Annotated in this window: 109 protein-coding genes and 1 other RNA gene (2 of these 110 only partly in view); 28 read left to right on the top strand and 82 right to left on the bottom strand. The window is 60.7% G+C overall.

Features of this window, described 5'->3' with window-relative positions:
• The 11 genes from prfA to C1725_RS08495 all read right to left on the bottom strand — a co-directional run.
• A protein-coding gene (gene prfA, locus C1725_RS08545) for a peptide chain release factor 1 (protein ID WP_102411206.1) crosses the window boundary here: on the bottom strand, positions 1–87 show its 5' end (the start). Its footprint begins 981 nt before the window's first position; the window shows 87 of its 1,068 coding nt (coding positions 1–87); it begins with the start codon at positions 85–87; the stop codon falls past the left edge of the window.
• 12 nt (positions 88–99) lie between these two features.
• Positions 100–933, bottom strand: coding sequence for a peptide chain release factor N(5)-glutamine methyltransferase (gene prmC / locus C1725_RS08540; protein ID WP_102411205.1), 834 nt, complete (start codon positions 931–933; stop codon positions 100–102).
• Entirely contained in the window at positions 930–1,946 is a 1,017-nt protein-coding gene (locus tag C1725_RS08535; RefSeq protein WP_102411204.1) for a DUF1385 domain-containing protein, read from the bottom strand. Before C1725_RS08535 ends, prmC begins: the two co-directional genes overlap by 4 nt.
• A 257-nt stretch (positions 1,947–2,203) precedes the next feature.
• Positions 2,204–2,401, bottom strand: a complete 198-nt coding sequence (gene rpmE / locus C1725_RS08530) for a 50S ribosomal protein L31 (RefSeq protein WP_102411203.1) — start codon at positions 2,399–2,401, stop codon at positions 2,204–2,206.
• Positions 2,402–2,459: 58 nt separating this feature from the next.
• A complete protein-coding gene (rho, locus tag C1725_RS08525; protein WP_346026485.1) occupies positions 2,460–4,001 on the bottom strand; it encodes a transcription termination factor Rho in 1,542 nt (513 codons plus the stop codon).
• A gap of 219 nt (positions 4,002–4,220) precedes the next feature.
• Positions 4,221–5,231: a TRM11 family methyltransferase gene (locus tag C1725_RS08520; RefSeq protein ID WP_102411201.1), complete on the bottom strand. Its 1,011-nt coding sequence runs from the start codon at positions 5,229–5,231 to the stop codon at positions 4,221–4,223.
• A 77-nt stretch (positions 5,232–5,308) separates the two neighbouring features.
• The gene (gene rpsU, locus C1725_RS08515; RefSeq protein WP_102411200.1) at positions 5,309–5,482 is read right to left on the bottom strand and encodes a 30S ribosomal protein S21; all 174 of its coding nucleotides are present in this window, start codon (positions 5,480–5,482) and stop codon (positions 5,309–5,311) included.
• Between the two features lie 165 nt (positions 5,483–5,647).
• Positions 5,648–6,922, bottom strand: a complete 1,275-nt coding sequence (locus tag C1725_RS08510) for an FAD-dependent oxidoreductase (protein ID WP_346026484.1) — start codon at positions 6,920–6,922, stop codon at positions 5,648–5,650.
• A gap of 73 nt (positions 6,923–6,995) precedes the next feature.
• Complete coding sequence (locus C1725_RS08505; RefSeq protein WP_102411198.1) at positions 6,996–8,504, bottom strand: extracellular solute-binding protein; 1,509 nt, start codon at positions 8,502–8,504, stop codon at positions 6,996–6,998.
• A 26-nt stretch (positions 8,505–8,530) separates the two neighbouring features.
• Positions 8,531–9,424, bottom strand: coding sequence for a carbohydrate ABC transporter permease (locus C1725_RS08500; RefSeq protein WP_346026483.1), 894 nt, complete (start codon positions 9,422–9,424; stop codon positions 8,531–8,533).
• A complete protein-coding gene (locus tag C1725_RS08495; RefSeq protein WP_102411196.1) occupies positions 9,421–10,359 on the bottom strand; it encodes an ABC transporter permease subunit in 939 nt (312 codons plus the stop codon). Before C1725_RS08495 ends, C1725_RS08500 begins: the two co-directional genes overlap by 4 nt.
• A gap of 167 nt (positions 10,360–10,526) precedes the next feature.
• On the opposite strand from C1725_RS08495, the gene C1725_RS08490 reads away from it, so the two are divergent.
• Together C1725_RS08490 and C1725_RS08485 are read left to right on the top strand one after the other, a co-directional pair.
• Positions 10,527–11,225 (top strand): helix-turn-helix domain-containing protein, encoded by a 699-nt coding sequence (locus C1725_RS08490; protein ID WP_102411195.1) that lies wholly within the window; start codon positions 10,527–10,529, stop codon positions 11,223–11,225.
• A 5-nt stretch (positions 11,226–11,230) separates the two neighbouring features.
• Positions 11,231–12,967: a histidine kinase gene (locus tag C1725_RS08485; protein ID WP_102411194.1), complete on the top strand. Its 1,737-nt coding sequence runs from the start codon at positions 11,231–11,233 to the stop codon at positions 12,965–12,967.
• A 19-nt stretch (positions 12,968–12,986) separates the two neighbouring features.
• Here the strand turns inward: C1725_RS08485 and C1725_RS08480 are convergent, their stop codons facing one another.
• The 17 genes from C1725_RS08480 to C1725_RS08400 all read right to left on the bottom strand — a co-directional run bounded on the left by C1725_RS08480 (position 12,987) and on the right by C1725_RS08400 (position 32,657).
• Complete coding sequence (locus C1725_RS08480) at positions 12,987–13,865, bottom strand: AAA family ATPase (RefSeq protein WP_102411193.1); 879 nt, start codon at positions 13,863–13,865, stop codon at positions 12,987–12,989.
• A 313-nt stretch (positions 13,866–14,178) separates the two neighbouring features.
• A complete protein-coding gene (locus C1725_RS08475) occupies positions 14,179–14,523 on the bottom strand; it encodes an HIT domain-containing protein (protein ID WP_102411192.1) in 345 nt (114 codons plus the stop codon).
• Between the two features lie 33 nt (positions 14,524–14,556).
• Entirely contained in the window at positions 14,557–15,852 is a 1,296-nt protein-coding gene (gene mtaB / locus C1725_RS08470; protein WP_102411191.1) for a tRNA (N(6)-L-threonylcarbamoyladenosine(37)-C(2))-methylthiotransferase MtaB, read from the bottom strand.
• 4 nt (positions 15,853–15,856) lie between these two features.
• Positions 15,857–16,591, bottom strand: a complete 735-nt coding sequence (locus C1725_RS08465) for a 16S rRNA (uracil(1498)-N(3))-methyltransferase (protein WP_102411190.1) — start codon at positions 16,589–16,591, stop codon at positions 15,857–15,859.
• A 24-nt stretch (positions 16,592–16,615) separates the two neighbouring features.
• Positions 16,616–17,560, bottom strand: a complete 945-nt coding sequence (gene prmA / locus C1725_RS08460) for a 50S ribosomal protein L11 methyltransferase (protein ID WP_102411189.1) — start codon at positions 17,558–17,560, stop codon at positions 16,616–16,618.
• Between the two features lie 61 nt (positions 17,561–17,621).
• Positions 17,622–18,755, bottom strand: a complete 1,134-nt coding sequence (gene dnaJ, locus C1725_RS08455; protein ID WP_102411188.1) for a molecular chaperone DnaJ — start codon at positions 18,753–18,755, stop codon at positions 17,622–17,624.
• Positions 18,756–18,836: 81 nt separating this feature from the next.
• A complete protein-coding gene (gene dnaK / locus C1725_RS08450) occupies positions 18,837–20,669 on the bottom strand; it encodes a molecular chaperone DnaK (protein ID WP_102411187.1) in 1,833 nt (610 codons plus the stop codon).
• Between the two features lie 77 nt (positions 20,670–20,746).
• On the bottom strand, positions 20,747–21,433 hold the full coding sequence (grpE, locus tag C1725_RS08445) for a nucleotide exchange factor GrpE (RefSeq protein ID WP_102411186.1): 687 nt from the start codon (positions 21,431–21,433) through the stop codon (positions 20,747–20,749).
• A complete protein-coding gene (gene hrcA, locus C1725_RS08440; RefSeq protein WP_346026482.1) occupies positions 21,430–22,467 on the bottom strand; it encodes a heat-inducible transcriptional repressor HrcA in 1,038 nt (345 codons plus the stop codon). The genes grpE and hrcA overlap by 4 nt, the downstream gene beginning before the upstream one ends.
• Positions 22,468–22,600: 133 nt before the next feature.
• Entirely contained in the window at positions 22,601–23,761 is a 1,161-nt protein-coding gene (gene hemW / locus C1725_RS08435) for a radical SAM family heme chaperone HemW (RefSeq protein ID WP_102411184.1), read from the bottom strand.
• A gap of 1 nt (position 23,762) precedes the next feature.
• Positions 23,763–25,565, bottom strand: a complete 1,803-nt coding sequence (gene lepA, locus C1725_RS08430) for a translation elongation factor 4 (RefSeq protein ID WP_102411183.1) — start codon at positions 25,563–25,565, stop codon at positions 23,763–23,765.
• Between the two features lie 217 nt (positions 25,566–25,782).
• The gene (locus tag C1725_RS08425; RefSeq protein WP_102411182.1) at positions 25,783–26,637 is read right to left on the bottom strand and encodes a lysoplasmalogenase family protein; all 855 of its coding nucleotides are present in this window, start codon (positions 26,635–26,637) and stop codon (positions 25,783–25,785) included.
• A gap of 194 nt (positions 26,638–26,831) precedes the next feature.
• Complete coding sequence (locus tag C1725_RS08420) at positions 26,832–28,424, bottom strand: DUF4340 domain-containing protein (protein WP_102411181.1); 1,593 nt, start codon at positions 28,422–28,424, stop codon at positions 26,832–26,834.
• Positions 28,424–29,878 (bottom strand): Gldg family protein, encoded by a 1,455-nt coding sequence (locus tag C1725_RS08415; RefSeq protein ID WP_102411180.1) that lies wholly within the window; start codon positions 29,876–29,878, stop codon positions 28,424–28,426. The genes C1725_RS08420 and C1725_RS08415 overlap by 1 nt, the downstream gene beginning before the upstream one ends.
• 16 nt (positions 29,879–29,894) lie before the next feature.
• Entirely contained in the window at positions 29,895–30,758 is an 864-nt protein-coding gene (locus tag C1725_RS08410; protein ID WP_102411179.1) for an ABC transporter permease, read from the bottom strand.
• Positions 30,742–31,767 carry an ATP-binding cassette domain-containing protein gene (locus C1725_RS08405; protein ID WP_102411178.1) on the bottom strand — a complete coding sequence of 342 codons (1,026 nt, stop codon included), beginning with the start codon at positions 31,765–31,767 and terminating at the stop codon, positions 30,742–30,744. Before C1725_RS08405 ends, C1725_RS08410 begins: the two co-directional genes overlap by 17 nt.
• 170 nt (positions 31,768–31,937) lie before the next feature.
• Positions 31,938–32,657: a S24 family peptidase gene (locus tag C1725_RS08400; protein ID WP_102411177.1), complete on the bottom strand. Its 720-nt coding sequence runs from the start codon at positions 32,655–32,657 to the stop codon at positions 31,938–31,940.
• 180 nt (positions 32,658–32,837) lie between these two features.
• On the opposite strand from C1725_RS08400, the gene C1725_RS18980 reads away from it, so the two are divergent.
• Positions 32,838–33,071: a hypothetical protein gene (locus C1725_RS18980; RefSeq protein WP_146009194.1), complete on the top strand. Its 234-nt coding sequence runs from the start codon at positions 32,838–32,840 to the stop codon at positions 33,069–33,071.
• Between the two features lie 92 nt (positions 33,072–33,163).
• Here C1725_RS18980 and C1725_RS08390 read toward each other — a convergent pair whose 3' ends face one another.
• The 3 genes from C1725_RS08390 to C1725_RS08380 are packed head-to-tail and all read right to left on the bottom strand — an operon-like array spanning position 33,164 to position 35,888.
• The gene (locus C1725_RS08390) at positions 33,164–34,444 is read right to left on the bottom strand and encodes a homoserine dehydrogenase (RefSeq protein ID WP_102411175.1); all 1,281 of its coding nucleotides are present in this window, start codon (positions 34,442–34,444) and stop codon (positions 33,164–33,166) included.
• A 10-nt stretch (positions 34,445–34,454) separates the two neighbouring features.
• Complete coding sequence (locus C1725_RS08385) at positions 34,455–35,228, bottom strand: type III pantothenate kinase (protein ID WP_102411174.1); 774 nt, start codon at positions 35,226–35,228, stop codon at positions 34,455–34,457.
• 24 nt (positions 35,229–35,252) lie between these two features.
• Entirely contained in the window at positions 35,253–35,888 is a 636-nt protein-coding gene (locus tag C1725_RS08380) for an ECF transporter S component (protein ID WP_346026481.1), read from the bottom strand.
• Between the two features lie 437 nt (positions 35,889–36,325).
• Between C1725_RS08380 and C1725_RS08375 the strand changes: the two genes are divergently transcribed.
• Positions 36,326–36,571 carry a helix-turn-helix domain-containing protein gene (locus tag C1725_RS08375; RefSeq protein WP_102411172.1) on the top strand — a complete coding sequence of 82 codons (246 nt, stop codon included), beginning with the start codon at positions 36,326–36,328 and terminating at the stop codon, positions 36,569–36,571.
• A 102-nt stretch (positions 36,572–36,673) separates the two neighbouring features.
• Here C1725_RS08375 and C1725_RS08370 read toward each other — a convergent pair whose 3' ends face one another.
• The 6 genes from C1725_RS08370 to mnmM form a co-directional block, all read right to left on the bottom strand.
• Complete coding sequence (locus C1725_RS08370; protein ID WP_102411171.1) at positions 36,674–38,074, bottom strand: oxaloacetate decarboxylase subunit alpha; 1,401 nt, start codon at positions 38,072–38,074, stop codon at positions 36,674–36,676.
• A 108-nt stretch (positions 38,075–38,182) separates the two neighbouring features.
• Positions 38,183–39,394 (bottom strand): sodium ion-translocating decarboxylase subunit beta, encoded by a 1,212-nt coding sequence (locus C1725_RS08365; protein WP_346026877.1) that lies wholly within the window; start codon positions 39,392–39,394, stop codon positions 38,183–38,185.
• Between the two features lie 275 nt (positions 39,395–39,669).
• Positions 39,670–40,047: a biotin/lipoyl-containing protein gene (locus C1725_RS08360; protein WP_102411170.1), complete on the bottom strand. Its 378-nt coding sequence runs from the start codon at positions 40,045–40,047 to the stop codon at positions 39,670–39,672.
• 37 nt (positions 40,048–40,084) lie between these two features.
• Positions 40,085–40,453 (bottom strand): OadG family transporter subunit, encoded by a 369-nt coding sequence (locus C1725_RS08355; protein ID WP_102411169.1) that lies wholly within the window; start codon positions 40,451–40,453, stop codon positions 40,085–40,087.
• 19 nt (positions 40,454–40,472) lie between these two features.
• Positions 40,473–41,945, bottom strand: a complete 1,473-nt coding sequence (locus tag C1725_RS08350) for a carboxyl transferase domain-containing protein (RefSeq protein ID WP_102411168.1) — start codon at positions 41,943–41,945, stop codon at positions 40,473–40,475.
• Between the two features lie 150 nt (positions 41,946–42,095).
• Entirely contained in the window at positions 42,096–42,683 is a 588-nt protein-coding gene (mnmM, locus tag C1725_RS08345; RefSeq protein WP_102411167.1) for a tRNA 5-(aminomethyl)-2-thiouridylate-methyltransferase MnmM, read from the bottom strand.
• A 125-nt stretch (positions 42,684–42,808) separates the two neighbouring features.
• Between mnmM and C1725_RS08340 the strand changes: the two genes are divergently transcribed.
• A complete protein-coding gene (locus C1725_RS08340; protein WP_102411166.1) occupies positions 42,809–43,663 on the top strand; it encodes a P-loop NTPase in 855 nt (284 codons plus the stop codon).
• Positions 43,664–43,767: 104 nt separating this feature from the next.
• Here C1725_RS08340 and C1725_RS08335 read toward each other — a convergent pair whose 3' ends face one another.
• Complete coding sequence (locus tag C1725_RS08335; RefSeq protein ID WP_102411165.1) at positions 43,768–45,126, bottom strand: extracellular solute-binding protein; 1,359 nt, start codon at positions 45,124–45,126, stop codon at positions 43,768–43,770.
• 314 nt (positions 45,127–45,440) lie between these two features.
• The gene (locus tag C1725_RS08330; protein WP_346026480.1) at positions 45,441–45,983 is read right to left on the bottom strand and encodes a GNAT family N-acetyltransferase; all 543 of its coding nucleotides are present in this window, start codon (positions 45,981–45,983) and stop codon (positions 45,441–45,443) included.
• A gap of 121 nt (positions 45,984–46,104) precedes the next feature.
• Between C1725_RS08330 and C1725_RS08325 the strand changes: the two genes are divergently transcribed.
• On the top strand, positions 46,105–47,544 hold the full coding sequence (locus C1725_RS08325; protein ID WP_102411164.1) for an FAD-dependent oxidoreductase: 1,440 nt from the start codon (positions 46,105–46,107) through the stop codon (positions 47,542–47,544).
• A gap of 77 nt (positions 47,545–47,621) precedes the next feature.
• Here C1725_RS08325 and C1725_RS08320 read toward each other — a convergent pair whose 3' ends face one another.
• The 9 genes from C1725_RS08320 to C1725_RS08280 form a co-directional block, all read right to left on the bottom strand.
• Positions 47,622–48,431 (bottom strand): GyrI-like domain-containing protein, encoded by an 810-nt coding sequence (locus C1725_RS08320; RefSeq protein WP_102411163.1) that lies wholly within the window; start codon positions 48,429–48,431, stop codon positions 47,622–47,624.
• A gap of 149 nt (positions 48,432–48,580) precedes the next feature.
• A complete protein-coding gene (locus C1725_RS08315; protein ID WP_102411162.1) occupies positions 48,581–49,219 on the bottom strand; it encodes a cytidylate kinase family protein in 639 nt (212 codons plus the stop codon).
• 213 nt (positions 49,220–49,432) lie between these two features.
• On the bottom strand, positions 49,433–49,681 hold the full coding sequence (locus C1725_RS08310; RefSeq protein ID WP_102411161.1) for a TIGR04076 family protein: 249 nt from the start codon (positions 49,679–49,681) through the stop codon (positions 49,433–49,435).
• 35 nt (positions 49,682–49,716) lie between these two features.
• Positions 49,717–49,902 (bottom strand): hypothetical protein, encoded by a 186-nt coding sequence (locus tag C1725_RS08305; RefSeq protein WP_102411160.1) that lies wholly within the window; start codon positions 49,900–49,902, stop codon positions 49,717–49,719.
• Positions 49,903–49,933: 31 nt separating this feature from the next.
• On the bottom strand, positions 49,934–50,320 hold the full coding sequence (locus tag C1725_RS08300) for a VOC family protein (RefSeq protein WP_102411159.1): 387 nt from the start codon (positions 50,318–50,320) through the stop codon (positions 49,934–49,936).
• Positions 50,321–50,333: 13 nt separating this feature from the next.
• Positions 50,334–50,651 (bottom strand): AzlD domain-containing protein, encoded by a 318-nt coding sequence (locus C1725_RS08295; RefSeq protein ID WP_102411158.1) that lies wholly within the window; start codon positions 50,649–50,651, stop codon positions 50,334–50,336.
• Positions 50,652–51,353 (bottom strand): AzlC family ABC transporter permease, encoded by a 702-nt coding sequence (locus tag C1725_RS08290; RefSeq protein WP_102411157.1) that lies wholly within the window; start codon positions 51,351–51,353, stop codon positions 50,652–50,654.
• Positions 51,346–51,792, bottom strand: coding sequence for a GatB/YqeY domain-containing protein (locus C1725_RS08285; RefSeq protein WP_102411156.1), 447 nt, complete (start codon positions 51,790–51,792; stop codon positions 51,346–51,348). The genes C1725_RS08290 and C1725_RS08285 overlap by 8 nt, the downstream gene beginning before the upstream one ends.
• Before the next feature lie 91 nt (positions 51,793–51,883).
• The gene (locus C1725_RS08280) at positions 51,884–53,224 is read right to left on the bottom strand and encodes an MATE family efflux transporter (protein ID WP_102411155.1); all 1,341 of its coding nucleotides are present in this window, start codon (positions 53,222–53,224) and stop codon (positions 51,884–51,886) included.
• Between the two features lie 470 nt (positions 53,225–53,694).
• On the opposite strand from C1725_RS08280, the gene C1725_RS08275 reads away from it, so the two are divergent.
• Positions 53,695–54,879 carry a CD3324 family protein gene (locus tag C1725_RS08275; protein WP_346026479.1) on the top strand — a complete coding sequence of 395 codons (1,185 nt, stop codon included), beginning with the start codon at positions 53,695–53,697 and terminating at the stop codon, positions 54,877–54,879.
• A gap of 34 nt (positions 54,880–54,913) precedes the next feature.
• On the opposite strand, the gene C1725_RS08270 is transcribed toward C1725_RS08275, so the two are convergent.
• Positions 54,914–56,062, bottom strand: coding sequence for a M20/M25/M40 family metallo-hydrolase (locus C1725_RS08270; protein ID WP_102411153.1), 1,149 nt, complete (start codon positions 56,060–56,062; stop codon positions 54,914–54,916).
• 135 nt (positions 56,063–56,197) lie between these two features.
• On the opposite strand from C1725_RS08270, the gene C1725_RS08265 reads away from it, so the two are divergent.
• Positions 56,198–57,433 carry a serine hydrolase gene (locus tag C1725_RS08265; RefSeq protein ID WP_102411152.1) on the top strand — a complete coding sequence of 412 codons (1,236 nt, stop codon included), beginning with the start codon at positions 56,198–56,200 and terminating at the stop codon, positions 57,431–57,433.
• Here the strand turns inward: C1725_RS08265 and C1725_RS08260 are convergent.
• Complete coding sequence (locus C1725_RS08260) at positions 57,430–58,278, bottom strand: YitT family protein (RefSeq protein ID WP_102411151.1); 849 nt, start codon at positions 58,276–58,278, stop codon at positions 57,430–57,432. The genes C1725_RS08265 and C1725_RS08260 overlap by 4 nt on opposite strands.
• A 112-nt stretch (positions 58,279–58,390) precedes the next feature.
• Between C1725_RS08260 and C1725_RS19295 the strand changes: the two genes are divergently transcribed.
• A complete protein-coding gene (locus C1725_RS19295) occupies positions 58,391–58,567 on the top strand; it encodes a hypothetical protein (protein ID WP_346026478.1) in 177 nt (58 codons plus the stop codon).
• A gap of 116 nt (positions 58,568–58,683) precedes the next feature.
• Here the strand turns inward: C1725_RS19295 and C1725_RS08255 are convergent, their stop codons facing one another.
• The 3 genes from C1725_RS08255 to C1725_RS08245 form a co-directional block, all read right to left on the bottom strand.
• Positions 58,684–60,225 (bottom strand): SH3 domain-containing protein, encoded by a 1,542-nt coding sequence (locus tag C1725_RS08255; protein ID WP_346026477.1) that lies wholly within the window; start codon positions 60,223–60,225, stop codon positions 58,684–58,686.
• A gap of 143 nt (positions 60,226–60,368) precedes the next feature.
• Positions 60,369–61,214, bottom strand: coding sequence for a DegV family protein (locus C1725_RS08250; protein ID WP_102411149.1), 846 nt, complete (start codon positions 61,212–61,214; stop codon positions 60,369–60,371).
• Between the two features lie 107 nt (positions 61,215–61,321).
• Entirely contained in the window at positions 61,322–62,947 is a 1,626-nt protein-coding gene (locus C1725_RS08245; protein WP_346026476.1) for a M20/M25/M40 family metallo-hydrolase, read from the bottom strand.
• Positions 62,948–63,095: 148 nt separating this feature from the next.
• Between C1725_RS08245 and C1725_RS08240 the strand changes: the two genes are divergently transcribed.
• Genes C1725_RS08240 through C1725_RS08230 form a run of 3 tightly spaced genes read left to right on the top strand, consistent with a single transcriptional unit; the run spans position 63,096 to position 66,160 of the window.
• Positions 63,096–64,382, top strand: coding sequence for a Gfo/Idh/MocA family oxidoreductase (locus C1725_RS08240; RefSeq protein WP_102411147.1), 1,287 nt, complete (start codon positions 63,096–63,098; stop codon positions 64,380–64,382).
• Positions 64,383–64,394: 12 nt separating this feature from the next.
• A complete protein-coding gene (locus C1725_RS08235) occupies positions 64,395–65,669 on the top strand; it encodes a DUF308 domain-containing protein (RefSeq protein WP_102411146.1) in 1,275 nt (424 codons plus the stop codon).
• 20 nt (positions 65,670–65,689) lie between these two features.
• Positions 65,690–66,160 carry a GNAT family N-acetyltransferase gene (locus C1725_RS08230; RefSeq protein WP_102411145.1) on the top strand — a complete coding sequence of 157 codons (471 nt, stop codon included), beginning with the start codon at positions 65,690–65,692 and terminating at the stop codon, positions 66,158–66,160.
• A 38-nt stretch (positions 66,161–66,198) separates the two neighbouring features.
• Here the strand turns inward: C1725_RS08230 and C1725_RS08225 are convergent, their stop codons facing one another.
• From C1725_RS08225 to C1725_RS08210, 4 genes are read right to left on the bottom strand one after another with little or no spacing between them, the layout of a single operon-like run.
• On the bottom strand, positions 66,199–67,191 hold the full coding sequence (locus tag C1725_RS08225; RefSeq protein WP_102411144.1) for an HD domain-containing protein: 993 nt from the start codon (positions 67,189–67,191) through the stop codon (positions 66,199–66,201).
• 1 nt (position 67,192) lies between these two features.
• The gene (locus tag C1725_RS08220) at positions 67,193–68,947 is read right to left on the bottom strand and encodes an alpha amylase N-terminal ig-like domain-containing protein (protein ID WP_102411143.1); all 1,755 of its coding nucleotides are present in this window, start codon (positions 68,945–68,947) and stop codon (positions 67,193–67,195) included.
• 18 nt (positions 68,948–68,965) lie between these two features.
• A complete protein-coding gene (locus tag C1725_RS08215) occupies positions 68,966–69,751 on the bottom strand; it encodes a carbohydrate-binding protein (RefSeq protein ID WP_102411142.1) in 786 nt (261 codons plus the stop codon).
• 60 nt (positions 69,752–69,811) lie between these two features.
• Entirely contained in the window at positions 69,812–70,993 is a 1,182-nt protein-coding gene (locus C1725_RS08210) for an MFS transporter (RefSeq protein ID WP_102411141.1), read from the bottom strand.
• A gap of 122 nt (positions 70,994–71,115) precedes the next feature.
• Here C1725_RS08210 and C1725_RS08205 point away from each other — a divergent pair, with 122 nt between their 5' ends.
• A complete protein-coding gene (locus tag C1725_RS08205) occupies positions 71,116–72,024 on the top strand; it encodes a helix-turn-helix domain-containing protein (RefSeq protein ID WP_102411140.1) in 909 nt (302 codons plus the stop codon).
• 53 nt (positions 72,025–72,077) lie between these two features.
• Here C1725_RS08205 and ssrS read toward each other — a convergent pair.
• Positions 72,078–72,262: non-coding RNA, 6S RNA (gene ssrS / locus C1725_RS08200), on the bottom strand.
• A gap of 56 nt (positions 72,263–72,318) precedes the next feature.
• On the bottom strand, positions 72,319–74,694 hold the full coding sequence (locus C1725_RS08195; protein ID WP_346026475.1) for a sugar phosphate nucleotidyltransferase: 2,376 nt from the start codon (positions 74,692–74,694) through the stop codon (positions 72,319–72,321).
• A gap of 206 nt (positions 74,695–74,900) precedes the next feature.
• Here C1725_RS08195 and C1725_RS08190 point away from each other — a divergent pair, with 206 nt between their 5' ends.
• Genes C1725_RS08190 through C1725_RS08175 form a run of 4 tightly spaced genes read left to right on the top strand, consistent with a single transcriptional unit; the run spans position 74,901 to position 77,746 of the window.
• Complete coding sequence (locus C1725_RS08190; RefSeq protein WP_102411138.1) at positions 74,901–75,497, top strand: TetR family transcriptional regulator; 597 nt, start codon at positions 74,901–74,903, stop codon at positions 75,495–75,497.
• Complete coding sequence (locus C1725_RS08185; protein ID WP_428829597.1) at positions 75,490–76,344, top strand: ABC transporter ATP-binding protein; 855 nt, start codon at positions 75,490–75,492, stop codon at positions 76,342–76,344. The genes C1725_RS08190 and C1725_RS08185 overlap by 8 nt, the downstream gene beginning before the upstream one ends.
• Positions 76,341–77,042: a fluoroquinolone export ABC transporter permease subunit gene (locus C1725_RS08180; RefSeq protein ID WP_102411136.1), complete on the top strand. Its 702-nt coding sequence runs from the start codon at positions 76,341–76,343 to the stop codon at positions 77,040–77,042. The genes C1725_RS08185 and C1725_RS08180 overlap by 4 nt, the downstream gene beginning before the upstream one ends.
• A complete protein-coding gene (locus C1725_RS08175; RefSeq protein WP_102411135.1) occupies positions 77,039–77,746 on the top strand; it encodes a hypothetical protein in 708 nt (235 codons plus the stop codon). Before C1725_RS08180 ends, C1725_RS08175 begins: the two co-directional genes overlap by 4 nt.
• A gap of 109 nt (positions 77,747–77,855) precedes the next feature.
• On the opposite strand, the gene clpB is transcribed toward C1725_RS08175, so the two are convergent.
• Entirely contained in the window at positions 77,856–80,477 is a 2,622-nt protein-coding gene (gene clpB, locus C1725_RS08170) for an ATP-dependent chaperone ClpB (RefSeq protein ID WP_102411134.1), read from the bottom strand.
• Between the two features lie 234 nt (positions 80,478–80,711).
• On the opposite strand from clpB, the gene C1725_RS08165 reads away from it, so the two are divergent.
• Both C1725_RS08165 and C1725_RS19290 read left to right on the top strand, forming a co-directional pair.
• A complete protein-coding gene (locus C1725_RS08165) occupies positions 80,712–81,284 on the top strand; it encodes an RNA polymerase sigma factor (RefSeq protein WP_346026474.1) in 573 nt (190 codons plus the stop codon).
• Positions 81,268–81,399, top strand: a complete 132-nt coding sequence (locus C1725_RS19290; protein WP_346026473.1) for a hypothetical protein — start codon at positions 81,268–81,270, stop codon at positions 81,397–81,399. The genes C1725_RS08165 and C1725_RS19290 overlap by 17 nt, the downstream gene beginning before the upstream one ends.
• A gap of 94 nt (positions 81,400–81,493) precedes the next feature.
• Here C1725_RS19290 and C1725_RS08160 read toward each other — a convergent pair whose 3' ends face one another.
• The 9 genes from C1725_RS08160 to C1725_RS08120 form a co-directional block, all read right to left on the bottom strand.
• Positions 81,494–82,447, bottom strand: coding sequence for a Gfo/Idh/MocA family oxidoreductase (locus C1725_RS08160; protein ID WP_102411132.1), 954 nt, complete (start codon positions 82,445–82,447; stop codon positions 81,494–81,496).
• A 15-nt stretch (positions 82,448–82,462) separates the two neighbouring features.
• Positions 82,463–83,293: a sugar phosphate isomerase/epimerase family protein gene (locus C1725_RS08155; RefSeq protein WP_346026472.1), complete on the bottom strand. Its 831-nt coding sequence runs from the start codon at positions 83,291–83,293 to the stop codon at positions 82,463–82,465.
• 15 nt (positions 83,294–83,308) lie between these two features.
• Complete coding sequence (locus C1725_RS08150; RefSeq protein WP_102411131.1) at positions 83,309–84,127, bottom strand: amidohydrolase family protein; 819 nt, start codon at positions 84,125–84,127, stop codon at positions 83,309–83,311.
• A complete protein-coding gene (locus C1725_RS08145) occupies positions 84,118–84,924 on the bottom strand; it encodes an alpha/beta hydrolase fold domain-containing protein (RefSeq protein ID WP_102411130.1) in 807 nt (268 codons plus the stop codon). Before C1725_RS08145 ends, C1725_RS08150 begins: the two co-directional genes overlap by 10 nt.
• Before the next feature lie 63 nt (positions 84,925–84,987).
• Entirely contained in the window at positions 84,988–86,571 is a 1,584-nt protein-coding gene (locus tag C1725_RS08140; RefSeq protein WP_346026471.1) for an ABC transporter substrate-binding protein, read from the bottom strand.
• 53 nt (positions 86,572–86,624) lie between these two features.
• Entirely contained in the window at positions 86,625–87,536 is a 912-nt protein-coding gene (locus tag C1725_RS08135) for a carbohydrate ABC transporter permease (RefSeq protein ID WP_346026470.1), read from the bottom strand.
• A gap of 14 nt (positions 87,537–87,550) precedes the next feature.
• On the bottom strand, positions 87,551–88,513 hold the full coding sequence (locus C1725_RS08130) for an ABC transporter permease (RefSeq protein ID WP_346026469.1): 963 nt from the start codon (positions 88,511–88,513) through the stop codon (positions 87,551–87,553).
• A 146-nt stretch (positions 88,514–88,659) separates the two neighbouring features.
• Positions 88,660–90,480 carry a histidine kinase gene (locus tag C1725_RS08125; RefSeq protein ID WP_102411127.1) on the bottom strand — a complete coding sequence of 607 codons (1,821 nt, stop codon included), beginning with the start codon at positions 90,478–90,480 and terminating at the stop codon, positions 88,660–88,662.
• Positions 90,477–91,565: a response regulator transcription factor gene (locus C1725_RS08120; protein WP_346026468.1), complete on the bottom strand. Its 1,089-nt coding sequence runs from the start codon at positions 91,563–91,565 to the stop codon at positions 90,477–90,479. The genes C1725_RS08125 and C1725_RS08120 overlap by 4 nt, the downstream gene beginning before the upstream one ends.
• A gap of 175 nt (positions 91,566–91,740) precedes the next feature.
• Here C1725_RS08120 and C1725_RS08115 point away from each other — a divergent pair, with 175 nt between their 5' ends.
• The 4 genes from C1725_RS08115 (at position 91,741) to C1725_RS08100 (ending at position 95,974) form a co-directional block, all read left to right on the top strand.
• On the top strand, positions 91,741–93,702 hold the full coding sequence (locus C1725_RS08115; protein WP_102411125.1) for a DUF8034 domain-containing protein: 1,962 nt from the start codon (positions 91,741–91,743) through the stop codon (positions 93,700–93,702).
• Positions 93,699–94,679: an aldo/keto reductase gene (locus C1725_RS08110; protein ID WP_102411124.1), complete on the top strand. Its 981-nt coding sequence runs from the start codon at positions 93,699–93,701 to the stop codon at positions 94,677–94,679. Before C1725_RS08115 ends, C1725_RS08110 begins: the two co-directional genes overlap by 4 nt.
• 27 nt (positions 94,680–94,706) lie before the next feature.
• Positions 94,707–95,387: an RraA family protein gene (locus C1725_RS08105; RefSeq protein ID WP_102411123.1), complete on the top strand. Its 681-nt coding sequence runs from the start codon at positions 94,707–94,709 to the stop codon at positions 95,385–95,387.
• Positions 95,388–95,584: 197 nt separating this feature from the next.
• Positions 95,585–95,974 (top strand): hypothetical protein, encoded by a 390-nt coding sequence (locus tag C1725_RS08100; RefSeq protein WP_102411122.1) that lies wholly within the window; start codon positions 95,585–95,587, stop codon positions 95,972–95,974.
• Positions 95,975–96,455: 481 nt separating this feature from the next.
• Here the strand turns inward: C1725_RS08100 and C1725_RS08090 are convergent, their stop codons facing one another.
• Together C1725_RS08090 and C1725_RS08085 are read right to left on the bottom strand one after the other, a co-directional pair.
• Positions 96,456–97,499, bottom strand: a complete 1,044-nt coding sequence (locus C1725_RS08090) for an ATP-binding protein (protein WP_146009192.1) — start codon at positions 97,497–97,499, stop codon at positions 96,456–96,458.
• The gene (locus tag C1725_RS08085; RefSeq protein ID WP_346026467.1) at positions 97,487–98,188 is read right to left on the bottom strand and encodes a response regulator transcription factor; all 702 of its coding nucleotides are present in this window, start codon (positions 98,186–98,188) and stop codon (positions 97,487–97,489) included. Before C1725_RS08085 ends, C1725_RS08090 begins: the two co-directional genes overlap by 13 nt.
• A 129-nt stretch (positions 98,189–98,317) precedes the next feature.
• Between C1725_RS08085 and C1725_RS08080 the strand changes: the two genes are divergently transcribed.
• From C1725_RS08080 to C1725_RS08065, 5 genes are read left to right on the top strand one after another with little or no spacing between them, the layout of a single operon-like run.
• Entirely contained in the window at positions 98,318–99,691 is a 1,374-nt protein-coding gene (locus C1725_RS08080; protein ID WP_102411118.1) for an FtsX-like permease family protein, read from the top strand.
• 16 nt (positions 99,692–99,707) lie between these two features.
• Positions 99,708–100,394 carry an ATP-binding cassette domain-containing protein gene (locus C1725_RS08075; protein WP_102411117.1) on the top strand — a complete coding sequence of 229 codons (687 nt, stop codon included), beginning with the start codon at positions 99,708–99,710 and terminating at the stop codon, positions 100,392–100,394.
• Complete coding sequence (locus tag C1725_RS19285; protein ID WP_428829577.1) at positions 100,355–100,537, top strand: CD1871A family CXXC motif-containing protein; 183 nt, start codon at positions 100,355–100,357, stop codon at positions 100,535–100,537. Before C1725_RS08075 ends, C1725_RS19285 begins: the two co-directional genes overlap by 40 nt.
• Positions 100,538–100,546: 9 nt before the next feature.
• On the top strand, positions 100,547–101,503 hold the full coding sequence (locus tag C1725_RS08070) for a 4Fe-4S binding protein (RefSeq protein ID WP_102411116.1): 957 nt from the start codon (positions 100,547–100,549) through the stop codon (positions 101,501–101,503).
• A gap of 39 nt (positions 101,504–101,542) precedes the next feature.
• Complete coding sequence (locus C1725_RS08065; protein ID WP_346026466.1) at positions 101,543–102,763, top strand: TlpA family protein disulfide reductase; 1,221 nt, start codon at positions 101,543–101,545, stop codon at positions 102,761–102,763.
• A gap of 194 nt (positions 102,764–102,957) precedes the next feature.
• Here the strand turns inward: C1725_RS08065 and C1725_RS08060 are convergent, their stop codons facing one another.
• The 11 genes from C1725_RS08060 to C1725_RS08015 all read right to left on the bottom strand — a co-directional run.
• A complete protein-coding gene (locus C1725_RS08060) occupies positions 102,958–103,980 on the bottom strand; it encodes a transposase (protein ID WP_102411114.1) in 1,023 nt (340 codons plus the stop codon).
• A gap of 176 nt (positions 103,981–104,156) precedes the next feature.
• Complete coding sequence (locus C1725_RS08055; protein ID WP_102411113.1) at positions 104,157–105,002, bottom strand: IS3 family transposase; 846 nt, start codon at positions 105,000–105,002, stop codon at positions 104,157–104,159.
• 2 nt (positions 105,003–105,004) lie between these two features.
• Entirely contained in the window at positions 105,005–105,307 is a 303-nt protein-coding gene (locus tag C1725_RS08050; RefSeq protein WP_102410003.1) for a hypothetical protein, read from the bottom strand.
• Positions 105,308–105,399: 92 nt separating this feature from the next.
• On the bottom strand, positions 105,400–105,546 hold the full coding sequence (locus C1725_RS19280; protein ID WP_346026465.1) for a hypothetical protein: 147 nt from the start codon (positions 105,544–105,546) through the stop codon (positions 105,400–105,402).
• 96 nt (positions 105,547–105,642) lie between these two features.
• Complete coding sequence (locus C1725_RS08045) at positions 105,643–106,494, bottom strand: carbohydrate ABC transporter permease (protein WP_346026464.1); 852 nt, start codon at positions 106,492–106,494, stop codon at positions 105,643–105,645.
• A gap of 15 nt (positions 106,495–106,509) precedes the next feature.
• Positions 106,510–107,433 (bottom strand): ABC transporter permease subunit, encoded by a 924-nt coding sequence (locus tag C1725_RS08040; RefSeq protein WP_102411112.1) that lies wholly within the window; start codon positions 107,431–107,433, stop codon positions 106,510–106,512.
• Between the two features lie 101 nt (positions 107,434–107,534).
• A complete protein-coding gene (locus C1725_RS08035) occupies positions 107,535–108,797 on the bottom strand; it encodes an extracellular solute-binding protein (RefSeq protein WP_102411111.1) in 1,263 nt (420 codons plus the stop codon).
• A 495-nt stretch (positions 108,798–109,292) separates the two neighbouring features.
• Positions 109,293–110,012, bottom strand: coding sequence for a helix-turn-helix domain-containing protein (locus C1725_RS08030; protein WP_146009189.1), 720 nt, complete (start codon positions 110,010–110,012; stop codon positions 109,293–109,295).
• A 7-nt stretch (positions 110,013–110,019) separates the two neighbouring features.
• Positions 110,020–111,822, bottom strand: a complete 1,803-nt coding sequence (locus C1725_RS08025) for a histidine kinase (protein ID WP_102411109.1) — start codon at positions 111,820–111,822, stop codon at positions 110,020–110,022.
• A complete protein-coding gene (locus tag C1725_RS08020) occupies positions 111,819–112,550 on the bottom strand; it encodes a histidine phosphatase family protein (protein ID WP_102411108.1) in 732 nt (243 codons plus the stop codon). Before C1725_RS08020 ends, C1725_RS08025 begins: the two co-directional genes overlap by 4 nt.
• Before the next feature lie 99 nt (positions 112,551–112,649).
• A protein-coding gene (locus C1725_RS08015; protein WP_102411107.1) for a Gfo/Idh/MocA family oxidoreductase crosses the window boundary here: on the bottom strand, positions 112,650–113,423 show its 3' portion. The gene runs 180 nt beyond the window's last position; only the last 774 of its 954 coding nucleotides appear in the window; its start codon lies off the right edge, out of view — the gene reads right to left on this strand; its stop codon occupies positions 112,650–112,652.

The raw sequence follows: 113,423 nt of genomic DNA, 5'->3' as shown, positions 1-113,423 counted from the left end.
CGCCTGATCCGCCACGACCTCCGGCTGCGAAAGCAGCATGGACAGTTCCTCGTAATGGGCCTTTACCCAATCCAGTTTTTCCAGCATAGCTTCTCCCGGTTATTCTGTATAGACTGCGCCCACGACCCGCTCGATGCCGCACAGGTCCAGGCGCGTAAAGGGCTCCCCGACCGCCTCCTTCAGAAGCGAGGATACAGCGGCCGCCTGATCGTACCCTACCTCAAAGAGCACCACGCCCCCGCAAGAAAGGTGCACGGGCGCTTCCCTGCAAAGCCGCCTGTAGAAGGAAAGGCCGTCCGCCCCTCCGTCGAGCGCAAGGCGCGGCTCGCGGCGCACCTCGCGCTGCAGGGTTTCCATTTCGCCTGATTCGATGTAGGGCGGGTTGGAGACGATGAGATCGAATCGCTCGTCCGTAAGCGCCGTAAACAAATCGCTGTGCAAAAAACGCACGCGCGCGCCGAGCCTCTGCGCGTTTTCACGCGCGACGCACAGCGCATCCGCGCTCACGTCCACCGCAGTCACCTCGGCCTTTGGGCAGGCCAGCGCGATGGAAACGGCCAGCGCGCCGCTGCCCGTGCCGACGTCCAGCACGCGAAGGCACGCGCCGCCAACGCGCGCGATCGCCTCCTCGCACAGCGTTTCCGTGTCCTGGCGCGGGATGAGCACGCGGCCGTCCACCCGAAAGGTATGCCCCATGAAGTCCTGCGTGCCGAGCACGTATTGCAGCGGCTCTCCCGCCTCGCGGCGCTGGAGCATCGCCTCAAAGCGCGCGTCCTGCGCCTTCGATAGCGCGTCCCCGCTCGAAAGGAACAGGTCCGTGCGCGTCTTCCCGGTCGTCTCACAGAGCATCCATAAAGCGTCCAGACGGGCGTCCAAAGCGCCTGCGCGCCCAAGGCGCGCAGACGCTTGCTGCAGGGCTTCCCGTATCGTCATTTCGCTGCGGCCTGCACGGTCTGCGAGGCCTCCTCCGGAGTCCACTGTTTGGCGGGCGCCGCGTCCTCCACCGTACCCAGCGCCGCCTTCATCGAGGCGATGGCCACCTCCAGCATCTCATCGTCGGGTTCGCGGGTGGTCAGGTACTGCATCATCAGGCCCGGCCAGCGCAGCGCGCGCACCACGGGGTGCTCGCTGTGCGCAAGGCCCTTGAGCGCTTCGTAGGAAATGCCCGCGATGAGCGGCAGGATCAGCAGGCTGCGCAGAAAGCGCAGGCCGAAGGACAGCTTTTCAATCGAGGTCAGCGCGATAATGACCTGATCCGCGACCGAACCGACCAAAATGCTGATGACCATGACCAGCAGCAGGAACGATGTGCCGCAGCGCGGATGCAGGCGCGAAAACTGGCGCGCGTTTTCAGGGGTCAGGGGCAGGCCCGCCTCGTGGCAATAGACGGTCTTGTGCTCCGCACCGTGGTATTGAAAGACGCGGCGCATGTCGGGCATGAGGCCGATCAGCCAGATGTAGGCGATCAGGATCGCGATACGCACGACGCCGCCGCACAGGTTGATGACGATGGCGTTGTCGACTACGCGGCCGACCAGCGTCGCCGCGCCGGAGGGCAGCATGACGAACAGCAGCAGGCTCAGGCAGACCGCCAGCACCGCAGCGACGCCCATCACGACCTTGTCGATGTTCGCGCCCAGCTTTTCAGAGAGCCATTTTTCAAACTTGGAGGGCTCCTCGTCGAGCACGCCCAGCATCTGCGTGGACTTGTTGAGCACCCCCATGCCCATCACCAGCATCGAAACCATGTTGACGCACCCGCGCACGATGGGCCAACCCATCCACTTGTGCTTCCTGGCGGCGGGCACGTAGTCCTCGCGGTCCACGACGATGCCGCCATCCGACTGGCGCACCGCGACCGCGATGGCGTCGGGCGACTTCATCATGACGCCCTCCATGACCGCCTGGCCGCCGATGTCTACCCTCTGTTTCGTTTCTTTATTCATAATTTCCAAACACCTCTTTCATTCAAACGATTCCGTTCACGTTTCGGGCATTACGCCCTATACCATAAAGTGCGAATATTCTATAAACGCGATTCAAAACCCTGCTGACCGCGCGGATTCTTTCCTAACAAATACCGGCATAGCGCAAAGGACGCCCCGCATTTTGCCTTACGGCGGCGCCAAATGATTTTCCCAACAAAAAAGGGCGACTTCGGCACGGCGTCTATCCGGCCAAAGCGACCCTTTTATGTGCATTTTTACATGCCATAGCGCTTCTTGAAACGATCCACGCGTCCGCCGGTGTCTACCAGCTTCTGCTTGCCGGTGAAGAACGGATGGCACTTGGAGCAGATTTCAACCTTCAGTTCCTTCTTGGTGGAGCCGGTTTCAAACGTCTCGCCGCAAGCGCAGCGGACGATCGCCTTCTGGTACTTCGGATGGATACCTTCCTTCATGTGTTTCACCTCTTTCGCCCGCATTACTATCACATGAAAAGCATACGCATACGCTTTCTCATATGCCTGAACGGACACCTCCTAAAGTATACCCTTCTTTCTCCCAAATTGCAAGCCATTCTTTCAATCGTTTGAAAAATTCCTGGTTCGTATTCGTCTTTTCAAGCATGGAAATGAGCTGCTCGGTCGCGCCCTGCGCGCGCGAGGCGGAGAGCACCCGCCGTACCGCCGCGACGCCCTCCAGCTCCGCGGGGCTGAGCAGCAGCTCCTCCCTGCGCGTGCCCGATCGCAGCAGGTCCACCGCCGGAAAGACGCGCCGCTCCGACAGCCGCCTGTCGAGCTGAATTTCCGCGTTGCCCGTACCCTTGAACTCCTCGTAGATGATGTCGTCCATGCGGCTGCCCGTATCGACCAGCACCGTGGCGATGATGGTGAGGCTGCCGCCCTCCTCCATGTTGCGCGCCGCGCCGAAGAAGCGCTTGGGGCGCTGGAGCACGCCGGGCGCGAGGCCGCCGGACATGGCCCTGCCGCCGGGCGCGAGCGCGTTGTACGCGCGGGAAAGGCGGGTAAGGCTGTCCATCAGGACGACGACGTCCTTTCCCTGTTCCACCAGGCGCTGCGCGCGCTCATAGACCATCTCCGACACGCGCACGTGGTTCTCGCTGGGCGCGTCGAACGTGGAATAGACCACTTCGCCCAGGACGGAGCGCTTGATGTCCGTCACCTCCTCCGGCCGCTCGTCGATGAGCAGCATCATGAGGTGAATGTCCGGGTGATTTTCGCTGACGGCCTGGGCGATCTTCTTGAGCAGCACGGTCTTGCCCGCTTTGGGTGGAGCGACGATCAGCGCGCGTTGGCCGAGGCCGATGGGCGCGATGAAATCGAGCATGCGGATCGCCAGGTCGCTCTTCCCCTCGCGTGATTCCAGCGTCAGGCGGCGGTTGGGGTGAATAGGCGTCATGCGCTCGAACACGCCGCGGCGCGCGGCCTGCTCAGGCGGGTCGCCGTTGATCGATTCCACGTACATGAGCGCGCTGTAGCGGTCCCCCTCGCGGCGAGGCCGCGTCTTACCGCAGACCAAATCGCCGCTCTTCATGCCGAAGCGCCGAATCTGCGCGATGGAAACGTACACGTCGTCCCGCCCTGCGGAACAATTCTCCGCGCGCAGAAAGCCGTAACCGTCGGGCTGAATTTCCAGCACGCCCTGCCCATCCGAGCACAGCCCCGCCTCCAGCATCTGCGGCACCGCCGGATTCGACGTGCCGTACTGCTCGTTATAATAGCCCGTCGGGCGTGCGCGGCGCGGATAGGCGTGATAAGGGTGCGGCACGTGCGCGCTGCGCTGTTCCCCCTCGCGCGCGGATGAGGAGGCCGGCTCCGTCTCTCCGAATGTCTCCTCCCGTTCGGTCCGGTCCGTGGCGGCCGGCTCCGCCGGGGCAATCGGCTGCGCCGCTTCCGTCTTCACGCGGTTTGCGTCGCTTTGACGAAGGGTCTCCACGATGCCCTGTTTGTTAATGCCCGCCGGAAGCCGCACGCCTCTCTCCCGGGCGATCTGACGCAGCTGCACGACGGTTTTGTTTTCATAGGATCCGTTTTCCAAAATGGATTCAGCTCCTCTCGGGGGCGCAAAGATGTGACCTCGTACCAATGGAAAACTTCAGTGCGGTCAAACGCGGGCCGGAAAGGTGAGGCGCGGCGCAGGTCACGGAAGACGGCGGCCAGTGCCTCGTCCCCCCATATGCGCGCTGAAGCTTGAAGTTGGTATCAACATGTCACAGCTATTGTATGCCGAAAGGAGCCGATCTATACGCTCATGCGTTTACGCTTTTTTTGCGATCACCACGTCGCGGTTTACCGCCTGTTCGACCCAGTGCTCCAGCGTCTCAAAAACGCCCCCCTCCGCCACCGTGAACCCGGCTGCTGAAAGAGCCTTTGCGACGCCGGTGCGGCGGGTGACGTAGGTATTGAACGAAACCGCCAGCGCTCCGCCGGGCGCGAGCGCGCCGTACCACGCGGGCGCGGCCTTTTCGAGCAGCGAAAGGATGCTGACGCCCTTGCCCGCCGGGCCGTGCTGCACGCCGTAGGGCAGGTCCGCCGCCATGAGATGCACGCTGCCGGGCCGCAGCAGCACGTCCAGGTCGCGCGTGTCGCCCTGAATGAGCCTGAGCGTGCGCGTGTCCCCTTCCTTAAAATGCTCGGGCGTATCGGCAAACACGAATTTGGATTCGCGACCGCCGGTCTTGCCGCGAACGGTGAGCGTCCCCTCCGTGCGCCGGTGCTTGAGGCGGTGAAATTCCAGGTAGCGGCAGGTAAAGTCGTCCGCCTCCTTGATGGCCGCCTTGTCCGCGTCCACGCCGGAGGCATTCCAGCCTCGGCGGAGCGCCAGATACAGCGCCGTCCCCTTGCCGCAGAGCGGATCGCAGAAGGTCAGCTTCGCGTCGCTCTTCAGGGCAAAAGCGCTTTGCGTCAGCGCCATGCTCAGCAGCGTATCCGTGAACATCTCGTTCGTCTTGCCCTTGTACTTGAGCAGGCCGGGCATGTCCTCCCCGACATAGGAAGGGTGCGTGCGGGCGAGCGGTACAAACGCCTCGCCTTCCCTGCGCGCCATCAGATACACGCCCGCCTGCTGCGACAGGAGCGCCCATTCACGCTGGGAAAAGGCTTCCGTCTCAAAGCACAGAAAGGGCGCGCCGCCGATTTCCTCGCTTCTCACGTCGATGCTGCGGCCCATCGTGGCGAGCATCATGCAAAGCTCCGCCTTAGCGAGCTGCAAAAGCGACGCGCGGTAGCGCGCGTTGGGGTGCGGATAGAGCAAAAATGCGTACTGCATAGAGAACCTCCGATTCAAATGAGCCGATGACAGCAAAAGACTCCATCGAAAAGACGATGGAGTCTTGGATGCGAAGCTTAGTACTTGCGCTTACGGGCTGCCTCAGCCTTCTTCTTGCGCTTAACGCTGGGCTTTTCGTAATGCTCTCTCTTTCTGACCTCAGCGATGACGCCGGAACGAGCGCATGAACGCTTAAATCTCCTCAGAGCGCTTTCCAGGGATTCATTCTCCCGAACTCGGATCTCAGACATGGTGTTATCCCTCCCCTCCGCTCATCTCGACGAACACATCCGATACGATTTGGAACGGATGGTAACCGTGCACTTTATTATAACGCACTCGGGGATATTCGTCAACCACAAATCCAAATTCTTGCCCGTAATTATTTTAAAGCCCTGCTGCGGCGTCCGCGCGCATCAGCTTTCATTCCCGAATGCGTAACCTCTGCTTAGCATCTGCGCGTGCACCGCCCGTCCGTCCGTATCCGCCGCCCGTCCAGCGCGAAGGGAGGCAAGGGCCACGCCGACGGCCTCCCCCAGCGCGCAGGCCGTACAGGTCGTGCGGTATGCCGAGTGCGAAAGAAAGTCGCCGCTGATACACCGGCCGGTCAGGAAAAGGTTGTCCGCATCGCGCGGGATGAGGCTGCGCATCGGAATGGAAAAAGGCCTGAACCGGAGATTTTGTTCTTCCTTTGGGGGCACGTAATCCGGCGCGAGCTTGTGCACGTCGATCGAAAAATGAACCGGCGACACGGCGTCCTCGAACTGCCGTCCGGCCAGCGCGTCCCTTGCGGTCACCTCATAAAGCCCGTGAACGCGCCGGTTGTCTCGCAGGCCGAGCTGCTCCGCAGTCTGCACGAGCGTAAACTGCTCCCAACCCGGGCGGCGCCTGAGCGCTTCGACCGCACGGCCAATCTCCGCGCGCGCCTCTAACGTGCCCCGCGTAACGGAAAAGTCGTCCCGCGCATCCACGTCGTACTGGTGATTGATCGCCAGCTTGAACACGCGGCCTTGCGGAGCCAGCCGGAAGAGCAGCGGCATCGGGTACGTGCAATCCACCCCCATCTCCAGCAGCAGCGCCTTGAGCCGCCGCTTGACCTCACGGTTGTGGATGTCGCTTTGCCACTGCGCCTCCGGCACGCCGGTGACCAGCGCCTCGAGGCTTGCCGGCTGCTGTCTGCCGCTTTCCTCATGACCGATGTCATACCCGCATCCCGCAAGGCTGGCAAGCGTGCCGTGGCCGGTGCCGTCCACGAACCAGTCCGCGGTAAACGCCTGAGACGTCATGCCGTCCGCGAGCACCGCCGCAATGCGCCTGCCCTCCATCCGCACGTCGGTGACGCGGGCGTAGAGCAGCGTCTGAACGCCCGCATCGAACGCGAGACGCTCCAGAAGCCGCTTCATCGACTCGATGTCGTACGTGTAACTGGCCCCGTCTACCCACTGTGCCTGACGCCTTGCCGTCAGCTCGTCCACGATTTCACGCGGGAGTCCGCCCTTCCCGGGCATGTCCAGCGAAATGCCCATCAGTCCGCCCGTCCAGTACCCGCCCAGGCAGCCCGCGCTGTCGATGAGCAGCACGCGCTTGCCCAGCCGGGCCGCCGTGATCGCCGCCGCACAGCCGCCCGGCCCCGCGCCGCAAACGATTACGTCGTAATGCCCGCCGTCTTTTACGTTCCGTACGAATTGCATCGCACCCATCCTTCCGTTTAAAGAGGCCGGGAGGAGCTTTCCCTTTCAGGAAGGCGCCCCCCGCGAACCGTCTTTACTTCATGATGCCCGCTTCCTTCAGCGTTTGCGCGCCCATGTCGATGTACTGCTGCAGGCCGTAGGTCTTGTACAGGGTATCCGCAAAATCCGCAAACGTATCCAGCGCGCGCGTTCCGTAAATGAAGCGCGTCGTCTCCTCAGACACATAGCGAATCAAATCCGACTTGTTAAGGCCCTCCGGGATGCCTACATACTTGTTGTAGCAGTTTACCCGGTCGAGATCGCGCGCGAACTGAATGGCCTCCTGGCAGGTCGGAAACTTCGTGCTCAGATAGGTGATCTCGTCTCGCCCCATCACCTGGTGCTGCCAGGCGTAGCTGACCTCACCGATCCTGTCCGTCGGCACGACCGCGCCATCCGCGCCGTAATCGAAGTGTACGCCCTTGATGCCGTAGCAAACGAGGTCGAGCCCTTCGCCCGCGGTGATATAGTCGAGGTATTCGAGAACGCGCTTCAGCTTATCCGGCTCGTCCGCCAAATCCGCGGACAGCACCCATCCGCTCGTCGCGTAGCCCGGGATTTCGTAGCAGGAATCGTACGCGCCCGCAGGCCCGGTCACGTCGGGAATCTGAATCCACTCGGCGTCCGGCGTCATCTCCCTCAGCGTCTGATCGTACGGGGGCTTGACAAATTCCGCCCAGGAGAAGTACATCATGCCCACCTGGTTGCGGTAAACCTTTTCGCGCACAGCGTCAAAGGAGGTCATGAGCATCATGTCCGGATCGACCGCACCGGTTGCGATAAAATCCGCAATCCAGGCGAGCGCGTCTCGGTACGCGTCCGTCGCGGCGGAGTAAACCAACTCGCCCTTCTCGTTCAGAATATAGTGGCTGCTGCCCACGCCAAAGGCCCCCAGCAGCGGGTTGAGCGCGTAATGATCGCTGGTGTTTTCCACGCCGCCCAGGCCGGTATAGCCGTAGGTGTCGTTTACGCCGTTCCCATCCGGGTCCTGCGTAGCAAAGGCGATGGCTGTCTGCTTAAGCTCTTCCAGCGTCGTGGGGACGGGCAGGTTCAGCGCGTCCAGCCAGTCCTTGCGAATCCACAGGCTGTCGTAGCTCTTGACGATTTCCTTCTTATTGCCCTTGAGGAAGTACAGGTGACCGTCGACGCGCAGCGTCGGGTCGGACAAAATGTCCGGGTACTGCACAAGCATGTTGGGCATGGATTCCACGTAGTCCTCGATAGGCAGCAGCAGGTCCTGATCCAGGAAGGCGCTGAACTGCGCCGAGGAAACCTTCATGATGTCCGGCGTATTGCCGCTGGCCACCTCCAAGTTCAGCTTGCTTTCGTACTCGCTCGTGATGACGTTCATCTGCAGGTCGATATTGAACTTTTCTTCCAGCACCTTCAGGATGTCGTCGCTCTCGTCCGGCTGGCGGCCCTGGCTGGAGCTCTGATAGGTCACGACCGTGTAAGGGACGCTGCGATCCGCCTCCGCCAGAGCGGGCAGGACGCACGCCGGCAGCAGCGTCAGGGCCAACAGCACCGAGATAAGTTTTCGCATGGGGAAACCTCCTTTTTTGTAGGGCCTCAGCCCTTTACTCCTCCCAGCATCATGCCTTGGGTGAAGTACTTTTGCAGAAATGGATAGACGATCACCACCGGCAGCGCGGAAAGCACCACCGCCGCCTGCTTCATCGCCTGGCTGGCCGCGGTCACGTCGGGGTTGACCTCCTCCAGCGTGGATTGCGCTTCGTTCAGGATTCCGCGCAGCACGACCTGCAGCGGCTGCAAATCCGCGTTGCGCACGTAGTAAAGCGCCGGGAAGAAGCAGTTCCAGTGCCCTACGCCGTACATCAGGATCACCGTGGCCAGCACGGGCTTGGACAGGGGCATGATGACCCGAAACAGGATCGTCATCTCGCCCGCGCCGTCGATGCGCGCCGCCTCCACGTAAGAGTCGTCCAGCGACTGAAAGAAAGAACGAACGATCGTCATGTCGTAAATCGAAATCAGGTACGGCAGGATCATGGCCCAGGTGGTGTTCATGATGCCTGTCTGGCGCACGACGTAAAACGTCGGGATCAGCCCGCCGGAAAACAGCATCGGGAAGAGCGCGAACAGCGTAAAAAACTTTCGGCAGGGCATTTCCCGGCGGCTGAGCGGGTAGGCGAACATCGCGGTCGTCAGGATGTTCAGCGCCGTGCCGAACAGCGTCAGATACAGCGTCACCCCAAACGCCTTGGGGACCGCCGGGTTTGTGAGGAACTGCACGTAGCCGTCCAGGCTGACGGGACTGGGCAGCAGCACGAAGCCTGCGCTCTTGATGTACTGCGTATAGCTCGTAAAGGAGAGCGCAACCACGTAATAGAGCGGAAAGGCGATCAACAGGCCGAACGCGGCCAGCACGACCCACGTTACGACGTCGAAGGCCTCCAGCCGGGCGCGCTTCTTACCGGTGCCGCGCATTCTTCCGGCGTTCACCACAGCGATTCCTCCCATCTCCGGGCGATGGCGTTCACCCCGACCACCAGCACCGTGCTGATGACCGATTTAAACAGACCCACGGCCGTCGCCGTCGCATAGTTGAGTTGTTCCAGGCCCGTGCGATACACCCAGGTATCGATGATGTCGGCGACGGAATACACCTGCGTATTGTACAGATTGTAAATCTGGTCGAAACCCGCGTCCATGACGCTGCCCAGGCGCAAAATCAGCATGATGATGATCGTCGGACGGATACAGGCGAGCGTCACGTGCCATACGCGCTGCAGGCGGCTGGCGCCGTCGATCTCCGCCGCCTCGTAAAGGCCGGGGTCGATGCCCGCGATGGCCGCGAGGTAGACGATCGCCCCCCATCCCGAGCTCTTCCACACGTCCGTAAAGATTAGGAGCGGCTGAAAGAGCGTCGTGCTCGTAAGCACGGGGATCGTATTCAGCCCCGCCGCCCGCCGCATGACGTTCATCAGCCCGGAACTTTCCGAAAACAGCGCGTAAATCACGCCGTAAATGATGACCCAGGAGAGAAAGTGCGGCAGGTACGTCACCGTTTGAATCGTGCGCTTGAACCGTTCGCTGCGCACCTCGCTGAGAAGAACGGCCAAGACGATGCAGGAAAGCGTACCGATGACGAGCTTCATGAGGCTGATGGAAACCGTATTGCCCAGCACCTGCGCGCAGTAGGGCGAGCTGAAAAAAGCGTCGAAGTTCTTAAAGAGCGGATCTGCCCACGGCGAACCTAAAATGCCCTTTTTGATTTTGAAGTTTTTAAAGGCAATCAAAACGCCGTACATGGGGTAATACTTGTAAATCAAAAAAAAGAGAATGCCGGGCACGCTCATCAGCAGCAGTGATTTTTGATAGCTTCGCAGCTTCCTGCGCTTCCCGGCTGTGCGCTCCCTTGCAGGCCGATCGATCATCTTGTCATCCCCCCGTGTCCTTATTTTCGCAAAAGAAGGCGGGCATCGCAAGAATAACGACCAACGAAAAAAGCAGATAATCAACGAACGCGCGCGCCTCGCTTTACGTTTCGTGCAAAACATGCCATAATATTGTAAGGAAAAGCATCGAAGAGCGAGGGATCGACATGGCGCTGCTGAAGGTAATGTGCATAGACGACGACCTGCCCATTCTCAAGGGACTGCGCGCCTTCCCCTGGGAAAAGTATCATTGCCGCTGGGTCGCAGAGGCCTGCGACGGCAAAAGCGCGCTGGAGCAGCTTCCCGGGCTGCGTCCGGATCTGATTCTGGTGGATATCTGCATGCCCGTGCTGGATGGTCTGAGTTTCATAAGCCTTGCGCGCGGGCTGGTGCCGGACGCGCGGTTCGTCATTCTTTCCGCGCACTGCGACTTTGAATACGCGCGCCGCGCCATGCGCTTTGGCGTAACCGAATACCTGACGAAGGGCGAATACAGCGACGAAGAACTGGGCGAGGTGCTGCTGCGATTCACCAAGCCGGAAGCGCATTCCGCCTATCGTTACGAGGTGGAACGCACGCTTCGCACAATAGAATCGCGCCTCGGTGAAGACCTGACGCTGGAAAGCGTCGCCGAGGAGGTGGGGATGTCGCCCAACTACCTCGGCAGCCTCTTTTATCAGCAGACCGGGGTGCGCTTTCGCGACCATCTGACCGCGCTTCGCATGAAGCGCGCCCGGGAGCTGCTGCTCCACACGCCCCTTAAGATATACGAAGTGTCCCAGCAGGTGGGCATTCAAAATCCGCAGTACTTCACCGCGCTGTTTCAAAAGGCGTACGGGATGACCCCGGGCCAGCTAAGGAAGTGACGACCATGCCCCGCACCCTCTCCGCCAAACTGGCGCTCCTGTCCATCCTGCTTTCCCTGCTGCTGCTGGCAAGCTGGATATTCTGGTGCTTTCACGACACAAAACAGGCGCTGTTGACGCAAAAAAAGCAGGACATCTCGATCCTGCTCGACCGTACGGCGGACTACGTGCGGCTCTATTCCGAGGGGCTCAACGCGAATCTACTCGCGCTGTCCAGCTCGCTGGAGGTCATGGAGCCCAGCGCGACGCGGATTCAAAAGGCGCTCAGCGGCTTTCAGAGCAGCAACCCCGGCAAGGTGCTCTCCGTCGCTTGCATCACGGAAGGCGGCGACGTCTACTGCAACCGCACCGCAGCTTATGAAATCTTCGGCCGGGACTACTTTCAGCCCTTTTACGACGAGGTCGCCGCCTCGACCTATCAGGGGCTTCGCTGGTCCGAGCCATATATCTCGCCGCTGACGCTGGACCGCACCGTCGCCCTCTACAAACCGGTACGCCTGGGCGATGAAAGCGCCGCCGTCGTCATGGAGATCAACCTGCGGACGATGCTCTCCTCCATCCTGCGCGCCACCAACGATGCCTCGCTCACCTGGTGCGTCCTATCCGGCGAGGGGCGGCTCATCGCCACCAGCGACGATTACACCACCGTCTCCTCCAGCTACAAGCAGATTCCCCGTGAGCTCCTGGAGGACGAGCTCATCTCGCTCGCGGCGCTGCCTATGGGCGCAGAGTCCTGCCGCATCGGCGGCAGCGATTATCTGTTTTTTCGCCGCACCCACCTATGCATGGACTGGACGCTGATGGCGCTGGCACAGCAGCACGCACTGCAAAAGGCGGTGTCGCCCCTGCTCACACGAACGCTCCTCATGGGCACGCTGCACCTGCTGCTGCTCACCGCGCTTCTGGCGCTGCTGGCCCATCGCTACACCCGGCCCATCGTACGCATGGCGGCGCGGATACAAAGCTCCGACAATCCTCTCGACCTTTCTCTCGCGGACAGCATGCGCCGCAGCGATGAGACCGGCGTTCTTGCCCGCAGCATCGACGACATGATCGGCCGCGTCAAACGGTTGAACGCGGAACAGCAGGTCATTTTAAAGCAGCAGCGCCTGTTGGAAATCGACGTCCTTCAGGGCCAGATTCACCCGCATTTTTTGGGCAACACCCTCGCCTGCATACAAAGTCTCGTCAAGGACGGCCGCTCAGACGACGCGCTGAAAGCGCTGACCGCGCTTTGCAGGCTGCTCAACTACAGCATTGCCCGCACCGACGAAACCGCCGTTCTGAAGGACGAGCTCGCCTGCGCGCAGGCTTACGTGGCGCTGCGGCGCATGCGCGCCTCTTACCCTTTCGAGTACAGCGTCTACGTGCCCGCCGCACATATGGAGCATCCCGTTCCGCGCCTGATTCTTCAGCCCATCATCGAAAATTCGATCGTGCACGGTTTCGCAGCGTTGGGCCGCCCGGGCACGATCGTGGTGACGAGCTATGAGCAGGAGGGAAAGCTTTTCCTATGCATCGACGACGACGGGATTGGCGCGCCGGAGCGGCGTCTTGCCTCCGTCGCCGCAGGGTCCGTCGTTCCCTCCGCCCACGCGCACGGCATCGGCGTCAACAACGTCTTTAAGCGCCTTCGTCTGAACGATCCCGGCGCCAACGCCTGCCGGATTCTTTCAAAGCGCGAGGGCGGCGTACGCGTCATCCTGGATTTAGGGCCCTATAGCCCGGAACGCCGCCCTTAGCATCGCCCGCCGCAGGCGTTCAGAATGGGTCCGACACGTCCCGCTCAAACGCCGCCCGATGTCGCATGAAGAAGTCGTAATACGTGCGCACGCTCTCAAGCTCCGTCCAGCATTTGAGGGCGGCAGGCCGGGCGTCCAGATCGTAAATCTTCGCGCCCCGCATCGAAAGCAGGAAGGGCGAGTGCGTGGAGATGACCAGCTGGCAGCCTGCATAGCGCGCCGATTCCTCCAGGAAATCCGCCAGCTCGATCTGCCGCGCGGCGGACAGGCTGTTTTCCGGCTCGTCGAGCAGGTAGAGCGCATCCTCGCGGACCCGCTGGCGAAAGAAGAAGCTCGCGCTCTCGCCGTTAGACTGCTCGCGCACGTTGTCCATCAGCTGCTCGCGGACAAAGGAAGACTGCGTTCGCCTGCGCGCGCTGTTCTGGCGCTTGAGCGCATCGTAATCGTCTAGCGAACGCACCCGCACCGAGGAATGGCGCGCCGCCGTGTGTTCGTGAAAGAGCTCCTCTTTCTTCCGGTCGATGCCCTCGTTGAGGCTGCGCACGCTCAGCATGTAGTCGAACACGTCGTCGCTGGTGACGATGCGGCTCTCCGATGAAACCGGGTTTTCCAGCCACACGCGGCAAAGATCCACGTAGTCTTCAAAGAAGTTGCTCCTGTTAAAGGGCGTCTCGCGCAAAAGGCGCAGCTTTTCGGCGATCACGTTCAGCACGGTCGTCTTTCCGGAGCCGTTGCCTCCGTAAAGGATCGTGATGGGCTCGAAGCTCAGCTGCGAAAGGCCCGCGGCGGTGAGCACGCCGAAGGGATACATCGTGTTATAGCAGGTTCGCTTGACGCCCATGCGAAAGTTCCACTCCGCGTCCGCGTCTGGGAATGCGATGCTCTCCAGATAGACCACCGGGCCGCCTCCTTTTCATACTCCTTTTCTGCGCGCAGGACGAGCGTTCGTCCTGCATGACATTCCGCCTGTCCTTTGACGATGATAAGCGCGCAGGCCCTGTGGTTGAACATGCCCTGCCCGGTCTGAAACGCAATATCCATTTCTTTCTTCATCGCTAAATGAAAGCCATTTGATTTTATCATTATAGTACGCCGTCTTGTCCCCGTAAAGCAAAAAGGCAAATCCCCTCTGCGTCAGAGACGCGAAAGGGATTTGCCGCCTTAGCGTAGCATTCCAAATTGTTCGGGCGAGCCGGGAACCTTGCGGCCGTTCAGCCCATCTTTCCTTCGAGCGGCCTGCCGCCGAGGATGTGCACATGCAGGTGCCGGACGCTCTGCTGCGCGTCCGCTCCGCAGTTGGTCACGAGGCGAAAACCGTTCTCCGCAAGCCCCAGCTCGCCCGCGACCTTCGCCGCCGTGCGCAGCAGCTTCGCCAGAAACGCGTCGCTCTCGCCCTGCGCCGCGTAGACATCGCTCACGTGCTTTTTGGGAATCACCAGCACGTGCACGGGGGCCTGCGGCGCGATGTCGTAAAAGGCCAGCACCTCGTCGTCCTCATACGCCTTCTTCGAGGGGATCTCGCCCGCGGCGATCTTACAAAACAGGCAGTCTTCCACTTTCAAGCACTCCTTTACCGGGCCTTCGCCCGTTTATTCCTCCGCTATCCGCGCGATCAGCCCGTCCTCCGCCGCGCTTTCCACAATCACGTCCCGCACGTCGCCCGGGCAGGCGATGCCCGACGCGCGCACGTGCACATAGGTATCCGTGTAGCCGGTGAGCATTCCCTGCGCATCCCGCTCTTCAAAGAGCACGCGCTTTCGCGCCCCGACCTGCTCCAGCAGGTAATTCTGCGAGAGCTCCTTGCCCAGCGCGATCAGCCGCCGCGCGCGCTCCTCCCGAACGTGCCGGGGCACGCTGCCCTCCATCGCCGCGGCGGGCGTGCCCTCGCGCTCGGAATAAGGAAACACGTGGATGCGCGAAAAGCCCGCTGCGCGCACGGTCGCCATCGTCTCCTCGAACTCCTGCTCCGTCTCGCCTGGAAAACCCGTCATCACGTCCGTGGTGAGCGCGCAGCCGGGGAACGCCTCCCGCAGCATTCGGCACGCCGCCAGGTATTCGCCCGACGTGTAGCGCCTGCGCATGCGGGCAAGCACCGCGTCGCTGCCGCTTTGCAGCGCGAGATGAAACTGCGGGCAGACCTTGGGCATGGCCCGCAGCGCCCTTACGAATTCCTCCGTCACGATCACGGGCTCGAGAGAACCCAGCCGGATACGAAGCGCGCCCTGCGCGTCGTGCGCGGCGCGTATGGCATCCGAAAGCGTGGCGCCGTCCTTCAAATCGCGCCCGTAGCTCGTCAGATGAATGCCCGTCAGCACGAGCTCGCGAAAGCCCGCCGCGCACAGCTCGTCTGCCTCACGGCGGATTTCCTCCAGCGGACGGGAGCGGATCGGCCCCCGCACGTAAGGAATGATGCAGTAGGCGCAGTAGCGGTCGCAGCCCTCCTGGATCTTCATCGTCGCGCGTGTGTGTCCCTCGTGCGCGTGCACCGTGAGCGCCTCAAACGGCGCGCGGCGCAGGCCCTCCACCGCGATCAACGTTTCCCCTGATTCCTCCGCCTCGCGCAGCAGCTCCACGACCTCGCCGCGCCGCTGCGTGCCCAGAATGAGCCGCACGCCCGGCAGCCTGAGCGTCTGCGCCGCGCGCTGGGCGAGGCAGCCCGTGACCACGATGTGCGCCTCGGGATTTTTGCGCGCGCACCGCCGAATGGCCTGCATGGACTTCTTGTCGCCCGTGCCGGTCACCGTGCAGGTGTTGATCACGTAAACGTCCGCCAGGCCGTCGAAGGGGACGACCTCATAGCCGGCCTCCTGAAACCGCTCCAGCATCGCCTGCGTGTCGTATTGGTTCACCTTGCAGCCCAAGGTGTGAAATGCCACTTTGCTCATGTCCTCACTCCATCTGCCCGGAAAGGCACAGCGCCATCGTCAGCGCGGCCATGCCCGCCGTCTCCGTGCGCAGAATGCGCGGGCCCAGCGTCACGGGGCGCGCGCCGCGTTCCGCCAGCCATGCGACCTCCTCCTTCGTCATGCCGCCCTCCGGCCCGATGACGATGGCGATGCGCTGGGCATTCGTCTCGCGAATCGCGGCGCGGATGCCGCCCTCCCGCGCCTCCTCCCAGGGAACGAGCACGAGGTCGTAATCCTCCGACAGTGGCCGCGCCAGCCCCGCGAGCGGCTGCGGCGCGGAAACCTCGGGCACGCGCGCCCGGCCGCACTGCTTGGCCGCTTCGCGCGCGATGCGCTGCCAGCGCTCCTGCTTCTTCGCGCCGTCCTTTCCAGACAGCTGCACGACGCAGCGCTCCATCTGCACGGGCACGACCGCATACACGCCCAGCTCCGTACACTTTTGCAGGATAAATTCCATCTTTTCGGCCTTGGGAAGGCCCTGAAAGAGCGTCACGCGCACGTTCGGCTCGTGATCCGGCAGCGTCGAAAGAACCTCGGCGCTCACGCTCTCTTTGGATACCTCCGTCAGCCGCGCCGCGTAGCGGCAAAGGCCGTCGAGCAGCTCCACCTCGTCGCCGGGCGCAAGGCGCAAAACGCGCGCGGCGTGCTGCGCGTCCCCGGCCTCAAGCCGCGCCGTACTTCCCTGGATGCCGTCTTCGTCCACAAAAAAGCGGTGCATAGCTTCCCCTTCTCGGATTGTTTTTTACGCGGCCTTCGCCGCCAGGCAGACCCACTCGCCCTTCTCGATGCGATGATCTACCGCGTATCCCGCCGCCTTCAGCGCGCGCTGCACGTCCTCCTCGCGCTCTTTGATGATGCCCGAGCAGATGAACACGCCGCCCGCGCGCACGTGCGCCTTCGCCGGGCCGCACAGCGCGCAGATCACGTCCGCGATGATGTTGGCGACCACCACGTCCGCGATCTCGTCCGCTTCCTTGAGCAGGTCGCCCGCCTGCGCGCGCACGACCGCCTGCATCTCGTTCTTCTGAATGTTTTCCTTCGCGACCTCCACGGCCTTTTCATCCAGATCGATGGCGAGCACGTCCCGCGCGCCCAGCATCGCCGCCGCGATGGCGAGGATGCCCGTGCCCGTGCCCACGTCGATGCACGAATCGCCCGCGCGCACGTAGCGCTCCAGCATCTGCATGCACATGAAGGTCGTCTCGTGCGTGCCCGTGCCGAAGGCCATGCCGGGGTCCATCTCGATCACCAGATCGCCCGGCTGCGCTTCATACGGCTCCCAGGAAGGCTTCACCACGATGCGCTCGCCCGCACGGAAGGGCTTGTAGTACTTCTTCCAGTTCTCGGCCCAGTCCTGCTCGTGCACCGTCTCGCGCGTGAGCTCAAGGCTGCCCAGGTCAAACCCCAGCTCCATGCCCCTCAGCGCGTCCAGCCGCGCCCTGACGAACGACAGCGCCTCCGGCGTCGACGCCCCGTCTTCAAAATAGGCCTTGACGAGTACGTCTTCCGACATGTTGTCCAGTATGTGCTCGTCCAGCATGTCCCACATACCCTCCGGCTTTTGCGCGTTCAGCACGTCGCTGCGATCCTCGATGCTCGTGCCCGTCGCCCCCGCGCTCATCAGGAGCTCGGAGACGATGTCCGCGCCCTCCGTCGTGGTGTGAACGACCGCTTCCATCCAATCCATCTTTCGTCCTCCTAGACGCGACGAAACGCCGAAAGGCAAAACCCTTCAGCGATTCGCTCGTTTACTTGTTAAAGCTGTCCCGCACGCGGTCGAAGAACGACTTGCGGCCCTCGTACTCCTTGCCGGTCAGGGAATCCTCAAACTGGCGCAGCAGGTCCTTCTGCTTGTCGGAGAGGCGCTTGGGCACCTCCACGCGCACCTTGATGAACAGGTCGCCCTTGCCGCTCGAGCGCAGCTGCTGGATGCCCTGGCCGCGAATGCGAAGCACCGTATCGTTCTGCGTGCCCTCGGGAATGTTATACTTGACCGACCCCTCCAGCGTGGGCACGTCGATTTCACCGCCCAGCGCCGCCTGCGTAAAGGAAATCGGAATCTCGCAGTGCAGGTCGAAATGATCGCGCTTAAAGAGCTTGTGCGGGCGCACGTTGATGTAGACGTACAGGTCGCCCGCGGGGCCGCCGCGAAGTCCCGGCTCGCCCTGGCCGCTCATGGGGAGCACCTGGCCGTTGTCGATGCCCGCCGGAATTTTGATGGTCGCCGTGCGCATCACGCGCACGCGGCCCTGGCCCGCGCACTTGGGGCACTTGTCCGCGATGATCTTGCCCGAGCCGCCGCAGGTGGAGCAGGTGCGCATGTTGACCACCTGGCCGAACAGCGACTGCGTGGTCACCTTCATCTGGCCGCTGCCGCCGCAGGTCGGGCAGGTCTTGGGCTGCGTGCCTGCGCGCGCGCCCGTGCCGCCGCACGCCTCGCAGTTTTCGTTGCGCTGGAACTTAAACTCCTTTTTGCAGCCAAAGGCCGCTTCCTCAAACGTCAGCGTCAGGTCGTAGCGAAGGTCCTGTCCGCGCTCCGGGCCGTTTCTGCGGCGCTGGCCGCCGCCCTCCGCGCCGTTGAAGAAGAAATCGAAGATGCTGTCGAAGCCCTGGCCGCCAAAGCCGCTGAAATCGCCGTAGCCTGCGCCGCCCATGTTCGGCCCCTCGTGGCCGAACTGGTCGTAACGCGCGCGCTTATTGCTGTCGGAGAGCACCTCGTAGGCTTCGTTAACCTCCTTGAAGCGCTCCTCCGCATCCTTGTCGTCGGGGTGCAGGTCGGGGTGATTTTCCTTTGCCAGCTTGCGGTACGCCTTTTTGATCTCGTCGTCCGTAGCGTTCTTCTGAACCCCGAGCACCTCGTAATAATCTCTTTTCGTAGCCACAGTCCTCACCGTCCAATCCTAGGATACGTCATTTGCCGCCGCCATGCGATATGGCGGCGGCCGATGGCGTTTGATGTTCGATTAATGGACGTCGTAGTCGGTGTCTACGTGGCCGTCCTGCGTATCCGCGCCGCCCTGCGCGCCCGCGCCGGCATCCGGACCCGGCTGGCCGGCGCTCTGCTGTTGCTGCTGATAGATCTTGCCGAAGATCTCGTACACCTTCTGCGTGAAGGTCTCCTGCGCGGCCTTGATCTGTTCCACGTCGTTCGACTCGCGCACCTTCTTGAAGGCGTCCAGCTCGCTCTGCACGGTCGCCTTGTCCTCGTCCGTCAGCTTATCGCCCAGATCCTTGAGCTGCTTTTCGACCTCGAAGACCATGCTGTCCGCCCGGTTGAGGGTTTCGACCTCTTCCTTCTTCTTCTTGTCCTCGGCGGCAAACTGCTCCGCTTCCTTCACGCGCTGGTTGATCTCGTCCTCCGTCAGGTTGGTGGAGGCGGTGATCGTCACCTTCTGCTCGTTGCCCGTGCCCAGGTCCTTGGCGCTGACGTTCACGATGCCGTTGCGATCGATGTTGAAGGTAACCTCGATCTGCGGCACGCCGCGCGGCGCGGGGGCAATGCCGGTCAACTGGAAACGGCCCAACGTCTTGTTGCCCGCGGCCATCTCGCGCTCGCCCTGCAGCACGTGCACTTCGACGCTCGTCTGTCCGTCGGCGGCGGTGGAGAAGATCTGCGACTTGGTGGTCGGGATGGTGGTGTTGCGGTCGATCAGGCGCGTGAACACGCCGCCCATCGTCTCAATGCCCAGGGACAGCGGCGTCACGTCCAGCAGCAGCACGTCCTTGACCTCGCCGCCGAGCACGCCGCCCTGAATCGCAGCGCCCAGCGCCACGCACTCGTCCGGGTTGATGTTCTTGTAGGGGTCCTTGCCGGTGATCTTCTTGACGGCGTCCTGCACCGCCGGGATGCGGGTAGAGCCGCCGACGAGGATCACGCGGTCGATCTGCGAGGCGGAGAGGCCCGCGTCGCTCAGCGCGCGCTGCACCGGCTGCAAGGTCGCGTCCACCAGATCGCGGGTCAGCTCGTCGAACTTCGCGCGGGTGAGGGTCATGTCCAGGTGCTTGGGGCCGGTCGCGTCCGCCGTGATGAACGGCAGGTTGATGTTGGTGCTCATGACGCCGGAAAGCTCGATCTTCGCCTTCTCGGCAGCCTCCTTCAGGCGCTGCAGCGCCATGCGGTCGGCCTTGAGGTCGATGCCGTTCTCGCGCTTGAACTCGCTGGCGAGGTAATCGATGATGCGCTGGTCGAAGTCGTCGCCGCCCAGACGGGTGTTGCCGTTGGTGGCCAGCACCTCGAACACGCCGTCGCCGATCTCCAGAATGGAGACGTCGAACGTGCCGCCGCCCAGGTCGTACACGAGGATCTTGTGGTTGTCGTCCTTGTCGAGGCCGTAGGCCAGCGAAGCGGCCGTCGGCTCGTTGATGATGCGCATGACCTCCAGGCCCGCGATGCGGCCCGCGTCCTTGGTGGCCTGGCGCTGGCTGTCGGAGAAGTAAGCCGGCACGGTGATGACCGCCTGCGTGACCGTCTCGCCCAGGTACGCTTCCGCGTCGGCCTTGAGCTTTTGCAGGATCATCGCGGAAATATCCTGCGGCGTGTAGGCCTTGCCGTCGATATCCACCTTGTAGTTGGTGCCCATCTCGCGCTTGATCGAAATGATGGTGCGGTCCGGGTTGGTGACGGCCTGACGCTTCGCCACCTGACCGCAGAGGCGCTCGCCGTTCTTGGCGAACGCGACGACGGAAGGCGTGGTGCGCGCGCCCTCAGCGTTGGGGATGACCGTCGCCTCGCCGCCTTCCATGACGGCTACACAGCTGTTCGTGGTACCCAGGTCAATGCCGATAATCTTTCCCATAATGATTTCCTCCTAGCCTAGATGAATCACTTGTTTGTGTGAGTTTTTCGTAAATCAAGAATGTATGTGATCAGGCTTCAGCCTGCGACCACCTTGACCATCGCGTGGCGAATCACGCGCGTCCCGACCTTATAGCCTTTTTGGAGCACAAGGCAAACCGTGCCCGGCTCGCCCTCGTCCTCCGCGCCTTGCAGCACCGCGTTTTCAAGCTCCGGGTCGAAAACCTCTCCCGCGCGGTCGATCACCTCGACGCCGAGCTTTTGCAGCGTCTCCCAAAGCCCCCGGTGCACGAGCTCCACCCCGCTCTTCAGGGGCGATTCCTCTTCCCCGGCGGATGCGAGCGCCCGCTCGATGTTGTCGAGCACGGGCAGCAGCTTTTCCACGGTATCCCGCTTGCCCTCTTCGTATGCCTCCGCGCGCACCGCGGTGTTGCGGCGGCGGTAGTTGTCAAAGTCGGCCTGCACGCGCTGGGCGAGGTTCAGGTACTCCTCGCACTTCGCGAGCGCGTCCGCAAGCTGCTTTTCCGCCTCCTGCCCGGCGGCTTCCTGCTCCTCTGCGCTCTCCTGCGCGGGCTCCTCCGTCTTAGGTACCTCTTCCTCCAGCAGCTCCTTGCTTACGTTCTCTTCGTTCATCGTCTTGCCCTTTCTTTTGCGGTCCTGCGACCATTGCCGTATCCGTTCTTTTTGAACGTCCGCCTGCTTCTTAATCCCGTCTACCACGCCGGCGCTCTTCTTTGAGCCGTCGTTCCCGCTCTTCTTTTTCATTTCTTGTCCTGCCCGGAAAGCATCTCCATCAGAGACTTTCCCATGTAATCAAGCGCTGAGATCACCCGGTTATACTGCATGCGCGTGGGGCCGATGATGCCGATGGTGTTCACCTTGCCGTTAGCGAGCCGGTATGTCGCCGTGACGACGGAGCAGTCCTTCGTCTCGGGCAGCCCGGTTTCCGGGCCGATGCGGATCGAAAACTCCATCTGCGTGCCGCCCGACAGCAGCCGGATCACCTTTTCCTTTGTTTCCAGCACGCTCAGCAGGCTTCTCGCCTTTTCCACATCGCTGTACTCGGGATAGTCCAGCAGGTTGGACGTGCCGCCGACCACCAGGTCCGTGTGGTCGCCCGGTTCCCCGCTCTCGCGGATCGTATCCAGCATGCCGCTGAGCAGCTCGCCCTGATCCCGAAACTCCGCGCCGATTCCTTCCAAAATCGCCTGCACCTGGCTCATCTTGCAGCCCGCGAGCCGCTCGGTCAGCATGCGGGAAACCCGGTACAGATCGTCCGTGCTCATGCCAGGGCTGATGTGCATCGGCGTCTGCTTGATGACCCCGGCATCCGTCACCAGAATCAAAAGCGCCATGCCCTCCGTCACCGGCACCAGCTGCAGATGGCGCAGCTTCAGGTTTTCCTCCTCCGGCTGGCGCGTCATGATGACCGAGGTATAATGCGTCACGCTGGAAAGCGCCTGCGCCGCGCGCTCGGCCACGTCCTCCACCTGGCGCACGCGCCGGTCGAAGAACTGGCTGATGACCTTCGCCTCCTCCGGGGTCAGCGGGGTGCGCTTCATCAGCTGATCTACGTACAGCCTGTACGCCTTGTACGAGGGCACGCGGCCCGCCGACGTGTGCGGCGAATCCAGATAACCCAGCTCCTCCAGATCGCTCATTTCATTGCGAATGGTCGCCGAGGACAAGCTCTGCTCGTACTTGCGCGAGATCGTTCGAGAACCTACGGGCAGCGCCGTGACGATGTAGTCGTCGATGATCGCCTGCAGAATTCTGAATTTTCGCTCGACAAGATCCACGATTCATCACCTTTCCTTCGGGTTGTTAGCACTCTCAAAGGTCGAGTGCTAACCAACGTGATAAAAATAGCACTCCTTTGCGCTTTTGTCAAGGTGTTTGGAAGCATTTTTTGAACTTTTTGACCTTTTTTGATTAAAAACCGCTTTTGGGTGCTTCAAAGTCCATCAGTTCCACCAGCACGGCGTTCTGCACGTCCATGCCGCGGCGCGTCAAGCGCAAAAAATCCCCTTCCCAGATGAGCAGCCCCGCGTCTATGAGGCGCGTCAGCTTCTCGCCCCAGCACGCCTGCGGCGTCACGTGAAAGTCGCGCGCAAAGCGCGAGCCGTCCATGCCGCGCGTGAGGCGCAGGCCCAGCATCGCCCGCTCGAACATGCGATCCTTTACCGTAAGCGACTCGCAGGAATCCTGCGGGCTCTCCCCGGCGCGGACGGCGGAAAGGTACGTGCCCATGTGGGCAGTATTGCCAAAACGGCGCTCTTCCATGTAGCTGTGCGCCGCGAGCCCCACGCCCAGGTACGGCGCGCACGTCCAATAGACCAGATTGTGCCGGCATTCAAAGCCCGGCCGCGCAAAGTTGGAAAGCTCGTATTGGCAAAGTCCAGCCCGCTTCGCGGCCCGAATCGCCGCTTCGTACATCTCCCGCTCCGCGTCCTCGTCCGGCAGGGGCGGAAGGTTCCCTTCCGAAAGGGAAATGGCCAGGCGCGTGCCCTCCTCCACGATCAGCGCGTAGCAGGAAAGGTGCTTAGGCGAAAGGTCGAGCGCCCGCTCGAGCGTCTCCTGCCAGTCCGTCTTCGTCTGCCCCGGCAGGCCGTAGATGAGGTCGAGGTTGATGTTTTCAAAGCCCGCAGCGCGCGCCATGCGAACGCCCTCCTGCACGTCATGCAGGCGATGGATGCGTCCCAGCGTCTTTAAAAGCCCGTCCTGCGCGGCCTGCATGCCCAGCGACAGGCGGTTCACGCCCGCCGCGCGGTAGGCCGCCAGGCTTTCTGCCGTCAGCGTGCCGGGGTTCCCCTCCATCGTGATCTCCGCGTCCGCGGCAAAGGGAAAGCACGAGCGCGCGGCGTCCAGCAGTGCCCCGACCTGCGCGCCCGAAAGCAGCGTGGGCGTGCCCCCGCCGAGGAAGACCGTCCTCGCCCTGCATGCGGGAAAGCGCTCCGCCTGAGCGCGAAGCTCGAGCGAGAGCGCTTCCATGTACGTCTGCGCGTGGGAAAGCATCCCCGGGTAGGAGGCGAAGTCACAGTAGGCGCACTTCTTCACGCAAAAGGGGATGTGGATGTAAAGCCCGATGTCCATGTCAGTCCATCTTCAGAACGGTCATGAACGCCTCGCTGGGCACCTCGACGGAGCCGAGCTGGCGCATGCGCTTCTTGCCTTCCTTCTGTTTTTCCAGCAGCTTCTTCTTGCGCGAGATGTCGCCGCCGTAGCACTTGGCCAGCACGTCCTTGCGCAGCGCCTTCACCGTCTCACGGGCGATGACCTTGCCGCCGATCGCCGCCTGAATCGGGATCTCGAAGAGCTGACGCGGGATGACGTCCTTGAGCTTTTCCGCGATGGAGCGGCCGCGGCCATAGGCCTTTTCGCGGTGCACGATCATCGAGAGCGCATCGCACACGTCGCTGTTGAGCAGGATGTCCAGCTTCACCAGGTCGCTGGGCTCGTAGCCCGCCAGCTCGTAATCGTAGGAGGCATAGCCGCGCGTGCGGCTCTTGATCTGGTCGAAGAAGTCGAAGATGATCTCGCCCAGCGGCAGGATGTATTGAAGCCTGACGCGCGTGCCCTCGTACTGCATGTCCTTGAAGACGCCGCGCTTGTCCTGGCAAAGCTCCATGAGCGTGCCGACGTACTCCTGCGGGGTGTGGATGTAGGCGCGCACCACCGGCTCCTCCATCTCCTCGATCTCGCCCGCGGGCGGCAGGTTGGAGGGGTTGTCGCAGGTGACGATCGTGCCGTCCATCTTGTGCACCTTGTAGTTTACGCTCGGCGCGGTGGTGATGATGTCCAGGTCGAACTCGCGCTCCAGCCGCTCCTGGATGATCTCCATGTGCAGCAGCCCCAGAAAGCCGCAGCGGAAGCCGAAGCCCAGCGCCACGGACGTCTCCGGCTCGAAGGAAAGCGAGGCGTCGTTGAGACGCAGCTTCTCCAGCGCGTCCCGCAGGTTGTCGTAATCCGCGCCGTCCGTCGGGTAGATGCCGCAGAAGACCATGGGGTTCACCTGCCGGTAGCCCGGCAGGGGCTCCGCCGCCGGGTTTTCCGCGTCGGTAATCGTGTCGCCCACGCGCGTGTCGCGAACGTCCTTGATGGAGGCGGCCACGTAGCCGACGTCGCCGGGCAGCAGCTCGCTCACCGGGGAATAGCCCGGGCGGAACACGCCGACCTCCACCACGTCGAACTCCACGCCGCCCTGCATCATGCGGATGCGCATGCCCGCCTTGACGCTGCCCTCCACCACGCGCACGAAGCAGATGGCGCCCCTGTAGTTGTCGTAAAAGGAATCGAAGATCAGCGCGCGAAGCGGCTTGTCCTCGTCGCCCGCCGGCGCCGGGACGTAGTTCACCACCGCCTCCAGCACGTCGTCGATGCCCAGCCCCACCTTGGCGCTGACCAGCGGCGCATAGGAGGCGTCCAGGCCGATGACGTCCTCGATTTCCCCGCGCACCTCCTCCGGCTGAGCGCTGGGCAGGTCGATCTTGTTGATCACCGGCACGATCTCCAGGTCGTGCTCCAGCGCCATGTAGACGTTGGCCAGCGTCTGCGCCTCAATGCCCTGCGTCGCGTCCACGACCAGCAGCGCCCCTTCGCAGGCCGCCAACGCGCGCGACACCTCGTAGGTGAAGTCGACGTGGCCGGGGGTGTCGATGAGGTTGAGCGTGTATTCCTCGCCGTCCTTGGCCGTATAACGCATGTGTACGGCCTTGGACTTGATCGTGATGCCGCGCTCGCGCTCCAGCTCCATGCTGTCCAGGATCTGCTCCACCATCTCGCGCTTTTCAAAGACGCCGGTTCTCTCCAGCAGCCGGTCGGCCAGCGTGGACTTGCCGTGGTCGATGTGCGCGATGATGCAGAAATTGCGAATGTGAGAAAGCCTGTCCTGACTCAAAAACCATTCCTCCGTAAGCGGACTTGCCGCATGCATTCCTAATCTATTATCTTAGCGGATTTTAAAGAGAAATGCAAGAAAAAATCAGGGAAGAGCGCCCCGCCCCCCGAACGCAGGCGACTCCCGCGTCTTCGGAGAGGCCCTCGCAGGCTCAGGCGTTCGGTTGAGCGATTTAAAAAGGAACGGCGGCGCAAACCCTCGTCCCTTTTCTGTGCAGTTAAACCCCTGCCGAGAGGAGCCACACGCCCGCGATGAGCAGCGCCTGCGCGGGCGCGTACAGCGTCCAGATCGCGAGATCCGGGTACTTCAACCGCAGCGAGCCGAAGCTGTTGAGCGCGATCAGGGTATCGCTGACGTAAAACAGGAGGCCGCCCAGCAGCATCGTGCTCCCGCGCAGGGGGTGCGCCACGAACAGGGCGCAGGCGCTCGCGGCCATCAGGCTCACCACCACGCTGTAAAAGAGCGCGCCGACGCGCAGCGCAAGCATCTGCGCGGGATTTTGCAAAATGGTGCAGGCCCAGATGACGATGCCCGCAACCACGAAGACGGCGATGAATCCGCAGACTACGAAAAGGCTCTGCGCGCCCAACGCGTAGCCCAGGCGCAGAAACAGCGTGGTGTAGCAGACCTGCGCGCCGAAAAAGGCCGCCATCCCCCACAGAAAATACTGACGGATGCCGTGTGTCACGGGCGGATACTGCATCAGCAGCGCGTCGCCCAGCCAGGAGAAGCCCATCGCCGCGCAGCACAGCGCGGTAAATCGATTCGGGCAGTTGACGTAGGCGAAAAGCGCGAACATCAAAAGGCCGGAAGTGACGGCGATCTTGACCGTCATCATGCGTCCTTCGATCCTCTCGAGCGTTTCGCGGCGCTTTTTCTTCGCCTCGCGCCGCCTTGCCTCCACATCGCCGATGGTGACCCGGTCCAGCTGTTCGGAGACGAACTCGTCCGGGCTGCTCTTTTGTATGGACGCGCATACGTGCCTGATCCTGGCAAAGGCGGCTTCCCATGCGCTCCGCCCGGGCGTGCGTTTTCGTTTCGGTTTCTCAGGGTTTTGCTCAGGGTTCTCCACGCCGATCCCTCCCGTTCCCGCGCAAAATCTTCGCACCTCTATTGTAGCCTGCCTTGGCCGCGCAGGCAAGGAAAAAGTATGCGCGCACGCGCACGTTTCATGCCGGTCCCTCTAAAACGTTCCGGAGAGGCGCTCTGAAATACGAAGGGCGGCGCCGCGTCCGCGGTCAGGGGGTTCGCTGCGCCGCCTTTTCCTCACTCCGTTTCCTTTGAAGCGCCGATCGCCTCAAACAGCTCCGTCAGCGCTTCCACGTCGCGGCGGTTTACCAGCATGTCCTCGCGGCCCGCGAACGACGCGCGGTAGAAGCTGCTGTCGTACGTGTAAAGCGTCAGCGTGAGGCTCGGGTACCGGGCGCTGCTCTGATCAAAAATCACCGTCATGAATACGCTGCCGATGTCACTGGAATCCGTGTAAGCCTCCGCCTGCAGCAGGTTCAGGCGGTTTATGAACCCGCTGAACTGTGCGCTTTCGATTTCCTCCGCGCCCAATCGGTAGGCGGTGTTCTTTTTCAGGATGCCTTCCTCGTCCCGCACAGGCGAGCGATCCACGTCGATCACCTTGGTCACGCCGCCGGATGAAACCGTCAGGCGATTGACCCGTTCCGCTTCCACAAGGCAAACGGAATCGTCCCGCAGGTCTTCCGGCAAAAGCTCCGCCAGCGCCTGCGCATAGCTGGACGACACGCTGAAGATGCGCCGGGAGCCGCTGTGGCGCAGGTAGCTGTTTCCGTCCGCGTCCGGCGCGCTCACCCATACGGTGAGGCGCTTTACGTGGGTCACGTCGTAGTCGCGCTCCGCCCCGTCCTCCTCGGCCGCCTGCCATTGGGCGACGCGGCCGGCTGTCTCCGCGGGCGTTTCCTCCACCCGCCAGTCGTCCAGCAGGCCGTACTTTTGAAGGTTTGTCAGTTCCGTCAGCGCCCGCACTTGCAGACGTTCCTGCGCATCCAGCGCCATCCGCGTGCTCTGCGTATACGTCACCTCAAGCGTCGCGGCGGGATCGTCCAGCCCAAAGCGCGCGAGGTCCTCGTGCGCTGCGTCGTAGCGCACGGTGCCCAGGCACACGGCGCCCAGCGCTTCTTCGACGGCGTTCTCTGCGGCCTGCGCGCTGACCGGCGCCAAACCGTCCAGCGTCTGCTCAAACCACGTGTAGGCCGAAGTATAAGCGGTCGGCGATCCTTGGGGCAGATGCAGAAGCGTCCGTGTTTGCCCATCCGCCGCGACGGTCACGCGCTCCACGCTGTCGGCGGCGATCTCCGGGAATTCCTCGGCCTCGATCCGGTCGTACCGCGCCGTCAGGAAGGGCATGACCGCGCTGGAGGAAACGGTATAAATCTCGTCGAGTCCCTCCACGCGCACGTAATACAGACCGGTCGTCTTGTTCTTATCGCCGATTTGCAGCGTCAATTCTGTGCCCTGCGCGTCGCGCGCGGTCACGGTGCACTGCGGATCGTCCAGCCCGTATTCGGACAGCTCGCCCGTCACGCTGCGCTCCGACTGCATGTTTGAAAGCGCCCCGGCCATCTCCTCGGCATAGCTTGCGTCCAGCGGGAAGGCGGGGTCCTCCGCATCCACCCAGCGGCTGTCCGCGCGCAGAAGGCTCGTGCGCTCGCCAAGAAACGTCACGTCCAGCCACTCCACGTCCTCAAGCGCGGCGACGGTCGCCGCCTCTTCCTCCGTCTCCTGTCGCGCCGCCGTCTGGGACTCGCTATAGTGCGAGAGGAGCGCGCTGCCTGACGAGAGGAGCACCAGCATCAGGCACAGCACAAGCAGCCTTTTTCCCTTGCTCATTACCGCTTCCTCCTCCGAACGCACACGACGATGCCGACGGACAGCACGAGCAGAGGCAAAATCACGGTGATGATGGTGCTGATGAGGCTGGCTTCGCCGCTGGGAATGGTCAAGTACGACGCGCTCAGGCTCTTGGCGCGAATAGAGATGTTGTTTTCCCGCTCGCACATCCAGTTCAGCGCGTTTAGGAACAGGTCCTCGTTGCCGCCGGATACCATCTGGTTTACCGACTGGTCGAGGAACTGTGAAGTCGAGAACCACACGAGGCGCATCTCGCCGGCGTCCACCGTCTCCGACACGGCCACCGCGACGGAGAACGGGCCTTCCACGTCGCCGTCTTCCTTTTCCAGGGTCGTGGCGTTATACGGATCCAGCTTGCTGTAGGCGCTGTCCGTGGTGGTGAGCAGATCGGTGACCGTGAGCGAGCTGCGGTAGGCGTCCAGCCTGCGAATGCCGTGCGCAAGCGGCATCAGCGCGTACAGGCGGCCTTCCGTCAGGGGATCGGTGATCTCATGGCTCTCTATTTCAGGCAGCAGGTAGTGCGTGTAGCCGCGCAGGCAATAGTTCATGTCCTGCTCCACGACGATGCCGTCCTGTGCGGCGACGCCGTAATTTTCGGTGATGCGCGCGAGGTTTGGCATGGCCTTGTCCGAATAATCCGTGACGAGCATGAGCTTTCCGCCGCTCTCCATGTAAGCGAGAACCCTGTCGGCCTCCTCCGAGCTCAGGTCGGTGGTGGGCGCGCAGATGAGCAGGCTGTCCGCGTCCTCCGGCACGGCTTCCAGGGACAACAGGCTCAGATCTTTCAGCTCGATGTTCTCCTTGGCGACAGCCTCGGAAAGCCAGGCGTCCAGCTCCTTTTCCCCGTGACCGGTCAGCGCGTAAAGCACCGGCAGGTCGTCGCTCGTCACGTAATCGATGGCGCCGGTGATCGCGCCCTCACCGTCGAAGGAGACGTCGTAGCTGCCCGTATAGTAATAGGAGGAATAGTCGTAAACATAGATTTCGCTGTAACCGACGACGCTGAAGCGCTCGCCGCTCTCTACGATCACACTGTTTTCCGCGAGCGATGTGCTCTGATATTTCTCCAGGCGCTTGGGGTATACGACGGGATCCAGCGTCTCCACCGTGACGCGGTCGCTGAGCGCGGCATACCGCCTGAGCAGTTCCATAAGGGTAACATCCTCGTTCCCGCTCTGGGCCACGAGCGTGAGCGTCACGTCCTTCGCCAGCGCGCCCACGATGCTCTCGCTTCTCTCGCCCAACGTGTAAAGCTTTTCCGGCGTCGTGTCGATCTTGGTGTAGGTCGTGGGAATCTGCTGGACAAACAGGTTGAGCGCCACGATCACCGCCGCCACCACGAGGGACAGGACGACGCTGTAACCGCCGCTGCGAAATGCGCGCGTCTTGAACAGCCCTTTCTTGCCGGACTTTTTCGTAGCTTCGTTCTTCATGTTTTCCCCTCCTTTCTCAGCTCCAGCGCCGCTTCTCAACGGATTGCACGCTGAAGAAGAGGAACAGGCAGGTCACAGAAAGGAAGTAAACGAGCGCCGTCAGGTCGAAGATGCCGCCCGTAAAGCTGCTCAGGCGGTCAAACAGTGCCAGCGCGCCCATGATCCTCGCGAGGGCGCCCTCCAGCAGCGCAGGCTGCCACAGGTACGCCGCGCACAGCGGCATTTCCACCAGCAGGCCCGAGAGCAGCGCGGTCGACGTGCTGCCCGTCATCAGGCGCACCACGAGGCCGAGCGCGCAGGACGCCACGGTCAGCGCGATCAATGAAGCGGCGGCGGTGGTGGTCATCAGCTCCGCAATGCCGTTCATGAGAAAGGCGAGCACCAGCACCGCGAAGCTCAGCACCGCGGCGACGAGCTGGTTGTCCGTCACGGAGGACATGAACAGCCCGACGGCGATCAGGCAGCAGCCCAGCGCAAAGAAACCCGCGATGGAGCTGTAGGCCGTGCCCAGGGCGATCGCGCCGTAACGCGAAAGAATCAGCGGATAGAGCGAAATCAGCGCCGTGGGGACCGCGAAGAGCGTCACCATCGCCAGATATTTTCCAAGCACCACGTCTGTCAGGCGCACAGGCAGCGAGTAGAGCAGCTGATCCGTCCGTTGCCTGCGTTCCTCGGCAAAGGCGCGCATCGTGAGGATGGGCACGACGATGAGGAACAGGAAATTCGTGCTGTCGATCACGTATTCAAACATCGGGTAGAGGTATTTCAGGTTGTATGCCGTCGTGTATATGCCAATGAACAGCAGCACAAAGGCGATGAACACGTATCCGATCATGCCGGTAAAGTAGGCTTTCAGCTCGCGCTTATAGATCGCTCCCATTTTCCGCCGCCCCCTTTTCCTCCGATTTATTCGCGTCCGCCGCGCCCTGTCCGTTTTCGGACTCCGCCGGATGCTCTGCGTCCGCGGTCATCTGCAGGAAGACCGCTTCCAGGCTCATGCGCTCCGCCGCCATCGCGAGAACCGGCAGGCGCGCACTGGCGAGCGCGTAGAAAATCGCCTCGCGCCGATCCTCCTCCCCATCCCACCAAAGCACCGCATCCAGCGCGCCCGGCTCATCCTGCGAGGCACAGACCTTTTCCACCCGCACGCCGAGCCCCTTCAGCGCGTTCGAGAGCTGCGGCTCGGCGGCACGCACGGTCAGGTTGACCGCATGCCCATGCAGCGCGCGCGCCTCCAGCTCCTCCGGGGTGCCGCTGGCCACAAGCTGCCCCCGTGAAATGATGAGGATGTAGTCGCACACGGCGCCGATCTCCTGCATGATGTGGCTGGAAAGCAGCACTGTGTGCTCGCGCCCCAGCGACTTAATCAGATCGCGGATCTCGATGATCTGCTTCGGGTCCAAACCGACGGTCGGCTCGTCCAGCACGACGAACTCCGGATCGCCCAAAATAGCCTGCGCCAGCCCGACGCGCTGGCGATAGCCCTTGGAAAGGTTGCGGATGAGGCGCTCGGAGACGTCCGCCACGCCCGTTCGCGCCATCGCGGCGGCAATTCGGTCTTTTCGCTCCCTTGGCGGGATGCGCCTGACCTCCGCGACGAAGTGCAGGTAATCGCGCACCGTCATGTCCGCGTATACCGGCGGCTGCTCCGGCAGGTAGCCCAGGCGGCGCTTGGCCTCCAGGGGTTCCTCAAAGATGTCGTGCCCGTCGATCTTCACCGACCCCGCCGTCGCGGCCAGACACCCCGTCATGATGTTCATGGTCGTGGATTTGCCCGCGCCGTTCGGCCCCAGGAAACCGTATATCTTCCCGGGCTCGATGGTGAAGGAAATGTCGTCCACGGCCACATGCTGTCCATACCGTTTGGTCAGATGTGAAACCTCGATCAAAGCGATCCCTCCCAGTCCGTTGTCGTCCTCATTGTACCAGCGCAATTTGGACGCATTCCGGCGAAAACGGGACGGACTTCCGACGGCATTTTGAAAAAAATGTGGCGGAAGCAAAAAAAGCGCCCGGCACATCGCGCCGGACGCCCAACAGACTATTTTGCTTTCGTTGCTCACGATTGCTTTACTTCGTTCTTTTCAAGCACCCCGATCACCTTGCCGTTGCAGCGGATGCTCTCGTCCATGGGAATCGGGCCGTAAGCGGGATTCAACGAAAGAAGCACTCCCTCGCCGAGCTTTTTGACGTAGCCGCTGCCATCCAGCGTAAACACGCCGACTTCACCCACACGCGGCTGTTCGCTGGAGACGATCAGGATGTCGCCGTCGTGGTAGACAGGCTCCATGCTGTCCCCGCGCACCGGCACGCCGAAAGCCGCCCGCCTGGGCAGCGCGTCGGCGTTGACGTAAATCGTGTGGAAGCTCTCCGGCCCGAGGTACACGCCCGTGCCCGCGGCCGCGGGTTGGTCGGAAATGCGAAAGGGCAGCAGACGCACCGCCGTCGCGTCGTCCGCATCCCGCAGGCGCGCCGCCTCTTCCTGCAGGGCAAAGTCCACCATTCGCCGCCCATGTCGATCGAGCGAACGATATTTTTGTATCAGGCGAATTTCGGGCAGGCCGAATACCTCAGCTTCAAAGCCGAGGAACGCGGCTGCATTCACGCGGTACAGGCGCATCAGCGCCGTCAGCGTCTCGATGTCCGGCTGCGAACGCGCATTCTCCCAGCCCCCCAAGGTCTGCTGTGGCCGACCGATCGCGCATGCGGCCTGCAACTGCGTGAGCCCCGCGGCGACGCGCGCTTCCTTTAATCTGCGCGCCAGTTCCTGCGCCGTCATATCCTTCACCTCTGCTTTTTATTATACACGATTTGCAGGGGTTTGCAAGCAGTTGCTCTTAATTTTTAAGTCAATATTTGCTTGACATCTCGTTTTTTAAGTGTTATACTGATTCTACACTTAAAAAACAAGAGAAACGCTTCCGTCTCTCTGCGGAAATTAAGTTGGAGGGATCCTTTCATGCTCTACTTTCTCGGCCTGCTGCCCGCCATCCTCTTCTTCGGCATCATCCTCTATGCGGTCATCGACCCCGAGAGCGTCGAGCAGGCCCAGCAGCGCATACTCGACCAATGGGGCGAGACCGAACCGGAGTCCGTTGTAACTCCGGCCCATCCTGCCGCACCTCGCCGCAATCGCCCCGGCAGCGTTCGCCGCTTCCCCGCGCATGCGCGGGGCCGATCCGTCCGCGCCTGAGCAGCTCTTCAAATAAAAGCATATAAACCGGCCCGCGATGCATCCTTTCTGCATCGCGGGCCGGTTTGCGTGTAAACGCCTCTGCGTTTTGCTCATTCAATTCCTTCCACGCGGATGACGCTGCGCACGCTCGTCTCGCCGGAGCGTTCCACCTCCGCGAGCGCCGCGCGTACCGCCCGTTCATGGGCGCTATGCGTCACAAACACGAGCTGTACGCGGCCCTCCGCGTCGGGTTCGCCCTTCTGCACCATCGAGGCGATGCCCACGTCGTGCCCCGCCATACACCCCGCCACCTTGGCGAGCACACCCGGCTTGTCCTGCGCGCGCATGCGGATGAAGTAGACGCTCGACCAGTCGCTGTCGACCGAAACGCCGTCCGCCCCGCCGAAGAACTCCGGCAGCTTGTGGCGCGGCGCACTTGCCGCCTTGATGAGGTCGGAGACGAGCGCGCTGGCCGTGGGCATGTCGCCCGCCCCGCGTCCGTAAAACATCATCTCGCCGCAAGCGTGTCCCTTGAGGAAGACCGCGTTGAACGCATCTGACACCGAGGCCAGCGGGTGCGTGCTGGGCACGAAGGTCGGGTGTACCCGCGCCTCCACCCGGTCGCCGCTGCGCTTGGCGACGGCGAGCAGCTTGAGGGTAAGGCCCATCTCCTGGCCGCAGGCGATGTCCAGCGGCGTCACGCGGGTGATGCCCTCGCGAAAGACCTTCTCTACCGGCACGTGCGCATGGAATGCCAGGGAGGAGAGGATCGACAGCTTGTAGGCCGCGTCGTATCCCTCCACGTCCGCCGTGGGATCAGGCTCCGCCAGGCCCAGGCGCTGCGCGTCGTAGAGCACGTCCTCAAAGGCGCTCCCCTCCCGCGCCATGCGCGTGAGGATGTAGTTCGTCGTGCCGTTGATGATGCCCATCAGGCCCTCCACGCGGTTGGCCTGCAGGGAATCCGTGAGCGCGCGTATGACCGGAATCGCTCCGCAGACGCTGGCCTCGAAGTAGAGGCCAGCGCCGGTCTTCTGTGCCGCTGCGTTCAGCTCCGCCCAGTGGGTGGAAAGCGCCATCTTGTTGGCCGTCACCACCGTCTTTCCCGCCAGCAGCGCGCGCTCAATATAGGAGGCGGCAGGCTCTTCGCCGCCCATGAACTCCATCACGATTTGAATTTCCGGATCCGCGAGCACGTCCTCCGGACTGTCCGTCAGGATTTCCCGCGGGATATTGCCCCCGCGCGCCTTGCTCACGTCGCGCACCAACACGCGGCGCACCCGAAAGGCAAGCTGCTCGCGCCGGGCGATCTCCGCCTCGAACTCGCGCAGCAGCCTCCACACGCCCCCGCCAATGTTGCCGCAGCCCAGAAAGCCGATGTTCACCTGTTTCATGTCCATCCCCTCACAATGCCTGATTGCGCTCGTAGATGATTCGAATGCCCTTCAGCGTGAGCGTCGAGTCGATCACGTCGATGATGTCCGACTCCGCCGCGACGATGCGCGCCATGCCGCCCGTCGCGATTACGCGCGCATTCGGGCAGCCCATTTCCCGGCGCATCGTGCGCACGATGTGCTCCACCGAACCGACGTAGCCGTGGATCACGCCCGCCTGAATGTTCGTCACCGTCGTTCGGGCGATGATGCTCTGCGGGCAGACCAGCTCAATGCGCGGCAGCTTGGCCGTGCCGGTGTAGAGCGCCTCTGCCGACATCTTGATGCCCGGCGAAATCGCGCCGCCCAGGAAATCCCCCTTTTCGGAGATCGCGCCGTAGTTCGTCGCCGACCCGAAGTCGATGACGATACAGGGACCGCCGTACAGCGCGCTGGCGGCGACCGCGTTGGCGATGCGGTCGCTGCCCAGCTCGCGCGGGTTTTCGTACTTGATATTCAGGCCCGTCTTCACGCCCGGCGCGAGGAATTTGGGCTCAACGCCGATGTAGCTGCGGCACATGTGCTCGATGGTAAAATTGATCGTCGGCACGACGGACGAGACCATGATGCCCGTGATGTCCGACAGACCGAAGCCGTCGTGGCGCATCAGGCCCTCGAGCGTGAGGCCGTATTCGTCCGCCGTATAGGTATGGTTGGTCGATATGCGCCACGACCCGCGCATCGTCTCGCCGTCAAACAGCGCGGCTTTGATGTTCGTGTTGCCGATGTCCAGCGTCAAAATCATCCTTCGCAACTTCCTCTCCGAATATCAGGCGGCGCGCATCCGCCTCGTATTGTGCCTCGTACCAGCGTGCATCGCCCGGTTGACCGCGAGCGCCACCGCCGGCGTCAGCACCATGGAGACGATGGCCTCCGGCACGCCGTTCGTCACGGCGATGGTAAGCAGCACGCCGCCGGCCGCGCCCTGCGCGATGCCCATCGCTTCCGCGATGGAACCGCCGTACAATAGGTAGAGCATCCCCAGCACGCCCGCCGTATTGACAATCGAGCCGCACAGCGCACCCGCGGCCACCGCCGCATGCTGCGCACCCTTTCGACCTGCCAGTGCCTTCATCGCGAGACGGTAAACGCCCCAAGCCGCCAGCGGAATGAGCGCGCGCGGCAGCACCGAGATCAGCGGGTTGACAAAAAAGGGATCGAGCAGGCCCGTGGGCGTCAGCGACCGCAGGAGGCTGATGACGCCGAACAACGTCCCCAGAAAAAGGCCCGTGGGCAACCCCTGTACCATCAGCCCGATCAGCACGGGCAGGTGCACGATGGTGATAGAAATCGCGCCGATCGGGATGAAACCCAGCGGCGTGTAGCTCAGCACGAGCATCAGCGCCGTGAGCAGCGCAGTCGTGGTGAGCGCAGCGACGGAATGCCTGTTTGTCCTGTTATACATTTTTCTTCCTCCGTTCAAGTTCACAAGGATACCCGACGTCTTTGAGGCAGGGATAAAACGAAGCGCCCCTTGCGTCCACACCCTTTCGGGTTGCAGCGCGGGACGTCTAACATCATAGACAAAGCGAAACGATCTGTCAAGTAAAAAAGCGGGTAACGGCCATCTCCATCCGCGCACCGCCAATTTTCCCCCGCGCGTTCTCATGCGCGGCCGGGTTCATGAATAAATCCTCCTTTGTTTGTCTTATTTATTCCTTCAAGAGCGCCCATAAAAGCAATAAAACCGCAATCCACATGGCTTCCCTCGGCTCCAGCAGCATACATTGCCCCCCTTTGTGATGATAACTGGCACAGTATAACACAAGTTTTCAAAATTGTCTACGAAAATAGACATATCAAAATGGACCGCCAGTTAAACTGAATAAAGGATGTGATGCAATGAAGTACGACGCGGTAACCCTTGGAAACGCCATCCGCCGGTTGCGCAGGGAACGCGGCCTGTCGCAGGAGGTTTTGAGCGGCCTGGCCTGCATCGCGCGAAGTCACCTGGCGATGATCGAAACCGGGGCCAAGGCCGCCAACGTCGAAACGCTAGCCAAGATCGCAGATGCGCTCGGTCTGCCGCTCAGCGCCTTTTTTCTGCAAGTCGAACAGGAAGGAAACGCCCGCTCCACGGACGCGTGAAGCGGGCGTTTCCTTGTCGACTAAACAGGCGTTGAAAATTCGCCCCGCCGCCGCGAAAAGCATCCCTTTTCACGGCGGCGGGGCGAATTGCTGTACGGTCCCTTACACCGGCATGGTCTTGTCTTCGGCGTTCAGCATCGTGGAGTCAACCTTGTACTTCTGCGCCTGACGGTACTGGAAGAACTTCGGCGCGACCTGCGGGAACATCGCCATGGTCAGCACGTCCTCTTCCTGCTCGTAGTACTCGCGCACTTCTTCGCGGTACTTTTCGAGCTCCGGCGGGATGTTGTCGGCCGGACGGCAGGTGATGACCTTGTCGTCCCCGATGCACTTCTTGCGCACCTCTTCGTTTACCGGCGCGGGAAGGCGGCCGTACTCGCCGCGAAGCAGGGCCTTGGACTCCTTGGTGACCATCTTATAGCGCTCGCCGCCCAGGATGTTCATGACGGCCTGCGTGCCGACGATCTGGCTGGTCGGGGTGACCAGCGGCGGGTAGCCGAAGTCCTCGCGCACGCGCGGCACCTCTGCCAGCACGTCGTAGAACTTATCCATGGCGTTGGCTTGCTTGAGCTGGCCGATCAGGTTGGAGAGCATGCCGCCCGGCACCTGATACTTGAGGGTGTTCGCGTCCACGCGCAGCACCTTGCCCGGATCGAGGAAGCCGTCCTTCTCCAGACGGGTCGCCACGTCGCGGAAGTGCACGGCGCACTCGTTCATCAGGTCGACGTTGAGCTGCGGATCGTACTCCGTGCCCTTGAGCGCCGCGCAGAGGGATTCCGTCGCGGGCTGGCTGGTGCCGCCGGCGAGCGGGGAGAGCGCGGTATCCACGATGTCGCAGCCCGCCTCGATGGCCTTGAGGATGGTCATCATGCCGGTGCCCGCCGTGTTGTGCGTGTGCAGGTGAATCGGCAGCTTGGAATTCGCCTTCAGCGCCTTCACCAGTTCATACGCTTCGTAGGGCAGGAGCAGGTTGGCCATGTCCTTGATGCAGATGGTATCCGCGCCCATGGCTTCGATATCCTTGGCCAGCTTCACAAAATACTCGCGGTTGTGCACCGGGCTGATGGTGTAGCTGATCGCGACCTCCGCGATGCCGCCGTACTTCTTCGTGGCCTTGACCGCCTGCTCCATGTTGCGCAGGTCGTTCAGCGCGTCGAAGGTACGGATGATGTCGATGCCGTTCTCGATCGCCTTTTTGACGAACAGATCCACCATGTCGTCCGCATAGTGCTTGTAGCCCAGAATGTTCTGGCCGCGCAGCAGCATCTGCAGCTTGGTGTTGGGCATCGCCTTGCGCAGCTTGCGCAGGCGCTCCCACGGATCCTCGTTCAGGAAGCGCATGCAGGCGTCGTAGGTCGCGCCGCCCCAGCACTCCAGAGAGTAATAGCCGATCTTGTCTAGCTTGTCCGCGACGGGCAGCATCTCGTCCGTGCGCATGCGCGTAGCGGCCTGAGACTGGTGCGCGTCGCGCAGAATGGTATCGGTGATAAGCACCTTGCCCATTGTATTTCCTCCTTTTCCGCCCTCTGCCCTTCTACAGGGAGAGCGCTCTCCGCGCGGCGGCGCCGTGCGGGAATTCCCCGGCGCCCCGCGCCGGATGACTCGTATCCATTATTTCGAGAACATCGAGATAAATACGCCCGCGGCGACGGCGGAGCCGATGACGCCTGCGACGTTGGGACCCATGGCGTGCATGAGCAGGAAGTTGCCGGGATTCTCCTGCTGACCGACGGTCTGCGAGACGCGCGCGGCCATCGGGACGGCCGACACGCCCGCCGAGCCGATCAGCGGATTGATCTTGCCGCCGGAGAGCTTGCACATGACCTTGCCCAGCAGCACGCCGCCCGCCGTACCGCAGCTGAAGGCGACGACGCCCATCACGATGATCTTGATCGTCTGCGCGGTCAGGAAGGTATCGGCCTTGGCCGTCGCACCGACCGTGACGCCCAGGAAGATCGTGACGATGTTCATCAGCTCGTTCTGCGCCGTCTTGGATAGGCGGTCCGCCACCAGGGACTCCTTGAGCAGGTTGCCCAGCATCAGCATGCCGATCAGCGGCGCCGCAGAGGGCAGCAGCAGCGAGACGAGGATGGTGACGACGATCGGGAAGATGATCTTCTCGGTCTTGGAAACCGGGCGCAGCTGCTCCATGACGATGCCGCGTTCTTCCTTGGTCGTGAGCGCCTTCATGATCGGCGGCTGAATGACCGGAACCAGCGCCATGTACGAGTAGGCCGCGACCGCAATCGGACCCAGCAGACTCGGAGCGAGCTTGGAGGTGACGAAGATGGCCGTCGGGCCGTCCGCGCCGCCGATGATGCCGATGGAACCGGCCTCAGCGGGCGAGAAGCCCAGCAGCAGCGCGAAGATGAAGGTCATGAAGATGCCCAGCTGCGCGGCGGCGCCCAGCAGCAGGCTCTTCGGGTTGGCGATCAGCGGGCCGAAGTCCGTCATCGCGCCGACGCCCAGGAAGATGAGCGGCGGATAGATGCCAAGCTTGACGCCCTGATAGAGGTAGTAGAGCAATCCGCCGGACTGCTTGACGTACTGATAGCCCACCAGCGTTTCGCCGTTGTAGATCGGCACGCCTGCCTTGCCGTGATACATCGCGTTGGAGAGAATCTCCATCTGCGGCTCGTCGAACACGCCGCCCAGCGGCAGGTTCGTCAGCAGCATGCCGAACGCGATCGGCAGCAGCAGCAGGGGCTCGAACTTCTTGACGATAGCCAGATACAGCAGCACGCAGGAGACGAGGATCATGATGCCGTTCTTCCAATATTGCGTGAAGAGGGCGTAAAGGCCGGAGTCCTTGACCAGGCCCATCAGCGTCGAGCCGACGCTGAAGTTCGCCGCGGCGTCCGCGGCGGAGCCGCCCAGGTCTTCCTCGGCCTCGTCGATGTAGACCGGAACCAGCTGCGATACGTCGGTCACCAGCTCGCCGCTTTCGCCAGCGCCGTCGGCCGCAGGGGCCTCGAGCGTCGGCTCGGAGCTGGGCGCCGCATCCTCCGCCAGGACAGGCAGCGCCATAAACATACAGCACAGCGTCAAGGCGAGCAGCAAATGCAAAATCTTTTTCACAGCGCTTAACCCCTTTGCGTTTACTCGAGCACGACCAGCACGTCGCCGGAATTCACGGACGCGCCCTTGGCAGCCAGAACCTGCACGACCTTCGCGTCGCGCGGAGCCATGATTTCATTTTCCATCTTCATCGCTTCGAGCACGCACAGCACGGCGCCCTTCTTCACGGCGTCGCCTGCCTTGACCTTTACGTCCAGAATGGTGCCGGGCATCGGGCTCTTCACCTGCTCGCCTGCAGCGGCGGCAGCGGGCTTCGCGGCGGCCTTGGGCGCGGGCGCGGCCTTCTTCGGGGCGGCGGCAGGGGCAGGGGCGGCAACGGGCGCGGCGGCGCCGGCCTCGACCTCTTCGACATCGACTTCGTAGGTGCTTCCGTTGACGGTAATCATGAACTTGCGCATAAATGGATTTCTCCCTTCCGTTATTCAGATGCTCGTCTTACAGACGGCTGTAAATCTGTTCCTCGCGGCCGGCGCGGTTCCACGCCGGAGCGCCTACGCGCCGTATCTGGCGCACGACAAAGCCGGAATCGTCCGCGCTTTCGCCGCTCTCGTCCGCGAGCATCGCGGCGACGGCGGCGGTAATGACGGCGATAAGCTCGCCCTCGTCCTCTTCTTCCGCCTCGGGCTCAGCCTCTACGGCGGGCTCCACAGCCGGTGCGGCAGCCGCAGGCGTCTCCTTCTTCTGCAGGCCTTTCATCACGATCTCCATCAGCTTGATGCAGCCAATGAGGATGATGAGGCCCGCGAAGACGACCAGAATACCGACGACCATGACCTGCAATCCGTATAGAATCGTCGTTCCCATTTTTTGCTCTCCCCTTCACTTACAGCGGCATGTTGCCATGCTTCTTGGGCGGATTGGAATCGCGCTTGGACGCGAGCATCTCCAAAGAAGCGATCAGCAGCTTGCGCGTCTGCGCGGGATCGATCACGTCGTCCACACAGCCGTTCTCCGCGGCGTGCACGCCGTCGGCGACCTCGGACTCGTATTGGGCGGCGAGCTGCGCGCGCGCGCTGGCCACATCGCCCTTGGAATTTTTGAGTTCGTCCTTGTACAGCACCGCGACAGCCGCTTCGCCGGTCATCGGCGCGATCACGCTGCCCGGCCACGCATAGACGACGTCCGCGTTCGCCTTGCCGCCCAGCGCGACGTAGGCCGCGCCGACGGCCTTGCCGGTGACGACGGAAATCTTCGCTGTCGTCGCCTCGGTGTAGGCGAACATCATCTGGGCGACGGCGCTCAGCAACTCCTGCTGACGGGCGCTTTCCGCGACCATCAGGCCCTCGGTATCCACCAGGGTCACGACGGGGATGTTATAGCAGTCCGCAAAGCGCACGAACCGCGCGATCTTCTTCGCGCGCTTGTTGCACAGTTCTCCCGCGCCCGTGTGCACCACGGCCACCGTGCGGCCGCCCATCTTGCAAAGCGCCGTCACGGCCTGGCTGTAGCCCGCGCCGAACTCCAAAACGCTGCCCACGTCGCACAGCGCGGACAGAATCGTCTTCGCGTCCGCACCAGCCGTAAGGCCCTCGCACACGCGGTTGAGATCCTCCGCCGTATCCAGCGGCGCCTCCTCCAGATTGTTGAGCGGGAGCATCGAAAGGAGCGCGCGCGCCTTGACGAAGGCATCCGCCTCGCCGTCGCACACGAAGTCCGTTCCGCCCTGCGCGTTCATGGCCTCCGCGCCGCCGAGCTGCTCCGCGGTCTTGTTCACGCCATAGGTCGCGGAAAGCACCTGCGGGCCGCAGGAGAGCTTCGCGCCGACGCCCTTCACCATGATCGTCACGTCGCTCATCTCGCTCATCAGTGCCGCCGCGCCGACGCACGGCCCCAGAACCATGGAGATCATCGGAACGACGCCCGACATGCGCGCCATGCGCGCGAAGATATCCGCGTACGCCTCCAGCGCCAGAGCGCCCTCGTCTATGCGCGCGCCCGCGCTGTCGCACATCAGGACGACCGGCGTGCCGGTCTTCTTCGCCAGATCCAGAACCTTTGCGATCTTCTGCGCATGCTTCACGCCCACGCTGCCGCCCAGGACGGTGAAGTCCTGCGAAAGGACGTAAACCGGACGCCCCTCGATCGTGCCGTAGCCCGTCACGACGCCCTCCGCCTTGCCGTCGTGCGAGACAAGGACGTCCAGCTCGACAAAGCTCTGGCTGTCCAGCAGCGCAGAGACGCGCTCACGCGCGGTCATCTTGCCGCTTTTCTTCTGCTTTTCGACGCGGGCCGCATCTCCGCTAAGGATTTCCTGCTTGCGCGCCTGCACCTGCTGCAGATCTTGAATGGTGCTCATGCCGATATCGCCTCCGTAAATGGGTATTTTGTCCGGACAATGCCGGAAATTAGGAATGGGAAAAGTACCACTTTAGGCCAATTTCCTTTATTCCACAAACCCTTCCTATTTCCTGCTTGTTTGCGGAGAAAATAACGCAATTTTGATTTTTTATTTTCCGTCCTGATCCGGATCATTTCGCTGAATCAGGTACAGCTCCGGCGTGTCCTGGCGGGCGTTGACGAAGCGATGGTGCAGGGCGTTGAAGACCCGAACGTCCAGCGCGGCGATCCGCTGCGCAAGCGCGTCGCGTTCACGGTTCCCCTCCTCGTGACCGGGGTAGATGCAAACCGTCACGATGCCGCCTGGGGCGATCAGGGAAAGCGCCGCCTCCAGCGCCGCGAGCGTCGTATGCACGCGGGTGGTCACGCGCTTGTCCCCGCCCGGCAGCCACCCCAGGTTAAACATGACCGCTCTAACGCCGGGAGCGACGTGCTCCGCCATCGTCTCATGGCCGCCATGCACGAGCGTGCAGCGCTCCAGCAGCCCCCGGCCCCGCAGGCTTTCCCGCGTGCGCGTTACCGCTTCCGCCTGCACGTCAAAGGCGGTGACATGTCCGCCCTCTCCTACCAGCTCGGCTAAAAACGCCGTATCCTTTCCGTTGCCCATCGTCGCATCCACGACGCGATCGCCCGGACGCACTGTCTGCCGGACGTAATCCGCCGCCAGGCAGCGCGCGTTTCGAAGCGTAAAGCCCATAAGCACCCCCCTGTTCTTTCTTTACCATTATAGCGCACCCCGCGCCGCAAGCCTAGTGCGAGTTGATTTTTCCTATAAAAGTGGTATCATATAGAAGCATACAGCGTAAGAAAGGAGCTCCCTTCATGAACGAACACGAAGGCTGTGAACCCTCGCAGTGCGGCACGCTGCCCGCCTGTGCAGGCTGTCATTCGAACCCCGCCAACAAGCAGGAGCCGGAAAAGAAGAAGGCCCCGGAGGTGCGCAAGGTCATCGGCGTCGTCAGCGGCAAGGGCGGCGTGGGCAAGTCCCTGGTGGCCGCGCAGCTCGCCGTGCTGCTGCGCCGCAAGGGCTATGACGTCGGCATCCTGGACGCCGACATCACCGGCCCCTCCGTGCCGAAGATGTTCGGCATCAGCGACAAGGCCATGGGCGACGGCGAAACCATCCTGCCCGCGCGTACCCACAACGACATCAAGCTCATGAGCGTCAATCTGCTGCTCGAGGAAGAGGACATGCCCGTCATCTGGCGCGGCCCGGTCATCTCCGGCGTCGTCACCCAGTTTTGGGAAGACGTCGCCTGGGGCAAGCTGGACGCCATGGTCATCGACATGCCCCCGGGAACGGGCGACGTGCCGCTGACGGTCTTCCAGTCCATCCCGGTGGACGGCATCGTCGTCGTTACCACCCCGCAGGACCTGGTCGGCATGATCGTGCGCAAGGCCGTCAACATGGCGAACATGATGAACATTCCGGTGCTGGGCATCGTGGAAAACATGTCCTACGCCGTGTGCCCCGACTGCGGCAAGCAGATCCACGTCTTCGGGGAAAGCCACGTCGCAGAGGAGGCCGCAAAGCTCGGCCTGCCGGTGCTCGCGCGCCTGCCCATCGACCCGCAGACCGCGCATCTGTGCGATGCGGGCGAGATCGAGCGCGTGGACGGCGCGGCGCTCAAGGACGCGGTGGACGTCATCGAAGCACAAATCGGGCTGCTGCTGTAAAGGCACGCAGCGCCTCTATAATGAAACTAGCGAACGTCTCGGTTGGCGTTCGCTAGTTTCATTTTATCCTGTTAGAACCCCTGTTCTGTACATATACCGATTGATTAAAAAGCATTCTCCATTTCAATCATAAGCGCGAGGTGATCCAGTTCCCTGACAAACTCACGTGCAGACAGCAATCCGGCTGCAAATTGATCCTCTTTTTGTTTAAGCGTCCATCCAACATCTGTTGCAATAGAGAAGATGCCCGGCGCCGGGAAATAAAGCTCGTCTACATAACCTTGGTAATTATGCAGTTGTTCCGGGGACACATCATATTTGCGTTGCCCAATGCTTTCGAGCATATTTTTATAATTGTTTAAACTGATTTCCAAGTCTTTCTGCTCGTCCACATCCAATTCTGGAGATGTCAGCTCTGCCTCGATGTTTTCGATATAGTTAACGGTGCGCGCATACTCCGTCTCATAATTGGGGTTTAACACGGGCTCCGCCTCACGATATAGCAGGGCTCTGTCCAAATCCGGTATATTTGTCACAAGGCGCTCTAACAGCTCGATTGCGAGCGCTTCCTTCTCCGTGCCAGCTTTGACTGCGCTCATCGATATGTACGACTTGATGAGGCGCGGTTGCTCTTGGTTGACACGCATAGAGATAATGCCTGAATCACTGATCTTCGGCCATCTATTAGAGGCTACATTGTCTATCAACTGCATGCTGCCCTTTGTGACCGGTTCGCTATAGTAAATCGCCGCACCGACCTCCTTGACCCTTTCTAAAAGCGAGACCAATGTATCATTTTCAAACCTAAGCGGCTCTCCGGCATATTGCAGCTGCATGATGTAGTTTTCAATCAGCATTTCAGTCAACCAACGGGTGTAGGAGTATTCGGTGTAGAGCGATTCCACCCAACGGTTATTTATGCTGATTTGCGGCTCGGGGTTTTCATCAATCCGCTCCGTCCACGCTTCCAAAAAATCAAGAAACGCAGGAAAGGTGTCGGGCACATCCGCATCAGACAGCCCCGCAGCTTCCCATCCTTCCATATTGATAGCCCAGAAGTTGAAGCTCACCATGGATGGAACCGCAAAGATTTTTCCCTCCTGCTCGGCCTGGGCGACGATGGATGGATGCATCTTGCTCAATTCATTGCGGATCGTTTCACTTCCGGACAAATCGACGCAATATCCCTTCGTCATGACCTGCTGACAATCGAAAAACAAGCTGTTTAAATCGTAAACGTCCGCGTCAAACTCCCCCGTCAGCAGCGCAGCGACTAGTCCTTCGAGAGTACTGTAATCTTGGTCCGACCATACGCACTCGATATCCGGGTGCGCAGCCTGAAAGAGCTTAAATCCGTCGTTTTGATCTGAAACGCGATAGAGCTTTAACGTCTCTGCTCCGGCGGGCACTCCATAAGCCGCACATAGCAGAATGGTCAGAAGATAAGCTATTGTTTTTTTCATCACGTACCCCGCTTTCATTTTTGCTCATGTAAGGTGGGCCGCCCCCATATCTGTGTAGTAACAGCAGTATGAGGCGGCCCGGTGTATATTCGTTAAAGAAATATCCATCTACGGTAAGCGGAGCTCATGCCCCATCGCGATCATCAAGGCGACCGCGAATCTCCGTATCCCTCGCGCCGTAACCGAAACCGGGGTTATAAGCACATAGACGGCACTGTCTATTCGAGATACCCTTTCCCTGAATCACCAAAAGAATCAGACATCCATTACAAAATATAGGGGAGTTTTTTGAATACCGCCCTGCTGATACGCGCTCATTTCCGCTTCGCCTCGTACTCCTCCCGCGTCATCGAATAGCACAGCTCGTCGCAGACTTCGCCGCTCAATACCCGCACGTGCGCCCGCCGCAGCGTCCCCTCGTACATGAAGCCCAGCTTTTCGATCACCCGCCTGGACCGGGCGTTAAAGTCGAAGTGACAGATGGAGATGAGCTCGAGCCCCATGCGCTCAAAGCCGTAGGAAATCGCCGCCCCGGCTGCCTCCGTCATCAGCCCTCTGCCCCAAAAGGGCCTGGCCAGCACGTAGCCCAGCGAGCGCGCCGCCGGGTTGGAGCGCTTTGCGTCCTCCTCCAGCCCGAGGGAGCCGATGACCCGCCCGGACGCCCGCTCCTCGATGGCCCAAACCTCTCCCCTCTCCTGAAACATCGCGATGATTCTCTTTGATTCCTCCACGTCCGCGTGCGGTTTCCAGCCCGCGTTCGGCCCGACCTGCGGATCCTGCGCGTAAGCGTACAGATCCTGCGCGTCCTCCATGCGCCAGGGCCGAAGCAAAAGCCGCTCCGTCGTCACCGTCTCCATGTCCTCGCCTCCCGCTCCGCAAAGTGCGGATTGTTTGAGGGGAATTATACGCGCCTTCCCGCCCCCCGTCAAGCGTTTAACCGAAGCGAAACGGCGCATACTGAAGGGGAGGAGGGATTGCATGGCTTCCATATGGGAACTGGATTTTGACGTGGCCCCCCGCCCCATGCTCAAGGAGGACAGCGAGTGCGACGTCTGCGTCGTCGGCGGAGGGATGGCGGGCATCCTTACCGCGCACGCCCTGCAAGAGGCGGGGCTTCGCGTCGTGCTGTTGGAGGCGGGACGCCTGCTCGGCGGGCAGACGCGCGGAACCACCGCAAAGATCACCGCGCAGCATGGGCTTTGCTATAAGCGCCTGATCGATACGCTGGGCGAGGAACGCGCGCGCGCCTATGCGCTGGCGAACGCCCGTGCCATCGACGCGTACCGGAGGCTCGTCTCGCGCGAGGACATCGACTGCGCGCTGGAGGAACGGGACGCCTATCTTTACACCCTGCAGGATCCGCAGCCGCTAAAGGAGGAAGCGGAGGCCTGCCGCCTGCTGGGGCTGGACGCGGCCTTCACGCGCGAGACGACGCTGCCCTTCCCCGTCGCGGGCGCCGTGCGCATGCGCGGGCAGGCACAGTTTCATCCCCTGCGCTTTGCGGACGCCCTAAGCCGCAGTCTTACCGTCTACGAAAACACCCGCGTCACGCAGGTCGAGGAGGGCTGTGTGCACACGGAATGCGGCAGTGTCCACGCAAAGCACGTCGTGCTCTGCACGCATTTCCCCTTTCTCAACACGCCCGGCTATTACTTCATGCGCATGCACCAGGAGCGCTCCTACGTGCTGGCGCTGGAGGGGGCAGCGCTCCCGGACGGCATGTTCTACGGCACGGATGCGGAGGGGCTTTCGCTTCGCACGAGCGGCCCGTACCTGCTTCTCGGCGGCGAAAACCACCGCTGCGGCGAAAACACCTCCGGCGGGTGCTACGAGCGCCTGCGCCGCGCCGCCAGGCAGCTTTATCCTGAGGCGCGGGAGGCGGCGCACTGGTCCGCGCAGGACTGTATGACGCTGGACGGCCTGCCCTACGCCGGGCGCTTTTCCAGCGCCACCCCGCACCTGTACGTCGCCACGGGGTTTGGCAAATGGGGCATGACGAATTCCATGGCCTCCGCCCTGCTGCTGCGCGACCTTATCACGGGAAAGGACTGTGCCTACGCCGCAGCCTACGACCCGCAGCGCTTTACGCCCTCGGCCTCCGCAAAGCTGCTGATGGAAGAGAGCGTTCAGGCCGTGAAGGGCCTTTCGCGCACAGCCTTCACCCCGCCGCGCGCGGAGCTGGAGGCCCTGCCTGCGGGCCACGGAGGCGTCATCGAGTGCGGCGGGGAAAAGCTCGGCGCATACAAGGACGAGGCGGGCGAGGTCTACCTTGTTTCTCCCACATGCCCGCACCTGGGCTGTCAGCTTGAATGGAACCCGGACGAAAAGAGCTGGGACTGCCCATGCCATGGCTCCCGGTTCGATTTTCGGGGAAACCTGATGAGCGGCCCCGCCCAGCATGGATTGAGCGCGCAGTAAACGTAAAGTCCCCGCCCCTGCGCCGCGAAGGCGCGCAGAGGCGGGAACTTTGCGTTTCAAGGCTTCTCAGGCCGGCCTCACCTTTTTTCGACCGGTACCTGAATTTCCGTGAGCCAATCCTTCGCATCCGCGCGGTTCCACGGGCCGTCGATATAGCTTTCGCGGATGTTGCCGCAGATGCGGTACCCGTTCTGCTCGGCCCACTTGATCGCGTAGGCATAAGCATCGCTGAGCTCTTCGTAAGGGCCGCGGTGCAGTACGGACGCCACCGTCACCGCTGGCATCTCTTTAAACGTGATATCCTCTGTGTCCCTGCCGTGGCTCGTCACTGCCTGGCAGACAGCGACGCGGATGTCGTGGTCGCGGTACTCGCCGTCCAGATAGATATTAAAGCAGTACTCCGGCTTGACGCACTGAATGCCGGGGTTTTGCGCGTTCACCTGGCTCCTGATAGCGGGCATAAGCTCGTTCAACGCCGCATAATCGGATAGAACGCGCTCGGCGTAAAACACGGTAAAAGCGGGAATTTCCTTGATGACAGCCTGATAATCCATGAGATGACCCTCTTTCTGTTCCGAAATGTAGGTTTGCAGCCGAAAGAACTGGTTCGCGACGCGTTCCCGTTCGGCAGCGAGTTCGCCCAGCCGTCTCTCCAAGATGCTGTTCACGTTGCGGCCGTCAACGATCTCAGCGATTTCTGGAATGGAAAAACCCATCTGACGCAGCGCGATGATCTGATTTAGCCGGAAGAGCTGATCCGTCGTATAATAACGGTAACCGCTTTCCGCGTCGATGTGCGCGGGTGCGAGCAGCCCTTCCTCGTCGTAGTGGCGAAGCGTCTTGATGGTAACCCTGCCGAGCTTTGAAAACATGCCGATCTGAAACATTCGTCGCCTTCCTCTCTTTCACAAGGATATCCTATAGCCTCCCGTAACCGGAGAGTCAAGATCTATTTTCATCTTTTTTATTGAGCCGCTCCCCGCTGCGTGAAAAGAGCGCTCATTGCCGTCCGCAATGAGCGCCCGCTCCAATCCTTCTATCCTTCAAAGTCCTCAAAGCGAATCCGCATGCTGGCCTTCACGAGGTTCATGCACTGCGTCCAGTTCATCCTGCCCGTATTGAGGCACAGGTCGTAGTTGCGCGCGTCCTGCCAGTCCTGGCCGGTGAAGTACCGGTAATACTCCGCGCGCCGCTTGTCCGTCTTGCGGATGAGCCGCTCGGCCTCCTGCTCCATCAGACCGTTGAGCTCGCGCACGGTGGCGATGCGCGCCTCCATGGGCGCGTGCACGAAGAGCTTGAGCACGTTCTCCCGTTCGCGCAGGATGTAGTCCGCGCATCGCCCGACGATCACGCAGTCCTCCGTGTCGCAAAGCGTTTGAATGACGCGCGCCTGATAGCGAAACAGGTTTTCGTCGGAGATGAAATCCTCCTGATCGGGCGGGGAGGGCACAAACTCGCCGCCGTTCATCGTACGGATCGCCCGGAAGAGGGAAAAACCCTTGGTGCGCTCGTCCGCCTGCGCGAACAGCGCCTCGCTGATGCCGCTGTCGATCGAAGCGAGCTGCATGATCTCTCGGTCGTAGAAGTTGTAGCCCAATTCTCCGGCGAGCATTTGCCCGATCCGCCTGCCGCCGCTGCCGTATTCGCGCGCGATGGTAATCACATGCGTTCCCATAACAGAGCCCCCTTTGCGCTGCGCGGTTCAAACCTTTTTTCCTGTCTATAGTATACAATATTTTGCCCGAAAGAACAACAAGGGCGAGGCAAGGTATCCCCCTGCTTCGCCCATCGGCAGCGCCGCCCTGACTGCCAGCAACATTTCCCGCGTCGCGCCGGTCCGCTATGCGCCCGCGTTGCGCAGCAGCGCCTTCATGCCCACACTCCGCGTTTAATCGACGGCCTCGCCGTGAACGCAGACCCTTCCGCCGTCCGGGCACCTGGCGTCGAACTGCCGCGAGCGCGCATTTCCATAGTCCAGCTCCGCGCCGTTTTGCAGCGCGTAGACGAACGGGTAGATGCCGTGCCATAGCTCGTGGCACAGCGGCGGACAAACGTCCTCGACCTCAAATACGTCGCCCTTCTTGCAGTAGCCACCCCGGCAGCGGCTCTCCGTGATCGTAAGCCGAACCTTTCCCATCGCACACGCCTCCAGCCACGTTTACTTCGATTTCATCATAATGGCAGGGTGATCCTTCCCGTCAGCAGCAGCCCCAGAAAAACCGCGCCCGTGAGGGACAGCAGCACGCCGAGCGCGGCAAGGCAAAGGCCCGGTTTCCGTGGGATTTTCGCCGTTCTTCCTCCCAAAGCGGCAAGCGCGACGCCCACAACAAGCGCAAGCAGGCTGAGGAACACGTACATAAACGCTCCGCCCCTTCTCTATAATCCGCGTTTACAGCTTTTGAATGAGCTCGACCTTTTCCCGGTTCGGGCCCTCCAGAATGAAGAACCGCACGCCCCGTTCCCAGAAGGGCAGGAAGCGAATTTCCTCCTGCGCCATGGGCAGGTTCATCGCCCGGCACGCCGCGTGCGCCGCGTCGACGTCCTTCACGCTCAGCGCGATGTGATCCACCGCGCCCGCCCGCATCGCGGCCTGGCCGTTTTGATACGCCTCGATCACAAAGCCGTCCCGGCCCAGGAAGACGACGCGCTCGCCCGCGTTGTCCGTGTCGCAGAGGATCGCAAAGCCCAGCTTCCCGTAGAAATCGACCGTCGCGCGCATGTCGTTTGTGGGCAGGCCGACGTGGTCGAGCCCGCTGATGTTCTGTTTGATGTCCATTCGTTCGCCCTCCTCAAAGCATCATCAAAGCCCCCTGCGTCAGCAGCGCCGCCGCGCACGCGCCCAGCGCGACGAGCACCATCGAGCGCCCGCGCCAGGCCATGAAAAACGCCGTCGCCGTTCCCGCCAGGGAAGAGATGCCGTTCCCGGTCGAATAGAGGATGTCCGGAAACGTCATCGCCCCCAGCACCGCGTAGGGCACATAAAATAAAAAGGATTGAATGAAACGATTGTGCAGCTTGCGCTGAAAGAGCGCAAGCGGGATCATGCGGATGAGGTAGGTCACGCCCGCCATCACCAAAACGTACAGGCAATACGTCCTCGCGTCCATTTACTCAGCCTCCCGGATCGGAAAGAGAATCGCGCCCAGCGCCGCGGCGAGCACCGCGCACAGGATGATCGCAAACCCGCTGGAAATAAACGAAAGCGCGGGCACGTAGCGAAGAATGCAGCTCACCCCCGTCGAGGCGAGCACCACGAGCCGCACGTTTTTGTGCGCCCGCGCGGGCGGCAGGATGATGGCCAGGAACATGCCGTAAATCGCGATGCCGAGCGCCTGCGTGATGAGGCTGGGCAACAGCGCGCCCGCTGCCGCGCCCAGCAGCGTGCCGCCCGCCCATCCGAAATAAGGCAGGCAGACGAGGCCCAGCAGGTAATCCCGACCGACCTTGCCCGGCTGGCTGCTGGCGACGGCGAAAATTTCATCGGTGTTCCCAAATGAGATCAGCACGCGCCACAGCGTCGTCATGCTTCCATCTAGGCGCTGCGAGAGCGACAGCGACATCAGCGCGTAGCGCAGGTTGATGATAAGCTGCGTCAGCGCCATTTCAAAGAGCGGCGCAGCGCTCAGCATCAGCGAAAGGCCCGCGAACTGCCCCGCCGAGGTCAGATTGGTCATGGAGATAAAAACCGCCTGAAACGGCGTCAGCCCGCCGCCCACGGCCTGAATGCCGAAAGCGAACGACACGGACAGATACCCCAGCGCGATGGGGACGCCGTGGCGCAGGCCGCGCGCGAAGTCTTCCTTACGCAAACAGCTCGCCTACCAGCCGGTTGACCAGCCCGCCATCCGCCTTGCCCTTCACGCGGGGCATGAGGTTTTTCATGATCGCGCCCTTTTCCTTCGCCGTGGGCTTCTCGACGTTCATCTCCGCGAGCACCTGGCGGATGACCTCGCGAATCTCGTCCTCGCCCATCTGCCTGGGGGCAAATTCACTGTACACCGCTATGCGAAGGCGCGATTCGTCGATGATGTCGGTACGATCCGCGGGCGCGCTGTCCAGCGTCTCCTGCGCCTGCTTGATCTCCCGCAGGATGACCGCGTTCTCCTCCTCCTCCGTGAGATCCGCACGCTTGTCGATGAACTTCGCCTTGAGCGCGGAAAGCAGCAGCGACAGCGCTTCCTTCCGGGGCTTATCCTTAGCCTTGAGCGCCGCCATCATTTCGGCGCGCACCTGATCCATCTTGGACATTCCAAGTACCTCCTTATATGCGTCTTGCGTACCTTATTTTATCGCCGCCCGGCGCGCTTGTCCAGTATTTTCGCGCTGCTTTCAACGCCGCTCAGCCGAGCGCCGTCAGCTTTTCGCGGTTCTTCGCGTAATAGAGGAAACCCGCCAGATCCGCGAGGAACCACCCGATGGGCACGGACATCCAGATGCCAGCGACTCCGACCGCCGGAATCGCCGAAAGCAGGTAGGCGAGCGCGACGCGCGTACCCAGCGAGATCACCGTCAGCACCACCGACATGCCTGGCCTGCGCACCGCGCGGTACAGACCGTAGAGCAGGAAGAGGCAGCCGATGCCGCAGTAAAACGAGCCCTCGATCCGAAGGTACTGCACGCCCGTCGCGATGATTTCCGTCTCCTCGGGCCGGACGAAGATCAGCATGAGCGGTCGGGCAAACGCGAAGACGAGCACCGTCACGGCCACGCAAAAGCTTGCCGCCGTGAGCACCGCGCTTTTGATGCCGCGCCGGATGCGCTCCGTCCTGCCCGCACCGTAATTCTGCGCGATGAACGTGGAAAAGGCGTTGCCGAAGTCCTGCACCGGCATGTACGCGAACGAATCGATCTTCACCGCCGCCGCGAACGCCGCCATGACCGTGGGCCCAAAGCTGTTGACGAGGCCCTGTACCATGAGCACGCCGAAGTTCATCACCGACTGCTGCACGCAGGTGAGCACCGAAAGCTGCGATATTTCCCGTACCACGGCGCGATCCATGTGCATGTGCCGCCGGGAAATGCGCACAGCGGGCATGCGCAGCAGGGAATACGCCATAAGCCCCGCGCCCGATACGAACTGGGCGATGACCGTCGCAAAGGCCGCGCCCTTCACGCCCCAGGAAAAGACCAGCACGAACAGCAGATCTAGCGCGATGTTGAGCACCGCCGAAACCGCGAGAAACAGCAGCGGCACCGCGGAGTTGCCCATGCCGCGCAGCAGCGAGGCGAAGAAGTTGTACAGGAACGTCGCGACGATTCCCGCAAAGATCACCAGCAGGTACCCGCGCATCATGCCGTAAACCGCATCCGGGATGCGCAGGAAGCGCAGGATCGGATCGATAAAGGCGTACACCGCCGCGTTCAGCACGAGGGAGACCGCGCCGATGAGCACGAAGGAGGCGAAGATGCCGCGGCGCATGCGCTCCTCATCCCGCGCGCCGAAGCACAGCGAAAAGAACGCCCCGCTACCCAGGCAAAGCCCCAGCAGGATCGAGGTGAGAAACGTCATCAGCGTGTACGCGGAGCCGACCGCCGCCAGGGCGTTCGCGCCCAGCGCCTGACCGACGATGAGCGTATCCGTAATGTTGTAAAGCTGCTGGAGCAGATTACCCAAAATCATCGGCAGCGCGAAGCGGAGCATCGCCCCCGTCACGCTGCCCTCCGTCAGGTCCCGTTGCATATTTCCTCTCCCATGCCTTTTTCAAAAATGTTTCGCCCGGCGCTTAGCCGGACAGACGTTTTTTCATTATACAGCCAATTTTTCTTTTTGAAAAGGCGTTTGCGCTTTCCCGACCGCACAAAAGCGCGGTCCCTTTGAAGCCGCGCTCGTATCAAATCACGCTTCCACCGTGAAGCACGCATTCATCGTTTTTCTTCGCGCCAGGAAAGACCTTCCCGCGGCCCTGAAGAAACCACGTAAAATCCTCCTGAACGCTGCAATGACAGATCATATCCCCTTCGCAATAGAAGGGCCCGGCACGCGGACGCAGGCGGGTTCCTCGCCCCGCAGCAGCGCGCCCGGGACGCCCGGAGCGGACGTTGCCCAAGACGTGCCCAACGCGCTCACATTTGATGCCGACAGAAATTTAAGCACGACGGCACAGGCACGGCATGTTACAATACAGGCATCCATACTGGAGGGGGCGCCATATGAAACACGTCGACGCGCAAACCGTCCTGCCGCCCAACCTGCTTGACGCCGTTCAGGAATACGTACAGGGAACCTATATCTACATCCCTGTGCGCCCGAAAAAGCGGCAGCCGTGGGGTGCCGGAACGGCCTACAGGCGCGAACTAGCGCTACGCGACCAGCTCATATTCACCCGGCGATTGGAGGGTGTCTCCGTTCCCAGCCTCGCTCGAATTTTTCACCTGTCCGAGCAGACTGTGCGCAGAATCGTACATAAAAGGAGAGAAGCTATGCAAGACGTCGAAAGCATCATCCGTTCATCCCTCATGCGCTGGGGCCTCGACGCACCCCTTACGCAAATCCACAATTCCGCATGGCAAGTCGGAACGCAGTATATCGTCAAGACGTATACACACCTGCCGTCCCTTGAGCGAAACGTCCTCACAATGCGGACGCTGCGCGGACTCAGCATTCCCGTGCCTGAGGTCGTCCCACTTCTGGAAGGAGGGGACTGCTGCGCTCAGGATGGCCTGTATCTGCTGCTCACCACGCGGCTTTCCGGCAGCAATGTCGTCAAAGTCAGCGCCTGTCCGGATGATTGGTTCCGCGCGATGGGCGGCATCCTTGCGCGTCTGCACACCGCCTTTCGGGCATGCGAAATGTCGATTCCCTGCTGGCAAAACAGCCTGCTTGCGGAACTGCAGGGATGGATTTCCGACGTCCTCGCGCAGCATCCCTGCGACGCCCTCCCGTGCGATGCTTTGGCGGAAACGCTTGCGGCGCTCGCGCCGGTATACGATAAACTGCCGCAGCAGCTCATACACCGGGACGTACATCTGGGCAACTTTCTCTTCGACCACGGCGTATTCTCGGGCTATATAGACTTCGACCTGAGCCAGAGGAACGTCCGCATCTTTGACCTGTGCTACTTCATGCTGGGGCTCCTGCTGCGGGAAAACGCGGACTTTCTCGATGAGACGCGCTGGTTTTCCGCGCTGCAGCAGGTGCTTCTCGGCTACGACGAGGCGCTCCCCCTGCTGGCTGTCGAAAGAGACGCCATCCCCAGCGTAATGAAGGGCATTGAACTGCTCTTCGCCGCCTATTTCACCGCGCAGGGAGACGCTCGTCTGGCAGAGGTCTCCGCCGGGCTCTATCGCTTTGTCAGGGAAAACGAATCACGTATTCGACGCGTGGCGAGGATGTAATTCCTCCCAGCCCATCGCTCTCCCCCATCTCACGTCAGGCGAAGCAGGAGAGCACGACCTCCATCGCCGCGCGCATGCCCGTGCGCAGCGAGGACAGGCGCACCCATTCCTCGCGCGTGTGCGCGCCGCCGCCCTCGTATACGCCGAAGCAAGCCGCGGGGATACCCATCGACAGGGGAATGTTGCAGTCGGTGGAGGCCGCGCCCGTGGGCACGCGCCGCCCGGTTGCGTGCTCGATCGCGTCAAGGCACCTTTCGGTCAGCTCCCGCTGGCGCGCCGGATCCACGTCGCCCATGCAGGGCCGCTCCCCGATCATCTCCACCGAAACGTCGAGTCCGCGCGCCCGGAAGCCGTCGATCACCCGCTCAAACGACGCCTTCATCGCGGCCAGGCACTCGCGGGCGTTGGAACGGTACTCGTAGAGCATCGACGCCTCCTGCGCGATGGTATTGACCGACGTGCCGCCCTCGACCACGCCCACGTTGTAGGTCGTAACGCTTCCCTCCGGCCCCTCGGGAAGCGTCTGGCCGTACAGCGCGCAGACGATTTCGGAAAGCGCGTGGATGGCGTTTCTGTTTCCAAAGCTTGAAAAGCTGTGCCCGCCCTCGGTGCGCACCGTCACGCGATAGCGCGCGGAGCCGACCGCCAGGTTGCACAGGGAGTGAATCGTCGAATCCAGCGAGACGAAGGCGTCCACCCGCGCGCCGTAGCGCGCCATGACAGCCCGGCAGCCCTTCAAATTGCCCAGCCCCTCCTCGCAGGAATTGGCGACGAAGAGCACGCCCGTGCGCGGCGCAAGGCCCCGCTGCGTCACGTAGCGCGCGATGAGCATCAAGACCGCCAGATTCGCGGTGTCGTCGCCCACGCCCGGGCAGTACATCACGCCGTCCTTCACGGATAACGGCATGGGCTCCATGTCCGGGAACACCGTGTCCGTGTGCGCCATGAAGACGCTCGCGCGGCCGTGCTCCGTCACGCCCACGGGGTACACGACGTTCAGCGCCTCGTCGATGTAAACGCCCTCCGCGCCCGCGCTCTCCAGCCAGTCCTTCACGAACCGGGCCCGGCGCTCTTCGCGCCCCGATGGCGCGGGAATCGCGCACAATTCGGCCAGCAGAGCGCAAAGCTCCTCCTGGCAGCCGTCAATATAGGAAATCGCCGCCGCGTCAAGCCATGTATTCATCGAATGATTCTCCCTTCGTCGCGTAAAAGCTCCCCGTCTTCTTCGCCCCGCACGCCTTAGAATCCTGCCTGCGGCCTTGAAAGCGCGCCGCGTTTCGCCTATAATGGTGCAAACCCGGTCGAAAGGGGATGCATCATGTCGAACGCCTTAATGGAGTCCATGGACTATCTCGTCCATCAAAACAGGATGCTCGCAGGGCTCAGCGTAGCCTACGGCACCGCAAGCGATCACCGCAGCGCACTGTGCGGAAACGCGCAGGAGGTGCTCATGGATGACGGCGGCGCGTTTTATCCTGCGCCCCGTCCGCTGACGCCTCGAACGCTTTACGACCTCGCCTCGCTCACGAAGCTGTTCACCTGCCTGTGCGTGCTTCGCCTCGCGCAGGAGGGACGCCTTTCTCTGGATGAAACGGTCGGCGACGCGGACCCGCGCTTTTACAACCTGCGATCCGTGACCCTCGGCGACGCGCTCTGCTTCCGCGCGCACCTGCAATCCAGCGAGCGCATCGATGCGCAGCCTACCCGCGAGGCCGCGCTCGCCCTCGTCTACGGCATCTCCCCCGCCGCGCCCCCGCCCGTAAAGCTCTATTCGGACATGAACGCGCTGGTGCTGGGACACGTCGTGGAGCGTCGGGCGGGCATGCCCCTCTACGACTTTATGCAGGAGACGATCCTGCGCCCGGCAGGCATGACGGAGACGTTCGCCCGCGTGCCCGAGGAGCGCCTCGCGGACTGCGCGAACTACAACTACGAGCACCGCCTGTTGGGCTCGCGCGCCCTCCTGCGCACGGACGCCGCGCCCGGCACGCCGCACGACCCGAAGGCGCGCGTTCTGGGACTGGGCGGCGAGGCGCTTTGCGGCCACGCGGGCCTTTTCAGCACGCTGCCCGACATGGTGCGCCTTTGCCAGGCGCTGCTCGCGGGCGAAATCCTGCCGCCCGCCTGCGTGCTGGAGATCGGCTGGAACCGAACCGGCCGGCCCAACGGCGACGGCACGTTCGTTCAATATCTGGGGTATCAGTGCTTTTGCAAGCACCCCCTCCAGCGCCTGTCCGAGGTGCCCGTCTACATGGGCGAGGGCGCCTTCGGCCTCAGTGGGTTTACGGGCAACCACCTGTCGCTCGACCCCGTGCGCGGCATCTTCACGCTGTTTCTGGGAAACCGTGTGCACAACCGCATCACGACGCTGGTGCCGCCCCCCGGACGCGGCGAGGGGGATTACGGGCTGGACGCGGACTTTGCGGGCGCGTTCCCCTGGCCCGGCGGCGGGCCCGCGGTCTACTCCTCCATCCATTACGTCTATCAAAAGGACAAGCGCCTTCACGCGCCGATCGAGGCGGACATGAAAGCGCTTGGGTGGATCGACGGTTAATTCTCGGCGCGAAAGCCCTTGCCGATGATCTCGCTCGTGTTGGTGATGAGCATGAACGCGTGGGGATCGATCGCCTTGACGTGCTGACGCAGCCTGACCGCCTGACCGCGCGTGACGACGGTGACGATGATCTTGCGCTGCTTATGCGTAAAGGCGCCCTCGCCGTCGTAGGTGGTCGCGCCGCGGTTGAGCTCGCTGACGATGAAACGGCAGATAGGATCGGGGTGCTCGGTCATGATCGTAAAAAACTTGCACAGGTTGATGTTCTCGATCACCCCGTCCACCATCAGCGACTTCATGCCCAGCCCCAGCAGGGAAAAGAGGCCCGTCTTGATCCCGAATACCGCCGCGGAGCCGATGACGATGAACACGTCCGTCAGCAGCAGCGCGCGGCCGATATCCATGCGCGTATACTTCTTGAGCAGCACGGCCACGATGTCCGTGCCGCCGGTCGAGGCGTTCATATTGAAGAGAATCGCCGACCCAAAGGCGGGCAGCATGACCGCGAACACCAGCTCCAGCAGTGGCTCGTCGGTGAAGGGGGCGGCCATGGGGTAGACGCGCTCCAGCAGGAACGTGATGCCCGACATGAGCAGGCTGGCGTAGGCGGTCGCGAGGCCGAACCTGCCGCCCAGCGCGGAAAATCCGATGACGAGCAGCGCCGCGTTCAGGATGAGCTGAATCGTGCCCGGCGTCATGTTCGGAATGACGGCGCCGAGGATAACCGCAAGGCCGCTGACGCCGCCGGTCGAGAAATGATTCGGAAATTTGAAAAAATAAACGCCGATGGTGACCAGAAGCGTGCCAAACGTCAGCTTGAGAAAATAGGTCAGCTTTTCGTTCATCTGTAATTCCCCGTCCGCTCCAATATTTGCAAACAGTTTAGCACAGTGCGTCCGAATTTTCAACGTGTAGTTCTTCCCACCACAGGGCACAATGCACCCGGAGGGATCTTGCATGAACTATCGAAATCTTTCTGAATTGCTCGAGCGCGACGATAAGGCCCGCTCGCTCTTCGACACGCTTTCGCCCGCCGCGCAAAGCGCCCTTGCGGCGAACGGGGAATCGATCGCGTCCATCGACGACCTGCGGCGCTATTACGCGCTCTTTCGCAGCGGCGAACGCCGCGTGTGAGGGCTGTGAAGGCTCTGAGGATTCCCTTTATAATATACTTTTCCCTATATAGCGCGCTATAGGATCAGCCTTCACAGCTTTCACAGCCTTCACGCGAACCCTTCGCGTTGCCGCCGTCAGCCGTTGCCGGGCCAGAAGCAGGCCTGCCTTACATACCCCACGCGGCCGTCCTCCGTCATCACCAGGAACCATTCGTCGCCGTGGACGCCGACGATGAAATGGACGGCGTCCCATGCCAGCGCCATCGGCTGTGAACGCTCGTCCGGCGCGCTGTAAATCATCACGTCCCGATGCTCGTCTTTAACGCATAGCTGAGGAAACGCGCATTGAACGCTCCGCATGTCGTCACCGAAAGCGAGGAATTCCGTCATCATCCAGCCTTCCAGGCCTTCGCCCTCGCCTGCGCGCACGTGGGCCCAGTCGCCCCGCACGTCGAGCACACGCACCGGCATGCGGTTGTAGAACTTGCCGTACGACGCCGCATTGCGGTCGGGCGCCGCGCGAAGGTGCAGGCGGTCGGCGGGGTTGGGGTTGTTTACCACGGCATAATCCCGGCTGTCGAGCTGAGAAAGCGCCTCGTCCTGCGATTCGGGCAGGCTCATCAGATCCACTTTCAGCAGGTCGCTCCATGGATGCGTGCCGTACGTATACTCGTTGTTGCTCCCGACAGACGGGAAGCCATCGCACACGTAGTTCACGCCTGCGGCGAAATCATCATCCGCCATGACCCAGTTGAGCGAATACGCCCCGCCGGCTTCGCCGCTGCGCAAAAAACCGTAAAGACCATTCTGATTGTCCAAAATGAGTATGATTTCTCCTTCTGACGCGTGGAAGGTATCAAGACGCGCCCCCTGCGGCAGCGTGCTCGTTTCGGCCGTCGAATACCGTTTTTCCGCGTCATTCCACGTCGCGATGACGATGCGCCGCGCGCCGTCCGCCGCCTCGGCGAGCAAAATCAGCTCCTCACGATGTGCGGAGAAATCCAGCAGCGAATCGCCCGCATCCAGCAGCACCCCCGCCATTTCGCGCAGCAGTTCATCCGTAACCACTCCGGGCTGCTGCGCAAGCGCTTCGATGTCGAAGCTAGAAAGATTCGCCATGCGTTCCTCAAACGCCGCGCTCACCGGAATCGGCGCAACATTCCGGGCGTCGAGGATGTTGTCGTTTTCGTCCGTCCGATAATAGGTATACGTCAGATACCCCTCTCGCAGGGCGGCCTGCCATTCTTCAAGCCCTCGAAAAATGGAAATGCTTCCCAGTCTCCAAATTCCGTCCTCGCCCTTTACCGCGTGCAGCCGGTATCTCGGATCTGCATAGCTGCAAAAGAGCACGTCGCCGCCTGTGTCGATGAAAAGGCTGGGCAGCCTGTCCCCCTGAAAAAGGGCAGAGCTGGTTTCCACCGTAAAGGCATAGGCCTCGTCCGACTCCGACTTTTCCGCGATGCACAGGATGTTCTCCTGGCCGTTCGTCAGCACGAGCGCGCACTGCCCGGACGTATCGCCCGCCCTGCCGTAGTACGCTCCGACCCAATAATCCGGGTAAATCTGCTCGCAGAGCGACAGAACCCCTGACGGCAGCGGCGCTTTATCTTCACATCTTGCCATCGCCGCGCCCGCCATCAGACAGAGCAGACACAGAACGCAGCAAATTCTTTTCACGATTACGCCCCCTTCGCTCAACCGTCCTTCATACATAGGCGCCGCGTTTTAGCAGGTTTAACCATTGAACGCGCCGCACGGCGTTTTTCATGCAGGCAGCAAAAAACCCGGAAACGCATTTCCGGGTCAATAGCGGTTTTTTGTCAGAACGCGATGATGATGCCGCCGTCGTTGGCGTACATCGTGGAAAGCGCCATCGTCGGCACCACGACGACCTCGCAAAGCTGCTTGCAGGAATCCATCAGATCCTGCTTGAACTTGGCTGCGCGCTCGGGGCAGTTGCAAAACGCCATCACCAGCCGCGCGGAGCGCTCCGGGATGTCCCCCAGCCGCTGGGACACGGCCTCCGCCATCACGTGCAGGGCCTTTTGCATGCCGCGCACCTTCTGGTAGGCCTCGATCTCGCCGTCGTTCGCCTGCATGACGGGGCGAAGCGACAGCACCGAAGCCAGCAGCCCCGCCACCTTGTTGATGCGTCCGTTGCGGATCAGGTTGCCCAGGTCTTCCAGCACGAACATCGTCTGCATCTCCGCCGCGCGCGCGTCCACCGCCTCCACGATCTCCTCGAACGTGCAGCCCGCCTCGATCTTTTCGCCAATCAGCATCGCGAGCAGCACCTCGCCCGCCGACGCGCTCTTGGAGTCGACCACGTGAATTTTCTTCTTCGGGTAGTGCTCCAGCACCATGGACCTGGCAAGCACCGCCGCGTTGTACGAGCCGCTCAGCTTGCCGGAGAGCGTCACCACGAAGCTCTCGTCCTCCTTTTCCATGAAAGCCGCGAACTCGTTTGGAGAGGGGCAAGCGGAACGGATGTGCTTCTTCGAAGCGGCCATGTCGGCGATAAATGCCGGAATGTCCACCGTCCCGTCGTCCACGTACTCCCGCTCGTCGTCGATGATGATGCGAAGGTAAGCCGTCTTCGCCTGAAAGCGCGCGCGCATCTCCTCCGTCAAGTCACAGCAGCTGTCCACGATCAGTTGAATGCCCATTGCCGTTCCTCCAAACCCGCGTTTCGCAGGAAATAGTTTTTAAAACCATGTTATACAGTTTATTATACAGCTTTGCTCCGCATCCGTCAACCGCAACCGTCAAAAAGTCAGTCGTTTGAAAGCAGCACGATCAGGCGGCGCAGCAGATCCGGCGCCTTGCCGAACGAGTAGGCGATGTCCACCCGCTCGGTAAAGCGGTGCGCATCCTTGCCCAGCGGCCCAAAGTTGACGAAGGGGATGTCGAGCCGCCGCATCGCCGAAAGCGGCAGGCTGTAAAGGCTGCCCCAGACCGGAAAGCAGGCCGCCAGCGCCTGCTCGTCCACATCTCCCCGCAGCGAGAGGTAGGACATGTCCGTCAGTCCCATAAAGCAGGGATCGACGGCCAGCCGCTCCCCCACCTCAGCGCCCAGGGCGGCCATTCGCTCGCAGGCGCGCCGCACCAGGCTCTCCTTTCCGGGCGCGGCGGCGTGAGGATAAAACGGCGGGCAGTAAAACAGCACGACGAGGGGCGAGCGATCCGGGTACATGCTGTGGGCTTTCGCGACGGCGGCGATGCTGACGTCGCGCACGTCCCCCTGCGCGTTCTGCGCGAGGAAGGCCGCCATCTCCCGGTCAAACGCCTCTCCATGCGCCTTGCGGCAGGCGTCGCAGAGCTCCGCATAGGTCAGCACCTGCGGCGCGAAGCGTTCCCGAAAGATGGCTCCGCCCGCGCGCCGCTCACAGGCAGCGTGCTTTTCGTCCACCTCCCGCAGAACCCGCGCAAAGGCTCGCCCGGCGACCGTGCGCATGCGCTCCATCACGTCGGCGGGCGTGCTGCTCGCCGTGATGACGTTGAAGTAGGCGTAGGCCGCGCAGGGCGTCTGCACGGAGTAAGCGTTCTTAAGGTCGCTTTGCTTGAGGCAGGTCGGCGCGGGCGTGCAGAAGCTATCCGAAACGTCCACAAATTCCGGCGAAAGCTCCATCTCCAGCGTGATCGCGGAGGCGAGCAGGTTCGGATCCAGCCCCGCGAAGGGCTCGCCCACGTGCGTCTCCTTGCCCACGCAGTAAAAGGATGGCATCAGCTTGCCCGCGGCGCCCACGTGCATGGCGCGCACGGCGTCGTCCCGTACCGGCGAGATGTTCGGCTCGCTCACCACACAGGCCGCGATGTCGAGCGCCTTCTTCTCCGCGTAGCGTTCGAGCCGGGAAACGGCTCCGATCATGCCGCAGGAATTGCGCTCCTCGTCCGGCACGCTGACGAGCAGCAGGTTGCAGGAGAGCTCGCCCGGGTGCGCGTCAAAGTCGTGCAGCAGCTCCACGTCCGCCGCGATGCCCCACTTCATGTCGCACACGCCGCGCCCGAAGAGGTAGTTTCCGCTGTCGAGGTCCTCCTGCGCCTCCCTGGGCAGGCGCAGCGCCCCCTCCCGCAAGAGGCGCGTATAGCGCTCGGGATCAAACGCCGCTCCCGCCAGCGCGCCGTACTCGTCTACCCCCACCACGTCGAAGTGGCTGAGCAGCATGAGCGTGCGACGCGTCCTCCGCCGCGCAGGCAGAAGCGCAAAGACCATTTCCCCATCCTCTTCCTGCCCGGACACCGGGAAAAGGCAGATTTCTTGCGGATGCTCCTTGAAATAGGGGATTTCAAGCAGCGCCTTTTGAAGCGCCGCCGGGAAGGCGCGCTCCCCCGGCGTGTGGCTCACGCTGCCGACCTCGCAAAACGCCTGTACATTCCGCCGCATTCGTTCCCTGTCCATGTAGAAGCCTCCTTTGCGCATTCGCCGCTTTAGACGGTTTAGTATAACATATCGGCGGCAGGAAAAAAAGCGCACGTTGCGGTCCGGGCGGCCTGATGATATAATCATTATGTACGATTCGCGAAGACTTCAAACGGAGGGATGAAACATGCAAAAGCCTGTCACTGTAGCGATCGTCGGTCTGGGCGGACGCGGCAAGGATACGTACGCCCCGATGGCGCTTTCCCGCCCCGACCTGATGAAAATCGTCGCCATTGCGGACATCGTTCCCGAAAAGGTGGACGAAGTCGCGCGCCTTTACGGCGTCCCGCGCGAGCGCTGCTTTGACAGCGCCGAGGCCCTGCTTCGCGAGCCGCGCCTCGCGGACGTGCTGTTCGTCTGCACGCAGGACCGTCAACATGTCGGCCACGCCATCCCCGCGCTGCGGAAGGGATATCACCTCTTGCTGGAAAAGCCGATTTCCCCTGTCCTCTCCGAATGTCAGCGCGTGCTGGCGGAGGCGAAGAAGGCCGACCGGCAGGTCGTCGTCTGCCACGTGCTGCGCTACACGCCGTTCTTTCAAAAGATCAAGGCGGTGCTGGACGCCGGACGCATCGGCGAGGTCGTCTCCGTAATGGCGCTTGAAAACGTCGTCTACTGGCATCAGGCGCACAGCTTCGTGCGCGGCAACTGGCGACGCGAGGAGGATACCAGCCCCATGATCCTGCAAAAGAGCTGCCACGACCTGGACATCCTGCTCTGGCTGCTGGGCGACCGCTGCGCCCGTGTCTCGTCGTTCGGCTCCCTGCGCCACTTCCGTCCGGAGATGGCGCCCGCGGGCGCAGCCGAACGTTGCCGCGACTGCAGCGCGCGGGACGGCTGCCCCTACGACGCCTATAAAATCTACCTCACGAACGAGGAGACCGGCGTGCTCGCCGGGCATACCGGCTGGCCCGCCGACATCGTCGCCATGCATCCGAACGAAGCGCGCATTCGCGCCGCGCTGGAAGACGGCCCCTACGGCCGCTGTGTCTACCACTGCGACAACGACGTGGTAGACCATCAGGTCGTAAACCTGGAGCTCGAGCACGGCCAGACGGTCAGCTTTACCATGTGCGCTTTCACCAAGACCGGCGGGCGCACCCTCAAGATCATGGGGACGCACGGCGACATCCGCGCGGACATGCACGAGAATACCATCGATGTAGAGCCCTTCGACGCGCCCAGCGAGCACGTCGAGGTGCGCACGCTGGCCGAAGACCTCTCCGGCCACGCGGGCGGCGATATTCGCATGGTGGAGGAGTACCTGGAGATGCTCGCCTCCGGCGGGCGGCCCAGCGGCACGCTCTCCACGCTGGAGGCGTCGGTAGAAAGCCATCTGGCGGCGCTCGCCGCCGAGGAATCCCGAAAGCATGGCGGCAGGGCTGTCGAAATCGCGCCCCTTCGCGGACTGTAAGCGGTGCAACGAATGAAAAACCGTTTCAAGCTTTTGGCGACCCCGCTCGGGCTGCTGGTGCAATCCGTCGCTTTCGCAGTGCTGGGCATCCTGTTCTTCGCTGCGCCCGCCTTTGTCATCCGCTTTTTGCACCACATTCTGTTCGCCGCCGCGCTCGTAAGCGGCGTGCTCTCCATCGGTTCCTATGTGCTGAGCCCGAAGCAGCGCCTGCGCACGACGCTGCTTCGCGGCCTTCTCTCCCTCGCCGCCGCGCTCGCGCTGCTGTGCTTTCCGCGCATGCTGGGTGCGGGGCTGGGCATGCTCGTCGGCATCTGGGCGCTCCTCAACGCGGTGATTTCGCTGGGCTTTTGCGTGCAGCTTCTCCTGACGCGCTCCGCAGGCTGGGCCTGGCACCTGCTGGTGGCGCTCGTCACCCTGCTCTTTGCCGCGCTGCTGGTCTTCCGTCCCTTCGCGGGCCTGCCCGCCGCCACCTCCGTATGCGGCGTCTACTTCGTCCTCTACGCCGCGGGCTCGTTCAGCGACTTCCTGCGCGAAGCCTTCGCCTCGGACATCGGAGGCGGCCGCGTCAAGCGCCGCCTGCGCATCGCCCTGCCAGTACTCGCCACGGCGTTTATCCCCAAGCGCCTCGTCACGACGGTCAACGACGTGCTTCAGCCCGCCGCCAAGCCCGACGCCCGCGTATCCGCCGCGCGCCGGCCGCATCGGCTCGAAGTCTTCTTCCATCTGGGGCAGCAGGTGGCCGCCGGATTCGGCCATGTGGATATCTGTCTGGACGACACGGTCTATTCCTATGCCTGCTACGACCAGCGAAGCACGCGATTGTTTACGCTTCTGTCCGACGGGGTGTTCATGCACTGCGAGCGCGAGGCCTATATCCGCTACAGCACGCAGGTCGAAAAGAAGACGCTCATGGGCTTTGTGATGGCCCTCACCGACGAGCAGGCGAAAGCCGTACGTCAGAAAGCCGGCGAGCTGCTCTCCGCCTGCACGCCCTGGGAACCCCGGCGCGACGTGAAGATCCCGCTTTCTGAGGACTACACCTATCTCATGCAGCGGGAGACGGGCTGCGTGTACGGCAAGGTCACCCGCGGGCCCTATCGCAAGTACAACCTGCTGCGCACCAACTGCGTCGCCCTGGCGGAGCTGCTCGTCGGCGCGGCGGGGATGGACCTGCTGCAGGGCAACGGCATCGTGACGCCCGGCTCCTACCTGCAATACCTGGACAGCCAGCTCGCGCTGCGCCACAGCGCCGTCATCGAAAAAAACGTGTACCCGGCGGGCAAGTGACCGCCCGGAGGGATCTTGCCATGGACATCACGATCCACCTCGCCGGGGTGCAGGATGCGGAGCGCATCTATGAAATGCAGCTCGAGGCGTTCTCTCCCCTGCTTTCACGATACCTGGATTATGAGACCAGCCCCGCGGCCGAGCCGCTGCAGAAGACAACCCAACGGCTGGCTGAGGCTTTCACAGACTATTATCTGATCTGCGCGGGCGGCTCTCCGGTCGGCGCGGCGCGCGTACGGCGAGTGAGCGATACAGCCTGCCGCCTGGGCCCTGTCTTCGTGCTGCCCGCCTATCAGGGGCGCGGCATCGCGCAGACGGCGCTGCGAAAGATCGAATCGCTGTACCCTCATGTGCGTCTTTGGCAGCTGGATACCCTGCTGCAGGAAAAGGGGAACTGTCATCTTTACAAAAAACTAGGCTACCGCCAGACCGGCAGCTTTCGGCAGGTCAACGATCGGCTCACGCTCGTCGACTACGAAAAGCGCCGATGAACGCAATAGGGCCGCGGCATGTTGCCGCGGCCCGTTTTTCAGTTCTTTTCCTTCATCCAGATATCGAAAGGCTGCGAAAGAAATTCCTTCATTTCTTCCCTGATCTGGGAGGAAAGGGATGTAACGCGCCCTCTGCCCCAAACGTAAGGATCGATACAGCGCCGTTTGGCGTCCACCTGAAGCCATCCTGGCTCATTGGGCGCGCGATCCCGGATGCGAAGCTTCGAGAGGGAGGTATACGCCTTCCAGGCAGCGCACATCCGGTCGTCTCCGCATAGCTTTTCAATCACCTGCGGCTCGGTGGTGTACAGATCCGCCTCAGACAATACAGAAGCTGAAAGCGCCAGGCGCAGAATATCCGCCAGACGCTGCATGGCAAAGCGATCCTCGTCGTGTACAAAGCGCCGTGAATTGACGAGCGCGCCCTGCGCAAACGCCACGGCTTCTCCCTCGTCTGTAAACATCAGCTCCGGGCATCCCTCTTCATTGACCCCAAGGCGCAGCGCAGCGTAGCACGCGCGAATGCGCGTTTCGTTCCACGTGCCGAAACAAAGAAAATTTCCCAGCGTATACTCCAGCCGGTCGGCCGAAAGGCGCGGCGTGTCGTTGTCCGCGACCGGGTAAACGTGGTAATCACTGACCTCTTCCGCCGTCAGCCCATATCTTTTGAGTGCCTTCCTGATCGCGGCAGAGGCGTCGATCATTTCCGCCGTGCGCGCTTCCGTCGCTTCTTGGCGCAGATAATCGCCCCGCAGGAAGTCCACCGTGTGCGCGAACACCGGCGTGCTGATGTCGTGCAGCAGCCCTGCGACGGCCTGGCGCGCGTCGCCCGTAAAGTGCCATACGATCAGCGCCACGCCGAGGCTGTGCGCGTACCGGTCGTAGGGCAGGCAGGTGCGATACCCCTCAAACCGCGTGTATTCGACGCCGCAGTTCATGCCGATCTGTTTCAGCCGGCGCATCTCCGGCGCGCGGGCGATCTCCTCGATAAAGTCCGGAACAGCGTCGTGATAGATCGAAAGCAGCCGCATCCTACGCCTCCATCCCGCCCAGCACGACGCCCTCGCCCGAGCGCAGCCGGATGCGCACGCAGCCCGACGTCACGGTAAAAACCCGCTCCGTCAGCAGGTCGCGGAGCTTCTTCTGTTCCGCAAAGGCGCCGGAAAGCGGAAGCATCGCGTCGCGCGTGCCCGCACCCGTGTTCAGCGCGCAAAGAAGCGTTTCCCTTTCCGTCTCCCGCCGATAGGCATAGACGTCCCCAAGCAGCGCGTGCGTGCGGAAGACGCCCCTTCGCAGCGTCTCGCTTCCGCTTCGAAGGGCGATGAGCCTGCGGTAATAGGCCTGCAGGCGGCTCTTCCCCACGGCTTCCCAGTCCATGGGACGCCTGCAATCCGGATCCGGGCCGCCCTGCATGCCCAGCTCGTCGCCGTAATAGACGATGGGCACGCCGGGGTGCGTCATTTGAAAGAAGGCCGCCATGCGGAGCCCACGCTCCCCGCCCGCTCCGCGCGAGATCATGCGCGGCGTATCGTGACTGGAAAGGAAGTTCCACAGTACGTCCTGCGTCCGCTGCGGGTAAAGCATAAGCGCGCGGTTCACGCGGGCGTCGAACTCCGAAAGCGGGATCTCCTTCTCCGCAAAGAAGGCCCACATCGCGCGTGAGAGCACGTAGTGCATCGTGCTGTCGAACATGTCGCCCACGCTCAGCCATTCGCGCGAATCATCCCAGCACTCCGCGACCAGCAGCGCCTCGGGATTCACGGACTTCACCATCCGGCGATAGTCGCGCCAGAAGTCGGGCCAGACCTCCGGCGATACGTCCAGCCGCCAGCCATCCACTCCGCAGCTTTCGAGCCAGTAGCGTCCAACCGCGAGAAAGTAATCCCGCGCGCGCGGGTTTTGAAGGTTCAGCTTGGGCATGTAACGCCAGTAGCCGAACGTCTGATAGCCGATTTCGTAACGCTCGTCGAAGAAAAACCAGTCGTAAAAGGCAGATTCCTTTCCCTTCGCCTGCGCGTCCTGAAACGGCGCGAAGCCAAGGCCGCAATGGTTGAACACGCCGTCCAGCACGATGCGGATACCCGCCGCGTGCAGCTCGTCTGTAAGCGTCTTCAGCTCCTCCCGCGTGCCCAGCAGCGGGTCGATGGTGAAGTAATCGAACGTGTTATAGCGGTGCGAGGTGTCGGAGAGGAAGATGGGGGTCATGTACACGAGTCCTACGCCCAGTTCCTTCAGATAGGGCACCGCCTCGCGGATACCCGCAAGGTTGCCGCCGAAGCGGCATTCGTTTTGATAGTTGCGGCTCGTCCACGGCTCGATGCCATCCTCCGGTTCGCCCGCGCGGCGGAACCTGTCGGGGAATATCTGATATCCCACGCATCCGCGCGCCCAGGCGGGCTGCTCCTGCGGGGCGTAGGCGTAGGCGAACGGGAAGAGCGCCGGACCGCCTCGGGGCATGGCATTTTCAGGATAAATGCCATCCTGGTCGAGATAGAACCGCGCGTTCTCGGATTCCAGCCGGAAAAAGTAACGGAGTCGCGGGTCAAGCGGCGCGACGATCGCTTCGTACACGTCGTGCAGGCCATCCCGGAAGGCGAGCGCCATCGGCGCTTCCCGAACCGTCTCCATCTCGGGCTTGTCCAGGTAGGCCTCGGTATACAGGGCCGTCAGCTTTTCCCACTCGCCGCAGCCTACGCGGATGCGCAGGCATACCCGCCCGTCCGGCAGCGCGTGCCGGTACTCCAGCCAGGGCATGTGGTAGACCGCCTCCAGGTGAATCGCCTTCATATGGATCGCCTCCTCTGCTCATGCGTCGCGGCCGTAGACCTCCCATTCCGTCAGCGCCGGGAAAGCCGACGGGTCGTCCGACTTTTGCAGGCGTTCCAGGCGCATCCAGGTCACCGTATGGGTGCCTAGCTCCACGCGCTGGCGTTCCGCCAGCTGCTGAAGCGGGAACGTCTTCTCCGTACCGTCCGAGAGGACGACCGTCGCTTCCGTCCAGTAGGCGTCGTGCGGGAAATCCGCGCGCAGCGTCAGGGCCATCGAATCCACGACTACGGGACGCCCGAAGTCGAGCGTCAGATAGGCGTCCGTGCGCGCGCCGATGCCCCAGGACTGGAACGGCCATTCGCCATGGCAGTGGTTGAGGCGCATACCGTCGATGACGTTGCGCGCGGCGAACACGGACTCGCCGCGCGTTTCCACGTTCGCCGTGGCGTGCGGGTAGCACTCCGTATCCCCGCGCTGATCCGCCGGGTTGAGGGCGACGTTCCTGTAAACCTTCTGTTCCGCCAGCGCGCAGGCGCGTGCCGTGATGACGTGGCGCGTGCCGTCGAATGCCTGCGGCGGGAACTGGAGCCGCCCCTCCCCCTGCTCGATGCGATAGATCATGCGTCCCTCCGGCATGTAGACGTTCGCCTCTGCGATCGCCTGATCCACCTTCACCGCGCCGTAACGGCAGCCGTCGTCGAGCGTAATCACCAGGTAGTCTCCCGCCTGATACAGCCCCTCATAAAAAAGCGAAACCTCCTGCGCGTGCTCGGCGCGCGCAAGGCATTGCTGCTCCGCATTGAATACCTGAATCTTGGGCATCGATTCCACCTCCTCAAAAGATGGCTTAACGGTATCACAAATCCCCCGGGATTGCAAGTCCTACGTCCGCTTTGTCCGCAGCGCGCTGAGAGAGAGCAGCAGCGCGGCGGGGAACACGACCGCCGCCAGCAGACCCATGCGAAGGTTGGCCCCCATCGCCTCGGAGACGACGCCTACGACCGCCGGGCCAGCGCTGCACCCCAGATCGCCCGCCAGCGCCAGCAGGGCAAACAGCGCGGTTCCGCCCCGGCGCAGGGCCTTAGCCGCCATGGAGAACGTTCCCGGCCAGAGGATGCCGACCGAAAGCCCGCACAGCGCGCAGCTCGCGAGGCCGAGCAGCGCGTTGCGGGTGAGCGACGCGCCCAAATAGCTCAGGATGCACAGCACGGCGCTTCCCGCCATGAACAGGCGCAGGCTGATGCGCTCGCTGAAGGCGGCATACAGCGCGCGTGCCGTGCCCATGCACAGCGCAAACGACAGCGGCCCCGCGAGGTCGCCCATCGTCTTGGAAACCCCCAGCGCGCCTTCTGCAAACGCGGAAGCCCACTGGCTCATCCCCTGTTCGGAGGCGCCCGCGCAGACCATCAGCAGCCCCAGCACCCAAAACGACTTCTCGCGCAGGAGCGCGCGCAGGGGCAGGCCCTCTCCTTCCTCCACCAGGCTCGCGATGGGAACGCGCGCGAAATACAGCGCGTTGAGAAGGGGGACGGCGGCCCAGACGCAGGCGAGCACCCGCCAGTTCGCGATGCCCACGGTCAGAAAAAACGCCGTGGAAGCGAGCACGACGAATACGTGCCCCCAGCAGTAGAAGGAGTGCAGCAGGCTCATGGCCGCCTCCTTGCGCGCCGTGGGGCAAGCCTCTACGATCGGGCTGATGAGCACCTCGATCAGCCCGCCGCCGATTGCATAGCAGACCACCGAAAGCAAAAGGCCCGCGTAGGGGCTGGGCAGCAGCGAGGGCAGCACCGCAAGGCCCACGAGACCCGCGCCCGCAAACAGGTGCGCCGCCACGATGGCTGTGCGGTAGCCGATGCGATCCACGAAGCGCGCAGCACTCAGGTCCACCAGCAGCTGCACCCCGAAGTTCAGCGTCACCAGCAGCGCGATGCGGTCCAACGATATGCCCAAGGTCGATTGAAACGTCAGAAAGAGCAGCGGCGCAAAGTTGTTTACGATCGCCTGCGTGATGTAACCGATGTAAGAGGCGTAAAGCGTGTGGTTATAGTTGTCTTTTACGGTCATCCGTCATTTCTCCCCATTGCGTGATTTTCCGGCATATGGTATCATTATAATAGCAATCAAAGGGAATACAATCGCACTTTAGGCTCAAATTTTAGCACAATCCTCCCAAGGAGTTGTTTTCCGTGGAGCAAATTACATCCATCCAGGTCAACGACCTCATGCGCGAGACGACCGCGCACGGAACGCCGACCTTCCCCATCGGCATCTATACGGACGACTTTGCGCGATATGATGGGCATATTGTCGCCTGGCACTGGCACCCGGAGGTCGAATTCGCTGTGGTCACGCGCGGGGCGGTCGAGTTCATCGTAGGCGAGACGCGCCTGCCCCTTCAGGCGGGCGAGGGCATCTTCGTCAATTCCGGCGCGCTGCACATGGCCCGTCCGGCTCCCGGCTGCACGGACGCGCTGATGTTTTCGACCGTCTTTTCGCCGCGCCTGCTCTGCTCCGGCAAGGAAAGCCCTATCTACACGAAGCTCGTTCAGCCGGTGACCACGGACGCCGCACTGCCGGCTTTCCGCCTCTGCCCCGCCACGCCCTGGCAGGCGGAGATGCTCTTCGCCCTGCACGGGCTGTACCGCAGCGCGCGGGCGGAGCGCTTCGGCAAGGAAATCGAGTATCTGGTGCACGTGGGCACCCTCTGGCACGCGCTCGTCACACATCTGCCCGACCTCGAGCGCACGTCTGTCCCCCAGCGCGAGCGCCACAGCGAGCTGCGCGTCAAAAAGATGCTTTCCTACATCCATCTGCACTATGCGGACGACCTGTCGGTCGACCACATCGCCGCGTCGGCCGGCGTGTCGCGCAGCGAATGCTTCCGCTGCTTCCGCCAGGTGCTGCAGCGCCGGCCGCTCGAATACCTGATCGAATACAGGCTGGAGCAGGCCGCGCGCCTGATCGCGCAGACCGATACGCCCATATCGCAGGTCGCTTCCTCCTGCGGCATGGGGCACGCCAGCTACTTTGACCGGCGCTTCAAGCAGCGCTATGGGCTGACCCCGCTCGCCTACAGAAGGCAAAGGCAGCCGTAAAACCAGATAAAACGACACAAAAAAAGCGGCCGATTGGCCGCCGTTTTTGCAATAAAAATCCCAAAGTGCCGTCCGCCGCCGTTTTTTCACCCGCCGCTCGGCAGGTCGGTGCCCTGCGGCACATTTGCTGCCGTCCCCTGGCGTGATATCACGGGGGCATGGCATCCATGCGCCGACGCAGACTCCGGTTGTGAAAATGTGGGTAAAAACTGGAAGCTCGCGCACACCTCAGGAAATCTGTCTGTGAAAGCCCTCAAGCTCTGCGGACATTATAGTATAGGGACGGGCCCACTGTCAAGGGGCGGGCCTGCGCATTTTGCTGCCACCTTCTCCCTGCACCAGCGCGCGCACCTTGTCCGAATACTCCGCGCACAATTCGCGGGCAAACTCCGCATCCTCCGATTCCGTGAAAATACGGATGCGGGGCAGCTCATCCGGGGCGTAGAGCGTCGCCCAGCCGTTCTGCGTGCGGATGCGCACGCCCCCGTCCGGCAGTATGCCGCCCGCCTCCTCGCACAGCGCGCGCAGAATGCGCCCCTTGTCCTTGAGCGCGCAGCTCACGCTCGCGTCCCGCCAGTAAAGGCGCGGGCAATCCCGCAGGATGTCGCGCGGCATGCGCTTCTCCGCGCTGAGAAAGGCCAGATGGCAGATCAGTGAGGCAAGCGCGTCAAAACGTACCGCACGCTGAAGCCAGAGCGCACGCTCCGTCAGCTGCGCGTAAAGCCCGCGCATGCCCGGGCGAACACGCTCCACCCGCGCGCCCTGCCGCTGCGAGAGCGCGTCCAGCGCCTGTGTCTCGTCCATGGGCACGACCAACGTACGCTCGCCCGCATCCAGCAGCACGAGCGCGCGCAGCGCCTGCATCTCCTGCTCGCAGAGCGCGCCTCCGGCGTCCAACACGCCGATGCGCTCGCCGTCCTTTGAAATCACAAAGCCGGTTTCCCCGTCCAGCAGCGCATGCGCGCCGCCTGCCTGCACGCGCACATGCCGCGCGCCGCAGAGCTCCAACGTCCTGCGCACCTGCCGCGCGCTGAACTCGCTTGGGCAGAAGACCGCCGCAGGCGCCTCCAGCGTTCTGCCCCGCGCGAGGCGCGCCACGGACGCCGTATAGAACGCCTCGCCGTCCTCGACGCGGTGCGGCGCGCGCACGCCCCGGCCGCTTGCAGGCGCAAAGTCCTGGCGTGAAAGGAGCGTCTGCAGGTTCCGTCGTTGTGCGTCCGACGCCGAAAGGCCGCCTTCCGCGAGCGGCTGCACGCCCTCTCCCGCGATAAACAGGCCGCAGGGCACGAGCAGCTGCTCCATCAGCGCGCGCAGCTTGGGCCGCCTGCCCTCGCCCAGCAGCACCGCCTCCACCCCCTGCGTCATCAGCGCCGCGCCCGCCGCCGCGTACAGCGCCTGTGCCTCCGGCGTGCCGTCGAAGAGCAGCGCCATGCGCCGCGCCTTCAGCACGTGCGCCCAGGCCGCCGCCACGGTCTGCACGTCGCGCGCGTTGGCAAGGGCAATGCCCGTCTCCCGAACGTCCGGACAGCAACAGTCACCCCAGACGACGTTTTCCGCCGCCTGAAGGCCCGTCATCACGCGCTTGTGCGGCCAGACCTTGACGCCCTGCGGGAGGCACGCGCCGTCTTCCAGCACGCTGCCGTCGCCCAGCGCGCTGCCCTCGAACATCCGCGCCTGTGCCTGCATCCGCGCGCTTCGGCAGACGACCGCGCCGCGAAGCTGCGCTCCTTCCATAATCCGCGCGCCCGGCCAGACGACCGACCGCTTCACGGTCGCCCCGGCCTCCACGACGGCCTGCGCGCCGATGCAGGAATGCGCGCCGACTCTGCTGCCCGTCTGAATCAGGGCGTCCGTGCCGATGTAACAGGGCGCTTCCACCAACGCGCCCGGCTGGATGCACGCGCCCGGTTCCACCACGTTTCCCTCCGCGTCACGCTTCGCGGGCAGCGGCAGGTTCACGCGCCCCTCCAGCATGTCCTCCTGCGCGCGCACGTAAGCGGCCTGGTCGCCGATGTCACACCAGTAGCCGTCCATGACGTAGGCGCACACCGGCATGCCCTGCCGCACGAGCAGCGGAAACAGATCCCGCCCGAAATCAAAGGGCCCGGTCCGGGGGATGTACTCGAACACCTCAGGGCTCAACACGTAGATGCCCGTGTTCACCGTATCGCTGTACACCTCGCTCCAACCCGGTTTTTCCACGAACTGGCGCACGCGCCCCTCGCCGTCCGCGATCACCACGCCGTATTCGAGCGGCACCTCCACGCGGCGCAGCACGATCGTCGCCAGCGCCCCGTGCGACTTGTGGCAGTCCATGGCCGCGCTAAGGTCGCAGTCCGTCAGACCATCGCCGGAGAGCACAAAAAACGGCGAATCGATCTCGTCCTGCGCCATGCGGACGCTGCCCGCCGTCCCCTGCGGCGTGCGTTCCCGATAAAATCGCAGGTTTACGCCGTACGCGCCGCCGTCCCCAAAGGCTGCTTTCATCTGATCGGGCAGGTATTGAATGGTCGCGGCGACGTCCTTCACGCCGTGACGCCTGAGCAGCTCCAGCGTGTAGGCCATCACGGGACGCCCAAGCACCGGCACCAGCGGCTTGGGCAGATCGCACGTCAGCGGGCGAAGGCGCGTTCCCTCGCCTCCCGCCATGATGACCGCCTGAATGCCCATGTGCATACGCCTCCTTTTCGCCCCACAGGGGTGAAGATGCGAATAATATGCACCGAAAGGGCGGGCGTTAATCACGAAAAAACCAGATCGGGTCCTTGGGCTCGACCCTTCACGCGATCTCCATTGACAAGGCGTTGGGCAGGCGTTATAATTCAAATGACCAAATATATCAATTTAGTCATATCGGTCGGAATGGAGGGATAAACATGCCCAAGTTCAGCGAGCTTGAAAGAGAGCGAATCCGTCAAAAGCTGATGCAGGAAGGCGAGCGGCTGTTCACCTCATTTGGGATCAAAAAAGTATCTATCGACGAAATCGTGCGGGCGGCCGGCATCGCCAAAGGCACATTTTACGCTTTTTACCCGAGCAAAGAACACCTTTATATGGAGATTGCGGGAAATCAGCAAACCCGGATGTGGCGTGAGATGGACGCGTTTTTAAACGAAAACCGATCGTTGCCGCCAAGAGAGCTGTGCAAGCAATGCTTTCTGTGGATGTTTAGCGAGCTGCAGCGCTATCCCATGCTGAAAAAAGCCGATCGTGAAACCGCCGATTATCTGTATCGCAAGCTGCCCCCGGAGGTCATCGCGGCCCATACGGAAGATGACAGCGGTGAGCTCATCCGATTAGAGGAATACGGCGTTCATTTTACGTGCGGGATGGAGATCGCGACCAAGACGCTGCAAACCCTTGCGATCGGCTTTCTGACCTTGCAGCAGGACGACGCTGCCGACCAGCAGACCGTCATGGCGCTTATTTTGGACGGCGTATTAAAGGAGATCATACAGGATGAAGCTGATTGACGTTCACGAGGTCTTCCTGAAATACCCCTCGTGCAGGCTGGATACCCTTCAGGGGATCGACTTTGACGTGCAGCAGGGCGAAATCTTCGGGTTCCTGGGCCCGTCCGGCGCGGGCAAAAGCACCCTGCAGAAGATACTGACGGGCACCCTGCGGAACTATCGCGGGAGCGCCCGCGTCTTCGGTCTGGAGATAAAGAACAGGACCCGGGATTATTACGAAAAGATAGGCGTGGACTTTGAATTTCCCAACTTCTACGGAAAATTTACCGCAGCCGAGAATTTGAGGTACTTCGCCTCCCTCTATTCCAGCAAGACTTTTGACCCGATGCTGCTCCTGGAAAAGGTAGGGCTTCAAAACGACGCCGACAAAAAGGTCTCAAGCTATTCAAAGGGCATGAAGATGCGGCTTGGCTTTGTCCGTGCCCTGCTGCATGATCCTGAGCTGCTTTTTCTCGATGAGCCGACCAGCGGCCTTGACCCCGCCAACGCAAGAGTTGTAAAGGACATGATCTTAGCGCAAAAGAAGAGGGGAAAGACCATCATCTTGACGACCCACAACATGCACGACGCACAGGAGCTCTGTGACCGAGTCGCGTTTATCTCTGGCGGAACGATTCGGGCGATCGACACGCCGCATGCGCTGCAAAAAAGCGGGGCCAGCACGAAGGTGGAATACAGCTTTTTAGCGGACGGAAGAGAGGTACAAGACGTCTGCACGCTCGCAGAGCTGGCGCATGCGGAGGGCTTTCAGTCCGCGCTGCAAGATGGCAGGCTGACGCGGATTCATTCAAAGGAACCGACGCTCGAGGACCTGTTCATCCAGCTTACGGGAAGGCGGCTGCAATGAGGTTTATAAATGCCTTAAAGAACGACGTTCGTTTCCAAATAAAATACGGTTTCTACTTCCTGTACGCTTTTTTTAGCGCGGTTTACATCGCCGTATTGGTGGTGACACCCCCGGTTTATCAAAAGATAGTGTCCTCTCTCATCGTCTTGTCCGACCCCGCAATGCTCGGCGTCTTCTTTGTCGGCGGAATCTGGCTGCTCGAAAAAGGAGAGGGCCTGCATCTGTTCTGGTGCGTTTCGCCGCTCCGCCCCATCGAATACGTCCTGTCAAAATCCGTGTCGTTGGCCGTCCTGTCGACGATATCGGCTGTGCTGATCGCGGCCGTCTCCATGAGAGGCGCGGTCCGCCTGGCACTCCTGGCGTTCAGCGTGTTTGGCGGCGCGGTCGTCTTTAACGTCGTAGGGCTGACGGTTGCCTCCTACGCCCGCTCCGTAAACCATTATATGCTCATCGTGACGCTTCCTGCGGTGTTTCTGTCCATTCCTCCTATTCTGACTGCGCTTGGCTTTACGCATCCAGCTTTGGAGCTTTTTCCGGGTACGGCCTTATGGCACATGATCGCATCTTCGATCGATCCCGAAAAAAGCGCAAGTCCCGGCGCGTTCGTTGTCCTCCTTCTCTGGTTTGGCGCCCTGTTATGGATCGCAAAAATTCGCATCGGGACCGCTCTGCAATCGGAAGGAGGGAACGGCGAATGAGGTACACGCTGAAGCTCTTTCAAATCGGCCTAAGACAGATATCAAAGGACGGGATGCTAATCGTCCTGATTCCGGCGCCCTTTTTCATCGGGATATTTTTAAAGCTTGCGGTTCCCTTCGCAAATCAGATTTTAACCGACAAATACGCATTTTCGATTATGCCCTGGTACGGCCTCGCAGACGGAATGTTGATCTGCCTGACTCCTGTGTTCGTTGCGATTACATCGGCCTTTTTGCTTCTGGAGGAGCGCGACCAGGGGGTAAGCGCGTTTTATCAGGTCACCCCGGCAGAAGGGGTTTCCTATTTGGCGGCGCGGATCGCGCTCCCCATGATAGGGGCATTTCTCGCTACGTTGATCGCATCCATCGCCTTTGCCCTATCGTCCTTATCCTTTAATGTCATCCTTTTAAGCGCGCTCATCAGCAGCTTTACAGGCATTGCTTTAGCGATGATGGTCGTTTCCATCGCGGGCAATCGGGTGGAGGGGCTCGCTCTTTCCAAGCTGATGGGAATCAGCTTTATCGGGCTCATCTTCGCATGGTTCGTCCCTACCCCGTATCATTTTATCGCGGCCCTTCTTCCGTCCTTCTGGATTGGCAGGCTGTTGACGGACGGGGCGAGCCTTCTCGCGTTTATTCCGGGCCTGACGTCCTGCCTCGTCTGGATCGCCCTGTTTACGAGAAGGTTTTTGAGGAAGATATAGCTGCTTTCCGTGCGCGCTGAAAGAAAACTCCGACAAAAGGACCGCTCATCGAATCCACCGCGCGATGGCTTCGATGAGCGGCCTTTTTATCTATAATACGGCGTCCGGCTTACCGAACGCTGTAGGGCTGCTCGGTTCCGAGCGTGAGCTCCCGTCCGTCGTAATCGACGATCAGCTCGCTGCGCGGGGCGACCTCCGCCGCGATGAGCATTCTGGCGATCAGCGTCTCCACCTTTCGTTGCAGGAAGCGCTTGAGCGGGCGCGCACCGTAGACCGGGTCGTAGCCCTGATCGACGATGTAGTCCCGCGCCGCAGGCGTCAGCACCGCCGTGAGCTGTTTGTCCTGAAGCCGCCGGTTCAGATCCTGCACCAGCAGGTCGACGATCGAATAGATTTCCTCCTTCGTCAGCGGCTTGTAGAAGACGATCTCGTCCAGACGGTTGAGGAACTCCGGCCGGAACTGATGGCGCAGCAGCGCTTCCACCTGCGCGCGGGCTTCCACGCTGATGTTGCCCGCCTCGTCAAATCCCTCCAGGATCGCCTGCGAGCCCAGGTTTGAGGTCAGGATGATGATGGTGTTCTTAAAGTCCACCGTCCGCCCCTGCGAGTCGGTGATGCGTCCGTCGTCCAGGACCTGCAGCAGCACGTTGAACACGTCCGGGTGCGCCTTTTCCACCTCGTCAAAGAGGATGACGCTGTAGGGCTTGCGACGCACGGCCTCGGTCAGCTGACCGCCTTCCTCGTAGCCGACGTATCCCGGAGGCGCTCCGATCAGGCGGGACACGGAATACTTCTCCATGTACTCGCTCATGTCGATGCGCACCATGTTCTTCTCATCGTCGAAGAGCGCCTGCGCCAGTGCCTTGGCCAGCTCCGTCTTGCCCACGCCCGTCGGGCCCAGGAACAGGAAGGAGCCGATCGGCCGGTTCGGATTGGCGATGCCCGCACGCGAACGGAGAATCGCCTCCGTCACCTTTTCTACCGCCTCGTCCTGGCCGATCACGCGCTCGTGCAGCACGTCGTCCAGGTGCAGCAGCTTTTCGCGCTCGCCCTCCATGAGCTTAGCGACCGGAATGCCCGTCCAACGGGCGACAATGCGGGCGATCTCCTCCTCCGTCACCTTGTCCCGCAGCAGCGTGCGGCGCTGCTTCTCGCTCTCAGCGATTTTTTCTTCCTCTTCCAGCTCCTTTTGAAGCTGCGGAAGCCTGCCGTACTTGAGCTCCGCCGCCCGGTTGAGGTCGTATTCGCGCTGGGCGCGCTCGATCTCGGCGCTCACCTGCTCGATTTCCTCGCGCAGCTTCTGCACCTTGCCGATCGACTGCTTCTCGTTCTCCCACTTGGCCTTCATCTCCCTGAACTGAGCGCGCATGTCGGCCAGCTCCTTCTGGATGTCGGCCAGGTGCTCCTGCGAAATCTGATCCGTCTCCTTCTTGAGGGCCGCCTCCTCGATCTCGTGCTGCATGATCTTGCGACGGATGTCGTCCAGCTCCTGCGGCATGGAATCCATCTCGGTGCGGATCATGGCGCAGGCCTCGTCCACCAAGTCGATGGCCTTGTCGGGCAGGAACCGATCGGAGATGTATCGGTTGGACAGCGTCGCCGCCGCAATCAGCGCCTGATCCTGAATCTTTACGCCGTGGAAGACCTCGTAGCGCTCCTTGAGTCCGCGCAGGATGGAGATCGTGTCTTCCACCGTCGGTTCGTCCACCAGCACGGGCTGGAAGCGGCGCTCCAGCGCGGCGTCCTTTTCGATGTACTGGCGGTATTCGTTCAGCGTCGTCGCGCCGATGCAATGCAGCTCGCCGCGCGCCAGCAGGGGCTTGAGCAGGTTGCCCGCGTCCATGGAGCCCTCGGTCTTGCCCGCGCCCACGATCGTGTGCAGCTCGTCGATGAAGAGGATGATTCGTCCCTCGCTCTTCTTGACCTCCTCCAGCACGGCCTTGAGCCGCTCCTCGAACTCGCCGCGGAACTTCGCGCCCGCGATCAGCGCGCCCATATCCAGCGAGAAGATGTGGCGCTCCTTCAGGCTGTCCGGCACGTCGCCCCGCACGATGCGCTGCGCTAGGCCCTCCGCGATGGCCGTCTTGCCGACGCCCGGCTCGCCGATGAGCACCGGGTTGTTCTTCGTCTTTCGCGAGAGAATGCGAATGACGTTCCGCACCTCGCCGTCCCTGCCGATGACCGGGTCCAGCTTGTTCTGCTTCGCCAGCTCAACCAAGTCGGAGCCGTACTTCTTGAGCACGTCATAGGTCGATTCCGGGCTGTCGCTCGTCACGCGCGCGTTGCCGCGCACGCCCTGCAGCACCTCCAGAAAGCCCTTCTTCGAGATGTTAAAACGGCTCAACAGCTGCTTGACCGCGGCGTTTCCTTTCTCCAGCAGCGCCAGGAACAGGTGCTCTACGGAGATGTACTCGTCGTGCATGTGCTGCGCCTGACGCTCCGCCTCCGAGAGCACCGCGTCCACGTCCGGCGCGACGTAGATCTTCCCCGCCTCGCGTCCCGGGCCGCTCATGCGCGGCATGCGGGCCATTTCCTGCTCGCATGCGCCCGTAAACGCTCCCGCGTCGATCCCCATTTTCGTCATGAGCTGCCCGATCAAGCCTTCCGGCTGGCTCGCCAGCGCATATAGCAAATGGATTTGCTCGATCTGCACGCTCTGGTTTTCCGTCGCGATGCGCTGAGCCTGCGCGATAGCCTCCAGCGACTTTTGTGTAAATCTCTGCGTATCCATGAAATTCGCCTCCATCCGCGGCGCTCTGCGCCGCTCTTTCCAAACATTCCTCGTTTGTGATTGCAGTATACCATAGTCAAAGAAAGTCAGCAATGTGCAAAGCTTAAGAACTTTCAAATTTTATTTATGCGACATAAACAAGGATGTGTCCATAGTAATAAAGCTGCCCGGACTGGATGAAACGCCGCAAAAATGGGCAAAATGGAGGCGCAACATAAGCATCGGAGGGGCATCATGGAGGACAACGAACTTGCGCTGTTCAGGCGCGCGGCGGCGGGCGACGTGAACGCTCAGGAGGCGCTGTTCGCCGGGCGCATCGACGGCCTGACGCGGCTGGCCTATCTCATCACGCGCGACCACTCCGCGGCGCAGGACGTCGTGCAGGACGCGCTCATCGCCTCCATCCGCCATCTGGATTCCCTGCGAGAGGCGCAGCGCTTCGACGCCTGGCTTTCCCGCATCGTCGTCAACCACGCGCGCACCTACTGCCGCAAGGCAGGGCGCAGCGTGCCGATGGAGGACCTGTCCCTTCTGCCGCGGGTGGAAGAGAACGGGGCCGCGATCCCCTCGCCGGAGGAGTCGATTTTACGGAACGAGCAGGCGCGGCGTCTGGCGGAGATGATCAGCCGCCTGCCGGAGAAGCATCGTCTGCCCGTGCTGCTGATGTACTACCAGGGCATGAGCGAGCGGGAAATCGCGAGCGCTCTCGCCCTGCCCTCCACGACGATTAAATCCCGTCTGCACGCCGCGCGCAAGCGGCTGCGCACGATGATTGAAAGAGAGGAAAAGTATGGAAGACTTCAATGATCCGTTTGGACGCGCCCTGCGCGAGGCGCTTAGGCGCGAGGCGGAGACTTTTCCCGTGGACGCAAAGGCCGTCTGGCAGCGCGTGCGCGCGAGGCTGCAAGAGGAGAGGAAATGAGCGGACGATGACCGCCGTCGTTTGCCGGCATCCACATCCGCTCCGCGCGTTTGAAATTAAAAACAGGACCCCGCGGGCGTCCTGTTTTCGCGTCTTACAGCTTTTCGATGGTGTCGAGCACGGCCTCCAGCTCTTCCGGGCGCACCCGGTCGCAGTCCCTGCCCGCGAGCACACAGTCCGCAAAGTAACGAATCTCGTTGTAGTACGCGTTGCTGCGCGGCAGGTTGATGCCGTTCTCCGCCGCGTCCTCTTCCTGCGCGCACGTCTCCACGCGCCCGTCCTGATGGTAAATCGTCAGCGTTCCCGCCTTGAACTCCATCACCGCCTTCTCAAACTGGAAGCGGTACCCCGCCGTGAACGCGTAGTCGCAGTCGTACCACGCCGCCTCCGCGTTTATGAAGAACCCCGGGTACCGGTAGATCACGTTCAGGTAGTCCTGGCGCTCGTTCCCTGCGCGGCTGCACGCGACGCTCTCCGGCGTCCCGAACGCGTAGATCATGAAGTCCAGGTCGTGGATGTGCAGGTCGAACGGCACCAGTCCGCTGCGCTCCGGATCCTTCATCCAGTCGTCCCAGCTCCACTTCGGCGTGTTGCCCAGCCGCGTCATGCTGCCGCTGAGCAGTCTGCCATACTCGCCGCTATCCGCCGCTTCCTTCAGCCGCTCGTACTCCGGCCAGAACCGCAGCACCTGCGCCACCATCACGCACACGCCCTTCTCCCGCGCCGCGCCGTACACGCGCCGCACGTCCGCTCGCCGCAGCGAAACCGGCTTTTCCGTCAGCACGTTGATCCCCCGCCCGATCGCCTTCACCGCCGCGTCCGCGTGCAGGTACGTCGGCAGGCAGATGTCCAGCACGTCCAGTTCCTCGCCCTTCAGCATCTCGTCCAGGTCGTAATACACCCGGCAGCCGTACTTCTCCCCCACCGGATCGACCTGCTCCGCCCTGATGTCGCACGCCGCCGCGAGCTTCGCCTCCGGAACAGCGGCCCATCCCGTCAGGTGCGACTGGCTGATGCCGCCCGTTCCCACGATTCCAACCTTCAGCATCTTCTTCTTCCTCCCTTACAGCGCGGCGATCAGGCCGCTCAGGTATTCCTTCGCCTCCAGTATGTCGCGAATCTGTTCCTCTCCCTCGATCTCCCGCTCGATGGTCAGGCTTCCCTCGTACCCCAGCTCGTCCAGCGACCGCACGAGCGCGGGAAAGTCTACCCTGCCCGTGCCGATCTTGACCTCCGTGCCCAGCTCCCGCCCGTTCACCGGGTACAGCCCGTCCTTCGCGTGTACCCCGCGCACGTAGCTCCCGAACACGCACAGCGCGTCCACCGGGTTCGCCTTGCCGTAGAGGATCAGGTTCGCCGGGTCCAGGTTCACGTACAGGTTCCCCGTCCCCACGTCCTCAAAGCAGCGCAGCATCGTCACCGGCGTCTCCTGCCCCGTCTCGAACAGCAGGTTCTGCCCGTTCCCCTTCAGGTGCCTCGCTACCGCGCGTATCGCCGACACGAACCCCGCGTAGTTCGGGTCATTCGGCGATTCCGGAATGAACCCCATGTGGCTCACCACGTCCTTCACACCCAGACGCTTGGCAAAGTCCGCCCCGTCCATCAGGTTCTGCATGCGCGCAAAGCGATACGCCGCCGGCACCAGCCCCAGCGTCTCCGGTCCGTCCGTGAAGTTCCAGATCCGCGGGCCCGCCCAGCCGCACCAGAAGGCCGTTATCGCGACACCGCTCTCGCTCGCGTATTCACGGATGCGCTCCGCTTCTTCCTCCGTCCACAGCCCCAGCGCCCAGCTGATCAGCTGGCAATGCGCAAATCCCTTCGCCGCCGCGTCGTGAAATTTTTCCCGCATGCCGCTTTCCGTGTGCTCGATGCAAATGCCCACGTTCATCATCATTTTCACGTCCTTTTTTTATTCGATCCCGTATATCCGGGCAGCGTTTCGCGCCATCACGTCTTCCAGCGCTTCTTCTCCAACCTTTTGAAGGATTTCCTCCGTCAAATCGACCGCCCAGCGGTAATCGCAGCATACCGACATCACGGGCCAGTCCGAGCCAAACAGGCAGCGCTTCGTTCCAAACGCACCCAGCGCCTCCGCGATCAGCGGTTCATAAGCGCTCGCGCGCAGCGGAACCGGCGCTTCCCGGCTTCGCGTCATGAGGGCGGAAAGCTTCATGTACACGTTTTTATACGCGGCCACTTCATTTAGGAAGCGGCGGTAGCCCGGCGACGGCGCGTCCGGCAGCGAAGCTCCCGCAAAGTGCTCGAGCACGAAGTTCACGCCGGGCGCAGCCTCTATCAGGGGCTTTAAATGCTCCATATCGTCCCAGTCGCCCAGCACCTCCAGCACACGGGCGCGTCCCGACGCCATGGCCCGCACGCTTTCCATGAGCGCGGGCGTGACCTTCGTGCGCGCAGGAATGCGAAGGCCGCGAAATTTCGCTTCCGCTGTGTATCGCCCGTAATAGGCCTTAAAGCCGTTTTCGCCGTCTTCCACCTGCCCGATCAGCGCAAGGATTTTCTCCTCGTTCCGGTAACGAGCCGCAAGGTCGTCCATCAGCTCTGTCTCGGAGGAGCACGCGACGACGATCGCGCCGTCTACAGGCGTCTCCCGGGTAGCCTCCAAAAACTCCGGCATTTCAAAGCGCCGGTAAAAGACATCTCCCTTGGGCGGCCAAGCGAGGCTCAGCCGCATGGGGTCATACAGGTGCACGTGCGCATCTATTCGCATTCCGCCGCCTCCATTTTCGCGTTTGCAGGGTCATCTTCAATCCAGCCAAGCTGCGCAAGCCGTTCCAATAGGCCATCTACCGACGCGCGCACGTCCTCGTTCGGGCGCTCGTAGTCCGGCACGAGAAACGCGTGGCGAAGGCCCGGCAGCAGTAGAATTTCGCTCTGCACGCCGGCATTTTGCAGCGCCCGGTGATAGCGCCAGGTCATTTCCGGTTCGACCACCGTATCCTCCAGCCCCTGCACGTGCAGCGTGGGCGCGCACCCAGGCTCCACGTTGAACAGCGGCGACAGCGCCTCCGCCGCAGCCTGCTGCTCCACCCAGCGCGCCGCGCTCGAACGATCCGGCTCGCACAGGTGCTCCTTGAATACGCGCGTCATGTCGGTCACTCCGTTGACGTTCACCACGCAGTCCGCTCTCTCCAATGCGTCCGGCACGATGCGTGGCGTGCCCAGGCAGCAGGCCAGGTGCCCGCCGGCTGACTCGCCCGTCACGACGATGCGGGAGACGCCCAGCTCCTGCCCATGCGAGTGCAGGAAGCGAACCGCCGCGCGGCAGTCGGCCAGGCAATCGCGCACCTGAACCCGATCGGTTTGCAGCCTGTATGGAACGGCAAAGGCATGCGCGCCGAAAAGCGCCGTGCGCTCCATGTGAAGCTGATAGTCAGATGCGCTGCCGTGCCGCCAGCCTCCCCCATGAATCCAAAGGATCGCCGGCCGCGGCGCGCTCCCCTGCGTGCGCCTCGCGAGCAGCCGCATGGGCTGCCCGGCTCCGTTTTCACACTCGATCGTCTCCATGCAGTTCTCCTCCCCGACAAAGGGCGGACGCCAAAGCGTCCGCCCCGCTGGATCCCGCGACCCTTACCACTTCACGCCGTTCGCCTCGACGTATTCCGTCACCTGGCGCTGCACCTCTGCAATGTAGGCGTCGTAATCCGCCAGCTCCAGCTTCTGCTGCAGCTCGTTCCAGCCCTGCTCCCATTCGGCGCCCAGATAGCCTCTGAACAGCATGGCCGGCTTATTCAGGCCGAGGTATTCCGTCTCAATCGCGCGGATATTGGCCTCTTCCGTCTCCACGGCGTCCGCGTCAAAGCTGAAGGAAATCAGCGGATTGACGTACGCATTCTTTTCCAGTTCCTTTTTGTCCTCGTACTCGCCGACGATGTCCGTCGTCGTGTACAGGGCGTTCGTGCAGGTGCCGAACGTCCACTTCCACAGGCCGTAGTTCCAATCGCCCGTGGACTGGCCGAGGCCGCCCGTCGTCTCAATGGTGCCGTCGCCCGCTTCGGTGTAGTTCCAGTGCTCGCCCTCAAAGCCGTAAACCAGCAGGCGGTACAGGTCGCGTCCCGCGTCGGATACCAGCAGGTTCATCAGCATGACCGCGCGCTCCGGGTTCTTGGAGGTATAGGGGATGCAGGTCGCCGTCGAGAAGCCCAGGCTGAACTCCGCATCCGGATTGGTATAGGCGGCCACGACGTCAAAGCCGCTTTCCGCCGTCGCATGCTTGGCGATGTCGATCAGGCCGTCCGAGCCGTTGGTGATGTAGCCGCTCAGTCCGTCGCGGCGGAAGTCCGCTTCGATGTTTTCCACGCTCGCGATGTCCGGGCGGATGTAGCCCTTCTGGTACCAGTCGGCCATGTACTCGCAGTTGAGCTTGACGACGTCGCTCGTCAGCAGGGGCTTGACCGTGAACGTGTCGTCTCCGCGTTCCACGTAGGCATACGGGCCGACGAGCACGCTGCCCTGCTTGTCGTAATAGGAATACAGGCCCTGCTGCATGTTATAGCCCATGCCGATGCGTCCCGCGTCCTTGCAGGCCTTAAAGTACTCCTCCAGCTTGTCGTAGACCTTCGCCTTCGCGTCGACGTCCATGGTCTTGCAGTTGTCGTACATGACCTGCTGGAATTCGTCCACCCAGTTTTCGCCCGCAAGATCCGCGAGCTCTTTGGGGAAGCGCATCGCATAGCGCCCGCCGACGAGGCCCTGCCACACCGGGATCGCGTACAGGCGTCCGTCATACACGCGGTGCATGTTCAGGATGTCGTCGCCATAGAACGCCTTGACGTCCTGTCCGTACTTGTCGAGCAGGTCATCCATCGGCTGGATGGAGCCCATGCTCGCCTCGCTGGGGATGTTATGGAACCAGCCGATCCAGGCCAGATCGATCTGCTCGCCCGCGGCCATCGCGCGCGACCAGCGGTCGTAATACTCGTTGTCCGGAACGATGGTGAAGTTCACCGTGGTGTTCGGCAGGTACTCCTGCAGCATCTCGTTGAACTTTTCCCACACGCGGTCGGAATCCTTCTGCTTTCCCGGGCCCATGATCCAGTACTCGAGCGTGACCGGCTCGAGGTTCTCGCTGACGGCGCCTTCCGCGAGCGACGCGGGCAGGCAGCTGAGCAGCATAAGCGCCGAGAGCAACAGGGCAACCAGCTTTTTCTTCATATGGGGAATCCTCCTTTTTCTTAAAGGGCGCTCCGGCCCTTTGACTACACAGATCATCCCTTTACGGCCCCCACGGTGAGCCCCTGCGAAAAATACTTCTGAAAGAAGGGGAAAACCAGCAGCATCGGTCCGGCCGCAATTACGCACAGCGCATAGCGCAGCGTTTCCGTGGGCTGCTTGAACTTTGAAAAGTCGATGCCGACCATGTTGTTCGCCGTCATGCTGCGCAGGAACTGCGCTTCGTTGAGCACCTTCTGCAGCAGGTATTGCAGGGTGTAAAGCTCTGGATTGTAGATGTAGATCAGCGACGTGTTCCAGTCGTTCCACTTGGCCACCAGCGTCATGAAGCCCACGGTCGCAAATACCGGCGTGGACAGCGGGAGGGCGATCTGGAAGAAGATGCGCAGCTCCTTTGCCCCATCGATCTTGGCGGATTCAAAGAGCGATTCCGGCAGGTTTTTGAAGAACGTGCGGATGACCAGCGTATTCCACGCGCCGCCCGTGATGTTGGGCAGGATGTAAACCCAGAAGCTGTCTCCCAGGCCGTACCAGCGGGTATAGATGATGTAGGTCGGGATCATTCCGCCGGAAAAGAGCATCGTGAAAAAGATGTAAAACGTGATCGGTTTTCTGTATGCAAAATTGCTGCGCGAGAGCGGATAGGCCACCATGCCCGCGACGATGCAGGAGAGCAGCGTGCCCAGAATCGCCTGCGCCGCCGTCACGCCGTAGGCCCGCTGGATGGAGCCGGAGTTGCCGAACGCCATCTTGTACGCATCCAGCGTAAATCCGCGCGGGAACAGGCTGTATCCCGCGTTGGCGGCGGTCACCGCGTCCTCGCTGGAAAGGGAGATGGACACGACCATAATCATCGGCAAAACGAACGTAAGGCAAGCCACGATAAAGAACAGATGAATCAGCAGCTTGTGGCGCTGCCCTTTCTGGAACATCTTCCGATTCAGCATCTTTTACCTCCCCCTCAAAACATCGCGTTGTCGGGCGAAACCTTGGCGATGATGTAATTCGTGCCGCCCACAAAGATCAGCCCCACGACCGATTGAATCAGCCCGATCGCCGAGCTCGCCCCAAAGTTGGCATTTTTCAGCCCGCGGTATACGTAGGTGTTCACGACGTCCGTCGTCTCATACAGCACGGCAACGTCGCGGGGGATCTGGTAAAACAGTCCAAAGTCTCCGCTGAAGATGCCGCCCATCGCCATGATCGTCATGATACACACCAGCGGAACCAGGTGCGGAATGGAAATATAGCGCGTCTGCTGCCACCGGCTTGCGCCGTCGATGATCGCCGCCTCGTAAAGAGAGGTGTCGATGCCCATCAGGGAGGCGAAGTAGAGCATAGACCCCATGCCGACCCCCTTCCAGGTGTTCACCAGCACGATGATGAACGGCCAGTACCCGGGGCTGCTGTAGACGTCCACCCGCTCCATGCCAAATGCGGAAAAAATCTGGCCCATGATGCCCAGCGAGGGATTGAGAATCGCATAGGTGATATAACCAACGATGACCCAGGACATGAAGTTGGGGAACGTCATGATCGTCTGATACGTCTTGAGCGCCCGTTTGTTCTGAACCTCGAACAGCAGCAGCGCAACCGATATGTTGATGACCGGCCCCAGCACCATAAAAATGAGGTTGTAGCCTACCGTGTTGCGAACGATGCGCCACAGCTCGACCGACTTGAAGAGGTACTCGAAGTTCTTCAGCCCGATGAACTGGCTGTGAAACATGCCCGTCGGGTATTTAAACTTTTCAAACGCCATGACGATGCCGCACATCGGCACATAGTTGAACAAAAAATAAAGCACGATTGCCGGAAGGCAAAGCGCGAGCAGGCTGCCGTTCCTGCGCAGCGTTCTGAGCGGAGAGCTCCTTTGTGCCGCGCCTTTCAGGCCGGGTGCCCGTGCTTCTACCGTCTTATTCACATTGAACCCCTCGCTTTGACAGATTGTTGGTGCGTCCCATCTGTATTTTATTATAGGTTGCACAAACGAGAGGGTCAATTCTGAATATTCTGACAATCGTGTACTATTCTGACCACTTTTCATGGTCCTTCTTACCAGCGCTGCCGCTACTTTCCCGCCTGAGCGGGAAAGAGCAGCGTCACGCAAAGCCCGCCCTGCTGCGGGACGGAAAGCCTGATCCCTGCCGCCTCGCCGTAAATCAGCTTAAAGCGCTGGTTGACGTTGCGAAGCCCGACATACCGGTCGTCGAAGAGGTACTGCGTCTGCATGTGGCGGTTAAGCTCCTCCAGATGCGCTTCGTCCATGCCCACGCCGTCGTCCGTCACCGAAATGCGCACGTTCCCCGCCTCCATCGAACCCTCGATCAGGAGCGTGCCGCGGTAGCGCCTGGGCCGCAGGCCGTGATGAATGGCGTTTTCCACCAGCGGTTGGAGGGAAAGCTTGATGATCTGCCTGTCCAGAATCTGCGGATCGATCTGCCAGAGCACGTTGACACGGCCCTGATAGCGGATGTCGAAAATCCGTAAATACAGCTTGACGTGCTCGATCTCCTCGCGCACGAGCACCAGATAGCTTTGGCATTCCAGGCTTACGCGCATCAGCTGCGCCAGCGGCGCGATCATGTCCGAAATCTCGTTTTCACCGCCAAACCGGTCGATCGCAGCCCAGCGCACGGCGTCCAGCGTGTTGTACAGGAAGTGCGGGTTGATCTGATTTTGCAGCGCGCGCAGCTGCGCGTTGTTCAGCTTGTCCATGCGTTCCTCCAGCTCCAGCGTCAGGCGTCTGTTCGTGCTGCGCGTCGCGTAGAGGATGTCCTTGATGTGCTCCACCTCGTCCTTTTGACGCTCCTTGTCCATGGAGCGCTCCAGGGCGATGGGCCTGTCCACCGCGCTCAGGAGGTTTCGGATGGGTGAAAACGTCGCCAGCGTGATGATGAAGGTCACGGCAACGCTCAGCACCAGCGATACGATCGCCATGCGAAGCGTAAAATCCAGGGGCTCCGTCCGCCGGCTTTCGTAGTAGCTCATCGGGCGAATCGAAAGGTAGCGCAGGCTTTGCACCTGCGAAGGCACCGAGGCCACCACGACCGTATCGTCCTCCAGCTCCATGATCCGCGTCGTATCGTCCAGTAGCATCAGCGGCTGCGGCAGGAGGCGCTCCGTCTCCATCCGGCGGTAATTGTTGTCGTACAGGATGTGCCCCTCGCTGTCCGCGATGTACATCTGCTGCTCTTCAAAGTGATTTCCGTTGATAAACGCGCCGAGCTGCTCGATGTTCAGGTTGATGACCACCGCGCCGCCCAGGCGTCCGGTCAGATATTTGGCCGGACAGATGAACGTGATGAAATAGGGGTAGGAGTCGTTCTTGCGGCGCGATTCAATGCGGAAGGACTCGTCGCTCATCTGCTCGTACACGCCAAGCCACGAATTGTCCCGAACGTCGCCCACGTCTACCAGATCCCCGCTGTAGAGCACGAGCCCGGAGTTTTCCGCGTAAAGGTAGATCGAATCGATATAACGATAGGTCGTCGTAAAAAAGCGGATGCGCTCGTGCAGATCCGCCACCAGGGTGTTCCGCGACCACGAGCCGCCCGTCTCTGCGCTCTTTCGCAGCGCGCTTTCGCTTTGCAGCATAAAAAGGCGCGTATCCACGTCCGAGGCGAAGCTGTAGGCCAGCTCGTAAACCTCCTTGAAGATCGCGTCCATCACGTCGGCGCTCTTTTCGAGCGATTGGCGCTCAATGCCGATGATCTCGTTCTCCATCGCGCGCTGCGCGTTGAACGAATAGCCATAGTTGATGACCGTCAGCGGCAGGATGATGAGCAGCGTGATGATGCCGAAATTTTTGAGAAAAATGCTGTTAAACCGGTAGTTGCGCAGGTAGTCGATCAGCCGCCATTTTCCCTGCGGCACCTGCTGTCTTCTCACGGCCGCTCCCCCTCGTGGCGCTGGGCTCTCGCGCGGTATTCGCGCACCGTACACCCCGTGTATTTCTTGAACGACCGGTGGAAGTAGGCCTGGTCCTGATAGCCGCTCAGCAGGGCGACCTGCGCGATGCTGTGCTGTCCTTCGGCGATCAGCGCCGCCGCGCGCCGCATGCGAAGCCGGATGACGTAATCCATCAGGCTTTCCCCGCATTGCACCCGAAAGGCCCGGCTCAGGTATCCGCTGGAAAGGTACACGCTGTGCGCGATGTCGTCCACCGTGATCTTGTCGCTCAAATGCTCCTCGATGTATCGCTTCGCCTGATCCACCACGCTGCTGCCGGTGCTGCGGTAGACGCGAACGGAAACGCAAAGGTCCATAAGCAGTTGGAGCATCTCGCTTAAAACCGTCTCCTCACGCATGCGCGCCATGCGCTCGACCATATTCTCCCGCGGCAGCACCGTGACCGGGGAAATGCCCGCCTGGTTGATGCGCTCGTACACCTTCATCAGCAGGTTGGACAGGCAATAGAGCTGCGCGTTGGCCGGCGCCCCGTCCAGCGAGCGCCGCAGCTTTTCGTTCAGCAGGCTGAGCCCATTCTCGTCGGCGGACGCAACGGCCAGAGCCGCCCTGTCCTCCAGTTCGACGATCTGCGCATAGGCCTCTTCTCCGAAGTAGATGATGGGCAGGTTCGCCGTATCCGGCTTGTTCCGCCGTTCCAGCTCCTCGCCCACCTGCCGGAATACAGCCTCCAGCTCCTTTAAATCGATGGGCTTGAGCACGTAGTTGCGCACGCCGTAACGCATCGCCTCCTGAACGTATTCAAACTCGCGGTAACCGCTCAGGATGACCACCTGTGTGCGCGGACAGTGGTCGCGCACGTAGCGCGACAGCTCGATTCCGCTGACCTCGTACATGATGACGTCGGTCAGAATCGCGTCCACCGCGTTCTTTTCCAGAAATTCGATGGCGTTTTGCCCGTCCTCAAACAGGCCCGCCACTTCAAACCCCCACTGCGCCCATGGGACGTTGCGCGCCATGCTGCCCCGGATGATGTCGTCGTCGTCTACGATCAAGAGCTTAAACACCGCGATTCTTTTCCCCCTCGGCAATAAAGGTGTTTTAAACATTAACACGAAAAAACAGTCATGTCAATCCACAAGAAGGTCACGATTTTGCATTGACGTGACAAAACAGCACGCCCTATAATGTGGCCAATGAACAAAGAACCTTGTCGAAAGGTTCAGAAAACGAGGCGGTCTTGTGCAGCATATTGAAGCGAAGCGGTTTCAGACCGAATTCCCTGATTGGGCTTTCAGGGAACGTCTGCTCATGCGAACGCTCGATGAAACGCCGGAAAGCATTCTGCAAAAATACGTTCGAGAGGATGGCAGCATGCTTTGGCCGGTTCAGCCCGGCCATGCCGACGTGGACGGGCTCGACGACATGTACGAGAGCTTCCACAACTGGCCGCTCTACTACCTGCTCGGCGGGGACGAACGCTTCCTCTCGGCCTCGCATAAGGAATTTGACGCCATCACGCGTCAGTTCAGCGGCGTCCCCTGCGGCCACGGACACAGCGTCGTCCGCCGGGAATACGAGCAGGGCTACGACTGGATGCATCAGGGCGAGGGGTACCTCTTCTTCTACCTGCTCAACCTCGCGGACCCAAACGACCCGGTGAACAAAGCGCGTTCCGTTCGCTTCGCCTCGTTCTACACGGGCGAGGACGAACATGCGCGCAACTACGACGCGCGTCTGCGCATGATGCGCTGCTGCTATCTGGGCAGCGAGGGCCCCGCCTATCGAAACTTTGGCGACGGCGAGGCCGCGCCCTGGGCATACGCGGACTGGAAGGAGTACTACGGCCTCCCCTACGACGACGTGCCGGGCGTACGTACGGTGCGCGACCTCAAGGACCCGGACAAAGCTGCCGCCATGGGCCGCGCATTGAAGGAGCGCCTGCAGCACAGCGACACAGCGATCAACCTGATGTGCACAGCGCTGGTCATGAACGCGTACCTGCACACCAGGGATGATCGGTACGCCCGCTTTATCGACGAATACGTCGGCGCCTGGCGAGAGCGCATGGCGCAAAACGGCGGCATCCTGCCGGACAACGTGGGCCCCGACGGACGCGTCGGCTCTGCGATGGGCGGAAACTGGTATGGCGGGCACTACGGCTGGACGTGGCCGCACGGGTTTTATTTTCTGGGAGAAGCCATGGCTGTCGCCGGGGAAATCCAGTGCCTCCTGCACGGCAGCCCCGACGCCATGGACTGGCTGCGCGATCAGGTCCAGGCGCTCATGCGCCTGGGCGTCGAGCAGGACGGCACGCTGTTCATTCCCCATAAGCACTCCGTTCCCGGCGCCCTCCATGCGCACAGGGCGTACAACCCCGATTATGACTGCGTCAACGGCCGCGTGCTCACCACGGGCCAAGCGGAAGAGGGCCTCGAAAACTTTTTGGAGCGGGACGGCTGGTTCGAGTTTGCCCCCATGCGGCCCGTTTCGCTGGCGCACCTGTACGCAGTCACGCGAAGCGAGGCCGACCTGGCCCTCGTCCGCAGGCTGCGCAATCTCGAGCGGCCCGACTGGGACCGCGTGCGCGCGTTCTACGCAAAGGATCAGGGCGGACACGAAGCCGCCTGGCTCGAATACCTGAACGGCGCGTACCCGGGGTATCCGCTCGATGCCCTCGACCATGCGCTTACCCAGGTCTACGCTCGCATGAAGGCCATTCGCGAGGATGCTCAGGATCCATCGACGTATTCCGACTCGTATCTCCAGCAGCGAAATCCCGTGAACACCGAAGCGCTCGTACACCTGACGCTGGGCGGCCTTCCCCCGGTCTACAACGGCGGGCTGCTGCTCGTCACGCTCCGTTATTACGACGCTGAAGCCCTGCGTCCCGGGCTCCCGCCGGACGTCGCCGCGCTCGTAAGCGAGCTTCATCCGGATTTCGCCGTGGTGACGCTCGTCAATTTGCACCCGGCAAAGCCGCGCAAGCTGATCCTGCAGGGCGGCGCGTTCGGCGAGCATCAGATCACGCACGCCGAATATCAGGAGCCGGGCGGCGAGCCCGCAACGCTCTGCGTCGACAGCCCATGGCTCGCGGTATCCCTTTGCGCCGCATCCGTTCTCACCTGCAAGCTGTGGATGAAGCGCTTTTCCCGAAAGCCGTCCTATCAAACGCCTTTTGACGACGAAGGAGGATCTCTATGACCCGGACTCATTCTGGAAAACCCATCAAGGAAGTGCTTCGCGGCTTTCGCATGCGCACGGCCTCCGGCCGCGTGCTCCCCATCGGCGTAGGCTGTGCGTTTCTCGGCGAGCGGGATGGAAAGGTCTCGCAGGAAGCCATTCGCGAGGACAGCGCGCTCATGGAAAAGTGCTATGAAGCGGGCCTTCGCATATTTGATACGTCCTGTGATTACGGCCCCAGCGAATGCGTCGTGGGTGATTTTATCCGCCGTATCGACCGCAGCAGCATCTTTCTTTGCACCAAGTCCCGCTACCCCTTCGAGCAGCCGGACGCGTTTGAGGTATTCAAGCGCACGTTCTATGAGAGTTTTGAGCGCCTGCACACCGATTACATCGACCTGTACCAGATTCACGACACCAACAACTACAATGTTTGTGTGCGCGACGTCATCCCCTTCCTGCGGGACCGCAAGTCGGAGGGCATGATCGGATACATCGGCATGGGCACGCGGGATTTAAACGCCCTGGAGCTGGGCGTGCGTGACGGCGGGCTGGACAGCGTGCTTTCCTACCTGGAGTACAGCCTGCTCAAATCCTCCGCTCAGTCGCTGATTGACGTGTGCCGCGAGAAGGGCGCGGCATTCCTCAACGCCGCGGTGCTGCACTACGGCGTCGTGAAGGCGGATGACCCGTTGAACTTTCACGACCTCTGGTGGGACGGCCGCCCGTTTGTCGGCGGCGCGCTGCACATCCGCCAAGCGGCGGAGCGCATGCAAAGGCTGCTCCGGGAGTTGAACGTACCCGTCATCCCGGCGGCGCTGCAGGTCTCTTTGCTCAACCCGGACGTAGACATCACCCTGAACGGCATCCGCCGCGCCTCCAATCTCGCCTCTACCCTGGAGGCCCTCGATCACATGATCTACCCCGAGCAGTGGGCGCAAATCCTCGCGCTTCGCAGCGAATTGCCGTTCCATAGCGTTCAGGAGCTCGAAAGCTGAGGCTCTCTGACTTCAAAGGAGGTATTTATGCAGCATTCATCTTTTCCCATCGCTCCAAAGGAGCTCATCGCCCGCTACGAAAAAAATCTGCACAGCGCCATCGTGTTCGACACGATGAACGCGCACGGCATCGCGAACTGCACGCTTCCCACGTATCTGAAGCCGGTTGTTCCAGGACAGAAGCTGTGCGGTTTCGCCTATACGGTCAAGGGCGCGCCCTGGCACGAAAAAATTCCGCTCGACGAGGAGATGCGGGTTCGCGCTGCGTACATGGGCGGTTACTACGAGGACTGCGTTCCCGTATGGGATTGCAGCGGCGTGCAGGGACAGGCTGAATACGGAGAAATGATGAGCGCGCAGTCCATCGTCATGGGCTGCCGGGGCGCGATCATCGACGGCGGCGTGCGCGACAGCGAGCGCATCCGCGAAATGGGTTTCCGGGCATGGTATCGCTATACGACGCCCACGCCGATGATTCACTTCAAGATCCTCGCATGGGAGATTCCGATTCAAATCGGGGACGTCCTCATCCGCCCCGGCGACGTCCTCTTCGGCGACTGCGATGGCGTCGTGCGCGTGCCGCGCGAGATGGCCTACGACATTCTGGTCGAGGCCGAGCTGAAGGTGCAGGAAGAGAAAGGCTGGCGCCACGTCATTGCCGAAAAGATCACGCCGCAAAAGGCGCTGGAACGCGGGGTTCTGTTTTAAGCTGCTTGCTGCCCTTTAAGAGGGAAATCCACCGTGTGCATTTACATCCTGCCCTATTTGAACGGCCGCTGTTGCAGATTTTCCGCATCTGCAACAGCGGCCGTTCAGACCATTAACACCCACTAACGGAAGTGGTCAGGGGGTTGAGCATATCAAGAAAAAAGGAAGAGAGAGGGCGAAAGAAGAAAAACATGTAGATGAAACGAATGCTGCGAAAACGGAAAATAGGCCGGCAGAATGAATGCAGGATCGTGTTGTTGGAAGATCTGGCGCCGAAAGAGCACCTCTATCTGAAGAATGTCGAAACAGCAGCAGATTTCAGCTTCATCCATGGTCACTGTAAGAATTTATATTGCCTGGACAATGGACGTACAAGAGATCAAAGCACGTTTAGGCTATTTACCAACTTACATGGAATGGATGCGGGATACCACAACGCCGCTATTGCACATCTGTTGAGGGCAAAAGGAATCCAGGGCCTAATCGGTACCGACGCCACACACATGCCAGAGAGCACTACAGAAAGTAGCGATTTCTTTACGACTTTAAATATGACGTTTATCGTTGCCCAGAACACCCTCTTTTGAACTGGAAAACAACGACGCGAGAAGGATATCGGCAATACTTCTGTAATCCGAAAGTTTGTGCTGATTGTCTGAGGCGCAAAGAATGTTTCAGCGGCAAAGCACGCGGAAGATGGTGACAAGGCATGTCCGGCAGAATGACCTGGACGCCCTTACCCGTTTTACTAAATCTTCCAATGAAAGGCAGATTTAGGAATGGCTTAAAGGGACCATTGAACGCTCTTTTGCGGAGTCCAAACAAAACCACGGCCTGCTCTTTGCCCGCATGCTCCGAATCCAAACCATGCGTAAGCAATGCTTTCTAACTGCCGCCGTCCAGAACGTAAAACGTTTGATGAATGTCTTCGCTCTGCGTTTCTCTCTTCTTTTTTATGAAAGGCCGTGATTTCCCCTGCGAAATCATGGCTTTTGTTGATCATCTGGGAGCGGCCTACGTGAAGCAGGCCACTCTTTTTCTGTTTATGGAGGTTTTAATAAAAAAGACTTACCTATTTAGGGGAAACGCTAAAACAAACTCACTGCCCCGCCCCTTTTTGCTGTTCACTCGAATGAAGCCGTCGCACAAAGCGCAAACATGCTGTACAAGACTCAGCCCAATCCCATAGCCGTCTTTGTTCAACGCTCTAATTTGGTAGCCATATCCAAATACCAGTTCCGCCTCGTCCTCGCTCATTCCAGCACCGTGATCCCGAACGTGGAGTAAAACGCTGTTGTGCTGTTGCTCAAGAGTCACCTCAATCGGGTTTCCACCCCCATATTTGACCGCGTTATCCAACAGGTTATCGACAGCCCGGCGCAGCCACTGTTCCTTGCCCAGAATCGTATAAGAGGCATTCTCGTCAAAGGAAAAGATCAAATCGGAATAAATGTTTCGATAGGCGTCACACTCCTCCGCTGCGATCAGCGCCAGGTCCACTGTTTCATGGCTGGAGTCCCGGTGGGCGGATACGGTCAGAATGTCGTCTACCGATTGGGCCAGCTTCTCGATGTCCCGCACTAAAAGCGGATCGGAATTTTGATCGAGCCGGGCTTTGATCAGCATGATCATATTTTTTTGCTCGTGGGCAATGAATGAATGGAGCCGCCGCTGATCCTCCTCATACGCGGAAAGCCGCGCGTGAATGCCTTGATACTCTTCCTTTAAATCCATCTCCCGGATGCGTTCAAGCTCCGCTTCCGTCAAATCTCTCAGATCACTGGCGATAACTCTGTTATGCCGGCGCTCCAGCGTACAGAAACCCAGCAGCAGCACGCAGGAAAATAACAGAACTAGCAGGCATACGGAGGCGACCAGCACAGGCAAATATCGGAAAAAGGCCGCTCGAAAATAGTCGTGCAGTTCTGCCGAGGTGACGGAGCTGTCCAAAATAGTCTGGCCGCTTGGGGCGTAAAACAGGATCTTTGGCAGCGCGCTGGTATCTGCGCCAGAATTGCGCACGAACAGGTAAAAGCACAGAACAATACTCAGGCTGAGCAGGAGGGTATACCCGGCAATCAAAAGCCAGGTTTGCTTTTTCACTCTAGACACAGGTAATACCCCTTTCCTTTTTCATTCCGCAAAATTGGCACATCCCCTGCTTTCAGTTTTTTCTTGATGTTCGCCATGTGAACCCGGATGACCCCGGAAAAGGGATCGAAGTTTTCATCGTAGACGTGTTCCGCCAATTCCTCATTAGATACAATTCGGGGATAGCAACTTGCCAAGTATTCCAAAATATCAAATTCCTTGCAGGAAAGGGGAATCTCCTGCCCGTTCAACGTTACCCGCCGGGTGGCCGGGTCCAAAGATAGCGCCCCGATGAGAATGGCCGGATTCGCCCGGCCCCGGAACCTCCGGATCACCGCCTGGATGCGGGCGTCCACTTCCGCGAATTCAAAGGGCTTGGTGATATAGTCGTCGCTGCCAAGCCGTAGGCCCTTGACCCGTTGCTCCAGCCCGCCCCGGGCGGTTATGATCAAGACAGGTGCAGAAAGCCCCCGGCCCCGCCAGTCCTCCAGCAGGTCGAAGCCATCCTTGTCCGGCAGGTTCAAATCCAGCAAAATCGCGTCATAATCATTGTCGGAGGCCTTCAGATCTCCGCTTGCCCCGTCATAGGCCACATCGCATACATATCCAAAGCCGGAAAGCCTTTCCTTCATCAGATCCGCCAATTCCATGTTATCTTCAACTACTAATAGACGCACCGCAATCACCCGCCGCAATCTGAATTTATTCAAAGTAGTATACCACGGGTCATGTTAACGCAAAAGCAAGGCGTCCTTGTGGCGGGATTCCGCCTTGCCGCAGCATTAACATTGACCGTGCTATACTGATGCCAATCCTAAATGAAATGAGCGTGCCGTCCGATGTATATTTTGAAAAACGCCTTTCAAAACCTGTACCGAAACGCGGGGCGGAACTCGCTGGTGGCCGCGCTCTTTCTACTGGTCATCACCATGAGCTGCGTGACGCTGGTGGTCTACAACGGCGCCAACGTCATCGCAGCTCAGTACAAGGAACAGCTGAGCGTCGAGGTTCTCCTAAGCGTCGATTACGTGAAGGTCGGCGAAGCGTTTGGAGAAGATGAGGCGTTCCGCAAGCCCGCCCTCACGGATGATCTGCTTCAAAGGCTGTCCGCCTCCAAGTACCTGAAAAAGGCTGTGTACAGCGTCCAGATGGAGGCAATCGCGGACGGCCTGAAGTATACCACCCCGATTAACTACCGGGATATAGAGATGCAGCGAGCGGGCGAGGACCCGGCGAAAACCCGTTTTCCCCAATACATCCTCAGCGGGTTCAACGATGTAAGCCAAGCCAAGCCGTTCCAAGGCGGGCAGGCCAAACTCATCAAAGGGGTTTTTCCCACGGCGGATGACGAATGCGTGATCTCCGACACTTTGGCGGGATTGAACGGTCTTAAGCCCGGGGACACTTTTCAGGCGAAAAGCATCTACTACACCGACAAGCAGGGGCGTCCCCTGGAGGAAATGCTCCTCAAGGTTACAGGCGTCTACCACCGGGCATACGGCGAAGGGGAGACGGATAGCGACGACGAGATCTTCACCCAATATAATCTCCTGACCGACCCGCGCTATACCTACGAGCCCACGTTCCAAGCATCCTTTTTCCTGAAAAACCCCGGCGATCTGGACGCCTTCGCCCAGGAAGCCTACGCTGCCGGCCTCTCCGAATACTATAACCTGAACACCGACGCCGTCGCCTACGACGCCTTTGTAAAACCCATCGAACAGATGGGCGTCATCTCCCTAATTTTCTTGTGCGTGGTGCTGGCGCTGGGCGCGGCCGTTTTGCTCATCCTTTCCTCTTTGGTGGTGCGAGAGCGAAAATATGAGATCGGCGTTCTGCGGGCAATGGGCATGAAAAAGAGCAAGGTCGCGACTCAACTGGTGCTGGAATCCGCGCTCATCATGGCGGTTTGTCTGGGTTTCGGCGTCGCCCTAGGCAGTCTGTTGGCTCAGCCAGTCACCGATATGCTGCTGTCCAACCAGTTGGCCCAGGTACTGAACGGGCCGAGCTTGGCCATCGGAATGAGCGGTGCCTCCTTCGACGGGCTGGCCACGGACAACGTGCCCATCACCCACATCAGCGCGACGCTGAGTCTCATAACCGTCTGGGAACTCGTGGGCATCGCCCTAGTCCTGGTAGCGACGGCGGGCGCGGTCAGCACGTTCTGCGCGATGAAGTACGAGCCCATGCGCATTTTGCGCGAACGAAACTGATAACGGAGGAAACGATATGGCTGTTCTATCGCTTAAAAACGTGGGGTACACCTATGAAAAGGCCACAAAGCCGGTATTTCATGGGTTGAACGCGGACTTTGAGTCGCACAGGCTCTACTGCATCGTGGGAAAATCCGGAGCGGGCAAGACCTCGCTGCTCTCCCTGCTGGCCGGGCTAGACGCTTGTACGGAGGGAACGATTCTGTACGAAGGCGAAGATTTGCGCAAAATGGATCGAGATAATTACCGCGCCAAAAAAATCGGCGTCGTCTTCCAGGGCCTTAACCTGCTGCTAAACAAAAGCGCGTTAGAGAACGTCGAGCTTTCTATGTCCATCAGCGGCGTACGCCATAAAGATAATCGCGCCTATGCCTTGGCCCTGCTCAAGCGCGTGGGCATCGACGAGGAGACGGCGGACCACCGTGTGCTGGGTCTCTCGGGAGGGGAGCAGCAGCGGGTTGGCATCGCCCGCGCCTTGTCCCACGAACCAAACCTGATGCTAGCCGACGAGCCCAGCGGCAACCTGGACCGGGAAACGGAGAAAGAAGTGATGAAAATTTTGGTTGATCTGGCTCACGCACAAAATAAGTGCGTAATCGTCGCGACCCACTCGCAAAAAATTGTCCGCTGCGCGGACGAAGTTTGGGGGCTGAACAAGGGCGGATGCCTCGTTTACCTGGGGACGGGAGGCGAAGCCGTATGACGGAAAGGAGAAGACAGTGGATCGGAATCGCATGCTTTGCATTGGGTTTGGCGTTCATTGGCGTAGGGTTGTTCCGGGAAGAGCATTTGACGGTGCTCAAAAAAGCCGTAGCAATCTGCCTGGAATGCATAGGGATCGGTTAGAGGTGGCCTATGAAGCATAAAGAAAATATCGGGGACAGGCGGCCGAAAAAAGGCATTCGCCTCTGGGTGCAGATTCTATTCGCCGCGTTGACCAATGGGTACGTAAACGGATTTCTCCAGTCGAAAATCTACACCGGTCCCACGAAAGCGCTTTGCGTACCGGGGCTTAACTGCTACTCCTGCCCCGGCGCGCTAGGGGCCTGTCCCATCGGCGCCCTGCAGGCGGTCGTCGGCAGCCGGAAATATCAGTTTTCCTTTTACATCATCGGTATTTTAGTGGCCGTGGGCTCTTTCTGTGGCCGGTTGATCTGCGGTTTCCTCTGCCCCTTCGGGTTGGTTCAGGATTTGCTGCATAAAATCCCCGTGCCAAAGCTCAAAAAGCTGCCAGGCGAAAGAATCCTGAAGTACCTCAAGTACGTCATCCTTGCAGTGTTCGTGCTGCTGCTGCCCATGTTCGCGGTGAACATCATCGGCCAGGGAGACCCCTGGTTCTGCAAGTGGATTTGCCCCTCAGGCACCTTGCTGAGTGGCATTCCCCTAGTGGCGGGCAATCCCAATTTACAAGCCGCCGTCGGCTGGCTGTTTAGTTGGAAGGTTTTCCTGCTGCTGTCCATCTTGGTGCTCTCCATGTTCATCTACCGGCCATTTTGCAAGTTTCTTTGCCCTCTGGGCGCAGTCTACGGCGTGTTTAACCCCATTTCACTCTACCACATGCGCGTGGACAAGGAGCAATGCGTGGACTGCGGCGTCTGCAAAAAGGTATGCAAGATGGGCGTGGATCCCCGGAAGACGCCAAACAGCATCGAGTGCATCCGCTGCGGCGACTGCGTGCGGGCCTGTCCCACCGGGGCCCTCTCATGGAGCTTTGGCACGTGCAAGAAATCGCGTACACCCGCCTGCACAACCTCTTGCGCCTCCTGTTCTAAGACCTGCGCCAAAAAATCCGGCTTAGGAGAAAAAGTCTAACGCTCGAAGAAAGAAAGGAAATTAACGATGAAAAAGCTATTGACATTCTTGCTGGCCCTGTGCTTGACCTTCTCGCTGGCTACCTGCATCCTCGCCGAGCCCGTGTTCATTCCCGGCGAGGATGGGGCCCCTTCCCTGGACGACATGGTGACACAGGACCCCATCTCCGACCAGGAGCAGGCGCTGATGGAGCGCAGCGTGCGCTTTAGCACAGACAAGCTGCTCAGCTACGATACGTGGCGCAAGGTGATGACACTTCCCGGCGTGGAGTGCCCAAATCACATCGAAGGCTATATCGATGATGTGACACTGGGCGACAGTTCAGACATGCTGCTCAGCGGCGAACCTGAACTGGAGGAGAAGGGGCTGTTTGTCACCTACGAGCTGACCGAGGGCAAATTGCCCGCGGACGGTTCCACCGGTGGCTGCGTGGTTCCAGCGTCCTGGGCCCATAGGAACGGCAAAAAGGTGGGCGATAAGGTGACGCTGGATACGCCGCTTGGCCAGGCCGAGTATGAAATCACCGGTTTGTACGGCTACAGCGAAAAGGGCAGGATTGGCGGACTCACCGAGGAGAACGCGCCGCTATATGAGATTTTCGTAACCCCTGAGGATATCGTAAAGCTGACCGGCGAAAGCGTCAGCGGCTATTACCTGGGTGGAACCGTCACCTGCGCCACGGCGGAGGAAGCGGAAAAATTGGTGGAGCAGGCCAACGAGATTTTGAAGGACTCCGGCGACAAGGCAATGCTAGCAAGCGATCATACCGCCGAAATGTACTACGCGGACAGCGCCGAAATGTTCCCCAGTCTTGCGTTGGACGGAACCAGCCTTGACGGCAACGCCCTGCCGGAGGATTTGTTGGTCAAGGGCGGAATCACAATGGTGAACGTCTGGGCGACCTTCTGCAATCCCTGCCTGGCGGAAATGCCCCACCTGGAGGAGCTGAACAAGGAATTTGCCGATTCAGGGAAGAAATTCCAGGTCGTAGGTGTCGTGGCCGACGTCGTAAACGAAAAGGGCGAGATCAACCAGGAGCTGCTAGAACTGGCAAAAGAGATCGTGGCAAAGACCGGCGTGACCTACCCTATCGTCGTCCCCGGCGAAAAGCTCCTCTCTGACACCTTGCCAAGTGTGACCGCCTTCCCCACCAGCTTTTTCCTCAACGACACAGGCGAGGTAATCAAAACCGTTATGGGCGCTACCACCAAGAAAGACTGGGCAAAAATCGCTGACGAACTTTTGGAAAAGCTGATGTAAGCGATTCGTAAAATACAATTAAGTGCAGGGCGGTGTTGCAGATTAAAAAAATCTGCGGCACCGCCATTGTTGTACTCTTTTATGGTCACAACGCAGCCAATTTCAGCAAATAATCGAACAGCAAATAGACGTCCAACACAATCGTATTTTTAGGGCGTCTGTTTTTTATGAACAAAAACAGTTTTTCTGGGAAATCAGAATTTCAGCAGCGCTTTGGGACGCAGAAGATGCGTTTTCTGCCTTTGGGCGTTGCATTTGGAAATGTGCTTACGGATGTTCTGTGAGAGGGCAAGAAGGCATAGCTCCGTCATCACCTTGATATGACCACCGGTCAAAAAGCGCTTGAAATTGCGGTTATGCTTGAGTTGACCAAAGCTGCCTTCTGCCTGAATGGAGCGGTTCACCCGAAGCAGTTTTCCTTCCTCTGATGTGATTCGTTCCAGTGAAGCTTTGCGCAGATGTTCCATTTCCCAGCAGACAACCAGTTCCTTTTGCTTTTCGGGATCCTTGGCTTTACAGCATGCCGCACGATGTGGACACGCACAGCAATCCTCACAGCGGTAATGCGCCAATTCTTTCAGGGAACCGTCTTTTTCCTTTTCGGTTGTTGTCGAAATCCGCACCAGCATCCTTCCGGCTTTGCACAGGAAATAGTCCCCCGGTTCGTAATATGCCATGTTCTCTCTGCGTCCGATCTGCGCCTTGAACTTTTTCTCTTTTATGGCTTCGTAGTTATTGGGCTTGATGTATGCCAGCTGCTTGTTCCCTGCCAGATGCCGGTAGTTGAGCAAGCTTTCATAACCCGAATCCAAACAGACTCTTTTGTAGATAGCCTTCTGCCATTCTTCCATGGTTTTCAACAGGATGGAAAGCGTTGAATAATCCGTTCTGGCCGAAAAAACTCCGATTCCTGTGATGTATTCGCTGTTGACTGCAAACTGTACGTTGTATCCCGGCTTCAACTGCCCGTTGCGCATATGATCTTCCTTCATGTGCATGAACGTTGCATCCGGATCTGTTTTTGAAAAGCTGTTTCGCCCGTCTCCCAAGGTCTTGAGCTTTTCTTCATAATCCATCCAACGCCGAACAAGCTCTTGAACCTCGTCCCGTAAACGTACAATCGTGGGTTTATGATGTCCGCGGCCTTTCTTCACCTCGATATTCGCTTGGGCAATCTCCCGATTCAATTCATCCAAATATGCCTGTGCCTTTTTCATCGTCGTGTATCCATGTTCTTCCGTTCGGTATTTTTTCAGCTTCTCTTTGATTTTCTTCAGTTCCCGTTCTACTCTTTTTCGCCACACGAACGTATATCGATTCGCTTTGCTCTCGATTGGACTGTATCCAGTTGAACGGACAGGAAAATAAAAGGATATTGTAGAATTACGCAACCTTACGCGGCGTTGCACCTGATTTCATAGGGAGTAAGGCCGTATTTCAGGTTAATGCGTTCGAAGTTGTAGAAGTGGACATATTGTGCAACCAACTCCTCTACCTCTGCGCGAGTAGAATAATGGGCACGATAAAGGCATTCCGATTTAAGCGTTCCGAAGAAATTCTCCATAGCAGCATTGTCGTATGGACATCCGGGACTGGACATAGAGGGTTGAAAGTGATATTCTTTGCTTAGGTCGAAGTATGCTTCGGAGGTGTATTGAGACCCTTGGTCACTGTGGAGCGCGAGTCCATCAGTGACCTTCTCTGTTATCATAGCGTCTCGGATCGTCTGAGTAACCAGCGATGCGGCCATGTCGCCACCAATGCGATAGGCCAACACCATTCGACCACAAAGGTCAATCACCGCACACATATACAGCATTCCCTGTGGTGTGGGGATATAGGTGATATCTGTTGACCAGAAACGATTGGGCCGTTGCTGTTCAAAGGCACGCTGCAATAGGTTTGGGCATTTGTACACGTTTTGCTGATGTTGAGTATATCTTCTTTGCCGCCGAATCTGTGCAAGCAGATTGGTCTTGCGCATGACGCGCAGAAGTGCTTTAAGATTTACATTTTTTCTTTTCTTCCGCTGGATCCAGAGACGAACACGGCGGATGCCGTAGGTCTGGTTGCACTGCTGTTGACATTCCACAATCAGATCGACCAACCACTGATCTTTCGGCGTCTTTTCTTGCTTTTTACGCCAAGCATAATACCCACTTCGGGAAACTTCAAATACTTCACACATTGTGACGATAGGATAAATGTTGCGAAAACGTTCTATAACTCGATATTTCAACTTCACCTCCTTCCAACTTCTAACAGAAAATTTCGCAGCAGTTCCACCTGCATACGCAGTTTTACCAATTCATTATTCTGCTGGATTTCCCCGTTCTCCGGCATTTTACGCGGACGGCCTTTAGGGCGAGGTACATCGCCCTTTGCGATTAATCGTTCTCTACGGTTTTCTCGATTGACTAGTTGCTCAACCTGTTTCTTCGTTAGCCCAAGGCTGGCTCCGATTTCACGATTCGTTTCGCCTGTGATTTTCCGCTCGCGTATTGTTTCAATAAGGCCTTGTACCTTCGTGTATTTTTGCCTCATACAATAAACCTCCTGTCGTAGTTTGCTTCTTACATTCTACAACAGGAGGTCTCTTATTTCATTGTCCGTTTATCGGGATACAGTCCATTTTTTCATTTTCTTGTTACGGTCTTTTTGTGCAACGGCCCCCTCAGATGATTATCGGCAAAGTCCATGATCCCTGCTGGAAAATCCTGGCCTTTTGGGTTTGTAAATCCGACAGTCTTTCCTTTATCCCCGCTGTCGTTTTCATACTCCACACGAATCCGCCTACAACCGCTCCTTCCATCGGCAACGCAGGCAGCGCCCTCACCGGGCTATATGCCATCGGCAGGGGCGCTGTGGAGCCAGTCGGTTCAGCTTTTCAGACCCGTGGTAGCTACGCCCTCCACCAGATACTTCTGAAAGAACATGAACACCAACAGCACGGGTACGATGGATAAAGTCGTCATGGCGAACAGGCCGGACCAGTTCGTCTGGGTCGAGGGATCGGAGAACATTTTCAGCGCAATGGATACAGGGTACATCGCCGGCTTGCTCAAGTAAATCAGCGGGCCGAGAAACTCCTGCCATGACCAGTAAAACGCGAAGATGGCCGACGTGATCAGGGAGGGCTTGGACAGAGGTATCATCACCGTGGAATACTTCTTCCACCAACCGCACCCGTCAATCTCTGCCGCCTCATCCAGCTCCCGCGGCACACCGCGCATAAACTGGATGTTCAAGAAAATGAAAAAGGGGACCCCGCAAAATTGCGGTACGACGATGGGCAGAAAGGTATTGACCCAGCCGAGCGTTTTAAACATCACGTACTGCGGAATCAGCAGCACCTGCGCGGGCAGCAGCATGGTGCCCATGAGGATGGTAAAACAGGCCTTGCGCCCCGAAAAAGGAATCCGCGCAAAGGCATAGGCCACTACCGAGGAGGATACTACGCCGCCCAAAGTAGACAGGATCGAAATAAGAAAGGAATTTTTAAAGTAGGTCGCATAGGTATATCTCCCGGCAGACTGCCACCCCACCGCATAATTCTCCCATACAAATCGGGAAGGAATGAGGCTGGTCACGGTAGTGAACACTTCTTCATTAGGCTTAAGCGAACTGGACAGCATCCACACCAGCGGGTAAATCATAATGATGCCAAAGAGAATAGCCAACGCATGGAAAGCAGCGCCTTTTCTGGCCGTTCGTGCTGAGATACGCATCATGCCTTTCCTCCTCCCTTACGCTTCGTAATGTACCCATCCGTCCGAGCTCTTGAAGATAAAGATCGAGAACACGGAGATGATAATCAGCAGGATCCAGGACATGGCGGCAGCATATCCCATCTTAAAGTAGGAGAAGCCCTGCTTGTAAATGTAAAGTGCAAACAGCATAGTGGTATTCATTGGGCCGCCATCTGTGATAATCAGGCTTTCGGAGAAGGCCTTGAACGCGTTGATGAAGCCCATGATCAAGTTGAAAAAGATTACGGGGGTCAGCATAGGCAGCGTGATATGACGGAACCTCTGCCAGGGCGTTGCGCCGTCCAGCAGCGCTGCCTCGTAATAGCTGCCCGGAATCTGCTTGATGCCGGACACGAAGATCAGCATCGAAGAACCGAAGTGCCAGCAGCCCAGCAGGATCAAGGAATAAAGCGCTGTTGACGGCTCGCCTACCCAGTTAAAGGCGAAGGCTTTGCCCGTCAACGCGGTGATGATGCCGTTTATGGCGCCGTCTGTTCCGAACAGCTTCGACCAGATGATGGCAATGGCCACGCTGCCGCTGAGCAAGGATGGAATGTAGTATACCGTGCGATAAACGCCGATCCCCCGATGATTGCTCGCCAGCACCATGGCCACGCCCAACGCCGTCGCCAGCCGCAGCGGAACCAGAATGAGCACATATTTAAAGGTGACGCCCAGGGACTTCCAGAAGACTCCATCTCCCAGCATGTTGACGTAGTTGTTCATTCCGTACCAGGTCGGACTTCCCAACCCATCAAACTTCGTAAAGGAAAGATACAAAGAGTAGAGCATGGGGATAGACGTGAAGGCGAGCAGGCCAAACAGCCACGGCGAAATAAACGCCAGGCCCGCCAGGTTGTCTCGTCTCCGTCTTAAGCGTGCCCCTTGCGACACCGGCTTTTTCATGAGTACTGCTGCCATCGTCAATCGCCCTTTCTTTCATTCAAACAGGAATCCATAAAACGGGCGCGGGGAAGCATCTTGATTGCCGCATTCCCCGCGCCCTCATGCTTCACGGCAAGTTACTCGCCCAAGGTCTTGACCGCAAAGTCATACAGGTGCTGTGCGCCTTCCTCAGGGGTCATTTCTCCAAAGAGGACGGTAGCCAGGGTGTTGTTGAACTCACTGCTGATCTCACTATGTGCAATGGGATCGGGCGCATACAGGTCAGACGCGTAGTCCGCCATGAAAACCATGTAGTCGAAAGTAACCTTGGATGCCTCGTCCAGGGAATCCCCCACGATACCGGCCATGTTGGAAGCAATCGGTACGCCGCGTCGCCCGGCTATGAACAGGTTGGCAGCCTCGTCGTTGCACCAGTAGTCGATGTAAGCAGCGGCATCCTCCACATCGGACGCAGTAGCGGCAATGCTAAGGAACTGAGAAGGTTTGACAAACATGGCTTTGGTGCCCGCGGCTCCGGGTATTACGTGCAATTCGGTAGGTCCATAGGCGTCCTTCACCATGCTGTAATAGGTGGTGAAGCTGTCGGTGGTGGTGGTAATGGTCGCAGCCGTTCCCTTGGAGAAGGGCTGATTCTCACGTCCCACGTCTACAGTAATTTCAGACACGTTCTGCACGGCTCCCGCGTCATGCATGCGCTTTACAGAGGCGAAGTATTCCGCCAGCGTGGACACGTCGTAGCCCGGTTCGGTCTGCTCTTCGTTGTATAGCTCCTGCCCCTGTTCGCGGGCGAATACGCGGAAGGTGCCATTATAGTCGCGCATTCCCCACAGGTCGGTGCCAAACAGGCCCGTGGCTGTGTGGAAGTCCAGCACCCATTGCTCGAACTCCGCCCACGTCGCTTCGTTGGGCAGTACCTCCATGCCAGCGTCGGTAATCAGTTTGGCGTTCAGCGCCAGGCCCAGGGAGTTGGAGCCCGCGTTGATGCCGTACAGTCCGCCATCAAAGCGGCCACCGCTGACGGCGCTATCAGGCACGTTGCTCAGGTCGATGGCGCCGCTTTCCACCAGAGGCGTAAGGTCCATTAACAGTCCCTTGTCCACATAGCTCTTAATGTACTGATAGTCCATGCGGAGGCAGTCGGGCAGGTCGTTGGCCGCGGCCAGGGTGTTCAGTTTGGTCCAGTAATCGTCCCAGGACAGGTACTCTGCTTCATATTCAATGCCAGTAGCTTCTTGGAACATGTCAGACACGGATAGGTATAAGGCGTTGGAGGATTCGGAGCCCCACCAGGTCAACCGCAGCGGTTCATCCACAGCCAAAGCGCAGGTAGCGGTCATCAGCATGACGACGGCGATCAGCATAGCACCCAGCTTTTTCATGAAAAATACCTCCCATTTTTGCCGTTCCTGTATAGAACGATCAATTTTTCTTCATTATAATGGGGGTTTCGACAAATGTCATTCACTCAACTCTGACTTAAAACACCAAAAAACAGACTTTCGTATAGCTTCTTCGGCATAAAAACGGGCAATTTGCACATTCGACGGCAAAAAAGAAAAGCGGCCGATGCCGCTCTGGCCATCGACAAAGTCGATGGCCTCGTGCAAAATGAATAAACATTTTGCACGAATGTCACGGGAGATGTTTTCCTCCGCAAATGCTGCGCATTTGACTACGGAAAACGCCCCGCCCGACCGGCAAAGCCGGTCGATACGATTTCATATGAAGGGGAAGTCTCCCCTTCATGCATCCCCTTTTACAAGACGATACTTTGTCAACGGTCTGAGCGGCCGATGCCGCTTATGATTTAGAAAAGACCTCTTCACCCTTCCCCTTGGATAAAATGCCACGTCCCCGAAGGCTACTTGCTCTGTTCATCCTTCCCCAGGCAGCCGCTCTCCCGCCTTCATCTGCTTCTGTCTGTACTGCCCCGGCGACATGCCCATGTTTTTCTTGAACACTTCAATAAAGTACTTCGACGTCACAAAGCCAACCCGCTCCGCCACTTCCCCCACGGTGATATCCGGCACTGTGGTCAGCAGGCGTACCGCCTCCTCCAACTTCTTCCTGGTCACCCAAGCGGTGAACTTCATGTCCGTGCGCTTCTGAAATAGCCGTCCGACATAGGTTTCGTTCATAAACAGCTCGTTTTCGCAGATCCAGCTCAGAGAAAACTCCGGTTCGGAATAATGCTCGTCGATACAGCGGAGGGTCTTTGCGATCACCGTCCCATAGCGGCTGTCGTAGCTTTCCTCTATCTTTTCGGGGTGCAGCATACGCATGAGCACCTCCTGCAGATCAGTCGCCGTGATGGGCTTGAGCAGATAATCCACCACTCCCGCCCGTAGCGCGTGGCGCACATACTCAAACTCCTGATAGCCGGAGATAATGATAAATTTGCAGGGCACCTCCGCGCTCACCGCGTCGATCATCTCCAGTCCCCCCTGGCCGGGCATCACCACATCCGTTATCACGACGTCGGGGCGCAAGCGGCGGATACAATCGGCCCCGTCCGTTCCGTTGTCAGCGGTACCGACCACAGTGCAGCCCAGCGTCTCCCAAGGCAGCAGATTCCGGGTGTGCTCCAGAATCATGGGCTCGTCATCCACCAGCAGAATCTTGTACAGGTTGTGTCGCCTCCTCTCTCAACCGCGCGGGCAGCACATCGGGGATCGTTATCGCCAGATTGGTCCAGTGCCCTTGCCTGCTGCGCACCTGCACATGAGCCTCCTCGCCGTAGGTATACCGCAGGCGTTGCAGAACGTTGCCGTATCCATGGATTTCCAGCTCATCTTCCAACTGCAGATGGTTATACCTTTCGACAACCTCCGGTGGGAAACCCATTCCGTTGTCATACAGGCTGATGACAAGCTGGTTGCGTCGGCGGCGGATGCGCAGGCGGATCACCCCCCGCTCCATCTTTGTCATCAATCCGTAGCGTACCGAGTTTTCCATCAGCGGCTGCAGTGTCATCTGCGGAAGCAGGATTTCCTCGTCGGCGTCGTTGTAATCGATCCGTGCGCGCAGCCGCTCCCCAAAGCGAATGCGGTAGATCGTCAGATATTGCTGCACAAAGTCGATTTCATCGCGCAGGGGTACATGCATGGAGCCACGATAAGACGCTCGCACCAACTTCGACAAGCACATAGAAATGCGGCCGATCTGCACGTCTCCGCTCTTCACCGCCATGGCATGAATGGTTTCCAATGTGTTATAGAGAAAATGCGGTCGAATCTGCGCCTGCAGCATCCTGTTCTGCGCCTGCGCGGCGTACAGCTGCTTTTTCAGCTTTTGATTGACCAATTCATCCACCTGATTCATCAGGCGTTGAAAATGCCGCGCCAGCAGGCCAATCTCATCCCTGCTTTCCAGCAGCTCCAGATCCAGCTTCACCCGCAGGTCGTCCGTGCCCACGTGTTCCACCGCCGCAGCCAGCTTATCGAGCCGCCGCAGCACCCCGTCGATCGTTCGCAGCGTCGCCAGCATCAACAGCAGGGAAAGCGCCAGCACCGCCAGCAGCAGCACCGTGCGGCTGAAGCGCAGGGTTTGGGTAATCCGGTCAAAGTTCGCATAATTGACTAACACAATCCGTCCATCAAATACCGCCGTCTTGGTTACGAAAATCGTGCTCCCCTTCAGAGTCATCAGCTGTTTGTCCTCAATGGCGGCCACGTCGTCCTCCGGCAGCTCCGGGCATTGGCCGCCGCGATACAATCGCAGACCGTCCATGTAGATTTCCGTCATTTCCAGCAGGGGCTCCGCACCCCGATCGATGCCTGCCAGCATGGATTGTACGTCTACGCAAACGGCCTCATAGCCCAGCACCTTTAAGCTTAATTGCCGGGATTCACGGATAGCGCGGGTCAGGACCATATACTCTCTGCCTCCGCTGACCATCCCAAACCAAGCCATCCTGCCGTCATCCGACGTGTTATCAAGCAGCGTCTCCACCTGGTCGATCAACTCGTTTTTGTTCACCACCCCGCCATAGCTGTAACAAAAGCCTCGCGTGTCCTTCAGCACTACGTTGCGCGCAAAATAGAACGCGTTCCCCACCGTAGAGGTGATTGCGGAGTGCAGGGCGGTTCGTGCATTGGCCAGCGTCTGTCCCTGCGCCTGCGCAATCGTACCTAACGCCTGCTGGATCGTTTCACTGGAAACAAGCTGGAGGGAGACGCGCTCCGCTTCCCTCAGGTTTGTTTCGATTTGAGAGAAGTACCGCTCGTATATCTCGCCCTGCTGCGCAGCAAAACCGTTGCTGTACGCGTTGTACAGCAACTGATTGCCGATGAGGCTCACCGCCGCAAAGCTCAAGAAAAACAGCAGCACCACGGTGCGGATGATCTGGTGGATGGATTGCCTGCCGCTCCGCGCCTGCAAAAGGCGCCCTTGCCCGCCTTTCACTGTGCTTCCTTTACGTCGCCTGCGCCGTATACCTCGCAATACAGCCCTGAATGGGACACCGGCTCGCCTTCGGCATACAGGTGCGACGTATCGCCTAACTGCATGCACTTGAAGAAGACCTCGCCCCGCACCCTCTCCTCTGTAATCAGGGTAGTGACGGAGCTGGTGGGCATGAAGAAGCACTGCCACATCACCGTAGGCGACACACCAAGCAGGTGGGACAGCAACGCCATGCCGAGGCCAAAGTGGCAAAACAGCGCCAAAGTGGTTTCGTCGTTCCTCTGGCAGCAGTACACGCCGCCCGCCCGATGATACCCATACCCGGCCAACAACGCATCTATTCCACCGGCAACTTCGTCATAGACCGCCGCCACATCTCCCGTACAGTAAAATGCATTGTTCCGCCATGCATCCCGGTCGTACAGCTCAGGCTGCGCTGTCCAATACTGCGGCCTCAGGTTCCACGGAATCCGTTGATCCCCTGTATCCGGATCGGCGGCTCGACCAGGAAACTCCTGCAGCCACGGCAGCACCCGCGCTGTGCGGTGCAGCTTATCCAGCGTGGGCCTGGCCGTATCCTGCGCCCGGCCCAGGGGAGAGACGTAAATCGCGTCCATCCGTTCGCGCACCAGCCTGCGGCTCAGCAGCTCCGCTTCCTTCCATCCCTTATCCGTCAAGGAGTCAATCGCATAATCCGGCTCTCCATGGCGAATAATTAAAATCCTCATGATACGTTTCTCCCTGCGTATATCTTTTCTCTATCCTACGCGCTTCGCCGGCAGGCGCAAGAACGTTTTTCCCGCACAGCCGTATTTGTGAAACCTATTTTACAGCTTTTCGATGGTGTCGAGCACGGCCTCCAGCTCTTCCGGGCGCACCCGGTCGCAGTCTTTGCCCGCGAGCACGCAGTCCGCAAAGTAACGGATCTCGTTGTAGTACGCGTTGCTGCGCGGCAGGTTGATGCCGTTCTCCGCCGCGTCCTCTTCCTGCGCGCACGTCTCCACGCGCCCATCCTGATGGTAGATCGTCAGCGTTCCCGCCTTGAACTCCATCACCGCCTTCTCGAACTGGAAGCGGTATCCCGCCGTGAACGCGTAGTCGCAGTCGTACCACGCCGCCTCCGCGTTTATGAAGAACCCCGGGTACTGGTAGATCACGTTCAGGTAGTCCTGGCGCTCGTTCCCCGCGCGGCTGCACGCGACGCTCTCCGGCGTCCCGAACGCGTAGATCATGAAGTCCAGGTCGTGGATGTGCAGGTCGAACGGCACCAGTCCGCTGCGCTCCGGATCCTTCATCCAGTCGTCCCAGCTCCACTTCGGCGTGTTGCCCAGCCGCGTCATGCTGCCGCTGAGCAGTCTGCCGTACTCGCCGCTATCCGCCGCTTCCTTCAGCCGCTCGTACTCCGGCCAGAACCGCAGCACCTGCGCCACCATCACGCGCACGCTCTTCTCCCGCGCTGCGCCGTACACGCGCCGCACGTCCGCACGCCGCAGCGAAACCGGCTTTTCCGTCAGCACGTTGATCCCCCGCCCGATCGCCTTCACCGCCGCGTCCGCGTGCAGGTACGTCGGCAGGCAGATGTCCAGCACGTCCAGCTCCTC

The organism is Beduinella massiliensis (assembly GCF_900199405.1).
GTDB classification, from domain to species: Bacteria; Bacillota; Clostridia; order Christensenellales; family Aristaeellaceae; genus Beduinella; species Beduinella massiliensis.
The sequence above is the reverse complement of the archived record's forward strand: the minus strand, read 5'-3'. Positions and strand labels throughout refer to the sequence as shown.

What these genes read in the sequence shown, in the direction of transcription:
- prmC (WP_102411205.1), bottom strand. Translation starts at nt 933, where the DNA reads ATGACGATACGGGAAGCCCTGCAGCAAGCGTCTGCGCGCCTTGGGCGC.
- C1725_RS08535 (WP_102411204.1), bottom strand. Translation starts at nt 1,946, where the DNA reads ATGAATAAAGAAACGAAACAGAGGGTAGACATCGGCGGCCAGGCGGTC.
- rpmE (WP_102411203.1), bottom strand. Translation starts at nt 2,401, where the DNA reads ATGAAGGAAGGTATCCATCCGAAGTACCAGAAGGCGATCGTCCGCTGC.
- C1725_RS08520 (WP_102411201.1), bottom strand. Translation starts at nt 5,231, where the DNA reads ATGCAGTACGCATTTTTGCTCTATCCGCACCCCAACGCGCGCTACCGC.
- rpsU (WP_102411200.1), bottom strand. Translation starts at nt 5,482, where the DNA reads ATGTCTGAGATCCGAGTTCGGGAGAATGAATCCCTGGAAAGCGCTCTG.
- C1725_RS08510 (WP_346026484.1), bottom strand. Translation starts at nt 6,922, where the DNA reads ATGCAATTCGTACGGAACGTAAAAGACGGCGGGCATTACGACGTAATC.
- C1725_RS08505 (WP_102411198.1), bottom strand. Translation starts at nt 8,504, where the DNA reads ATGCGAAAACTTATCTCGGTGCTGTTGGCCCTGACGCTGCTGCCGGCG.
- C1725_RS08495 (WP_102411196.1), bottom strand. Translation starts at nt 10,359, where the DNA reads ATGATCGATCGGCCTGCAAGGGAGCGCACAGCCGGGAAGCGCAGGAAG.
- C1725_RS08490 (WP_102411195.1), top strand. Translation starts at nt 10,527, where the DNA reads ATGGCGCTGCTGAAGGTAATGTGCATAGACGACGACCTGCCCATTCTC.
- C1725_RS08485 (WP_102411194.1), top strand. Translation starts at nt 11,231, where the DNA reads ATGCCCCGCACCCTCTCCGCCAAACTGGCGCTCCTGTCCATCCTGCTT.
- mtaB (WP_102411191.1), bottom strand. Translation starts at nt 15,852, where the DNA reads ATGAGCAAAGTGGCATTTCACACCTTGGGCTGCAAGGTGAACCAATAC.
- C1725_RS08465 (WP_102411190.1), bottom strand. Translation starts at nt 16,591, where the DNA reads ATGCACCGCTTTTTTGTGGACGAAGACGGCATCCAGGGAAGTACGGCG.
- prmA (WP_102411189.1), bottom strand. Translation starts at nt 17,560, where the DNA reads ATGGATTGGATGGAAGCGGTCGTTCACACCACGACGGAGGGCGCGGAC.
- dnaK (WP_102411187.1), bottom strand. Translation starts at nt 20,669, where the DNA reads ATGGGAAAGATTATCGGCATTGACCTGGGTACCACGAACAGCTGTGTA.
- grpE (WP_102411186.1), bottom strand. Translation starts at nt 21,433, where the DNA reads ATGAAAAAGAAGAGCGGGAACGACGGCTCAAAGAAGAGCGCCGGCGTG.
- hemW (WP_102411184.1), bottom strand. Translation starts at nt 23,761, where the DNA reads ATGGACATCGGGCTTTACATCCACATCCCCTTTTGCGTGAAGAAGTGC.
- C1725_RS08420 (WP_102411181.1), bottom strand. Translation starts at nt 28,424, where the DNA reads ATGAGCAAGGGAAAAAGGCTGCTTGTGCTGTGCCTGATGCTGGTGCTC.
- C1725_RS08415 (WP_102411180.1), bottom strand. Translation starts at nt 29,878, where the DNA reads ATGAAGAACGAAGCTACGAAAAAGTCCGGCAAGAAAGGGCTGTTCAAG.
- C1725_RS08410 (WP_102411179.1), bottom strand. Translation starts at nt 30,758, where the DNA reads ATGGGAGCGATCTATAAGCGCGAGCTGAAAGCCTACTTTACCGGCATG.
- C1725_RS08400 (WP_102411177.1), bottom strand. Translation starts at nt 32,657, where the DNA reads ATGACGGCGCAGGAACTGGCGCGCAGATTAAAGGAAGCGCGCGTCGCC.
- C1725_RS18980 (WP_146009194.1), top strand. Translation starts at nt 32,838, where the DNA reads ATGCTCTACTTTCTCGGCCTGCTGCCCGCCATCCTCTTCTTCGGCATC.
- C1725_RS08390 (WP_102411175.1), bottom strand. Translation starts at nt 34,444, where the DNA reads ATGAAACAGGTGAACATCGGCTTTCTGGGCTGCGGCAACATTGGCGGG.
- C1725_RS08385 (WP_102411174.1), bottom strand. Translation starts at nt 35,228, where the DNA reads ATGATTTTGACGCTGGACATCGGCAACACGAACATCAAAGCCGCGCTG.
- C1725_RS08380 (WP_346026481.1), bottom strand. Translation starts at nt 35,888, where the DNA reads ATGTATAACAGGACAAACAGGCATTCCGTCGCTGCGCTCACCACGACT.
- C1725_RS08375 (WP_102411172.1), top strand. Translation starts at nt 36,326, where the DNA reads ATGAAGTACGACGCGGTAACCCTTGGAAACGCCATCCGCCGGTTGCGC.
- C1725_RS08370 (WP_102411171.1), bottom strand. Translation starts at nt 38,074, where the DNA reads ATGGGCAAGGTGCTTATCACCGATACCATTCTGCGCGACGCGCACCAG.
- C1725_RS08365 (WP_346026877.1), bottom strand. Translation starts at nt 39,394, where the DNA reads ATGGGCCTGGTCAAGGACTCCGGCCTTTACGCCCTCTTCACGCAATAT.
- C1725_RS08360 (WP_102411170.1), bottom strand. Translation starts at nt 40,047, where the DNA reads ATGCGCAAGTTCATGATTACCGTCAACGGAAGCACCTACGAAGTCGAT.
- C1725_RS08355 (WP_102411169.1), bottom strand. Translation starts at nt 40,453, where the DNA reads ATGGGAACGACGATTCTATACGGATTGCAGGTCATGGTCGTCGGTATT.
- C1725_RS08350 (WP_102411168.1), bottom strand. Translation starts at nt 41,945, where the DNA reads ATGAGCACCATTCAAGATCTGCAGCAGGTGCAGGCGCGCAAGCAGGAA.
- mnmM (WP_102411167.1), bottom strand. Translation starts at nt 42,683, where the DNA reads ATGGGCTTTACGCTTCGAAACGCGCGCTGCCTGGCGGCGGATTACGTC.
- C1725_RS08340 (WP_102411166.1), top strand. Translation starts at nt 42,809, where the DNA reads ATGAACGAACACGAAGGCTGTGAACCCTCGCAGTGCGGCACGCTGCCC.
- C1725_RS08335 (WP_102411165.1), bottom strand. Translation starts at nt 45,126, where the DNA reads ATGAAAAAAACAATAGCTTATCTTCTGACCATTCTGCTATGTGCGGCT.
- C1725_RS08330 (WP_346026480.1), bottom strand. Translation starts at nt 45,983, where the DNA reads ATGGAGACGGTGACGACGGAGCGGCTTTTGCTTCGGCCCTGGCGCATG.
- C1725_RS08325 (WP_102411164.1), top strand. Translation starts at nt 46,105, where the DNA reads ATGGCTTCCATATGGGAACTGGATTTTGACGTGGCCCCCCGCCCCATG.
- C1725_RS08320 (WP_102411163.1), bottom strand. Translation starts at nt 48,431, where the DNA reads ATGTTTCAGATCGGCATGTTTTCAAAGCTCGGCAGGGTTACCATCAAG.
- C1725_RS08315 (WP_102411162.1), bottom strand. Translation starts at nt 49,219, where the DNA reads ATGGGAACGCATGTGATTACCATCGCGCGCGAATACGGCAGCGGCGGC.
- C1725_RS08310 (WP_102411161.1), bottom strand. Translation starts at nt 49,681, where the DNA reads ATGGGAAAGGTTCGGCTTACGATCACGGAGAGCCGCTGCCGGGGTGGC.
- C1725_RS08305 (WP_102411160.1), bottom strand. Translation starts at nt 49,902, where the DNA reads ATGTACGTGTTCCTCAGCCTGCTTGCGCTTGTTGTGGGCGTCGCGCTT.
- C1725_RS08300 (WP_102411159.1), bottom strand. Translation starts at nt 50,320, where the DNA reads ATGGACATCAAACAGAACATCAGCGGGCTCGACCACGTCGGCCTGCCC.
- C1725_RS08295 (WP_102411158.1), bottom strand. Translation starts at nt 50,651, where the DNA reads ATGGACGCGAGGACGTATTGCCTGTACGTTTTGGTGATGGCGGGCGTG.
- C1725_RS08285 (WP_102411156.1), bottom strand. Translation starts at nt 51,792, where the DNA reads ATGTCCAAGATGGATCAGGTGCGCGCCGAAATGATGGCGGCGCTCAAG.
- C1725_RS08280 (WP_102411155.1), bottom strand. Translation starts at nt 53,224, where the DNA reads ATGCAACGGGACCTGACGGAGGGCAGCGTGACGGGGGCGATGCTCCGC.
- C1725_RS08275 (WP_346026479.1), top strand. Translation starts at nt 53,695, where the DNA reads ATGAAACACGTCGACGCGCAAACCGTCCTGCCGCCCAACCTGCTTGAC.
- C1725_RS08270 (WP_102411153.1), bottom strand. Translation starts at nt 56,062, where the DNA reads ATGAATACATGGCTTGACGCGGCGGCGATTTCCTATATTGACGGCTGC.
- C1725_RS08265 (WP_102411152.1), top strand. Translation starts at nt 56,198, where the DNA reads ATGTCGAACGCCTTAATGGAGTCCATGGACTATCTCGTCCATCAAAAC.
- C1725_RS08260 (WP_102411151.1), bottom strand. Translation starts at nt 58,278, where the DNA reads ATGAACGAAAAGCTGACCTATTTTCTCAAGCTGACGTTTGGCACGCTT.
- C1725_RS19295 (WP_346026478.1), top strand. Translation starts at nt 58,391, where the DNA reads ATGAACTATCGAAATCTTTCTGAATTGCTCGAGCGCGACGATAAGGCC.
- C1725_RS08250 (WP_102411149.1), bottom strand. Translation starts at nt 61,214, where the DNA reads ATGGGCATTCAACTGATCGTGGACAGCTGCTGTGACTTGACGGAGGAG.
- C1725_RS08245 (WP_346026476.1), bottom strand. Translation starts at nt 62,947, where the DNA reads ATGGACAGGGAACGAATGCGGCGGAATGTACAGGCGTTTTGCGAGGTC.
- C1725_RS08240 (WP_102411147.1), top strand. Translation starts at nt 63,096, where the DNA reads ATGCAAAAGCCTGTCACTGTAGCGATCGTCGGTCTGGGCGGACGCGGC.
- C1725_RS08235 (WP_102411146.1), top strand. Translation starts at nt 64,395, where the DNA reads ATGAAAAACCGTTTCAAGCTTTTGGCGACCCCGCTCGGGCTGCTGGTG.
- C1725_RS08230 (WP_102411145.1), top strand. Translation starts at nt 65,690, where the DNA reads ATGGACATCACGATCCACCTCGCCGGGGTGCAGGATGCGGAGCGCATC.
- C1725_RS08225 (WP_102411144.1), bottom strand. Translation starts at nt 67,191, where the DNA reads ATGCGGCTGCTTTCGATCTATCACGACGCTGTTCCGGACTTTATCGAG.
- C1725_RS08220 (WP_102411143.1), bottom strand. Translation starts at nt 68,947, where the DNA reads ATGAAGGCGATTCACCTGGAGGCGGTCTACCACATGCCCTGGCTGGAG.
- C1725_RS08215 (WP_102411142.1), bottom strand. Translation starts at nt 69,751, where the DNA reads ATGCCCAAGATTCAGGTATTCAATGCGGAGCAGCAATGCCTTGCGCGC.
- C1725_RS08210 (WP_102411141.1), bottom strand. Translation starts at nt 70,993, where the DNA reads ATGACCGTAAAAGACAACTATAACCACACGCTTTACGCCTCTTACATC.
- C1725_RS08195 (WP_346026475.1), bottom strand. Translation starts at nt 74,694, where the DNA reads ATGGGCATTCAGGCGGTCATCATGGCGGGAGGCGAGGGAACGCGCCTT.
- C1725_RS08190 (WP_102411138.1), top strand. Translation starts at nt 74,901, where the DNA reads ATGCCCAAGTTCAGCGAGCTTGAAAGAGAGCGAATCCGTCAAAAGCTG.
- C1725_RS08180 (WP_102411136.1), top strand. Translation starts at nt 76,341, where the DNA reads ATGAGGTTTATAAATGCCTTAAAGAACGACGTTCGTTTCCAAATAAAA.
- C1725_RS08175 (WP_102411135.1), top strand. Translation starts at nt 77,039, where the DNA reads ATGAGGTACACGCTGAAGCTCTTTCAAATCGGCCTAAGACAGATATCA.
- clpB (WP_102411134.1), bottom strand. Translation starts at nt 80,477, where the DNA reads ATGGATACGCAGAGATTTACACAAAAGTCGCTGGAGGCTATCGCGCAG.
- C1725_RS08165 (WP_346026474.1), top strand. Translation starts at nt 80,712, where the DNA reads ATGGAGGACAACGAACTTGCGCTGTTCAGGCGCGCGGCGGCGGGCGAC.
- C1725_RS19290 (WP_346026473.1), top strand. Translation starts at nt 81,268, where the DNA reads ATGGAAGACTTCAATGATCCGTTTGGACGCGCCCTGCGCGAGGCGCTT.
- C1725_RS08160 (WP_102411132.1), bottom strand. Translation starts at nt 82,447, where the DNA reads ATGCTGAAGGTTGGAATCGTGGGAACGGGCGGCATCAGCCAGTCGCAC.
- C1725_RS08155 (WP_346026472.1), bottom strand. Translation starts at nt 83,293, where the DNA reads ATGATGATGAACGTGGGCATTTGCATCGAGCACACGGAAAGCGGCATG.
- C1725_RS08150 (WP_102411131.1), bottom strand. Translation starts at nt 84,127, where the DNA reads ATGCGAATAGATGCGCACGTGCACCTGTATGACCCCATGCGGCTGAGC.
- C1725_RS08145 (WP_102411130.1), bottom strand. Translation starts at nt 84,924, where the DNA reads ATGGAGACGATCGAGTGTGAAAACGGAGCCGGGCAGCCCATGCGGCTG.
- C1725_RS08140 (WP_346026471.1), bottom strand. Translation starts at nt 86,571, where the DNA reads ATGAAGAAAAAGCTGGTTGCCCTGTTGCTCTCGGCGCTTATGCTGCTC.
- C1725_RS08135 (WP_346026470.1), bottom strand. Translation starts at nt 87,536, where the DNA reads ATGCTGAATCGGAAGATGTTCCAGAAAGGGCAGCGCCACAAGCTGCTG.
- C1725_RS08110 (WP_102411124.1), top strand. Translation starts at nt 93,699, where the DNA reads ATGACCCGGACTCATTCTGGAAAACCCATCAAGGAAGTGCTTCGCGGC.
- C1725_RS08105 (WP_102411123.1), top strand. Translation starts at nt 94,707, where the DNA reads ATGCAGCATTCATCTTTTCCCATCGCTCCAAAGGAGCTCATCGCCCGC.
- C1725_RS08100 (WP_102411122.1), top strand. Translation starts at nt 95,585, where the DNA reads ATGAAACGAATGCTGCGAAAACGGAAAATAGGCCGGCAGAATGAATGC.
- C1725_RS08080 (WP_102411118.1), top strand. Translation starts at nt 98,318, where the DNA reads ATGTATATTTTGAAAAACGCCTTTCAAAACCTGTACCGAAACGCGGGG.
- C1725_RS08075 (WP_102411117.1), top strand. Translation starts at nt 99,708, where the DNA reads ATGGCTGTTCTATCGCTTAAAAACGTGGGGTACACCTATGAAAAGGCC.
- C1725_RS19285 (WP_428829577.1), top strand. Translation starts at nt 100,355, where the DNA reads ATGCCTCGTTTACCTGGGGACGGGAGGCGAAGCCGTATGACGGAAAGG.
- C1725_RS08070 (WP_102411116.1), top strand. Translation starts at nt 100,547, where the DNA reads ATGAAGCATAAAGAAAATATCGGGGACAGGCGGCCGAAAAAAGGCATT.
- C1725_RS08060 (WP_102411114.1), bottom strand. Translation starts at nt 103,980, where the DNA reads ATGAAAAAGGCACAGGCATATTTGGATGAATTGAATCGGGAGATTGCC.
- C1725_RS08050 (WP_102410003.1), bottom strand. Translation starts at nt 105,307, where the DNA reads ATGAGGCAAAAATACACGAAGGTACAAGGCCTTATTGAAACAATACGC.
- C1725_RS08045 (WP_346026464.1), bottom strand. Translation starts at nt 106,494, where the DNA reads ATGATGCGTATCTCAGCACGAACGGCCAGAAAAGGCGCTGCTTTCCAT.
- C1725_RS08040 (WP_102411112.1), bottom strand. Translation starts at nt 107,433, where the DNA reads ATGGCAGCAGTACTCATGAAAAAGCCGGTGTCGCAAGGGGCACGCTTA.
- C1725_RS08035 (WP_102411111.1), bottom strand. Translation starts at nt 108,797, where the DNA reads ATGAAAAAGCTGGGTGCTATGCTGATCGCCGTCGTCATGCTGATGACC.
- C1725_RS08030 (WP_146009189.1), bottom strand. Translation starts at nt 110,012, where the DNA reads ATGATTCTGGAGCACACCCGGAATCTGCTGCCTTGGGAGACGCTGGGC.
- C1725_RS08020 (WP_102411108.1), bottom strand. Translation starts at nt 112,550, where the DNA reads ATGAGGATTTTAATTATTCGCCATGGAGAGCCGGATTATGCGATTGAC.